The sequence below is a fragment of the Pseudomonas sp. 1176_21 genome (assembly GCF_052850635.1).
Genome location: NZ_VXCV01000007.1, coordinates 167226 through 282568, shown reverse-complemented (window position 1 = coordinate 282568; position 115343 = coordinate 167226). Strand labels below are relative to the sequence as shown.

General features: G+C 60.4%; 92 protein-coding genes, 2 tRNA genes and 1 other RNA gene (2 of these 95 cut by a window edge). 44 read left to right on the top strand and 51 right to left on the bottom strand.

Going from position 1 to position 115343, the window contains the following annotated elements; all coding sequences use genetic code 11:
- On the top strand, positions 1-1553 hold the 3' portion of the coding sequence (locus FW760_RS18345) for a DUF748 domain-containing protein (RefSeq protein WP_446443921.1). 1429 nt of this gene lie to the left of the window's left edge; 1553 of the gene's 2982 nt are visible here — the last part of the coding sequence; its start codon lies beyond the left edge, outside the window; its stop codon occupies positions 1551-1553.
- A 136-nt stretch (positions 1554-1689) separates the two neighbouring features.
- Here the strand turns inward: FW760_RS18345 and FW760_RS18340 are convergent, their stop codons facing one another.
- Positions 1690-2043 carry a BON domain-containing protein gene (locus FW760_RS18340; RefSeq protein ID WP_043863815.1) on the bottom strand — a complete coding sequence of 118 codons (354 nt, stop codon included), beginning with the start codon at positions 2041-2043 and terminating at the stop codon, positions 1690-1692.
- A 326-nt stretch (positions 2044-2369) separates the two neighbouring features.
- On the opposite strand from FW760_RS18340, the gene FW760_RS18335 reads away from it, so the two are divergent.
- On the top strand, positions 2370-7436 hold the full coding sequence (locus FW760_RS18335) for a hypothetical protein (RefSeq protein WP_446443920.1): 5067 nt from the start codon (positions 2370-2372) through the stop codon (positions 7434-7436).
- A 75-nt stretch (positions 7437-7511) separates the two neighbouring features.
- Here FW760_RS18335 and pnp read toward each other — a convergent pair whose 3' ends face one another.
- The 15 genes from pnp to rlmE form a co-directional block, all read right to left on the bottom strand.
- Positions 7512-9617, bottom strand: coding sequence for a polyribonucleotide nucleotidyltransferase (pnp, locus tag FW760_RS18330; RefSeq protein WP_043863817.1), 2106 nt, complete (start codon positions 9615-9617; stop codon positions 7512-7514).
- Positions 9618-9867: 250 nt separating this feature from the next.
- Complete coding sequence (gene rpsO, locus FW760_RS18325) at positions 9868-10137, bottom strand: 30S ribosomal protein S15 (RefSeq protein ID WP_010222985.1); 270 nt, start codon at positions 10135-10137, stop codon at positions 9868-9870.
- 153 nt (positions 10138-10290) lie between these two features.
- Entirely contained in the window at positions 10291-11208 is a 918-nt protein-coding gene (gene truB / locus FW760_RS18320; RefSeq protein WP_043863818.1) for a tRNA pseudouridine(55) synthase TruB, read from the bottom strand.
- Positions 11209-11211: 3 nt separating this feature from the next.
- The gene (gene rbfA / locus FW760_RS18315) at positions 11212-11613 is read right to left on the bottom strand and encodes a 30S ribosome-binding factor RbfA (protein ID WP_043863819.1); all 402 of its coding nucleotides are present in this window, start codon (positions 11611-11613) and stop codon (positions 11212-11214) included.
- Between the two features lie 122 nt (positions 11614-11735).
- Complete coding sequence (infB, locus tag FW760_RS18310; RefSeq protein ID WP_054916541.1) at positions 11736-14240, bottom strand: translation initiation factor IF-2; 2505 nt, start codon at positions 14238-14240, stop codon at positions 11736-11738.
- A 26-nt stretch (positions 14241-14266) separates the two neighbouring features.
- On the bottom strand, positions 14267-15748 hold the full coding sequence (gene nusA / locus FW760_RS18305; RefSeq protein ID WP_043863821.1) for a transcription termination factor NusA: 1482 nt from the start codon (positions 15746-15748) through the stop codon (positions 14267-14269).
- Positions 15749-15807: 59 nt separating this feature from the next.
- Positions 15808-16266 carry a ribosome maturation factor RimP gene (rimP, locus tag FW760_RS18300; protein ID WP_043863937.1) on the bottom strand — a complete coding sequence of 153 codons (459 nt, stop codon included), beginning with the start codon at positions 16264-16266 and terminating at the stop codon, positions 15808-15810.
- Positions 16267-16396: 130 nt separating this feature from the next.
- Positions 16397-16473: transfer RNA gene (locus FW760_RS18295), tRNA-Met, on the bottom strand.
- 98 nt (positions 16474-16571) lie between these two features.
- Positions 16572-16657 (bottom strand) — tRNA-Leu (locus FW760_RS18290).
- A gap of 19 nt (positions 16658-16676) precedes the next feature.
- On the bottom strand, positions 16677-17063 hold the full coding sequence (gene secG / locus FW760_RS18285) for a preprotein translocase subunit SecG (protein ID WP_078481335.1): 387 nt from the start codon (positions 17061-17063) through the stop codon (positions 16677-16679).
- Between the two features lie 3 nt (positions 17064-17066).
- The gene (tpiA, locus tag FW760_RS18280; protein ID WP_116052276.1) at positions 17067-17822 is read right to left on the bottom strand and encodes a triose-phosphate isomerase; all 756 of its coding nucleotides are present in this window, start codon (positions 17820-17822) and stop codon (positions 17067-17069) included.
- Positions 17823-17888: 66 nt separating this feature from the next.
- Positions 17889-19229, bottom strand: coding sequence for a phosphoglucosamine mutase (glmM, locus tag FW760_RS18275; RefSeq protein WP_054916542.1), 1341 nt, complete (start codon positions 19227-19229; stop codon positions 17889-17891).
- Between the two features lie 20 nt (positions 19230-19249).
- The gene (gene folP, locus FW760_RS18270; RefSeq protein ID WP_043863824.1) at positions 19250-20101 is read right to left on the bottom strand and encodes a dihydropteroate synthase; all 852 of its coding nucleotides are present in this window, start codon (positions 20099-20101) and stop codon (positions 19250-19252) included.
- Between the two features lie 8 nt (positions 20102-20109).
- On the bottom strand, positions 20110-22017 hold the full coding sequence (gene ftsH / locus FW760_RS18265; protein ID WP_043863825.1) for an ATP-dependent zinc metalloprotease FtsH: 1908 nt from the start codon (positions 22015-22017) through the stop codon (positions 20110-20112).
- A gap of 212 nt (positions 22018-22229) precedes the next feature.
- Positions 22230-22853, bottom strand: coding sequence for a 23S rRNA (uridine(2552)-2'-O)-methyltransferase RlmE (gene rlmE / locus FW760_RS18260; protein ID WP_116052277.1), 624 nt, complete (start codon positions 22851-22853; stop codon positions 22230-22232).
- 101 nt (positions 22854-22954) lie between these two features.
- Here rlmE and yhbY point away from each other — a divergent pair, with 101 nt between their 5' ends.
- Positions 22955-23263 carry a ribosome assembly RNA-binding protein YhbY gene (gene yhbY, locus FW760_RS18255; protein WP_038606752.1) on the top strand — a complete coding sequence of 103 codons (309 nt, stop codon included), beginning with the start codon at positions 22955-22957 and terminating at the stop codon, positions 23261-23263.
- Positions 23264-23275: 12 nt separating this feature from the next.
- Here the strand turns inward: yhbY and FW760_RS18250 are convergent, their stop codons facing one another.
- The 8 genes from FW760_RS18250 to grpE form a co-directional block, all read right to left on the bottom strand.
- Positions 23276-23671, bottom strand: coding sequence for a hypothetical protein (locus FW760_RS18250; RefSeq protein ID WP_043863827.1), 396 nt, complete (start codon positions 23669-23671; stop codon positions 23276-23278).
- Positions 23672-23699: 28 nt separating this feature from the next.
- A complete protein-coding gene (gene greA / locus FW760_RS18245) occupies positions 23700-24182 on the bottom strand; it encodes a transcription elongation factor GreA (RefSeq protein ID WP_185061966.1) in 483 nt (160 codons plus the stop codon).
- Positions 24179-27400 (bottom strand): carbamoyl-phosphate synthase large subunit, encoded by a 3222-nt coding sequence (gene carB, locus FW760_RS18240; RefSeq protein ID WP_446443919.1) that lies wholly within the window; start codon positions 27398-27400, stop codon positions 24179-24181. Before carB ends, greA begins: the two co-directional genes overlap by 4 nt.
- 106 nt (positions 27401-27506) lie before the next feature.
- Positions 27507-28643, bottom strand: coding sequence for a glutamine-hydrolyzing carbamoyl-phosphate synthase small subunit (carA, locus tag FW760_RS18235; RefSeq protein WP_043863829.1), 1137 nt, complete (start codon positions 28641-28643; stop codon positions 27507-27509).
- 267 nt (positions 28644-28910) lie between these two features.
- Positions 28911-29714 carry a 4-hydroxy-tetrahydrodipicolinate reductase gene (gene dapB / locus FW760_RS18230; RefSeq protein ID WP_043863830.1) on the bottom strand — a complete coding sequence of 268 codons (804 nt, stop codon included), beginning with the start codon at positions 29712-29714 and terminating at the stop codon, positions 28911-28913.
- A 13-nt stretch (positions 29715-29727) separates the two neighbouring features.
- A complete protein-coding gene (gene dnaJ, locus FW760_RS18225; protein ID WP_043863831.1) occupies positions 29728-30852 on the bottom strand; it encodes a molecular chaperone DnaJ in 1125 nt (374 codons plus the stop codon).
- Positions 30853-31044: 192 nt separating this feature from the next.
- Complete coding sequence (gene dnaK, locus FW760_RS18220) at positions 31045-32961, bottom strand: molecular chaperone DnaK (RefSeq protein ID WP_116052278.1); 1917 nt, start codon at positions 32959-32961, stop codon at positions 31045-31047.
- Positions 32962-33063: 102 nt separating this feature from the next.
- Positions 33064-33618 (bottom strand): nucleotide exchange factor GrpE, encoded by a 555-nt coding sequence (gene grpE, locus FW760_RS18215; protein ID WP_043863833.1) that lies wholly within the window; start codon positions 33616-33618, stop codon positions 33064-33066.
- Between the two features lie 229 nt (positions 33619-33847).
- Between grpE and recN the strand changes: the two genes are divergently transcribed.
- A complete protein-coding gene (gene recN, locus FW760_RS18210; RefSeq protein WP_054916543.1) occupies positions 33848-35521 on the top strand; it encodes a DNA repair protein RecN in 1674 nt (557 codons plus the stop codon).
- Positions 35522-35629: 108 nt separating this feature from the next.
- On the opposite strand, the gene fur is transcribed toward recN, so the two are convergent.
- On the bottom strand, positions 35630-36034 hold the full coding sequence (fur, locus tag FW760_RS18205) for a ferric iron uptake transcriptional regulator (protein WP_043863835.1): 405 nt from the start codon (positions 36032-36034) through the stop codon (positions 35630-35632).
- Between the two features lie 97 nt (positions 36035-36131).
- On the opposite strand from fur, the gene FW760_RS18200 reads away from it, so the two are divergent.
- Positions 36132-36656 (top strand): outer membrane protein assembly factor BamE, encoded by a 525-nt coding sequence (locus tag FW760_RS18200; RefSeq protein ID WP_043863836.1) that lies wholly within the window; start codon positions 36132-36134, stop codon positions 36654-36656.
- 57 nt (positions 36657-36713) lie between these two features.
- Here the strand turns inward: FW760_RS18200 and FW760_RS18195 are convergent, their stop codons facing one another.
- Both FW760_RS18195 and FW760_RS18190 read right to left on the bottom strand, forming a co-directional pair.
- Positions 36714-37025, bottom strand: coding sequence for an RnfH family protein (locus FW760_RS18195; RefSeq protein WP_078481341.1), 312 nt, complete (start codon positions 37023-37025; stop codon positions 36714-36716).
- Positions 37018-37452, bottom strand: a complete 435-nt coding sequence (locus tag FW760_RS18190; RefSeq protein ID WP_043863838.1) for a type II toxin-antitoxin system RatA family toxin — start codon at positions 37450-37452, stop codon at positions 37018-37020. The genes FW760_RS18195 and FW760_RS18190 overlap by 8 nt, the downstream gene beginning before the upstream one ends.
- 170 nt (positions 37453-37622) lie before the next feature.
- Here FW760_RS18190 and smpB point away from each other — a divergent pair, with 170 nt between their 5' ends.
- Positions 37623-38105, top strand: coding sequence for an SsrA-binding protein SmpB (smpB, locus tag FW760_RS18185; protein WP_043863839.1), 483 nt, complete (start codon positions 37623-37625; stop codon positions 38103-38105).
- A 99-nt stretch (positions 38106-38204) separates the two neighbouring features.
- On the opposite strand, the gene FW760_RS18180 is transcribed toward smpB, so the two are convergent.
- Positions 38205-38972, bottom strand: a complete 768-nt coding sequence (locus FW760_RS18180) for a GntR family transcriptional regulator (RefSeq protein ID WP_043863840.1) — start codon at positions 38970-38972, stop codon at positions 38205-38207.
- 253 nt (positions 38973-39225) lie between these two features.
- Here FW760_RS18180 and FW760_RS18175 point away from each other — a divergent pair, with 253 nt between their 5' ends.
- The 9 genes from FW760_RS18175 (at position 39226) to FW760_RS18135 (ending at position 54078) form a co-directional block, all read left to right on the top strand.
- The gene (locus FW760_RS18175; RefSeq protein ID WP_043863841.1) at positions 39226-40893 is read left to right on the top strand and encodes a lactate permease LctP family transporter; all 1668 of its coding nucleotides are present in this window, start codon (positions 39226-39228) and stop codon (positions 40891-40893) included.
- Positions 40894-40961: 68 nt separating this feature from the next.
- Positions 40962-42107, top strand: a complete 1146-nt coding sequence (gene lldD, locus FW760_RS18170) for an FMN-dependent L-lactate dehydrogenase LldD (protein ID WP_043863842.1) — start codon at positions 40962-40964, stop codon at positions 42105-42107.
- 74 nt (positions 42108-42181) lie between these two features.
- On the top strand, positions 42182-44992 hold the full coding sequence (locus FW760_RS18165) for an FAD-binding and (Fe-S)-binding domain-containing protein (protein ID WP_116052279.1): 2811 nt from the start codon (positions 42182-42184) through the stop codon (positions 44990-44992).
- A 147-nt stretch (positions 44993-45139) separates the two neighbouring features.
- Positions 45140-45421, top strand: coding sequence for a hypothetical protein (locus FW760_RS18160; RefSeq protein WP_043863844.1), 282 nt, complete (start codon positions 45140-45142; stop codon positions 45419-45421).
- A 101-nt stretch (positions 45422-45522) separates the two neighbouring features.
- Positions 45523-45914, top strand: a transfer-messenger RNA (tmRNA) gene (gene ssrA, locus FW760_RS18155).
- 173 nt (positions 45915-46087) lie between these two features.
- Positions 46088-47293 carry a tyrosine-type recombinase/integrase gene (locus tag FW760_RS18150; RefSeq protein WP_446443918.1) on the top strand — a complete coding sequence of 402 codons (1206 nt, stop codon included), beginning with the start codon at positions 46088-46090 and terminating at the stop codon, positions 47291-47293.
- A 140-nt stretch (positions 47294-47433) separates the two neighbouring features.
- Positions 47434-52326 (top strand): DEAD/DEAH box helicase, encoded by a 4893-nt coding sequence (locus FW760_RS18145; RefSeq protein WP_446443917.1) that lies wholly within the window; start codon positions 47434-47436, stop codon positions 52324-52326.
- Positions 52327-52807: 481 nt separating this feature from the next.
- Positions 52808-53023, top strand: a complete 216-nt coding sequence (locus FW760_RS18140; RefSeq protein WP_060765736.1) for a helix-turn-helix transcriptional regulator — start codon at positions 52808-52810, stop codon at positions 53021-53023.
- Positions 53023-54078, top strand: coding sequence for an AAA family ATPase (locus FW760_RS18135; protein ID WP_446443916.1), 1056 nt, complete (start codon positions 53023-53025; stop codon positions 54076-54078). The genes FW760_RS18140 and FW760_RS18135 overlap by 1 nt, the downstream gene beginning before the upstream one ends.
- Positions 54079-54240: 162 nt before the next feature.
- On the opposite strand, the gene FW760_RS18130 is transcribed toward FW760_RS18135, so the two are convergent.
- Together FW760_RS18130 and FW760_RS18125 are read right to left on the bottom strand one after the other, a co-directional pair.
- On the bottom strand, positions 54241-58599 hold the full coding sequence (locus tag FW760_RS18130) for an NACHT domain-containing protein (protein ID WP_446443915.1): 4359 nt from the start codon (positions 58597-58599) through the stop codon (positions 54241-54243).
- 256 nt (positions 58600-58855) lie between these two features.
- The gene (locus FW760_RS18125) at positions 58856-59425 is read right to left on the bottom strand and encodes a recombinase family protein (protein WP_446443914.1); all 570 of its coding nucleotides are present in this window, start codon (positions 59423-59425) and stop codon (positions 58856-58858) included.
- A gap of 226 nt (positions 59426-59651) precedes the next feature.
- Between FW760_RS18125 and FW760_RS18120 the strand changes: the two genes are divergently transcribed.
- The gene (locus FW760_RS18120; protein WP_446443913.1) at positions 59652-60611 is read left to right on the top strand and encodes an integrase; all 960 of its coding nucleotides are present in this window, start codon (positions 59652-59654) and stop codon (positions 60609-60611) included.
- Between the two features lie 541 nt (positions 60612-61152).
- A complete protein-coding gene (locus FW760_RS18115; RefSeq protein ID WP_094993176.1) occupies positions 61153-61518 on the top strand; it encodes a hypothetical protein in 366 nt (121 codons plus the stop codon).
- Between the two features lie 380 nt (positions 61519-61898).
- Here the strand turns inward: FW760_RS18115 and mobI are convergent, their stop codons facing one another.
- Positions 61899-62360 (bottom strand): conjugative transfer protein MobI(A/C), encoded by a 462-nt coding sequence (mobI, locus tag FW760_RS18110; protein WP_094993177.1) that lies wholly within the window; start codon positions 62358-62360, stop codon positions 61899-61901.
- A gap of 357 nt (positions 62361-62717) precedes the next feature.
- Here mobI and FW760_RS18105 point away from each other — a divergent pair, with 357 nt between their 5' ends.
- From FW760_RS18105 to FW760_RS18095, 3 genes are all read left to right on the top strand, one after another.
- Positions 62718-62855: a hypothetical protein gene (locus FW760_RS18105; RefSeq protein WP_198833202.1), complete on the top strand. Its 138-nt coding sequence runs from the start codon at positions 62718-62720 to the stop codon at positions 62853-62855.
- A gap of 272 nt (positions 62856-63127) precedes the next feature.
- Positions 63128-64375: a hypothetical protein gene (locus tag FW760_RS18100; RefSeq protein WP_446443912.1), complete on the top strand. Its 1248-nt coding sequence runs from the start codon at positions 63128-63130 to the stop codon at positions 64373-64375.
- A 475-nt stretch (positions 64376-64850) separates the two neighbouring features.
- On the top strand, positions 64851-65318 hold the full coding sequence (locus FW760_RS18095; protein WP_094993179.1) for a hypothetical protein: 468 nt from the start codon (positions 64851-64853) through the stop codon (positions 65316-65318).
- Positions 65319-65602: 284 nt separating this feature from the next.
- Here FW760_RS18095 and FW760_RS18090 read toward each other — a convergent pair whose 3' ends face one another.
- The 5 genes from FW760_RS18090 to FW760_RS18070 all read right to left on the bottom strand — a co-directional run bounded on the left by FW760_RS18090 (position 65603) and on the right by FW760_RS18070 (position 72695).
- Positions 65603-66646, bottom strand: a complete 1044-nt coding sequence (locus FW760_RS18090) for a toll/interleukin-1 receptor domain-containing protein (RefSeq protein ID WP_094993180.1) — start codon at positions 66644-66646, stop codon at positions 65603-65605.
- A 431-nt stretch (positions 66647-67077) separates the two neighbouring features.
- Positions 67078-67926 (bottom strand): hypothetical protein, encoded by an 849-nt coding sequence (locus FW760_RS18085; protein ID WP_094993181.1) that lies wholly within the window; start codon positions 67924-67926, stop codon positions 67078-67080.
- Positions 67923-69116: an AAA family ATPase gene (locus FW760_RS18080; protein WP_094993182.1), complete on the bottom strand. Its 1194-nt coding sequence runs from the start codon at positions 69114-69116 to the stop codon at positions 67923-67925. The genes FW760_RS18085 and FW760_RS18080 overlap by 4 nt, the downstream gene beginning before the upstream one ends.
- Complete coding sequence (locus tag FW760_RS18075; protein ID WP_446443911.1) at positions 69113-70450, bottom strand: DUF262 domain-containing protein; 1338 nt, start codon at positions 70448-70450, stop codon at positions 69113-69115. Before FW760_RS18075 ends, FW760_RS18080 begins: the two co-directional genes overlap by 4 nt.
- Before the next feature lie 1043 nt (positions 70451-71493).
- Positions 71494-72695 (bottom strand): IS3 family transposase gene (locus FW760_RS18070; protein ID WP_434547958.1). Its coding sequence is split into 2 segments (ribosomal slippage): positions 71494-72440 and positions 72440-72695, totalling 1203 coding nucleotides; the frame shifts between segments, so codons are not numbered across the junction.
- A gap of 758 nt (positions 72696-73453) precedes the next feature.
- Between FW760_RS18070 and FW760_RS18065 the strand changes: the two genes are divergently transcribed.
- The 7 genes from FW760_RS18065 to FW760_RS18035 all read left to right on the top strand — a co-directional run bounded on the left by FW760_RS18065 (position 73454) and on the right by FW760_RS18035 (position 81877).
- Complete coding sequence (locus tag FW760_RS18065; RefSeq protein WP_116052281.1) at positions 73454-74491, top strand: helix-turn-helix transcriptional regulator; 1038 nt, start codon at positions 73454-73456, stop codon at positions 74489-74491.
- Positions 74492-74517: 26 nt separating this feature from the next.
- Positions 74518-75618, top strand: coding sequence for a chemotaxis protein (locus FW760_RS18060; RefSeq protein WP_116052282.1), 1101 nt, complete (start codon positions 74518-74520; stop codon positions 75616-75618).
- A gap of 67 nt (positions 75619-75685) precedes the next feature.
- A complete protein-coding gene (locus FW760_RS18055; protein ID WP_116052283.1) occupies positions 75686-77308 on the top strand; it encodes a hypothetical protein in 1623 nt (540 codons plus the stop codon).
- Positions 77305-77577, top strand: coding sequence for a YkgJ family cysteine cluster protein (locus tag FW760_RS18050; RefSeq protein ID WP_116052284.1), 273 nt, complete (start codon positions 77305-77307; stop codon positions 77575-77577). Before FW760_RS18055 ends, FW760_RS18050 begins: the two co-directional genes overlap by 4 nt.
- 566 nt (positions 77578-78143) lie before the next feature.
- Positions 78144-78527 carry a nucleotide pyrophosphohydrolase gene (locus tag FW760_RS18045; protein ID WP_104571917.1) on the top strand — a complete coding sequence of 128 codons (384 nt, stop codon included), beginning with the start codon at positions 78144-78146 and terminating at the stop codon, positions 78525-78527.
- 24 nt (positions 78528-78551) lie between these two features.
- Entirely contained in the window at positions 78552-80420 is a 1869-nt protein-coding gene (locus FW760_RS18040) for a DNA/RNA helicase domain-containing protein (RefSeq protein WP_116052285.1), read from the top strand.
- A 419-nt stretch (positions 80421-80839) separates the two neighbouring features.
- Entirely contained in the window at positions 80840-81877 is a 1038-nt protein-coding gene (locus FW760_RS18035) for an ABC transporter substrate-binding protein (protein ID WP_043863846.1), read from the top strand.
- Between the two features lie 63 nt (positions 81878-81940).
- Here the strand turns inward: FW760_RS18035 and FW760_RS18030 are convergent, their stop codons facing one another.
- Positions 81941-82555 (bottom strand): helix-turn-helix domain-containing protein, encoded by a 615-nt coding sequence (locus FW760_RS18030; protein WP_054916367.1) that lies wholly within the window; start codon positions 82553-82555, stop codon positions 81941-81943.
- A 181-nt stretch (positions 82556-82736) separates the two neighbouring features.
- Here FW760_RS18030 and FW760_RS18025 point away from each other — a divergent pair, with 181 nt between their 5' ends.
- The 4 genes from FW760_RS18025 (at position 82737) to FW760_RS18010 (ending at position 88188) form a co-directional block, all read left to right on the top strand.
- On the top strand, positions 82737-83873 hold the full coding sequence (locus FW760_RS18025) for an NAD(P)/FAD-dependent oxidoreductase (protein ID WP_116052286.1): 1137 nt from the start codon (positions 82737-82739) through the stop codon (positions 83871-83873).
- Positions 83874-83901: 28 nt separating this feature from the next.
- Entirely contained in the window at positions 83902-84282 is a 381-nt protein-coding gene (locus FW760_RS18020; protein WP_058540570.1) for a RidA family protein, read from the top strand.
- A gap of 96 nt (positions 84283-84378) precedes the next feature.
- Positions 84379-85434: a hypothetical protein gene (locus FW760_RS18015; RefSeq protein WP_116052287.1), complete on the top strand. Its 1056-nt coding sequence runs from the start codon at positions 84379-84381 to the stop codon at positions 85432-85434.
- A 462-nt stretch (positions 85435-85896) separates the two neighbouring features.
- Positions 85897-88188: an autotransporter domain-containing protein gene (locus FW760_RS18010; protein ID WP_446443910.1), complete on the top strand. Its 2292-nt coding sequence runs from the start codon at positions 85897-85899 to the stop codon at positions 88186-88188.
- Between the two features lie 61 nt (positions 88189-88249).
- On the opposite strand, the gene FW760_RS18005 is transcribed toward FW760_RS18010, so the two are convergent.
- The gene (locus FW760_RS18005) at positions 88250-89260 is read right to left on the bottom strand and encodes a zinc-dependent alcohol dehydrogenase family protein (RefSeq protein WP_043863855.1); all 1011 of its coding nucleotides are present in this window, start codon (positions 89258-89260) and stop codon (positions 88250-88252) included.
- A gap of 141 nt (positions 89261-89401) precedes the next feature.
- Between FW760_RS18005 and FW760_RS18000 the strand changes: the two genes are divergently transcribed.
- The 3 genes from FW760_RS18000 (at position 89402) to FW760_RS17990 (ending at position 93428) form a co-directional block, all read left to right on the top strand.
- Positions 89402-89902: a sigma-70 family RNA polymerase sigma factor gene (locus FW760_RS18000; protein WP_043863856.1), complete on the top strand. Its 501-nt coding sequence runs from the start codon at positions 89402-89404 to the stop codon at positions 89900-89902.
- Position 89903: 1 nt separating this feature from the next.
- A complete protein-coding gene (locus FW760_RS17995; protein WP_229590280.1) occupies positions 89904-90851 on the top strand; it encodes a FecR domain-containing protein in 948 nt (315 codons plus the stop codon).
- Between the two features lie 105 nt (positions 90852-90956).
- Entirely contained in the window at positions 90957-93428 is a 2472-nt protein-coding gene (locus FW760_RS17990; RefSeq protein ID WP_415378443.1) for a TonB-dependent siderophore receptor, read from the top strand.
- Between the two features lie 66 nt (positions 93429-93494).
- Here the strand turns inward: FW760_RS17990 and FW760_RS17985 are convergent, their stop codons facing one another.
- From FW760_RS17985 to FW760_RS17970, 4 genes are all read right to left on the bottom strand, one after another.
- On the bottom strand, positions 93495-94085 hold the full coding sequence (locus tag FW760_RS17985) for an HAD family hydrolase (protein ID WP_043863858.1): 591 nt from the start codon (positions 94083-94085) through the stop codon (positions 93495-93497).
- Entirely contained in the window at positions 94082-94951 is an 870-nt protein-coding gene (tesB, locus tag FW760_RS17980) for an acyl-CoA thioesterase II (protein ID WP_043863859.1), read from the bottom strand. Before tesB ends, FW760_RS17985 begins: the two co-directional genes overlap by 4 nt.
- Before the next feature lie 75 nt (positions 94952-95026).
- Entirely contained in the window at positions 95027-95596 is a 570-nt protein-coding gene (locus FW760_RS17975) for a GNAT family N-acetyltransferase (RefSeq protein ID WP_043863860.1), read from the bottom strand.
- Positions 95597-95661: 65 nt separating this feature from the next.
- Positions 95662-97845: a TonB-dependent receptor gene (locus FW760_RS17970; protein WP_446443909.1), complete on the bottom strand. Its 2184-nt coding sequence runs from the start codon at positions 97843-97845 to the stop codon at positions 95662-95664.
- Positions 97846-98091: 246 nt separating this feature from the next.
- Between FW760_RS17970 and pmrG the strand changes: the two genes are divergently transcribed.
- Positions 98092-98784: a lipopolysaccharide core heptose(II)-phosphate phosphatase PmrG gene (gene pmrG, locus FW760_RS17965; protein WP_081315119.1), complete on the top strand. Its 693-nt coding sequence runs from the start codon at positions 98092-98094 to the stop codon at positions 98782-98784.
- A gap of 2 nt (positions 98785-98786) precedes the next feature.
- On the top strand, positions 98787-99632 hold the full coding sequence (locus FW760_RS17960) for a phosphatase PAP2 family protein (protein WP_446443908.1): 846 nt from the start codon (positions 98787-98789) through the stop codon (positions 99630-99632).
- Here FW760_RS17960 and FW760_RS17955 read toward each other — a convergent pair.
- Complete coding sequence (locus tag FW760_RS17955; RefSeq protein WP_043863863.1) at positions 99598-100023, bottom strand: EamA family transporter; 426 nt, start codon at positions 100021-100023, stop codon at positions 99598-99600. The two genes, FW760_RS17960 and FW760_RS17955, sit on opposite strands and share 35 nt — an antisense overlap.
- Positions 100024-100121: 98 nt before the next feature.
- Here FW760_RS17955 and FW760_RS17950 point away from each other — a divergent pair, with 98 nt between their 5' ends.
- Both FW760_RS17950 and FW760_RS17945 read left to right on the top strand, forming a co-directional pair.
- Positions 100122-101036 (top strand): histone deacetylase family protein, encoded by a 915-nt coding sequence (locus tag FW760_RS17950; RefSeq protein WP_043863864.1) that lies wholly within the window; start codon positions 100122-100124, stop codon positions 101034-101036.
- Positions 101037-101187: 151 nt separating this feature from the next.
- The gene (locus FW760_RS17945; protein ID WP_446443907.1) at positions 101188-102423 is read left to right on the top strand and encodes a TIGR03862 family flavoprotein; all 1236 of its coding nucleotides are present in this window, start codon (positions 101188-101190) and stop codon (positions 102421-102423) included.
- Between the two features lie 80 nt (positions 102424-102503).
- Here FW760_RS17945 and FW760_RS17940 read toward each other — a convergent pair whose 3' ends face one another.
- The 3 genes from FW760_RS17940 to yedA form a co-directional block, all read right to left on the bottom strand.
- Positions 102504-103835 (bottom strand): DEAD/DEAH box helicase, encoded by a 1332-nt coding sequence (locus FW760_RS17940; RefSeq protein ID WP_054916356.1) that lies wholly within the window; start codon positions 103833-103835, stop codon positions 102504-102506.
- 66 nt (positions 103836-103901) lie between these two features.
- A complete protein-coding gene (locus FW760_RS17935) occupies positions 103902-104756 on the bottom strand; it encodes a hypothetical protein (protein WP_146094979.1) in 855 nt (284 codons plus the stop codon).
- Positions 104753-105685 (bottom strand): drug/metabolite exporter YedA, encoded by a 933-nt coding sequence (gene yedA, locus FW760_RS17930; RefSeq protein ID WP_058540581.1) that lies wholly within the window; start codon positions 105683-105685, stop codon positions 104753-104755. Before yedA ends, FW760_RS17935 begins: the two co-directional genes overlap by 4 nt.
- Positions 105686-105837: 152 nt before the next feature.
- On the opposite strand from yedA, the gene FW760_RS17925 reads away from it, so the two are divergent.
- Entirely contained in the window at positions 105838-106296 is a 459-nt protein-coding gene (locus tag FW760_RS17925) for an Lrp/AsnC family transcriptional regulator (RefSeq protein WP_043863869.1), read from the top strand.
- Here the strand turns inward: FW760_RS17925 and FW760_RS17920 are convergent.
- The 3 genes from FW760_RS17920 to FW760_RS17910 form a co-directional block, all read right to left on the bottom strand.
- Complete coding sequence (locus FW760_RS17920; RefSeq protein ID WP_043863870.1) at positions 106293-106898, bottom strand: 3'-5' exonuclease; 606 nt, start codon at positions 106896-106898, stop codon at positions 106293-106295. The genes FW760_RS17925 and FW760_RS17920 overlap by 4 nt on opposite strands.
- 18 nt (positions 106899-106916) lie before the next feature.
- Positions 106917-107396: a LabA-like NYN domain-containing protein gene (locus FW760_RS17915; RefSeq protein WP_446443906.1), complete on the bottom strand. Its 480-nt coding sequence runs from the start codon at positions 107394-107396 to the stop codon at positions 106917-106919.
- Between the two features lie 96 nt (positions 107397-107492).
- On the bottom strand, positions 107493-108248 hold the full coding sequence (locus tag FW760_RS17910; protein WP_054916353.1) for a DUF2076 domain-containing protein: 756 nt from the start codon (positions 108246-108248) through the stop codon (positions 107493-107495).
- 152 nt (positions 108249-108400) lie between these two features.
- Between FW760_RS17910 and FW760_RS17905 the strand changes: the two genes are divergently transcribed.
- Both FW760_RS17905 and FW760_RS17900 read left to right on the top strand, forming a co-directional pair.
- Complete coding sequence (locus FW760_RS17905) at positions 108401-109075, top strand: hypothetical protein (RefSeq protein WP_043863873.1); 675 nt, start codon at positions 108401-108403, stop codon at positions 109073-109075.
- Between the two features lie 63 nt (positions 109076-109138).
- On the top strand, positions 109139-110218 hold the full coding sequence (locus tag FW760_RS17900) for an endonuclease/exonuclease/phosphatase family protein (protein WP_426427010.1): 1080 nt from the start codon (positions 109139-109141) through the stop codon (positions 110216-110218).
- A gap of 3 nt (positions 110219-110221) precedes the next feature.
- On the opposite strand, the gene hrpB is transcribed toward FW760_RS17900, so the two are convergent.
- Positions 110222-112747 carry an ATP-dependent helicase HrpB gene (gene hrpB / locus FW760_RS17895; RefSeq protein WP_446443905.1) on the bottom strand — a complete coding sequence of 842 codons (2526 nt, stop codon included), beginning with the start codon at positions 112745-112747 and terminating at the stop codon, positions 110222-110224.
- Positions 112748-112922: 175 nt separating this feature from the next.
- Here hrpB and FW760_RS17890 point away from each other — a divergent pair, with 175 nt between their 5' ends.
- The 3 genes from FW760_RS17890 to FW760_RS17880 all read left to right on the top strand — a co-directional run bounded on the left by FW760_RS17890 (position 112923) and on the right by FW760_RS17880 (position 115217).
- Positions 112923-113735 carry a hypothetical protein gene (locus FW760_RS17890; protein WP_116052297.1) on the top strand — a complete coding sequence of 271 codons (813 nt, stop codon included), beginning with the start codon at positions 112923-112925 and terminating at the stop codon, positions 113733-113735.
- Between the two features lie 168 nt (positions 113736-113903).
- On the top strand, positions 113904-114323 hold the full coding sequence (locus FW760_RS17885; RefSeq protein WP_043863875.1) for a hypothetical protein: 420 nt from the start codon (positions 113904-113906) through the stop codon (positions 114321-114323).
- A gap of 21 nt (positions 114324-114344) precedes the next feature.
- Positions 114345-115217 carry a cation diffusion facilitator family transporter gene (locus FW760_RS17880; protein WP_100634112.1) on the top strand — a complete coding sequence of 291 codons (873 nt, stop codon included), beginning with the start codon at positions 114345-114347 and terminating at the stop codon, positions 115215-115217.
- Between the two features lie 88 nt (positions 115218-115305).
- Here the strand turns inward: FW760_RS17880 and FW760_RS17875 are convergent, their stop codons facing one another.
- Positions 115306-115343: the 3' end of a DUF6515 family protein gene (locus FW760_RS17875; RefSeq protein ID WP_253086437.1), read on the bottom strand. The gene runs 760 nt beyond the window's last position; only the last 38 of its 798 coding nucleotides appear in the window; its start codon lies beyond the right edge, outside the window; its stop codon occupies positions 115306-115308.

Genomic DNA, 115343 nt, shown 5'->3' with positions numbered 1-115343 from the left:
TTCGCCTGGAGCTGCGCAGCGGCATGCTCGGCAGCGACCTGAACGTGGACCTGAAGAACACCGCCCCGCTGGCGTTCAGCGTCACCGGCAAGGCGCAGGTCAATCAGTTGCATACCCTGGACACCATCAAGGGCCGTGACTTCGTCAAATGGCAGCAACTGAACGTGGACGGCCTGGACTATCGCCACGGCGATGCGCTGAGCATTGCCAAGGTGACCCTGCAGCAGCCCTATGCCCGCTTCATGATCAACGAAGACCGCACCACCAGCGTGGATGACCTGCTGATTCCGCAGCCGGCCAACGGCGCCGCCAAGCCCCAGGGCAAGCGCACGGCCAGCAATGAAAAGCCCTTGGGTATCCGTATCGGTGGCATCGACATCAACGATGGCTCGGCCAACTTCGCCGACTTCAGCCTGACGCCCAACTTCGCTACCGCCATCCAGCAGCTGAACGGCCAGATCGGCACCATCGACAACCGCCAGCCACACCCGGCCAAGGTCGATATCAAGGGCAAGGTGGACCGTTATGCGCCCGTCACCATCAAGGGCGCGCTCAACCCGTTCGACCCGATGGCCAGCCTGGACATCGCCACCAGCTTCAAGCGTGTCGAGCTGACGACCCTGACGCCGTATTCGGGCAAGTTCGCCGGCTACCGGATTCGCAAGGGCCGCCTGAACCTGGACCTGCACTACCTGATCACCAAGGGCCAGCTCAAGGCCGAGAACAAGGTGGTGGTCGAGCAGTTGCAACTGGGTGAGAAGGTCGACAGCCCCGACGCCGTCAACCTGCCGATTCGCCTGGCGATCGCGCTGCTCAAGGACACCGAGGGCAAGATCTCCATCGAGCTGCCGGTGTCGGGCGACCTCAACAACCCGCAGTTCAGCGTAATGCCGATCGTGTGGCAGACCCTGCGCAACCTGGTGCTGCGCGCCGCCCAGGCGCCGTTCAAGTTCATCGGCGGGCTGGTCAGTGGTGGCGGGTCCGAAGACCTGGGCACCGTGTCCTTCGCCCCCGGCTCAAGCGAGCTGAGCAGCGATGCCCAGGGCTCGCTGGACAAGCTGGCGGCAGCACTCAAGGAACGCCCTGCCCTGCGCCTGGAAATCGAAGGCACCAGCGCCCAGAGCAGCGACGGGCCACTGATTGCCGCACAGCGTCTGGATCGTGAGTACCAGAGCACCTACTACAAGATCCTTCAGCGTCGCGGCGACAAGGTGCCGGCACAGGCCTCGCAACTGCAGGTGCCCGATGGCGACAAGCCGGCCATGCTCGAGGGCATCTACCGTACCCGCCTCAAGCAGCAGCCACCGGCCGAGTGGGAGCAGCTGGACCGTGCACAGCGTACTGCCAAGCTGCAGGAAGCGGTGATCAAGTCATGGGCCGAGAGCACCGTGCTGCTGCGCCAGCTCGGTCAGGCACGCGCCAGCAGCATCAAGGACTACCTGGTCGACAAGGGTCAGTTGCAAGACGACCGGGTGTACTTCATCGACGCCACGCTGGGCCAGGCCGAAGCGGATGGCCGGGTGATCTCGCCCCTGCACCTGGACGCCGAGTAGGGCTGGCGGGAGCACTGGCGCCAGGCCAGCGTTCCAGCGCACAAAGAAAAGCCCCGGCTGACTGCGCCGGGGCTTTAGGGTTGGCCACCTCCGTGTGGCCTTTCGCATGAACCGTCAGGATCAGCGAGCGAAACGCTTACTCAGCTTTCAGGCCATCAGCCGAAACGGCTTTCACGCCCTTGATTTTCTTGGCGATGTTCACCGCAGTGGTTTTCTGCGCTTCGGTGATCGCGGTGGTCGAGGACAGGGAAACCACACCTTTGTTGGTTTCGACCTTGATGTCGGTACCCGGGATGCCTTTCTCGGTGACCAGGTCGGCTTTGACCTTGGTGGTGATCCAGGTATCGGAAGTTTCTTCTTTGGCCTTGGTCATTTCACCAGCAGCCAGCATCATCGGTGCTTGCGATGCAGGTTGGGCTGCAAAGGCGGCGTTAGCCATGGTCAGGGTCAGCGCGGTGGCAGTAGCAGCAGCAATAGCGAACTTCTTCATACGAGACACTCCTGTTTTTCGAAAGGTCTGCGCCGTCATTCCTGGCAGCAGGTAACAGGGATATTGCAGAAGCTGTGCCAACCCGAATAAAAAATAAAACCTTTAAAAATCAATAGCTTAAAAATAACCAAAAAATAGCTCATCGTGCACATTGCATGCTTTGCAATGGATGCGCGTGCAAGTTGCATGTTCACAAAATACCGCCGCACCCATGCCCGGGAATCCAACGGGCGTTGCAATATGTACCACTGCCTGCAACAGGGCACCCTCTAACGTGGCAGGCGTCGTGAGCCGGATGAACCGGGTCCCCCGCTGCAGGAAACGCCATGATCGTGATGCCCTACTTTGAGCCCGGCACCTTGCGCGCAGGCTTCATCACCGCGCTGGAGACCGCACAGCGCGACCTGAGCCTGAGCATCATCGAAGCGCGGTGGCTGCGTCGCCTGGCCGATCAAACGACCCTGCCGGCGAGCATGCGGGTGGAGGTGACAGGCAACCTGCAACCACTGTCTGCCAATTGCCTGGTCATTCATCAGCGCGACCCGCTGCTTGAGGCGACCTACCTGTACAGCCCATTGCATGGCGTACAGGGCTTCAACACGCTGCAACAAATTGAAAGTGCCCTGCAGGCCCAGCTGACTCACCTGGGCGTGCCGAGCGAACCGCTGCAGTTCGTGAACCTGAGCGATGCCGTGTTCACCCGGTGGTCACACCACCTGATGCAACAGCAAATCGATCTGCTGCGGGGGCAATCCAGCGGGCTGGCCAAACTGCCCACCCTGACCGGTGCTCTCGACAGTTGCTTGAGCACAGCCTTCTCGACGCTGCTGGAGGGCGTCGACGACATCGCGCAACAACGGGTCCAGGTCATTGCCAGTAACGCCAGCGTGGTGCGCACGCAGGCCCTGGCCGATGTTGCACTGGACGCGTTCAGCGGCCAGCCGCTGGGCATCGACCTGAAGCGCCGTTTCGTACGCGATGGCACCGCAACGCACGACACGCCCGACCCGCTCGCCTGCGAGCAGGCCCTTGCCAGCACTGCCAAGGCCGTTCCGGGGGCCTTTGCACAGGCCTTGCGAAGCTATTGGAGCAGTGTCGACAACGACGTGGGCAGCGATAACCGCGAAGCCCTGGCACTTGGCCTTGCCGACAACTACTGTCGTACGCTGTTGCGAGCGGCCAATGAACAACGCATCGACATCCCTCAGCTGCAATGGCTGCGTGAAGCGCTGATCCCCGACCTGGGCGCCTTGCGGGTGTGTAGCCTGGCGTTGGTGCCAGCAGCTCAGGACATGGGTAGGACGGTGCTGCTGGCCGACAGCCTGGCCCTGCAACAACCGACCGATACCAGCAAGGGGGTGTTCCTGTTCAGCACACGAATCGGGTTCCAACACTTCGCCGATCAGGCCGCCCTTGAACGGCATTGCCAGGCCCTGCTCACACAACCTGCTTGCCCCGCCTCGATCAGCCGCGATGACTGGGAGCAGTTGCAAACCAGCGCGACGCCTGTGGTCAGGCTGGTCGAGGTCGGCCAACCGATGTTCCTCGCACTTGCTGATGCGCTGATCGCACTGGTCAACCGGCGTCTTGCCCACGCACTACGCTTCCCCGGTGCCCAGAGCAGCACGGCCATGGCCGGGGTCGAAGATGCACTGGACATGCGCGCGCTGGTGGACAGGCGCCTGACCCACCTGGGGGTCAACGGTCGATGGCTGCCCGATGCACAGCCAGCAGTCGCCATGAGGCTGCCCGTGCCACCCAGCCAGAGCGTTACGCTGGTAGAGCGCCTCACCCGTGCCAGGGCACTGCATCAGCTGTTTCAATCCCTGGCCACCGCCCAGCCGAAGGTGCAGTCCTGTGTTCTGGACATGCTTGCCCCCAGCCTCGACGCCATCAGCGACGGCCAGTTGCACCCCTTGGACATCCAGCTCAAATGGGCAGAAAAGACTGGCACGGTGGTCGACAGGTTTCTCGAACAGCTGGGCGAAACAGGCAACCAGCACGCGCCGCAGGATCAGGTGCAGGTGCAGGACCGGCAAGGCTTGCCACTGTCGTGGCCGTCGGCACCCGTGATCCGGCAACAGATCGACACCCTTAAAGCGGGCTTTGCCTCGACCTACCTTGAACAACTCGAGGCGTTCGACACGGGTCGGTTGCGCCTGAAGGACAGTGTGGTGTCCCCGCTCACGAGCATGCGCAGCTTGTACGAAGCGCTGCTGCGCATCGAACTGGAGCAAGCCCGCGAGAACGGCGTGATCGATGACGCGCTGCTCGACCTGCTGCAGCAAGCATTGGACCGGCCGGGGCACAGTGCCATTCGCCTGCACAGCCTGAGCTTGTCGGTACCCGGCAAGGCCGGGCTGCTGCCACTGGCCGATGCATTCGTGCTGCAGCGGGCAACGGCCGACAATGACAGCCTGTTGCTCTGGTCACCGCTGGAGCCACTGAGTCAATTCAGCAGCGAAGCAGCCTTGCGCTCGGAAATGACCGGCGCATTCGACGATCCGGAGAAGCTTCATCAGTGGCTGAGCCTGGTGAACGCCGAAGACCTGCGCAACTGGCACACCCTGGCGCAGCTTCCAGGTGCCAGTCAACCCAGCGTTCGCCTCATCGAACAAAGCGAGCTGTTCGCGTTTGTTGAACACAGTGCGGCACGCTTTCGTGCTGCAACCCGGCGTTACTACCTGGGCTATGCCCTGCGCAGCAGGCTCGGCACCTCATTGCTGCAACGCTTCATCGATAACCAGGCCGCCAGGCACCCGTTCGAAGGGGCCTTGCAGCGGGTACGCGACAGCCTCGAGATTCAGTATTTGCGCACCCTTCTACCGGCATGGCTATGCAACGCGACACCGCAGCAAATGAAAAACTACGCGCAACTGGTGCAGGCCTGCGCACGTGTCAGCAACCCCAAGTTCAACTACCTGTTCTCGATCCCAACGCTCAACGACTTCGCCAACCAGCAGCTCAAGGCAGGGCTCGCCCAGGATTACCCGAGCGCACCGGACGATCCCGACCTGATTACCGTCACCTTCACGCACTTCACCCCCAACCCGGTAATGCCCGGCCAGACGCCCTCGCCGATTTCCTCGGACCTGGCCACCACCACCAAGACACTGAGCGAGTACGCCCTGACCCACAGCCGGTTGACCGGCACAGCGACAAGCATGAAGGTCAGCGTCACGCGACCAGGCATGGCACCTGAAGCGCTGGAAGCAGCCACCATCCGCAACATGATCGACCGCCTCGACGTGGCCAGTGCATACCGTGCCCTGCTCGAGAAGAAGTTAACCCCGCAAGATCCCGACTACCTCGAACGCCGTCATCGCTACACGCTGGTATCCACCGCCTACCTGATGGAAGAGGGGTATCAGCATTTTCTGGACAACAAACTATCGGCCAAGGCGCTTTACTACTTTTCCCATGTGCTGGCCAAGCCGGATGCCCTCGCCCGCGACCTGGTCGAGGGCAGGAAGATCACCCTGTGCCAATTGCAGCTACGGGCCGAGCAAGGGTTCGCCCCCGATACCGTGAGGGGCATGTATGTGATCGGCCCGCAGGGCGAACAGGACGGGCCCCTGGTGTTGTACTGCGCCTACCGGCCACACAAGATGTTGCTCGAGTTCAAGGACCAGGGCGCACTGCGCAGTGCCATCCTCTCGGACCCAGAGCTGCAACGAGATATTCTGAACCGGCTTCCCGACACGGTGCAGTCGCGATACGACCACAACGGTTTTCTTCACCCCCATTTGTTCTGGTCCTCATCGGACCTGTTCGATTTCTCGCCCACCCCTGGTGCGGTTCAACTGGTGCGCAGCGAGATCGAAGGCAATGCCCTTGACTACCTGTTCACCGAGAACGTGGCATTCCTGCGGGCACTGACCAAGGCACGCACGGTAACTACCGCCGAGGAATACTGGAATGTGCTGCGCTATGTAATGGGCCTTGCCATCGAGCAGAGTTCGTTTTTCCTGCCTGGAAAGCTGGCAGCCATGCTCAGCTCGCTACAGAGTGTCCAGTGGTTGCAGGCATCCGGTAACGCCGCTTTGCAGCACAACTGGGGCGAATCGCTTGCGGAGTTCGTCACCGCCCTGAGTGGCCTGGTCATGATGCGCCCAGGTGGCTCGAGCGTGAGCAGGAAGACACCTGACGAGCCTTCACCCGTCACGCCTGCACTGGAACTGGACCCTGCCTGGAACGAGGTACTGCTCAACCCCCTGGTACCCAACCGGCTGAGTGACCTGCAGGCGCAGAACGTGCAACTCAAGGACATGGTCCGCAACACCACCCTGGGGCTTTATTTCGCCCCGGGTACCGAGCGTTTCTATTGCGTGATCGCGGGCCACGTCTATGAAGTGGCCAAGCCAGCACAGCAGTGGCAGATCATCAAGCAGGGCCGACTCGGGCCCACGCTGCAAAGAACGGGAAATCAGTGGCAGGTTGATCTGCAGGAAGGCTTGCGTGGCGGCGGCGCGGCCTACAGCAGTTTCGAAACGGCCCTGGCCAACGAAGACATATCCCTGCGCTACACCACGCTGGCTTCGGGAATGAAGAACATTGCCGCGCTCCAGCCGACCAAGTACCAGATGCTACTGCGTGCCCATGCCTTGAGCCGCCACTATCTGGACACCTGCCTGAAGAACCTCAACCTGTCTTCGCCCCAGGCGCCCCTGCCGCCCGAGACACTGAGCATCTTGCAAAAAGTGTTCGACCACCCTCCCTCCGACCAGACAGTACGCCTGCTGCGTGACTATACCCAGCGGATACTGGACGAGCTGTTGTCGGCCTCGATGGACACGGTCACCTCCAAACGCCTCGTGGTGGGCATGAACATGCCCGATCAGCGCGATACCTACGGTTTCACCTACCACAACGACCCCGGCAAGCGGATCTTTCTCACCGAGCGCGTGTTCACCCTGCCATGGGACGTTTCGATTTACGCAACGCCACCGGCCATCGAGCTGCTCGCCCACCAGCAAGCAACGACGCTGATACACGAGCTGTCACACCAGGTACTTCGAACCGTGGATATCGCCTACGTGGAAGCCGCGGCCCCCTTCCCGGACCAGATCAGCCAGCACACGCGGGGCGGGCGTATCGCCTATCAGACGATCCTTGGCTACAAACAGAACGGGCTCTCGATCAACACCCCCGCCCAGGCGCTGTTCAGAACCTTCGACACCTCGAGCCAGACCTGGAGAGATATCAGGAAAAAGGATGGACGAGCCCTGCCCGCGATCTTTCGGCTAAGCAAGACAAACACCCTGGCAGCTGCACGCACTGCGTTCTACAGCGATCCGCAGGTACGCACCGACCTGATCCTGGCCAACGCCGACTCGCTGAGCCTGATCATCACCAACCTGGGGCGCAGGCGCTTTGCCGGCGCTGCCGGCTGAAAGCAAAAAAAATGCCCCGTATCCTGCGATACGGGGCATTGGCACTACCGGGCAGTTACCTGCCCTGCTGCATCATCAGACGCCCGACGCCTTGGCGGCGGCAACGTCCTTGATCGACAGCTTGATACGGCCGCGGTTGTCCACGTCCAGTACCAGTACTTCGACTTCCTGGCCTTCTTTCAGTATGTCGGTCACTTTCTCGACGCGAGCATCGCTCAGCATGGAGATGTGAACCAGACCGTCCTTGCCCGGCAGGATGTTGACGAATGCACCGAAGTCGACGATGCGCTCGACCTTGCCGACGTAGATCTTGCCGATCTCGGCTTCGGCAGTGATGCTCAGAACGCGCTGGCGCGCAGCTTCTGCAGCATCCTTGGTTTCGCCGAAGATCTTGATCGAACCGTCGTCTTCGATATCGATCGACGCCTTGGTTTCTTCGCAGATGGCACGGATGGTTGCGCCGCCCTTGCCGATGACGTCGCGAATCTTGTCGGTGTCGATCTTCATCGCGATCATGGTCGGTGCGTTTTCCGACAGCTCGGTACGCGACTGGCCAATGATCTGGTTCATCTGGCCGAGGATGTTCAGGCGCGCTTCCAGGGCCTGGCCCAGGGCGATTTCCATGATCTCTTCGGTGATGCCGTTGATCTTGATGTCCATCTGCAGCGCGGTCACACCCTTGGCGGTACCGGCTACCTTGAAGTCCATGTCGCCCAGGTGGTCTTCATCACCCAGGATGTCGGTCAGGATGGCGAACTTCTCGCCCTCTTTGACCAGACCCATGGCGATACCGGCTACCGGCGCCTTCATCGGTACACCAGCGTCCATCAGGGCCAGGGAAGCGCCACAGACCGAAGCCATCGAGCTCGAACCGTTGGATTCGGTGATCTCCGACACCACGCGGATGGTGTACGGGAACACGTCGGCGGCCGGCAGCATTGCCTGGACCGAACGACGGGCCAGACGGCCGTGACCGATTTCGCGACGACCAGCACCGCCCATGCGGCCACACTCGCCCACCGAGAACGGCGGGAAGTTGTAGTGCAGCATGAAGGGGTCTTTGCGCTCGCCTTCCAGGGTATCCAGCAGCTGTGCGTCACGTGCAGTACCCAGGGTCGCAACGACCAGGGCCTGGGTTTCGCCACGGGTGAACAGGGCCGAACCGTGGGTTTTCGGCAGCACGCCGACTTCGATGTTCAGCGGGCGCACGGTCTTGGTGTCGCGACCATCGATACGTGGCTTGCCGTTGACGATGTTTTCGCGAACGGTGCGGTATTCGATTTCACCGAAGATCTCTTTGACTTCAGCGGCAGTCGGCTGGCCTTCTTCGCCGGAGAACTTGGCGATGACCTGCTCGCGCAGCTCGCCCAGGCGAGCGTAACGGTCGGCCTTGACGGTGATGGTGTAGGCATCGGACACCGCGGCACCGAATTCGCCACGAATGGCGCTCAGCAGCGGGGTGTTCTCGGCCTTGGCAGTCCAGTCCCAGGTAGGCTTGGCGGCTTCGGCAGCCAGCTCCTTGACGGCCTGGATCACGGCCTGGAATTCGTCGTGGGCGAACAGCACGGCGCCCAGCATCTGGTCTTCGGTCAGCTCCTTGGCTTCCGATTCGACCATCAGCACGGCGTCGGAGGTACCGGCAACGACCATGTCCAGGCTCGAGGCAGCCAGTTGCTCGTAGGTCGGGTTCAGCAGGTAGCCGGTGCTTTCGTGGAAAGCGACACGGGCGGCGCCGATAGGGCCTTCGAACGGAATGCCGGAGATGGCCAGCGCAGCCGAGGTACCGATCATGGCAGCGATGTCCGGATCGGTTTTCTTGCTGGTGGAAACGACGGTGCAGACAACCTGCACTTCGTTCATGAAGCCTTCAGGGAACAGCGGACGGATCGGACGGTCGATCAGACGCGAGGTCAGGGTCTCTTTCTCGGAAGGACGACCTTCACGCTTGAAGAAACCACCAGGGATCTTGCCGGCGGCGTAGGTCTTTTCCTGATAGTGAACGGACAGGGGGAAGAAGCCTTTGCCTGGATCGGCCTGTTTGGCACCGACCACGGTCACCAGCACGGTGACATCGTTGTCGACGGTGACCAATACGGCGCCGGACGCTTGACGAGCAATACGGCCCGTCTCGAGGGTAACGGTCGATTGACCGAACTGGAATTTCTTGATTACCGGGTTCACGGTTTCCTACCTTCTTCAGTGGCTCTGGGGGAACTGGTTCTTGCGAATTCTTGGGCAGCACAGGGAATCGGCCCTGTTGGCAGTCCAGATAAAACTAGAGGTTGGGAGCCTGCCCTGCCCTTGCGGTAAACCGCGCGGGCGAGGCAGACAGCCAACCTCATAGATACGCGCGGCGTGCTCACCCGCGCGGGGGCCGAAGCCCTCGGCGGATGACAGCAGCACGCCGTGCACACCACTGACCAGGCCGCTATTAGCGACGCAGGCCCAGACGACCGATCAGGGCGCTGTAACGAGTGGTGTCTTTACCTTTCAGGTAGTCCAGCAGCTTGCGACGCTGGTTTACCATGCGGATCAGACCACGACGGGAGTGGTGGTCTTTACCGTTGGCCTTGAAGTGGCCTTGCAGCTTGTTGATGTTGGCGGTCAGCAGGGCAACCTGCACTTCCGGGCTACCGGTGTCACCGGCTGCTTGCTGGTATTCGCCAACGATCTTTGCTTTTTCTTCAACGCTGAGTGCCATCTGGCTTCTCCAATATCAAGGGAAACCGTACACACGGTTTCCAATAGGCCAGGGACAGATCCCTGTATTTAAAAGTGAGGCGTGACCGTGCCTATTGACAGCCATCCTCTTGCCCGCCAGTGCCGGGCCTGAACCCGACACTGAAGGTTTCGATCATTCCGACCGAATCAGTCGACGTGGCGCAATGCGCCCGTCTTCGCTCACTTCACCGATACCGATGAAACGACCGTTGTGATCCTGCACGCGGACCATGCCGAACTTCGGCGCATCCGGTGCACGTACCGGCTGACCATGCAGCCAGTAGAACGCGCTGTGCTCGGAGAAGTGCAGCAACGGCCAGTCCTGCAACCCGCTGTCCGATGGCATCAGGAAGCGGTCGACCGCTTCGTTGCCACCTTCGGCGTGCACCTGCTCGAGCTCTTCGAGGGTGACGGTCTGGGCCAGTTCGAAGGGGCCTGCATGCGTACGGCGCAGTTCTGCAACATAGGCGCCGCAGCCCAGCTGCTCACCGATGTCCTCTACCAGCGTACGGATGTAGGTGCCCTTGCTGCAGCCTACCGAGAGGCGTACCCGGGTGCCTTCGCACTCGAGCAGCTCCAAGCGGTTAATAGTAACAGAACGCGCTTCACGCTCCACTACTTCGCCTGCACGTGCCAGCTTGTACAGCGGCTGGCCATCGCGCTTGAGCGCCGAGTACATCGGCGGTATCTGGCTGATTGGACCACGAAACTGTGGCAGTACGGCTTCAACGTCGCTGCGACCAACGGTCACTTCGCGGGTTTGCAGAATTTCGCCTTCGGCGTCGCCCGTGTTGGTGGTCTGCCCCAGTTGCATCACCGTCTCGTAGCCCTTGTCGGACTCGAGCAGGTATTGCGAGAACTTGGTCGCCTCGCCGAAGCACAGCGGCAGCACGCCACTGGCCAGCGGGTCGAGGCTGCCGGTATGTCCGGCCTTCTCGGCGTTGAGCAGCCAGCGCACCTTCTGCAGGGCAGCATTGGAGGTGAACCCCAACGGCTTGTCGAGCAGGATGATGCCGCTGACGTTACGACGGATACGCTTGACCTGAGCCACCGCTTACTCCTTGGTGTCCAGGGGGGTATCGTCGGACTTGTGCTGGCTGTCCTCGGCGACCGCGCGCTCGATCAGTGCCGACAGATGGGCACCGCGGGTCACGCTCTCGTCGTAGTGGAAGTGCAGTTGCGGCACGCTGCGCAGCTTCATTTCCTTGCCCAGTTGCATGCGCAGGAAACCGGCGGCGCTGTTGAGCACCTTGAGGCTTTGCTTGATGTCTTCTGCGCTGTCCTCGCCCATCACGGTGATGAACACCTTGGCGTGGCCGACATCGCGGCTGACGTCGACGGCGGTGATGGTCACCAGGCCGACGCGCGGATCTTTGACTTCGCGACGGATCAGTTGCGCCAGTTCGCGCTGCATCTGATCGCCGATACGTTGGGTACGGCTGTATTCTTTTGCCATGTTTTGCTACCTGTAACTAAAGCGGCAAACGCCCGGCCAGGCTTGGGCCTGACCGGGCGTTGCGTTCAGAGCCGCCGACCTGCGCCTTGCGGCGGGCGATCTGCGGCTCCCAAGCTCGCGGCTTAGAGCGTGCGAGCCACTTGGACTTTCTCGAAGACTTCGATCTTGTCGCCGACCTTGACGTCGTTGTAGCTCTTGACGCCAATACCGCACTCCATGCCGGCACGTACTTCGGACGCATCGTCCTTGAAGCGACGCAGCGACTCCAGTTCGCCTTCGAAGATCACCACGTCGTCGCGCAGTACGCGAATCGGACGGTTGCGGTAAACCACACCCTCGGTGACCATGCAGCCGGCGATGGCGCCGAACTTCGGCGAACGGAACACGTCACGCACTTCGGCGATACCCAGGATGTTCTCGCGAACATCGCTGCCGAGCATGCCGGTCAGGGCTTTCTTGACGTCTTCAATGATGTCGTAGATCACGTTGTAGTAACGCATATCCAGACCTTCCTGCTCGACGATCTTGCGCGCGCCGGCATCGGCACGCACGTTGAAGCCGAACAGTACTGCATTGGAAGCCAGGGCCAGGTTGGCGTCGCTCTCGGTGATACCACCGACACCGCCGCCGATCACGCGAACCTGTACTTCGTCGTTGCCAAGACCGCTGAGGGAGCCCTGCAGGGCCTCCAGAGAACCACGCACATCGGACTTGAGTACGATGTTGAGGGTCTTCTTCTCTTCCTGGCCCATGTTCTCGAAGATGTTCTCGAGCTTGCCAGCGTGGGCACGTGCCAGTTTGACTTCGCGGAACTTGCCTTGACGGAACAGAGCCACTTCACGGGCTTTCTTCTCGTCGGCAACCACGCTCAGTTCGTCACCGGCATCCGGGGTGCCATCCAGGCCGAGAATCTCGACCGGGATCGACGGGCCGGCTTCCTTAACAGGCTTGCCGTTCTCGTCGAGCATGGCCCGTACACGGCCGTAGTTCGAACCGCACAGCACCATGTCGCCCTGACGCAGGGTACCGTCCTGAACCAGCACGGTAGCCACCGGGCCACGGCCCTTGTCCAGGCGCGACTCGACCACGACACCACGGCCAGGGGCCGATGGGGTGGCCTTGAGCTCGAGGATCTCGGCTTGCAGCAGAACGGCTTCGAGCAGTTCGTCGACGCCGGTACCCATCTTGGCCGAAACCTTGACGAATGGCGTGTCGCCACCCCAGTCCTCGGAGGTCACGCCTTCGACGGCCAGTTCGTTGCGGATGCGGTCCAGGTCTGCACCTGGCTTGTCGATCTTGTTCACTGCAACGACCAGTGGAACACCTGCCGCCTTGGCGTGCTGTACCGCTTCACGGGTTTGCGGCATCACGCCGTCGTCCGCCGCGACCACCAGGATCACGATGTCGGTCGCCTTGGCACCACGGGCACGCATTGCGGTAAACGCGGCGTGACCCGGGGTGTCGAGGAAGGTGACCATGCCACGGTCGGTTTCCACGTGGTACGCACCGATGTGCTGGGTGATACCACCGGCTTCGCCGGCAGCTACCTTGGCACGACGGATGTAGTCGAGCAGGGAAGTCTTACCGTGGTCAACGTGGCCCATTACGGTCACGACCGGCGCACGGGAGAACGACTCGCCTTCGAACTTCAGGGACTCGGCCAGGGAATCTTCCAGCGCGTTGTCGCTGACCAGCGTGACCTTGTGGCCCAGCTCTTCGGCGATCAGCTGAGCAGTTTCCTGATCGAGCACCTGGTTGATGGTGACCGGAGTACCCATCTTGAACATGAACTTGACGACTTCAGCGGCCTTGACCGACATCTGCTGTGCCAGCTCGGAAACGGTGATGGTCTCGCCAATGGCCACGTCGCGGATAACCGGACCGGTCGGGCTCTGGAAGCCGTGGGCATTGCGCTTCTTCATCTTGCCCTTGCCACGGCCACCACGGCGGAAGCTGTCGCTTTCCTCTTCGGTGGTACGTGGGGCGGCACGTGGAGCTGGCGCCTTTTCCTTTTCCTTGACCTTGACCGATACGCGCGGGGCCTCGTTGCGGCGCTCGCCACCACGGCGGTCGTCGTCACGCGACTTGTCGTTGCGACGGGCGTCTTCGGCTTTCTTGCGCTCGACACCCGGGGCCGGAGCTGCAACCGGCTCGGCAGCTGCAGGCGCAGCTGTCACGGCCGGTGCTGCAGCGGCTGGCGCAGGGGCGCTGGCCGGCTGACGGCTGGCGGATTCTTCGGCACGTTTACGCGCTTCAGCTTCAGACTTTTCGCGTGCTGCGTTTTCAGCGGCACGACGTTCTTCCAGCTCGCGATTCTGCTCAGCCTGGATTTCTTCGGGGCTGCGCTGTACGAAAACTTTCTTCTTGCGTACTTCTACGCTGATGCTCTTGCTACCAGCAACACGCAGGGTGCTGGTGGTCTTGCGCTGCAAGGTAATCTTGCGCGGCTCTTCCACCTTCGCCTTGTGGCTGCTTTTCAAGTGGGTCAGCAGAGCCTGCTTCTCACTGTCGGTCACTACCTGACCGGCGTCGGTGTGCGGCAGACCTGCCTCACGCATCTGCTGCAGCAGGCGCTCTACCGGTGCAGCGACCTCTTGGGCCAATTCTTTCACCGTGACTTGCGTCATGCACTTCTCTCCTCAGGCCAGCCTACTTACTCGAACCAGTGGGCTCGGGCGGCCATGATCAACTTGCCGGCACGTTCTTCGTCGATGCCGTCGATGTCGAGCAGGTCATCAATCGACTGCTCGGCCAGGTCTTCGCGGGTAACCACGCCGCGCACCGCCAGTTCCGCCGCCAGATCCTTGTCCATACCCTCAAGCGAGAGCAGGTCTTCGGCCGGATGGGCGTCTGCCAGTTTTTCCTCAGTAGCGATGGCTTTGGTCAACAGGCGGTCCTTGGCACGCGCGCGGAGTTCGTTGACGATCTCCTCGTCGAAGCCATCGATGTTGAGCATTTCTTCCAGCGGTACGTAGGCAATTTCTTCCAGGCTGGTGAAACCTTCGTCAACGAGAACCTGCGCCAGCTCTTCGTCGACTTCCAGCTCTTCGATGAAGTTACGCAGAATGTCGCCGGTTTCAGCTTGTTGCTTGGCCTGGATGTCCGACTCGGTCATCACGTTCAGGGTCCAGCCGGTCAACTGGCTGGCCAGACGTACGTTCTGACCACCACGGCCAATGGCTTGCGCCAGGTTGTCCGCGGCTACAGCGATGTCCATCGCGTGGGCATCTTCATCAACGATGATCGCCGCGACTTCTGCCGGCGACATGGCGTTGATGACAAACTGGGCCGGGTTGTCGTCCCACAGGACGATATCCACTCGCTCGCCGCCCAACTCGCCAGACACTGCCTGTACGCGCGAACCGCGCATACCGATGCAGGCGCCTTGCGGGTCGATGCGCTTGTCCTTGGAGCGGACAGCGATCTTGGCGCGAGAACCCGGGTCACGGGAAGCCGCCATGACCTCGATAAGGCCCTCGGCGATTTCCGGCACTTCGATGCGGAACAGTTCGATCAGCATCTGGGGCGCGGTACGCGACAGGATCAGCTGCGGGCCGCGGTTTTCGGTGCGGATTTCCTTGAGCAGTGCACGTACACGCACACCGACACGGAAAGTCTCGCGGGAGATGATGTCTTCACGGGCCAGCAGCGCTTCGGCGTTGTTGCCCAGGTCGACGATCACGTTGTCACGGGTAACCTTCTTGACGGTACCCGAAATGATTTCGCCCAGACGCTCGCGATAGGCATCGACCACCTGTGCGCGCTCGGCTTCGCGGACCTTCTGCACGATAACCTGCTTGGCGGTCTGTGCAGCGATGCGGCCGAACTCGATGGACTCGATCTTCTCTTCGATGACATCGCCAACCTTGGCTTCAGGATGGGTTTCCTGAATCTTGCTTGGCCAGGTTTCGATCGCAGGATCGTCAAGATCCTCTTCCTCGACCACCGTCCAGCGACGGAAGGTCTCGTAGTTACCGGTGTGGCGGTTGATCTCCACACGCAGGTCGACTTCATCTTCGAAGCGCTTCTTGGTAGCAGTGGCCAGGGCCACTTCCAATGCTTCGAAAATCACGTCTGCCGGTACACCCTTTTCATTGGATACCGACTCAACAACCAGCAGTACTTCTTTGCTCATCGTACGCCTCGCCTTTCGCAAGCCATTGGGTCCGCACGAACTATCGGACCCGGCATGTCTCAGTCAAAACTGGGAATAATGTTGGCCTTGTCGATCATGTCGATCGGCAGAAGGAATTCGTGGTCATCTACCTGCACCACGACATCCTGCTCTTCCACACCGCGCAGAAGGCCCTGAAAATTACGTCGACCTTCGAAAGGCGAGCGCAGTTTAATCTTCACCTGCTCACCGACATACTTTGCAAACTGTTCAAGTGTGAACAGCGGGCGTTCCATGCCAGGAGAGGAAACTTCAAGGGTGTATTCAACGGAAATGGGATCTTCGACATCCAGAATGCCGCTGATCTGACGGCTGACGATGGCGCAGTCATCCACCAGCACACCGCCTTCTTTGTCGATATAAACGCGCAACATTGAGTGGCGGCCTTGAGCCGAAAACTCGATACCCCAGCATTCATAGCCTAGGGCCACGACCACCGGGGCCAACAAGGCCTGCAACTCTTCTAGCTTGCTCGACACCTGAACCCCCTTGTGCATGCTATGCAAATAAAAAATGGGCGAAGCGCCCATCCCTGATACGCCGGGTGAATACCGGCGCTGAGAACTGATCAGCTAACAAAAAGCCCCTGAAAAGGGGCTCTGCTGAAACTGGTTGCGGGGGCTGGATTTGAACCAACGACCTTCGGGTTATGAGCCCGACGAGCTACCAGACTGCTCCACCCCGCGTCAAAGCTGGGGCGAAAGTATACGACCGAACCCCGCGAGGGGTCAATCTAACCTCCACCTACAAGAAAGCCCGCTGTAGCGGGCTGTCTTGTTTCAATTGGTACCGAGAAGGGGACTCGAACCCCTACACCCTATGGGCACAACCACCTCAAGGTTGCGTGTCTACCAATTCCACCACCTCGGCAATACTACTTTGAAACCCGTTACTTCTGCTCTTGAGCTGGAGGTACATCGCCGGTGTTGCTGGCGGGTGCCTGTTGCTCCTGGAGCACCGGTACATCATCTGTTGCCGGTTTTTGCTGCTTCACTTCAAGTACCGCTGGATCTGGAAGCCCTACCTGAGTCAGCTGATGAGCTTTCTCTTTAGCAAAGTAACCTAACCCTAGGGCGGTTATGAAGAAACTGGCGGCAAGTATAGCAGTAAACTTACTAAGAAAGGTAGCAGAACCTTGGCTTCCGAACACAGTATTTGAAGCCCCTGCGCCGAAAGATGCACCTGCTTCCGCACCTTTACCCTGTTGCAGCAACACCAGCACTACCAAACCCAGTGCGCCCAACAGATGAAAAACTACTACGACTGTTTCCAGCATTTTTCAGTTTCCTGCGGCGCGACAAATTGCACCGAATTCGTCTGCGTTCAGGGAAGCTCCACCAATGAGCCCCCCATCGATATCCGGCATGCCGAACAGCTCAGCCGCATTGGCCGCCTTCACGCTGCCGCCGTATAGAAGCCGCACATTCATCGCGACCTCTGAATTCTTTGCCGCCAGTTGCTCACGAATGGCCTTGTGCACATCCTGAGCCTGTTGCGGGCTGGCCGTGAGGCCGGTGCCGATAGCCCATACAGGCTCATAGGCAATGATTGCACTGGCGAAGACCTCAACACCGAATGCGTCGATGATGCTGCTCAACTGACGCCCTACAACCTCAAGCGTCTTGCCAGCTTCGCGCTCCTCCAGGGTTTCCCCCACACAGAGCACAGGCTTCAACCCGCAAGCCTGAGCCGCAGCGAACTTGCGATTCAGCACTTCGTCGCTTTCGCCCAGTATCTGGCGACGCTCCGAGTGCCCGATCAGCACCAGCTCACATCCCGCATCGACCAGCTGACTCGGAGCAACCTCACCGGTCAGCGCGCCTTGCTGGGGCTCTACCGCAGAATCCTGAGCACCCACGGCTATCGACTTGCCCTGCAACCCTTCAATCGCTTGATTGATGTACAGGCAGGGCGGGAACACCGCGACTTCAACACCGCTCGGCAGGGCTAGATTGCTCAAGCCCTTGATCAGCTCAGCGACGCTGGCGCGGGTACCGTGCATCTTCCAGTTACCAGCTACCATAGGGCGACGCATGCTGTACCTCGTCGGTCAAAGTGGGCGCAGATGTTACCCAACCCGATCACCACTGGCAAGCGCTAATCAGGCGCAAACTTCAGTTACCAGCTTTGCCAGTTCCTCGGCATAGCCGCGCACCTGACTTTCGTCATCACCTTCGACCATCACACGCACCAGTGGCTCTGTGCCGGACTTGCGTAGCAGCACGCGACCACGACCCGCCATGGCCTCGGTGACCCGCTCGCAGGCCTGCTTGACCGCCGGGTGCTCGACAGGGTCTACCTTGCTCTCGCCAAAGCGAACATTGATCAGCACCTGCGGGCATTTGCGCAGCGCCTGACGGGCCTGAGCCAGGGTTTCACCGCGACGCTTGAGCGCCATCAGCACCTGCAGGGCAGCGATGATCGCATCCCCTGTGGTGGTATGACTGAAGCACACCACGTGCCCGGAATTCTCGCCGCCGATGTTCCAGTCGCGCTCCAGCAGTTCGGCCATCACATAGCGGTCACCCACCTTGGCACGCACAAACGGTATCGAGAGCTCCTGCAAGGCCAGTTCGAGGCCCAGGTTGCTCATCAGCGTACCCACAACGCCACCATTGAGCTTGCCACGCTCCTGGAGGTCACGGGCAATGATGAACAGCAATTCGTCACCATCGACGATCGCGCCGGTATGGTCGACCATCAGCACCCGGTCACCGTCACCGTCGAACGCGATCCCCAGGTCGGCATGCCCTACCAGCACCGCCGCCTGAAGCGACTCGATATGGGTCGAACCGCAGTTCTCGTTGATGTTGAGGCCATCCGGCTGCGCGGCCAGCACCGTGACATCGGCGCCGAGCTCGCGAAACACGCTGGGGGCCACCTTGTACGTGGCGCCGTGGGCGCAGTCGACCACCAGCTTGAGGCCGGCGAAATCGGTACTGGTCGGCACGCTGCTCTTGCAGAACTCGATGTAGCGGCCGGCCGCGTCGTTGATGCGCGACACCTTGCCCAGCTTGCTCGACTCGACCACGGTCATGGGCTTGTCGAGCAACTCCTCGATCATCTGCTCCACATCGTCGGGCAGCTTGGTGCCCTGACCGGAGAAGAACTTGATGCCGTTGTCGTCATGCGGATTGTGCGACGCACTGATGACGATCCCGGCTTCGGCATGGAAGGTGCGGGTCAGGTAGGCGATGGCCGGCGTCGGCATCGGGCCGAGCAGCAGCACATCTGCGCCCGCCGCCGACAGACCGGCCTCAAGGGCCGACTCGAACATGTAGCCGGAGATACGCGTGTCCTTGCCTACGAGCACCCGGCAGGCGCCGAGCTTGCGAAAGGCCATGCCTGCGGCCCAACCGAGCTTGAGCATGAAATCCGGCGTGATCGGGTATTCGCCGACACGGCCACGAATGCCGTCGGTACCAAAATATTTTCTGCTCATCGTGAAATGCTCCGTCACTCTTATTCGGCGGCTTCAACCGCTGCAATCATCCGTACCACGTCGACGGTCTCGGCAACATCGTGAACCCGCAGGATGCTCGCACCCCGGGTCATCGCCAGCGCAGCAAGCGCCAGGCTGCCATAAAGCCGCTCACCGACCGGACGCTCCAGCGCCAGGCCGATCATGCTCTTGCGCGAAACGCCCACCAGGAGGGGGCGGCCCAGGCGATAAAGGTCCTGCATATGCTTGAACAGGCTGAGGTTGTGCGCAAGCGTCTTGGCAAAACCAAAGCCCGGATCGAGCACAATCTTTTCGGCGCCGATACCCACCGAAGCACAGGCTGCCATGCGCTGCTCGAGAAACATCGCCACCTCGACGGTCACATCGTCATAGTGCGGGTTGTTCTGCATGTCGCCGGGCTCGCCGCGCATGTGCATAAGGCAGACCGGCAAACCGGTGGCTGCAGCGGCATCCAGGGCGCCATCGCGGGTCAGCGAGCGCACATCGTTGATCAGCCCCGCGCCCAGGCGGGCAGTCTCGCGGATCACCGCCGGCGTCGAGGTATCGACCGAGATGATGACATCCAGCTCGCGACTGATCGCCTCGACAATGGGTGCAACCCGCTCGAGCTCTTCGAGAGCAGTGACCACGCGTGCACCTGGCCGGGTGGACTCCCCACCGACATCGACAAGCGTAGCACCGGCCGCCACCATCGCTTCGGCATGGCGCAAGGCCGCATCACGCTGGGTGAAGCGACCGCCGTCCGAGAAGGAATCAGGAGTTATGTTGAGGATACCCATCACATGGGTACGGGAAAGGTCGAGAACCCGGTTGCCGCAAGGCAACCGGGTTGGGTACTGCTGTGAAGTCATGTCAACCCTTAGAGCTGCGCCGCCGGACCACCGATCGGGGACTCGGGGCGATCACCTTGCGTGGCAGAGGTGCCCGAAGTGCCCGAACCACCTTCCCAGTCACGGGGCTCACGCGGCTCGCGACCGGCCATGATGTCGTCGATCTGGTCGGCATCGATGGTCTCGTACTTCATCAGCGCATCGGCCATGGCATCGAGCTTGTCACGGTTTTCGGTGAGGATCTGCTTGGCAGTGGCATAGCACTGGTCGATGATGCTGCGCACCTCGGAGTCGATCAACTTGGCCGTCTCGCCCGAAACGCTGGCGTGCTGGGAACCGGCACTGCGGCCCAGGAACACTTCGCCTTCTTCTTCGGCGTACATCAGCGGGCCGAGTTTTTCCGACAAGCCCCACTTGGTGACCATGTTGCGAGCGATCTGGCTGGCTCGCATGATGTCGTTGGAGGCACCCGTGGTAACGCCATCGAAGCCAAGGGTCATTTCCTCGGCGATACGACCACCGTACAACGAGCAGATCTGACTGATCAGCGCACGCTTGGACAGGCTGTAGCGGTCCTCTTCCGGCAGGAACATCGTGACGCCCAGGGCGCGACCGCGCGGAATGATCGAGACCTTGTACACCGGGTCGTGCTCGGGCACCACGCGACCGACGATGGCGTGACCCGCCTCGTGGTAAGCGGTGTTCTGCTTCTCTTTCTCGGACATGACCATCGACTTGCGCTCGGCGCCCATCATGATCTTGTCCTTGGCCAGCTCGAACTCCTTCATCTCGACCACACGCTTGCCGCCGCGCGCAGCGAACAGCGACGCCTCGTTGACCAGGTTGGCCAGGTCGGCACCGGAGAAGCCGGGCGTACCACGGGCGATCACGGCAGGGTTCACGTTGTCGCCGATCGGCGTCTTGCGCATGTGCACCTTGAGAATCTGCTCGCGACCACGGATGTCGGGCAGGCCCACGACCACTTGGCGGTCGAAACGGCCTGGACGCAGCAACGCAGGGTCAAGCACGTCCGGACGGTTGGTAGCAGCGATCACGATGATGCCGTCGTTCATTTCGAAGCCGTCCATCTCCACCAGCAACTGGTTGAGGGTCTGCTCGCGCTCGTCATGACCACCGCCCATGCCGGCGCCACGGTGGCGACCGACGGCGTCGATTTCGTCGATGAAGATGATGCACGGCGCGTGCTTCTTGGCCTGCTCGAACATGTCACGTACACGGCTGGCACCGACACCCACGAACATTTCAACGAAGTCGGAACCGGAAATGGTGAAGAACGGCACCTTGGCCTCACCCGCGATGGCCTTGGCCAGCAGGGTCTTACCGGTACCGGGCGGGCCGACCATCAGCACGCCGCGCGGAATACGACCGCCCAGGCGCTGGAACTTGCCTGGATCACGCAGGAACTCGACCAGCTCGCCAACCTCTTCCTTGGCTTCATCGCAACCTGCGACGTCGGCCAGGGTAGTCTTGACCTGGTCTTCGGAGAGCAGGCGCGCCTTGCTCTTGCCGAAACTCATCGGTCCACCCTTGCCACCGGCACCGCCCTGCATCTGGCGCATGAAGAACATGAACACGGCGATGATGACCAGGATCGGGAAGCTGGCGACCAGCAACTGGGTCCAGATGCTTTGTTGTTCAGGCTGCTTGCCTTCGACCACGACGTGGTTGTCGACCAGGTCGCCGATCAGGCCGTTGTCGGCGATCGCGGGACGCACGGTCTTGAAGCTGTCGCCGTCGGTACGCTTACCAATGATGACTGCACCGTCGACCGTCACACGCTCGACCTTGCCATCCTTGACCTGCTGAATGAAGTCGGAATAGTTGAGGGTCTGCGGCTCGTTCGGGCTGGAGAAGTTGTTCATCACGGTCACCAGGACCGCGGCGATGATCAACCACAGGATCAGATTCTTTGCCATGTCGTTCAATTAGCTACCCTCTGAGGCAGGCCTTAGGCGCAGCCGTACCTCGCATGATAATCACCGGCTTAACTTACTACATTACCTACATGTCTGCAGGCGCCGTCTGTAACCCTTTGTGAAACCTAGACTACACGATGTTCATCCAGGTCAGGCAGGACATCCGATTGGAAATAGCTATCGGATACCCTGGAAGCTGCCGGCCTGAAGCCCTACTCGCCCTTGTAGCCACGCCCCAGCATGTACTGCTCGCGGGAGCGATCGCGTGAAGAATCGGGCTTGAGCATCTGCACCTTGTCGAATTTCTTGCGGGCGTCCTTGAGGTAGACGTCAAACCCCTCGCCCTGAAAGATCTTGATCAGAAAATCGCCACCCGGCTTGAGTACCCGGGTCGCCAGATCAAGGGCCAGCTCGCACAGGAACATGGCCTTGGGCATATCCACAGCGGGCGTACCACTCATATTGGGGGCCATATCGGAAATCACAAGGTCTACGTGCGAATTACCGACCGCCTCGAGAATCTGCGCGAGCACTTGATCCTGGGTAAAGTCGCCCTGGATGAAGGTAACGTCGGGAATACTGTCCATTTCGAGGATGTCGGAGGCGATCAGACGCCCTTGACCGCCAATCAGACGACTGGTCACCTGCGACCAGCCACCGGGCGCCGCGCCCAGATCGATCACGCTCATGCCAGGGCGGATCAAACGGTACTTTTCCTGGATTTCGAGCAATTTGTAGCTCGCGCGCGAGCGATATCCGTCCTTTTGCGCCTTTTTGACGTAAGGATCGTTGAAGTGTTCTTTCAGCCAGCCAAGGCTTGTCTTGGAACGCGCCACTGGGCACCTCGATGATAAGGGTCGTGATTAACTGGGCGGATCCACGGGCCCTCGGGTAAAATGGCCGCCATTTTTACAGAATCTAGACAAAGGGTCAGATTATGCCGCTCAATAACGAGCAGAAGAAACAGTACAAATCCATTGGCCACGATCTGAAACCAGTTCTGATTGTGGCAGGCAACGGCCTGACTGAAGGGGTTATCGCCGAACTCGAGCGCGCCCTGGCCGATCACGAACTGATCAAGGTAGAGATCCGCTCGGAAGACCGCGAAGAACGTGCCGCCGCCATTGCCGCACTGTGCAAGGCCGGCCGCGCCGAACTGGTGCAGACCATCGGCAAGAAGGCACTGATCTATCGCCGCAACCCGCAGCCCAACAAGCAACTGTCGAACATCCACCGCTACAAGTGATGTTCGCGCCGTTCAGTGGCGCGCCTTGCGCGCCCTGCCCGGCGGCGGCTGCAGCACCAGCAGCAAACCGCTGAGGCCCAGCACCAGGTAGCAGAACAGCTGCCAACGCAACTGCCCCGCCCCGCCAACCCGCAAGACGAAATACATCACGCACGCCGCCACTGCCATCAGCAGCAGTTGCCCACGCATGTCTCGCCACAGGCTGGCCATCCCTTCGGCCTGAATCAGCACCAGCACCTGCACGCCGCAGCCCACCGCCGCAAAGGCGACCAGCAGCGACGCGGCCAGCACGCCAAAATCTTCGATCAACAGCGGCGCCAGGCCAATCTGGCCCAGCACCGGCAGTACCGCAAAATGCAGCATCCACACGCCGCCGACCCAGAGCACCTGGGCCAGCTGCCAGATCACTGCCGACGCGGCAAAGCCGCGCGGGCGATCAAATGTGACGGACTTCGACAATCTCGTACTCGACTGTGCCGCTCGGCGTCTTGATCACCACAGTGTCACCCTCTTCCTTGCCGATGATGGCGCGGGCGATCGGAGCACCGACCGAGAGCTTGCCGTTCTTGACGTCCGCCTCGTCCTCACCAACGATCTGGTAGGTCACCTGATCGCCGGTTTCGGTGTTTTCAAGGTCCACGGTGGTGCCGAAGATCACCTTGCCCGTGTGGGCAATGGTGGTAACGTCGATCACTACCGCGTTCTGCAGGCGGCCTTCGATATCGCGGATACGCGCCTCGACCATGCCCTGTTCTTCACGGGCAGCGTGGTACTCGGCGTTTTCCTTGAGATCGCCCAGCTCACGGGCTTCGCCAATCGCCTGGCTCAGGCGCGGGCGCTCGGTCTTGCTCAGGAAGAGATGCTCTTCCTCCAGGGCGCGAGCGCCCTGAACGGTCATCGGGTATTTGGTAATACTCATGCTTTGAGTCCTGCATGCAGATCCTGCAAGCGACGTACGGTTTTTTCCGGACCGAACTTCAGCGCTTCGCAGATGGCTTCACCGGCCGCAATGGTCGTGGTGCAGTAGATCTTGTGCTGCAACGCATTGCGACGAATCGAGTAGGAGTCGGCAATCGACTGGCGACCTTCGGTGGTGTTGATGATCAGCGACACTTCGTCGTTCTTGATCATGTCGACCACGTGCGGACGACCTTCGGTCACCTTGTTCACGCGACGCACTTTCAGGCCTGCCGCCTCGATGATCTTGGCGGTACCGGCCGTGGCAACCACTTCGAAGCCCAGGTTGATCAGGTCGCGGGCAACGCCAGCCACCTGCGGCTTGTCGTCGTCACGCACGCTGATGAACGCGGTGCCGCCGGTCGGCAGCACTTCGCTGGCGCCCATCTGGGCCTTGGCGAAGGCTTCGCCGAAGGTGTCGCCGACACCCATGACTTCACCGGTGGACTTCATTTCAGGGCCGAGGATCGGATCGACGCCCGGGAACTTCGCGAACGGGAACACCGCTTCCTTCACGCTGTAGAAGTTCGGAATGATTTCCTGGGTGAAACCGATCTCTTTCAGGGTCTTGCCGGCCATGACGCGAGCCGCAATCATCGCCAGCGAGGTGCCGATGCACTTGGACACGAACGGTACGGTACGCGAAGCACGCGGGTTGACCTCGATCACGTAGATCTTGTCGCCCTGCAGCGCCAGCTGCACGTTCATCAGGCCGACAACGCCCAGCTCCAGTGCCATCTTCTTGACCTGGTCGCGCACTTCGTCCTGCACGTGGGCAGGCAACGAGTACGGTGGCAGCGAGCATGCCGAGTCACCGGAGTGAACACCGGCCTGCTCGATGTGCTGCATGATCGCGCCGATCACCACGTCGGTGCCGTCGCAGACCGCATCCACGTCCATCTCGATGGCGCAGTTGAGGAAGTGGTCCAGCAGCACAGGGCTGTCGTTGGACACCTGCACCGCTTCACGCAGGTAGCGCTTGAGTTCGTCCAGTTCGTAGACAATCTCCATCGCACGGCCGCCCAGTACGTAGGACGGGCGCACCACCAGCGGGTAACCGATGACGCCGGCAGCACGAATCGCTTCGTCTTCGCTGCGCACGGTGGCGTTTGGCGGCTGCAGCAGGTTCAGGCGCTGAACCATCTGCTGGAAGCGCTCACGGTCTTCGGCGCGGTCGATGGAGTCCGGGCTGGTACCGATGATCGGTACGCCGGCTTCTTCCAGGGCACGGGCCAGTTTCAGCGGAGTCTGGCCGCCGTAGTGCACGATGACGCCCTTCGGCTTCTCGACACGCACCACTTCCAGCACGTCTTCCAGGGTCAGCGGCTCGAAGTACAGGCGGTCGGAGGTATCGTAGTCGGTGGAGACGGTTTCCGGGTTGCAGTTGACCATGATGGTCTCGTAGCCGTCTTCACGCAGGGCCAGTGCCGCATGGACGCAGCAGTAGTCGAACTCGATGCCCTGGCCGATACGGTTGGGGCCGCCACCCAGGATCATGATCTTGTCGCGGGTCGACGGGTTGGCCTCGCACTCTTCCTCGTAGGTGGAGTACAGATAGGCGGTGTCGGTGGCAAACTCGGCAGCGCAGGTATCGACGCGCTTGTAGACCGGGAAGATCTCGAGCTTGTGACGGTGACGACGCAGGTTCTTGTCGGTGATGCCCAGCAGCTTGGCCAGGCGCTGGTCAGAGAAGCCCTTGCGCTTGAGGCGCAGCATCAGTGCCTTGTCGATATCGGCCAGGCCCAGGGTCTTGACCTTCTCTTCTTCCTTGATCAGGTCTTCCATCTGCACCAGGAACCAGCGGTCGATCATGGTCAGGGCGAAGATTTCATCCACGCTCATGCCCGAACGCATGGCGTCGGCCACGTACCAGATACGCTCGGCGCCCGGCACGGTCAGCTCGCGCTTGAGGATGCTGGCAGCTTCCGGGCTGGCCAGGTCCACTTTCGGGTCCAGCCCGCATACACCGACTTCCAGGCCGCGCAGGGCTTTCTGCAGCGACTCCTGGAAGGTGCGGCCGATAGCCATGACTTCACCCACGGATTTCATCTGGGTGGTCAGGCGGGCATCGGCTTTCGGGAATTTTTCGAAGGCAAAGCGTGGCAGCTTGGTGACGACGTAGTCGATCGACGGCTCGAACGAGGCCGGCGTGCGACCACCGGTGATGTCGTTCTGCAGTTCGTCGAGGGTGTAGCCAACAGCCAGCTTGGCGGCGATCTTGGCGATCGGGAAGCCGGTGGCTTTCGAGGCCAGGGCCGAGGAACGCGAAACCCGCGGGTTCATCTCGATCACGACCATGCGGCCAGTGTTCGGGCAGATACCGAACTGCACGTTGGAGCCGCCGGTTTCGACACCGATTTCACGCAGCACAGCCAGCGAGGCGTTGCGCATGATCTGGTATTCCTTGTCGGTCAGGGTCTGTGCCGGTGCGACGGTGATCGAGTCACCGGTGTGCACGCCCATCGGGTCGAAGTTCTCGATGGAGCAGACAATGATGCAGTTGTCCTTTTTGTCGCGGACCACTTCCATCTCGTACTCTTTCCAGCCGATCAGCGATTCGTCGATCAGCAGTTCCTTGGTTGGCGACAGGTCCAGACCACGGGCGCAGATTTCTTCGAATTCTTCACGGTTGTAGGCGATGCCGCCACCAGTGCCGCCCATGGTGAAGGACGGGCGGATAATGCACGGGAAGCCCAGCTTCTCGAGCACCGCATTGGCCTCTTCCATGCTGTGGGCGATACCCGAGCGCGGGCATTCCAGGCCGATGGCCTTCATGGCCTTGTCGAAACGCGAGCGGTCTTCGGCCTTGTCGATGGTGTCGGCGTTGGCACCGATCATTTCCACGCCGAATTTTTCCAGGACGCCTTCGCGCTCCAGGTCCAGTGCGCAGTTCAGCGCGGTCTGGCCGCCCATGGTCGGCAGCAGCGCGTCAGGGCGCTCCTTCTCGATGATCTTGGCCACCGACTGCCACTTGATCGGCTCGATGTAGGTGGCGTCGGCCATGGCCGGGTCGGTCATGATAGTGGCCGGGTTGGAGTTCACCAGGATGACGCGAAAACCCTCCTCGCGCAGGGCCTTGCAGGCCTGGGCGCCGGAGTAGTCGAATTCGCAGGCCTGGCCGATCACGATCGGGCCGGCGCCGAGAATCAGGATGCTTTTGATGTCTGTACGTTTTGGCATGGGTTGTCACTCAAATCCGCGGGTCAGTGGGCAAGCTGTGTCGAACAATCCACTCGAGGAGCCTGAACGCGGCCTGTGCCGGTTCAGGGCTGCCTCCGGGGGGTGCTCAGCGGCGCTTGGCCATGGCATCGATGAAACGATCAAACAGTGGCGCGACGTCGGTCGGGCCCGGGCTCGCCTCAGGGTGACCCTGGAAGCTGAAGGCGCTCTTGTCGGTGCGCTCGATGCCCTGCAGGGTACCGTCGAACAGCGACTTGTGGATGGCGCGCACGTTGCCTGGCAGGGTCGCTTCATCTACCGCGAAACCGTGGTTCTGGCTGGTGATCATCACCACGCCGGTGTCCAGGTCCTGGACCGGGTGGTTGGCACCGTGGTGACCATGACCCATCTTGACGGTCTTGGCACCGGAGGCCAGGGCCAGCAGCTGGTGGCCCAGGCAGATACCGAACACCGGCACTTCGGTTTCGAGGATTTCGCGGATCGCCTGGATCGCGTAGTCGCAAGGCTCGGGGTCGCCCGGGCCGTTGGACAGGAACACGCCATCGGGGTTGAGCGCGAGCACTTCGCTGGCCGGGGTTTGCGCCGGCACCACGGTGACGCGGCAGCCGCGCTCTACCAGCATGCGCAGGATGTTCAGCTTGACGCCATAGTCGTAGGCCACGACGTGGTACGGCAGCTCGGCGGCGTCGATGGTCGGGTGGCTGTCGGTCTTCAGGTTCCACACGCTGGAGCGCCACTCGTAGCGGCTCTTGGTGCTGACGACCTTGGCCAGGTCCATGCCCTTCAGGCCCGGGAAGCCGCGCGCGGCTGCGATGGCCGCCTCTTCAGAAATGTTGTCGCCAGCCAGGATGCAGCCGTTCTGCGCGCCCTTCTCACGCAGGATGCGGGTCAGGCGACGGGTGTCGATACCGGCAATGGCCACCACATTGTTGGCCTTGAGGTAATCGGACAGCGACATCGTGTTGCGCCAGTTGCTGGCGATCAGCGGCAGGTCACGGATGACCAGGCCGGCCGACCAGACCCGATCGGACTCGGCGTCTTCCGGCGTGGTGCCGGTGTTGCCGATGTGCGGGTAGGTCAGGGTAACGATCTGCTGCGAGTAAGAAGGGTCAGTCAGGATTTCCTGATAGCCGGTCATTGCGGTGTTGAACACCACCTCACCAACGGTCTGACCGTCGGCTCCAATGGCCTCACCGCGAAAAATGCTGCCATCGGCAAGGGCGAGTATGGCTGGCTTAGTCAAGAAGACCTCCCAAAAATAAAGCCTGAAGGGGCGATCGCAGGTTGCAAAAAAGCGGAATGACGTATAGACACGTCACCCCGCTTTCTTCGTCGAATTATCTGCGCGCTTTTAGTGGACACACTAAAGCTGTAGCTTACAGAAAAAGGCTTTTTCGGTCTACCACTGATGTGCCTGAAAGGCATGGGAATGCGACAGAAAGTCGCTTGTTCCAAACGCTCGGCCAGGGAGGCCGGCGAAGGGGCCGCATGGCAGCCCCTGGTGCAGCGATCAACGCAGGTCGAGCACGTCCTGCATGTCGTACAGGCCCGGCGCACGCCCATCCAGCCACAGCGCGGCACGTACCGCACCCTTGGCGAAGGTCATGCGGCTGGAGGCCTTGTGGGTGATCTCCAGGCGCTCGCCGTCAGCGGCGAACAGCACGGTATGGTCACCTACCACGTCACCGGCACGCACGGTGGCAAAGCCGATGGTCTTGCGGTCCCGCGCACCGGTCTGGCCTTCCCGGCCATACACGGCCACTTCCTGCAGGTCACGGCCAAGTGCATTGGCCACCACCTCGCCCATGCGCAGCGCGGTACCCGACGGCGCATCCACCTTGTGACGGTGATGGGCCTCGATGATCTCGATGTCCACATCGTCGCCCAGCACACGCGCCGCCATGTCCAGCAGCTTCAGGCTGAGGTTGACGCCAACGCTGAAGTTGGCGGCAAACACGATAGGGATGTCCTTGCCCGCCTCGGCCAGCAGTTGCTTCTCTTCAACACTGAAACCGGTGGTGCCGATGACCATCGCCTTGCCCGCCTTGCGGCAGAACGCCAGGTTCTTCAAGGTCACCGAAGGATGGGTGAAGTCGATCAGCACATCGAACTCGTCGACCACCCGATCCAGATCACCCGACAGCGGCACACCAATACGCCCCAGCGCCGCCAGCTCGCCGGCGTCGGCCCCGACCAGCGTGCTGTCCGGACGATCCACGGCGGCGGTCAGGCCCGCCCCCGGCGTCTGCTGCACTGCCTCGATCAGGGTCTTGCCCATCCGCCCTGCCGCGCCCATTACCGCTATACGTCGCATGCCCTGTTCCTTCTTACAGATCGCCGAAGAAGCGCTTCACGCCTTCGAACCAGCCATTGGCCTTGGGAGAATGGCAGCTGTCGCCATCCAGCGAAACACGCAACTCTTCGAGCAACTCACGCTGACGACGACTCAGGTTGACCGGCGTTTCTACCGCCACCCGGCACATCAGGTCGCCCGCGCCACCGCCACGCACCGGCGCAACGCCCTTGCCACGCAGACGGAACTGCTTGCCGGTCTGGGTCCCCTCGGGGATCTTCAGCTTGACCCGGCCATCGAGGGTCGGCACTTCCAGCTCGCCACCCAGCGCCGCATCGGTGTAGCTGATCGGCACTTCACAGTACAGGTGCTTGCCGTCGCGCTGGAAGATCGGGTGCTCGCGCACATTGATCACCACGTACAGGTCGCCGGTCGGGCCACCCTGGGAACCTGCCTCGCCTTCGCCCGACAGGCGAATGCGGTCACCGGTATCGACGCCGGCCGGCACCTTGACCGAGAGGGTCTTGTACTCTTCGACACGGCCTTCGCCATGGCACGAATCGCACGGATCGGTGATGATCTTGCCCTGGCCGTGACAGCGCGGGCAGGTCTGCTGCACCGAGAAGAAGCCCTGCTGCATGCGCACCTGGCCAATACCGCCGCAGGTCGGGCAGGTCGAAGGCGACGAGCCCTTCTTGGCACCCGAGCCATCGCACGGTGCGCAGTTGACCAGCGTCGGCACACGGATGTTGACCGTGGTGCCGCGCACGGCCTCCTCCAGGTTCAGCTCGAGGGTGTAGCGCAGGTCGCTGCCACGCTGAGCGCCACCGCGGCCACCGCCCCGGCCACCGCCGAAGAAGTCGCTGAACACATCACCAAAGATGTCGGAGAAGTTGGCGCCACCGAAACCGGCACCGCCACCACCCATGCTCGGATCGACACCGGCATGGCCATACTGATCATACGCAGCACGCTTGCTGGCATCGGAGAGCACTTCGTAAGCCTCGTTGGCTTCCTTGAACAGCTCTTCCGAGGCCTTGTCATCAGGATTACGGTCCGGGTGGTGCTTCATCGCCAGGCGACGATAGGCCTTCTTCAGGTCGGCCTCGCTCGAGCCGCGCTCGACTCCCAGAACCTCGTAATAGTCACGCTTTGCCATAATTCTTTGCACTCTTGAGGACGTTCGGCATACCTCGGCGCATACCGCGCTGTGCCGCCAGCATTCAAGCGCGCTCGAATGCTGTAAAAATTCGGGTATTCCAGACACGCCAACGCGGGAGCAAGCCCCCGCGCGGCGACATCCTACCAGTCACTGCCGAACAGCAGTCAACCGGGCGACAACCTGTAGCTATTACTTGTTGTCTTTTACTTCTTCAAACTCAGCGTCGACCACGTCGTCGTGCTTGGGCTCTTCAGCTTCTGGCTGAGCACCGCCCTGAGGCTGTTCGGCCTGCTCGGCGTACATCTTCTGAGCCACTGGCCCGGAGACCTTCGACAGCTCTTCGACCTTGGCTTCGATGGCAGCCTTGTCGTCGCCTTTGACAGCGGCTTCCAGGGCGACAACGGCAGCTTCGATAGCAGCCTTCTCGTCCGCGGTTACCTTGTCACCGGCGTCGGCGACCATCTTGCGGGTCGAGTGAACCAGCGCGTCACCCTGGTTGCGGGCAGCGGCCAGCTCTTCGAACTTGCGGTCTTCCTCGGCGTTGACTTCAGCGTCACGCACCATCTGCTGAATTTCTTCCTCGGACAGACCCGAGTTGGCCTTGATCACGATCGACTGCTGCTTGCCGGTCGCCTTGTCCTTGGCACCTACGTGCAGGATGCCGTTGGCGTCGATATCGAAGGTCACTTCGATTTGCGGTACGCCACGTGGCGCTGGCGGAATCTCGGCCAGGTCGAATTTACCCAGCGACTTGTTCTGCGCTGCTTGCTTGCGCTCGCCCTGCAGCACGTGAATGGTCACGGCGCCCTGGTTGTCGTCGGCCGTCGAGAACACCTGCGACTTCTTGGTCGGGATGGTGGTGTTCTTCTCGATCAGCGCAGTCATCACGCCACCCATGGTTTCGATACCCAGGGTCAGCGGGCTGACGTCCAGCAGCAGCACGTCTTTCACGTCACCAGCCAGTACGGCGCCCTGAATGGCAGCACCCATTGCGACAGCTTCGTCAGGGTTCACGTCCTTACGTGCTTCCTTGCCGAAGAAGTCGGTCACCAGCTTCTGCACCAGTGGCATGCGGGTCTGACCGCCGACCAGGATCACGTCGTTGATCTTGCTCACGTCGATACCGGCGTCTTTCAGCGCGATGCGGCATGGCTCGATGGTGCGCTGAACCAGGTCTTCAACCAGCGATTCCAGCTTGGCGCGGGAAATCTTCACGTTCAGGTGCTTAGGACCGGTGGCGTCTGCAGTGATGTACGGCAGGTTCACGTCGGTCTGCTGGCTCGAGGACAGCTCGATCTTGGCTTTTTCGGCAGCTTCTTTCAGGCGCTGCATGGCCAGCGGGTCACCCTTGAGGTTCATGCCGCTTTCTTTCTTGAATTCGTCGACGAGGTAGTCGATCAGACGAATGTCGAAGTCTTCACCACCCAGGAAGGTGTCGCCGTTGGTAGCCAGTACTTCGAACTGGTGCTCGCCGTCGACTTCAGCGATCTCGATCACCGACACGTCGAAGGTACCGCCACCCAGGTCGTAGACGATCACGGTGTGATCACCCTTGGCCTTGTCCATACCGTAGGCCAGTGCGGCTGCGGTCGGTTCGTTGATGATGCGCTTGACGTCCAGACCGGCAATGCGACCGGCGTCCTTGGTAGCCTGACGCTGGCTGTCGTTGAAGTAGGCAGGTACGGTGATGACCGCTTCGGTCACTGCCTCGCCGAGATAGTCTTCGGCGGTTTTCTTCATCTTTTTCAGAATTTCAGCCGAGATCTGAGGCGGAGCCATCTTCTGGCCGTTCACTTCCACCCAGGCGTCGTTGTTGTCAGCCTTGACGATCTTGTAAGGGACCATCTGGATGTCTTTCTGAACGACTTCTTCGTCAAAACGACGGCCGATCAGACGCTTTACCGCGTACAGGGTGTTGTGCGGGTTGGTCACCGCCTGACGCTTGGCCGACTGGCCGACCAGGATCTCGCCGTCATTGGCGTAGGCAATGATCGAAGGGGTGGTACGAGCGCCTTCGGCGTTCTCGATGACCTTGACGTTGCCGTTTTCCAGAATGGAGACACAGGAGTTGGTGGTCCCCAGGTCGATACCGATAATTTTGCCCATGTTAACTCTCCCGAAACTTTGGATTTGGTTGCCGCAGCGGTGGTTGCCAACTGCGGTAGCACTTAAACGCTTGACACTTAAATGGGGGCCGCCAGGCTAATTTCAAGCCTTCTCGTCAATCGAGGGCGAAACCGGAGCCGGAGCCTTGCTGACCACGACCATGGCCGGGCGCAGCAGACGCCCATTGAGCTGGTAGCCCTTCTGGAACACCTTGAGCACGCTGTTGGGCTCGACGTCTGCACTCTCCTGCATGGCCATGGCCTGGTGCAGTTCGGCGTTGAACGGTTCGCCGTGCGGGTCGATCGCCTCGAGGTTGTAGCGCTTGAGGGTGTCGTGGAACATCTTCAGGGTCAGCTCGATGCCTTCACGCATCGGGCGGATGCTCTCGTCTTCGGCGCTGGACAGCTCCAGGCCGCGCTCAAGGCTGTCGATCACCGGCAACAGGTCACCAGCGAATTTCTCAAGGGCGAACTTGTGCGCCTTCTCGACATCCTGCTCGGCGCGACGGCGCACGTTCTGAAGGTCTGCGGCGGTGCGCAGGGATTGATCCTGGGCCGCCGCCAGTTGCTCTTCGAGCACCTGCACGCGCGTGCTCAGCTCATCGCCGGCCGCCTCGGCGTTCAGATTCTGTTCATCCAGCGTCTGTTCGTCAGCCATAAAATCTCTCCTTTGCAATTTCGTCAGCGAACTTACTCGCACGTCTGCCGGCTATATGGGGTCTGAAAATGCAGCTTCAAGGGCTGATGAACAGTCCGCAGCATTACCCTCATAACCCCTTGCGATCAAAACCCTCACCGAGCAACCGAATCAAACTAAGCACAAGCATTGTCAGGGGTTTTAAAAACACTGTATAAATAACCAGACTTTACGCCTGGGAGCCGCCCCAATGCTGGTGCATCTTTCCGTACACAACTACGCCATCGTCGAACACCTGGACCTCGAACTCGCCCGCGGGATGAGCGTCATCACCGGTGAAACCGGGGCCGGCAAATCGATCATGCTCGATGCCCTCGGCCTCACCCTGGGTGATCGCGCCGACAGCGGCGTGGTGCGCCCCGGGGCAGACAAGGCCGACATCCTGGCCACCTTCGACCTGGGCGACATTCCCGAGGCCCGTACCTGGCTGGCCGAGCGCGACCTGGACACCGACGGCCCGTGCATACTGCGTCGGGTGATCACCGCCGAAGGCCGCAGCCGCGGCTATATAAACGGCACGCCTTGCCCGCTGGGCGACCTCAAGGCCCTGGGCGAGCTGCTGATCGACATCCACAGCCAGCACGAACACCAGTCGCTGCTGAAGACCGACACCCATCGCCGCCTGCTCGACGAATACGCCGGCGCCACCGACCTTGCACGCCAGGTGCAGCTGGCGGCGCAGCGCTGGCGGCAGACCCGCCAGGAGCTCGAGCGGCTGAGCAATTCCGGGGACGAACAGCGCGCGCAGCACCAGTTGCTCAGCTATCAGCTCGAAGAGCTGGAAAACCTCAACCTGGGCGAAAACGAACTTGAGCTGCTGGAACAGGAACACAAGAACCTGACCAATGCAGAGGCCCTGTTCGGTATCTGCCGCCAGGTCATCGACCATTGCAGCGAGAGCGACTCGGGCAATGTGCTCAGTGCGCTGACCGTCAGCCTCAATCGCCTGACCGCCGTACAGAATGCCCCCAAGGCGCTGGCCGAGGCGGCCAACATGATCGCCAGTGCGCAGATTCAGGTAGAAGAAGCAGTGGGCGAGCTCAACCGCTTTCTCGACCATTTCGACGCCGACCCCGCGCGGCTGCAGCAGCTGGAAGAACGTCTCGACGCCCTGTACACCCTGGCGCGCAAACACCGCGTGCACCCCAGCGAGCTGGCCGACCTGCAGCAACGCCTGATGGAGGAGCTCGAAGGCCTCAACGCCAACGACGAGTCCATTGCCCGACTGGGTGACGAACTTGCCGCCTTTGCCCGTCATTACCAGGAAAAGGCCTCGGAGCTGAGCCGCCTGCGCCAGCAGGCCGCGACCCAGCTGGCTGGCGCGGTGGAGCTTGAGATTCAGCGCCTGGGCATGCCTGGCGGACGCTTCAGCATCGAACTTCGCCCCAACAGTGGCGAAGACTTGTTGCCCCAGGGCCTGGAGCAGGTCGAACTGCTGGTCAGCGCCAACCCCGGCCAGCCGCTCAAGGCACTGGCCAAGGTGGCTTCCGGGGGTGAATTGTCACGGATCAGCCTGGCGATCCAGGTCATTACCGCTCAGACCTCGCGCATTCCGACCCTGGTGTTCGACGAAGTCGACGTGGGTATCGGCGGCCCGACTGCTGAAATCGTGGGGCAGCTGTTGCGTCGCCTGGGCGAGCGTGGGCAGGTATTGACGGTCACCCACCTGCCGCAGGTTGCCGCGCAGGGCCACCATCACCTGTTCGTGCACAAGGTGCGCAACAGCGATGCGACCCATACGGCGGTGGCGAGCCTGGGCAAACGCGAGCGGGTCGAAGAGGTGGCGCGCATGCTGGGCGGCATCGACCTGACCAAGGAATCGCTGGCGCATGCCAGAAAGATGGTCGTCACCAGCAAAGCCTGAGTGCCCCCGCAGGAGCCGGCCTTGCCGGCGTAAAACATTACAGCCCCCACAAAGCACGAAGGCGACCCCAGGGTCGCCTTCAATGCCGTGCAATTCAAAGCAAAGTGCTTACTTTTTCTTGCGCACGTACAGCACGAGATTGTGATCTACCAACTCGTAGCCGTGCTCCAGCACGATTTCCTTCTGACGCTTTTCAATTTCAGCATCGAAGAACTCGATGACTTCGCCAGACTCCACGTTGACCATATGGTCGTGGTGGCCGCCGTCGGCCAGTTCAAACACTGCATGACCGCCGTCGAAGTTGTGACGAACGACAAGACCTGCCGCCTCGAACTGGGTCAGAACACGGTAAACCGTGGCCAGACCGACGTCCTCGCCTGCCTCCATCAACGCCTTGTAGACGTCTTCAGCACTCATGTGGCGCTGCTCGGTGGAGTCGAGCATCTGTAGAATCTTGACTCGAGGCAGGGTCACCTTGAGACCGGCTTTGCGTAATTCGCTATTTTCAACCATGGTCAGCTTTCTCGCCGATGCTGCTTCGCAGCTTCTCTGAATACGGGTATGATCGGGGTTTACGTTGTCCAGCCAAGATAGTGGAAGTCGCCCACCGATGCAAAACACCAAGCTCTTGCTAACCAGCCTCACCTTTGTGGGACTGCTCGCACTCGCCGGTTGCTCGTTCCCCGGGGTTTACAAAATCGACATCCAGCAGGGCAATGTCGTCACGCAGGACATGATAGACCAATTGCGGCCGGGAATGACCCGCCGGCAAGTACGGTTTATCATGGGCAACCCTCTGATCCAGGACACCTTCCACACCAACCGTTGGGACTACCTGTACAGTCTGCAACCAGGTGGGGGCGAGCGCCAGCAGGAACGGATGAGCGTGTTCTTCAACGAGAACGACCAGCTCGCCAGCCTGTCGGGTGACTTCATGCCGGGCGTGAGCCGCGATCAGGAAATCCTTGGCGGTGCAGCGGGCACCACTGTCAGCCCTGCCGAAGGCGAGACACCTGCCAAGCAGGAAGCCCCCGCCAAGCCTGGCTCGCTGGAAGACACGATCCAGCGCGACGTCGATACCATCGAAGTCATCCCGGTTCCAGTGCCGGAACCGCTGGACACCTCGCCGCAGTAAGCAAGGCGCAGGCAATAAAAAGCCCGGATCATTCCGGGCTTTTTATTGCGCGGCGTTTCACCGCTTGGCCTTCTTGAACACCCTGGCTACCTTGGCCGCGCGCTGTTTGCGCACCTCCTTGGGGTCGATCAGCAGCGGCCGATACAGCTCGATCCGATCACCAGCCTCGACCGGATGCTGCGACGCAACCACCTTGCCAAAGATACCCATCGGGCAATCCCCGATCGACACGCCCGGCAACTGCCCGGCGATGCCCGACAAGCGAACCGCCTCGCTCACCGACGTACCCGCTGGCACCTCCAGCGCCAGCAACAGCTGCTGCTCGGCGGTGGCGTAGACCACTTCGATGGGCAGCATCGGCTCAGCCATTGAGTTGCTTGGCCCGCTGGCAGAACGCATCCACCAGGGTGTTGGCCGCCTGGTTGAAGATCGGCCCCAGGGTGGCGCGCACCAGCGGCCCGGCGTAATCGAACGACAGGTCCAGGCTGATCTTGCAGGCCTTGTCACCGAGTGCCTTGAACGTCCACAGCCCGTGCAGCTGATTGAACGGCCCCTCCTCAAGGTTCATCTCGATGGACTGCCCTGGCACCAACTCATTTCGCGTTACAAAACTCTGGCTCATGCCGCCCTTGGCCGCCTCGACTCGCGCACGCATCAGGGTCTCGCTCTGCTCCAGCACCGTGCTGGAGGAGCACCACGGCAGAAATTCCGAATAGCGGGCGACGTCATTCACCAGGTCATACAGCGCCTGAGCGGGGTACGGCAACAGTGCCGAACGTTGAATATGGGTAGTCATCCAGGCGTCACTTCCAAAGCTGAGCGGTAAACACGATGCGAATGCCGAGGGGCGCCACATAGCGCATCAAGAGGAAAAACAGCGCGTATTGTCCGGGATTCACTCCAACGGCTCAAGCGTACCGCTACCCCGTAGCCGACAGCGCGACGACTGCCTATAATGCCGCCCCTATGGCTAAACAAAAGAAGCATCCGACAGGGACCATCGCGCAGAATAAAAAGGCGCGTCACGATTACTTCATCGAGCACAAGTTCGAGGCCGGATTGGTCCTGTCCGGTTGGGAAGTAAAAAGTCTGCGTGCCGGCAAGGCGCATCTTGTGGACAGCTACGTGCTGCTCAAGGACGGTGAAGCATGGCTGATGGGTTGCCATATCACCCCCCTGACCGCGGCCAGCACCCACGTGATCGCCGACCCGACCCGTACCCGTAAACTGCTGCTCAATCGCCGCGAGCTGGAGCGCCTGTTCGTGGGCGTACAGCAGAAGGGCTATACCTGCGTGGCCTTGTCGATGTACTGGAGCAAGCACTTGATCAAGTGCGAGATTGCCCTGGGCAAGGGCAAGAAGGAATACGACAAGCGCGATACCCAGCGCGAGCGTGATTCCGATCGCGAGTTGCAGCGCGCCGTGCGCAGCAAGGGCCGCGACGAGTAGGCACGCCTGCTCTAGCCACTTTGCCAGCAAGGCCGGCTCCTACAGGCCAAGCGAAACCCTGTAGGAGCCGGCCTTGCCGGCGAAAGCCGCAACGCTTGTCTAGCGCCCGTTGCGCCGCTCTGCCCGCGCGACCCGCTGCACTTCCTGACGCACCTCTTCGAGCACCTCCTGCACATACAGAATGTGCTGGCTCGACACCTCCCGTGCATCCTGCGCACGCCCTTCGACAATCGCCAGGTACAGGTCCCGGTGCTGCGCAATCAGCATGTCGCGGGTCTCGCTGCGCTGCTTGTACATACCGCCGATGTTGGTCACCACGTTGCGCTTGAGCAGGTCGAACAACCCGCGAATGGTATGCAGCAGCACCGCGTTATGGCTGGCCTCGGCAATCGCCAGGTGGAACGACGCATCCGCCGCCCCTTCCTCGGCGCGGCTCACCTCATCGGCACGCGCATAACAGTCCTGCAGCGCATCGAACGCCACCTTCAACCGCTCGCGATCCACCGCGGTGGCACGCAATGCGGCGTAATAGGCACACGACGCCTCCAGCGTATGACGAAACTCCAGCAGGTCGCGTTCGACCTCCGGATTGTTCTCCAGCAATTGCAACAAGGGGTCGCTGAACGTCGAACCCATCGACTGGGCAACATAATTGCCGCCGCCCTGTCGGCTCACCAGCATGCCCTTGGCTACCAGCTTCTGGATCGCCTCGCGCAACGACGGGCGTGACACCCCGAACTGCTCGGCCAGTTGCCGCTCGGCCGGCAACCGCTCACCGGCGGTCAAGGTGCCTTCAAGAATCATCCCCTCAAGCCGCTCGACGATATCGTCGGACAAACGGCGTTGGCGGACCTGGTTGAAAACCATCACATGCTCTCCACAATCCCGAGTTCGTTCGGGGCCGCCTATTTTGGCCTATCGGTGCCCACGCCACACCCACCAGTTGGCGAATTTCGAAGCCGCTCAGCCGACCTTTTTTCAACCGTCCGACGAAAGTTTTAGCGGGGCAAATTGACACACCCACCACAGGGCTCTTAACCTAGCGGCTCGACATTGTAAATTGGTATGACCAATTAGCCAATGCCACTGCATGACCAACAACAATTAGGGGCCACCCCATATGCAAACCTGGCAACAACTCTATAGCCCGCTTGGTAGTCTCGGCCTGTCCGCCCTGGCGGCAGTCATCCCTATCGTGTTCTTCTTCCTGGCGCTGGCCGTGTTCCGCCTCAAGGGTCATGTGGCAGGCAGCATCACGCTAGCGCTGTCGATCCTGGTCGCCATCTTCGCCTTCCAGATGCCCGCCGACATGGCCCTGGCTGCTGCCGGGTACGGTTTTGCCTATGGCCTGTGGCCCATCGCCTGGATCATCGTCGCGGCGGTGTTCCTGTACAAACTGACGGTCAAGAGTGGCCAGTTCGAAGTGATCCGCAGCTCGGTGCTGTCGATCACCGACGACCAGCGTCTGCAGGTTCTGCTGATCGGCTTCTGCTTCGGCGCCTTCCTGGAAGGCGCGGCAGGCTTCGGCGCACCCGTGGCCATTACCGCTGCACTGCTGGTGGGCCTGGGTTTCAACCCGCTGTACGCCGCCGGCCTGTGCCTGATCGCCAACACTGCCCCGGTGGCCTTCGGCGCCCTGGGTATCCCGATCATCGTGGCCGGCCAGGTCACCGGTATCGACGCCTTCAAGATCGGCGCCATGACCGGTCGTCAATTGCCGTTGCTGTCGCTGTTCGTGCCGTTCTGGCTGGTGTTCATGATGGACGGCCTGCGCGGCGTCAAGGAGACCTGGCCTGCAGCCCTGGTGGCCGGCCTGAGCTTCGCCGTCACCCAGTACTTCACCTCCAACTTCATCGGCCCGGAACTGCCGGACATCACCTCGGCACTGGCCAGCCTGATCTCCCTGACCCTGTTCCTCAAGGTCTGGCAGCCCAAGCGCTCGATGACCACCGCCACCGGCAGCGTTGGTGCAGCCGTGGTCAACGGTGGCGGCAGCCAGCCTTCGCCATACAGCTTTGGCGAGATCTTCAAGGCCTGGTCGCCGTTCCTGATCCTCACCGTGCTGGTCACCATCTGGACCCTCAAGCCATTCAAGGCAGCCTTTGCCGCCGGTGGTTCGATGTACAGCTGGGTGTTCAACTTCGCCATCCCGCACCTTGACCAGCTGGTGATCAAGACCGCGCCGATCGTCGCCGCCCCGACCGCCATGCCGGCGGTGTTCAAGCTCGACCCGATCTCGGCCACCGGTACCGCGATCTTCTTCTCCGCGCTGCTGTCGATGCTGGTGCTGAAGATCAACTTCAAGACCGGCCTGACCACGCTGAAGGAAACCTTCTTCGAACTGCGCTGGCCGATCCTGTCGATCGGCATGGTGCTGGCCTTTGCCTTCGTCACCAACTACTCGGGCATGTCGTCGACCATGGCCCTGGTACTGGCCGGCACCGGCGCAGCGTTCCCGTTCTTCTCGCCGTTCCTTGGCTGGCTGGGCGTGTTCCTGACCGGTTCGGACACTTCGTCCAACGCGCTGTTCAGTTCGCTGCAGGCCACCACCGCGCACCAGATCGGGGTCAACGACACCCTGCTGGTGGCCGCCAACACCAGCGGCGGCGTTACCGGCAAGATGATCTCGCCACAGTCCATCGCCGTGGCATGCGCGGCCACCGGGCTGGTTGGCAAAGAGTCGGACCTGTTCCGCTTCACCCTCAAGCACAGCTTGTTCTTCGCCACCATCGTCGGCCTGATCACCTTGATCCAGGCGTACTGGCTGACCGGCATGCTGGTTCACTAAAGTGAAAGAGGCCGGGCGCCCCAAGGGCGCCCGGCAGCTGCCCCTTTCAACCGACGCTGCGAGACACCATGATCATTTCAGCCTCTACCGACTACCGCGCCGCAGCCCAACGCAAGCTGCCGCCCTTCCTGTTCCACTACGCCGACGGCGGCGCCTACGCCGAGTACACCCTGCGCCACAACGTCGAAGACCTGGCCAGCATCGCCCTGCGCCAGCGCGTTCTGAAGAACATGTCCGAGCTCAGCCTCGAGACCCGCCTGTTCGATGAAACCCTAAGCATGCCCGTGGCCCTGGCACCGGTCGGCCTGACCGGCATGTACGCCCGGCGCGGCGAGGTGCAGGCGGCACGTGCCGCGGCGGCCAAGGGCATCCCCTTCACCCTGTCGACCGTGTCCGTGTGCCCGATCGAGGAAGTGGCCCCGGCCATCGACCGGCCCATGTGGTTCCAGCTCTATGTGCTCAAGGACCGCGGCTTCATGCGCAATGCCCTGGAGCGTGCCAAGGCCGCCGGCGTGACTACCCTGGTGTTCACCGTGGACATGCCCGTACCCGGCGCACGCTACCGTGACGCCCACTCCGGCATGAGCGGCCCTAACGCACCGCTGCGGCGCATGTGGCAGGCCATGACCCACCCCCAGTGGGCGCTGGATGTAGGCCTGCTGGGCAAGCCCCACGACCTTGGCAACATCTCCAAATACCGCGGCAGCCCCACCGGCCTGGCCGACTACATCGGCTGGCTGGGCGCCAACTTCGACCCGTCGATTTCCTGGAAAGACCTGGAATGGATCCGCGAGTTCTGGGATGGCCCGATGGTGATCAAGGGTATTCTCGACCCGGACGACGCGCGCGACGCCGTGAAGTTCGGTGCCGACGGCATCGTGGTGTCCAACCACGGCGGTCGCCAGCTCGACGGCGTGCTGTCCAGCGCCCGTGCCCTGCCGGCCATCGCCGATGCGGTCAAGGGCGACCTGAAGATCCTTGCCGATTCCGGTATCCGCAGCGGCCTGGACGTGGTGCGCATGATCGCTCTGGGCGCAGACACCGTACTGATCGGCCGTGCCTTCCTCTATGCCCTCGCCACCGCAGGCGAAGCCGGCGTGAAGAACCTGCTCGACCTGTTCGAAAAGGAAATGCGCGTGGCCATGGTGCTGACCGGCGCCAAGTCCATCAGCGAGATCACTCGCGATTCGCTGGTACGCGAATTCGGCGCCTGACCGCCTGCCCCATCACCGCCTGATTGTCCGGGGCACGCGGCGCGATAGACGCCGTGGCCCCGCGAGGAGTTTGCATGAGCCTGCCCACCGCGTTTCTCGACTCGGTTGAACGCCTGATCCCCCGTGAGCGCCGCTTCGACGACCCCACGTCTACCCTGGCCTTCGGTACCGACGCCAGCTTCTACCGGCTGATCCCCAAGCTGGTGGTGCGCGTGGAAAGCGAAGACGAAGTGGTGGGCCTGCTCCAGCTGGCCCAGCGCGACCGCGTGCCGGTGACCTTCCGCGCCGCCGGCACCAGCCTGTCGGGCCAGGCCATCAGCGACTCGGTGCTGATCGTGCTGGGCGACAACTGGAACGGTCGCGAGATTCGCGAGCAAGGCCGGCAGATCCGCCTGCAACCTGGCGTGATCGGCGCCCAGGCCAACGCCTGGCTGGCGCCGTTCGGACGCAAGATCGGCCCCGACCCGGCGTCCATCAACGCCTGCAAGATCGGCGGCATCGTTGCCAACAACGCCAGTGGCATGTGCTGCGGCACCGCCCAGAACACCTACCACACCCTGGCCGGCCTGCGCCTGGTGCTGGCCGACGGTACCCGCCTGGACAGTGAAGACCCGGCCAGCGTCGCGGCCTTCCAGAGCAGCCATGCCGACCTGCTCGAATCGCTCGCGCGCCTGGGCCGCGAGACCCGCGCCAACACCGAACTGGCCGCGAAAATCCGCCACAAGTACCGGCTCAAGAACACCACCGGCCTGTCGCTCAACGCCCTGGTCGACTACGACCAGCCACTGGACATCCTCAACCACCTGCTGGTGGGCTCCGAGGGCACACTGGGCTTCATCAGCGCGGTTACCTACGACACCGTGATCGATCACCCGCACAAGGCGTCGGCGCTGATCGTGTTCCCGGACGTGGAAACCTGTTGCACCGCCGTCACCGTGCTGAAAAGCCAGCCGGTATCGGCCGTGGAACTGCTCGACCGGCGCAGCCTGCGCTCGGTGCAGGACAAGCCCGGCATGCCGGCCTTCGTGCAGCAGCTGTCCGAGGGTGCCTGCGCCCTGCTGATCGAGTCCCGCGCTGCCACCCAGACACTGCTGCACGAGCAGCTGGGCCTGATCATGGCCTCGCTGGCGCAATTTCCGGTCGAGAAACAGGTCGACTTCACCGAAGACGCCAAGGAAAACGCCAAGCTCTGGGCCATCCGCAAGGACACCTTCCCGGCCGTCGGCGCCGTGCGCAAGACCGGCACCACGGTCATCATCGAAGACGTGACCTTCCCGGTCGAGCAACTGGCCATCGGCGTCAACCGCCTGATCGAGCTGTTCGAGCGGCACCACTATGACGAAGCCATCCTGTTCGGCCATGCGCTGGAGGGCAACCTGCACTTCGTGTTCACCCAGGGTTTCAACAGTACCGAAGAGGTCGCCCGCTACCAGGCGTTCATGGACGACGTGGCGCACCTGGTGGCCGTCGAATTCGGCGGTTCGCTCAAGGCCGAACATGGCACCGGGCGCAACATGGCGCCGTTCGTCGAACTGGAATGGGGCCACGATGCCTACCAGCTGATGTGGACGCTCAAGCGCCTGCTCGACCCCAACGGTATCCTCAACCCGGATGTGGTACTCAGCAACGACCCGCAGATCCACCTTAAGAACCTCAAGCCGTTGCCGGCCGCCGACGAGATCGTCGACAAGTGCATCGAGTGCGGCTTCTGCGAACCGGTATGCCCGTCCAAGGGGCTGACCCTGAGCCCGCGCCAGCGCATCGTGATGTGGCGCGACATCCAGGCCAAGAAGCGGGCCGGGGTCGATACCACCGCGCTTGAACGCGACTACCAGTACCAGGGCATCGACACCTGCGCCGCCACCGGCTTGTGCGCCCAGCGCTGCCCGGTAGGCATCAACACCGGCGAACTGGTGAAGAAACTGCGCGCCCAGGCTGCCAGCCACGTGAAGACAGCCGACTGGCTGGCGGAGCATTTCCACACCGCGCTAAGCGGCGCCCGCCTCACCCTGCGCGCAGCCAACGGTGCCCGCCGCCTGTTGGGCGCGCCACGGCTGGCCCGCATCAGCCAGTCGTTGAGCAAAGCCAGCAACGGCCGCCTGCCGCTCTGGACGCCGGCCATGCCGCAGCCCCTGCAGCCCATCCAGTTCAGCCCGGCGAGCAACGATGCGCGGCCCCGCGTGGTGTACCTGGCAGCCTGCGTATCGCGCGTCATGGGCCCGGCCGCTGGCGATCGCGAACAGACCTCGCTGCTGGACAAGACCCGCGGCCTGCTGGAAAAGGCCGGCTACCAGGTGGTGTTCCCCGAGAACCAGGACAGCCTGTGCTGCGGCCAGCCGTTCGCCTCCAAGGGCTATGCCGAACAGGCCGAGCACAAGCGCCAGGAACTGATTGGCGCGCTGCTGCATGCCAGCCGCGGCGGGCTCGACCCGATCTACTGCGACACCAGCCCGTGCACCTTGCGCCTGGTGCAAGACCTCAAGGACTCGCGCCTGGACCTGTATGACCCGGTGCGCTTCATCCGCACCCACCTGGTGGACAAGCTGGAGTTCACCCCGCAGGACGCACCCATTGCCGTGCACGTGACCTGCAGCACCCAGCACCTGGGCGAGAGCCAGGCGCTGATCGACCTGGCACGGCGTTGCAGCAAAGAGGTGGTGATACCCGAGGGCATCCACTGCTGCGGGTTCGCCGGCGACAAGGGCTTCACCACCCCCGAACTGAACGCACATTCACTGCGCAGCCTAAAGGACGCCGTGCAGTACTGCAGCGAAGGCATCTCCACCAGCCGCACCTGTGAAATCGGCCTGAGCGAGCATGGCGGCATCGACTATCACGGCCTGGTGTACCTGGTGGACCGGGTGACCAGAGCCAGGGCGCTGTGAGCCAAGGCGGCTCCTGCGAACCTGCAGGAGCTGGCCTTGCCGGCGAACAGGCCATCTGCCACAACATCCGTCTGAACCCCTGGCATCGGCCGCAGTCCATGCAAATAGGCCCCTTATCCTGAGGCCTTCCCAGCCAAGGAGATTCACATGAAGCGTACTGCGATTACCGGACTGTTCCTCAGCGCCGCACTGCTAGCCTCGCCTGTGTTCGCGGCGGATAAAGACCTGTGTACCAGCAACCTGCAGAAGATCGACGACCAGATGGCAACCATGGGCGCGACCTCCGAAGGGCTGGACGATGCGCTGAAGCAGCACGTGGCTGACGCCAAGGCCGCGCAGGCGGCGGGCAACGACAAGGATTGCATCACCATCAGCGCCAAGGTGCTGTCGCGCCTCGAGAAGACCGACAAGGGCGGCAACGGTCAGTAACCTCGGTGGGCGACCGGACCGGTAGTCGACGTCGCCCGACCGATGGCGTATACTCCGTCACATGCACCCGAAACGGTGCTAGCGCTAGAGCAGTAAAAAATGGGGCCGATTAGGATTCGACGCCGGTGATGAAACTCTAGGTGCATGCCGAGTTGGTAACAGAACTCGTAAATCCACTGTTGCAACTTTCTATAGTTGCCAATGACGAAAACTACGAGGGTTACGCTCTCGCTGCGTAAGCAGCCGAGCCCGCTCTCCTGGTAGCTTCGGCTCCAGCAATCACTAGGGGATGCCTGTAAACCCGAAGTGATTGTCATACAGAACAGGATCGTCGTGTAGCACGTTGGGGGCAAAGCGACTAAAACTTACCCAACTCGTCCAAAGCACCCTGCCCGTCGGGCGGCTGCGGATTAACTCAATAGACACGGCTAAGCATGTAGTACCGACAGCGGAGTACTGGCGGACGGGGGTTCAAATCCCCCCGGCTCCACCATTTAGTCTTCCCAGGAAGACCCAAAAAAGCCGTAAAGCCTAGAGAAATCAAAGCTTTACGGCTTTTTTCTTGCCCGCGTTTTCCCACCTGATCCCAGGGCATCCCACGGTTGACGGGGGCATATATGGGGGCATAAAACGCTCATCAGCTCGCTCGGAGAGGATGTGCCCCCAATGCCCCTGAAAGATACCAACTGCCGCAACGCCAAGCCCCAGGACAAGCCTTATCGGCTATACGACGAACAGGGTCTGTACCTTGAAGTGCAGCCCAACGGAGGTCGCTACTGGCGCTTGAAATACCGTTTTCTGGGAAAGGAAAAACGCCTGGCTCTTGGCGTTTACCCAGAGGTCGGCCTGCAGGAGGCCCGTCGCAAACGTGATGACGCTCGTGTTCAGCTTGCCGGCGGACAAGACCCTTCGCTGCAAAGACGCATGGCCAAGGTGGTCAGCCAGCTCGATCACCAACACACCTTTGAATCGGTCGCTAAGCAATGGCTCACCATTCGCGAATCATCCTGGGATCCGGAGTACACCCGCACGGTGCGACAGCGCCTTGAGCTCAATGCCTACCCCTGGTTGGGAAAACTCCCAATCAGCAGCCTCAGTACACCCATGCTGGTCGAAAACCTGCAACGCATCATCAAGCGCGGGGCTCGCGAGACTGCGCGTCGTGTTGCCCAGATCTACAAACAAATTTTCGAGTTCGCCGAAGCTGCCGGTATCACCCCACCCAGCCAGATTGGGAATCTCTCTCGTACGCTCCCAGCCAAGCGAGTGAAACACTTTGCTGCCGTGACCGATCCTGAAAAACTCGGGGCACTGCTCAAAGCACTGGATAGCTATAGCGGAACGATGCCTGTTTGTTGTGCGTTGAAGTTGGCCCCACTGCTGTTCTGCCGGCCTGGAGACCTGCGGCACATGGAGTGGTCCGAGGTCAATCTGGATGCTGGCGAGTGGTTGATTCCCGGCCACAAGATGAAAGGACTCACTGCCACCAAACAGGATCGCCCGGATCATTTGGTTCCCCTGAGCCAGCAAGCAATCGCTGTTCTACGCGAGCTGAAACCACTCACCGGCAGACATCGGTACGCCTTCCCCTCAGCAAGAGGAGGCGACCGGCCGATGTCCAACAATGCAGTACTCAGTGCGTTACGCCGCATGGACATCAGCGGCGACGAAATGACAGGGCACGGCTTTCGTGCGACAGCGAGAACCATAGGCGCTGAGGTGCTGGGGTTTCGCCCCGATCTTCTGGAGCATCAGCTCGCTCACACGGTAAAAAATCCGCTGGGACGTGCGTACGATCGAACCAGCTTCTTGCCAGAGCGGCGTGAAATGATGCAGATCTGGGCCGACTTTTTGGACTCGATAAAACGCTGAATGCAAGCACCCCCATCAGCCAGCGAGCCTTCAAGCTAATACGAGCACTATCTTATCGCTCCAGTACCGGCTGAATTGCTAAACTGCGCCGATTTGGCGCCTGTAATGCGCCGGACGCAGTCCAAAAGGAATTTCTACCGATGTCAGCCTTATCAGCTTTGCTGAATACCTACCGCAGCGCTTCTGTCACCGAACGCGAAAAAGGTACTTACTTCGAAGAGCTGATTTGCACTTACCTCCGCAACGAAGCCACCTACCGCGACCTTTACGACAAAGTATGGACGTATGCGGAGTGGGCGAAGGAACAAAGCCTCAGTGGCAAGGATGCGGGCATTGATTTAGTGGCTCGCACCCAGGGCACCGGCGAGTACCACGCCATCCAGTGCAAGCTGTACGCCGAGGACTACAAAGTCCAGAAGAAGGACATAGACAGTTTCTTCACCGCCTCGGGCAAAGCGCCGTTCTCGCACCGCGTCATCGTCGCCACCACCAACAACTGGAGCGAGCACGCTGAGGACGCGTTGCAGGGCCAGCAGCCTCCGGTCAGTAAAATCGACCTGCAAGCCCTGGAAGACAGCCAGATAGACTGGGCCAAGTACCAGCCCAATCAGGCAGTCGCTCTCAAGGCCAAGAAGCAGCTGCGCGAGCACCAGCAAACCGCGTTGAATGCCGTGGCCGCTGGCCTCAAGGACGCCGAACGCGGCAAGCTGATCATGGCCTGCGGCACCGGCAAGACCTTCACCAGCCTGAAGATTGCCGAGCAGCAGGCCGGCAAGGGCAAGCGTGTACTGTTCCTGGTGCCCAGCCTGTCACTGCTATCGCAAACCCTTACCGAATGGACGCAGGAAAGCGCCACCCCGCTCCACAGCTTTGCCGTCTGCTCCGACAGTGACGTAGGCAAGAAGCGAAAAGCAGAGGATGACGCGGTTCAGGTGTTCACCCATGAACTGCGATACCCGGCCACTACCAAGGCAGATCGCCTCGCGGCAGAAATGCTCAAGCGCCACGATGCTGAGCACATGAGCGTTGTGTTCTCCACCTATCACTCCATCGACGTGATCAGCCGTGCCCAGGCTGATCATGGCCTGGCCGCTTTCGATCTGGTGATCTGCGACGAAGCGCACCGCACCACGGGTGCCACCTTTGGCGACGATGACGAAAGCAACTTTGTGCGCGTTCATGATGCCGACTACATCCGCGCCACCAAACGTCTGTACATGACCGCCACGCCGCGCATCTACGGTGACAACGCCAAGCTCAAGGCCGAGTCCGGCGAAGTCACCCTGTGCTCGATGGATGACGAAGCGCTCTACGGCAAAGAGCTGTTCGTCATCAACTTCTCCGAGGCCGTTCAGCGCGGCCTGCTCACCGATTACAAGGTGCTGGTACTCACTGTCGAGGAGAGCACCATCAGCCGCCGCCTTCAGGAGATGCTGAAGGACGAGAACAACCAACTCAAGGTAGACGACGCCGCCAAGATAGTCGGTTGCTGGAAGGCGCTGGCCAAGCAGGGACTGGCCGAAAACCTGGTGGGTGATGATCAGCCCATGAAGCGCGCTGTAGCTTTCTGCCAGGTCATCTCGCCCAATTACAAGGGCACCAAGCACAAGGTCAGCTCTGTCAACATCGCCAGCATGTTCCAATCGGTGGTGGAGGCTTATCAGGAGTCAGAAAACATCGATGAAGCCTCACGCATCATATGCGAAGCCGCACACGTCGATGGCGGCATGAATGCCAGCGCCAAGGAAGCCAAGCTCAACTGGCTCAAGGAAGAGCCGCCAGCGAATACCTGCCGCATCCTCAGCAATGTGCGCTGCCTGTCCGAGGGTGTGGACGTGCCCGCGCTGGACGCCGTGCTCTTCCTCACCCCGCGTAATTCCCAAGTCGACGTGGTGCAATCCGTTGGCAGGGTAATGCGCAACGCACCGGGCAAGAAGCGTGGCTATGTGGTGCTGCCGGTGGTCATTCCTGCCGGTATGGAGCCCCACGAAGCGCTCAACGACAACCAGACCTATAAGGTGGTCTGGCAGGTGCTTCAGGCACTGCGTTCGCACGACGACAGCTTCGACGCCATGGTCAACAAGCTCGACCTGATCGGCTCTGACCCGCGCAAGATGGAAGTCATCGCTATCACCGACAAGGCCGATAAAAAGGTCAGGAAAACTAGCGGCACCAGCAACGGCCAGGCAGGCAAAGGCCAGTACGGCATTGGTGAGAAACGCGCTAAGTACGATGTCGAAGGCCAGATGACCCAGCAGGCCGAGCTGGCCTATGAGGTGGGGGAAATCGAGAAGGCCATCTACGCCAAGATAGTCGACAAGTGCGGCAACCGCCACCACTGGGAAGACTGGGCCAACGACATATCCAAGATCGCCCGTACCCACATCGACCGTATCCAGGGCATTTTAGAAAACCCTGAATACACCCAGGAGAGAGCGACTTTCGAGGCCTTCGCCGCTGAGCTACGCGATGATCTCAACGACAGCATCAGCGATGGCGAGATCGTCGAAATGCTTGCCCAGCATCTGGTAACCAAGCCAGTGTTCGATGCACTGTTCGATGAATACAGCTTCGCCAGCCACAACCCCATGTCCAAAGCTATGCAAAGCGTGCTGGACGCGCTTCATGAACACCACCTGGCCAAGGAAGCCGACACACTGGAGAAGTTCTACGCCAGCGTGCGTCAACGTGCTGCCGGCATCGATAACGCCCAGGGCAAGCAGAAGATCATCGTCGAGCTGTACGACAAATTCTTCCGCAACGCCTTCCCCAAGATGACCGAGCGCTTGGGTATCGTTTACACCCCGGTCGAAGTGGTGGACTTCATACTCCACAGCGTCAACCACCTACTGCAACAGGAGTTCGGCCAAACCCTGGGCAGTAAGGGCGTTCACATCATCGATCCGTTCACCGGCACCGGTACCTTTATCACACGCCTAATCCAGTCGGGCCTGATCAAGCAGGAAGAGCTAGCGCACAAGTACAGGCACGAGATCCATGCCAACGAACTGGTGCTACTGGCTTATTACATCGCCGCCATCAATATCGAAGCGGCTTACCATGGCGAAGTGATCGATGAGTACGCCCCGTTTGAAGGCATCTGTCTAACCGATACCTTCCAAATGTATGAGAAGGACGACCTCGTAGACGCACTGCTGGAGGACAACAGCGCCCGGCGCAAGCGGCAGAAAGATTTGGATATACGGGTGATTGTGGGCAATCCGCCATATTCAGTCGGACAGAAAAGCGAGAACGACAATAACGATAACGTCGAGTACCCCACGCTCGACGCGCGCATCCGCGCCACCTATGCAGAACGCTCTGACGCCACTCTTGCCAAAGGGCTGTATGACAGCTATATACGCGCCATTCGCTGGGCCAGTGACCGTATTGGTGATGCCGGCATCATCGGATTTGTCACCAATGCAGGATTTCTAGAAGCCAACACCGCAGATGGTCTGCGCAAGTGCCTAGCCGACGAGTTCTCCAGCCTCTATGTGTTCCATTTGCGCGGCAACCAGCGCACCAGTGGCGAAACCTCACGCAAAGAAGGAGGCAAGATCTTTGGCAGCGGCAGCCGCGCGCCTATTGCCATCTCCCTGTTGGTTAAGAACCCTGACGCACAAGCCCATGGCCAGATCTATTTCCATGATATTGGTAACTATCTCAGCCGTGAGGAAAAGCTGGAGAAAATCGCAGGCTTTAGAAGTGTCGCAGGTATCGAGCAGTGGCAGCAGATTACCCCGGATGAGCATGGCGACTGGCTCAAACAACGCGACGACAGCTTCAACCAATTCATCGTATTGGGTGACAAGAAGGGCGATGCGCCCAAGTTGTTTGATAACTTCTCGCTGGGAGTCGTGACCAACCGCGATGCATGGGCCTACAACGCCAGCCAGACCAAGCTGGCAACCAACATGACCAGCATGATCGGTTTCTACAACGCCGAGGTAGAGCGCTTCAACGCGGCGCATCCGGGGCTGGATACCAAGGCACGGCAGGCGAAAGTTGATGGCTTTATTGATACAGATCCGACCCGTATCAGTTGGACTCGCGCACTGAAGCAGGATCTTGGTAAAGATCGCAGCTATTCCTTCGACGCCGACTGCTTGGTGCCCGGCCTATATCGCCCCTTCACCAAGCAATGGCTGTACTTCAATCGTCGTTTCAACGAGATGGTTTACCAGATGCCGCGCATCTTCCCGAACGCGGCGGCGACAAATATCGCCATAATGGTTAAGCAGCGCCCAACTGAGAACAGCCAGTTGGCGTTGATGGTGAATGCTCCACCTGAGCTGCAAACAGATGGGGGAGCGCAGAGCTTCCCCCTCTACCTCTATGACGAGGCCGCCCAAGCATCAAGCGACGACCTTTTTGCCCTGCCGCCTGAAGGTGGTTTGCGCCGACGCGACGCCATCACAGACGCTGGACTGGCACACTTCCAGTTGGCTTACCCCGGCGAGCAGATCAGCAAGGAAGACCTGTTCTACTACGTCTACGGCATCCTGCATTCCCCGGACTACCGCGAACGCTTTGCCGATAACTTGAGCAAGGAACTGCCGCGCATCCCGGCTGTGAAGAAGGCCGCCGATTTCTGGACGTTTAGCAAAGCAGGCCGCTCCCTGGCTGATCTCCACCTGAACTACGAAACCGTCGAGCCCTCCCCCCTGACCATCGAGGCCAAGGGCATGCTTACCGATGCTGATTACCGCGTGGAGAAGATGAAGCTCGCCAAGAAGGGCGACAAGACCACCGTCATCTACAACACCCGCATCACCCTCAAGGGCATCCCAGAGGCAGCTTGGGACTACGTGGTCAACGGCAAGGCCGCACTCGACTGGGTAATGGAGCGCCAAGCCGTGCGCACCGATAAAGCCAGCGGCATCGTCAACGACGCCAACGACTGGGCCAACGAAACCATGGGCAACCCCAAGTATCCATTGGAGCTCTTCCAGCGCGTGGTCACCGTGAGTCTGGAAACCCAGAAAATCGTCAAAGCGCTGCCCAAACTCGATATCGGCACAGATGACTAGTTGAGTCCGATAGAACGCTGAGCATTCAGTCAACTACTGCCTTGGTTGGGCCACCCTTTCCCGACCAAGGCAGAGCACCTGCTGATTGCCAGCCCGGAACTCTCATGTTAAAAAGTGTCCGTCCCAAGCGGTCCCTATCGATCCGCAACGGTCCGCCACGTCGCCCTGGTAACGACGTTAAAAACTTTCGCCTCGTTCGCATCCGCTGAGCGGGCCGCGTCAACTGCCATTGGTTGATTTGCGTATCTGGTCAGAACACTCTCAGTCCGTTCTGCCCCTAGAAGCCTTACGGCCCTAGAACTTCTGTAGCCCACAACGACCTCCTACGCTACCGAACATTAATCTCGGAAACGCGCATATGCCTATGCGTGCGGCAAATGCCCGTGCTCGCTATATAGCCAGCCGATATCCGTCTTTTACCTTTTTAGCAGTAGTGCCGGAGGACGCTGCCCCACGCTTCAGAACTTAGGACTCAAAACCTATGGCAATGCACGTTAGCAATTTTGACGACGTCGGCGACGATGACAAGATTCTTCGTTTGCGCGATGTCGAGTCAATCGTCGGCCTAAAACGCTCAACGATCTATCGCAAAATATCGGAGGGCCTTTTCCCGCGCCAACGCCTGTTGTGCGGCTCCAGCGTCGGCTGGCGTAACAGTGAAATCCAGGCTTGGATTCGACAAAGGGAGGCGCTGTAATGCAGCGCCGAACACCTCAACAACCGGGCTGGATGATAGAGCTCACAGCAGCGGTCGATATTCCAGTGGAAAAAATCCAGTGGATTTGGCCAGGCTGGCTGCCAAAGGCAAAGTTATCCATTCTTGCCGGCGCAGGTGGATGCGGCAAAACCACCTTGTCGATCTCGCTGGCCGCCACGCTCAGTAGAGGTGGTGACTGGCCAGACGGCAGCAAAAGTGAGACCGCTGGCAACGTCGTAATCTGGAGCGGCGAGGATGGTATAGCTGACACCATCATTCCTCGCCTTACGGCTGCAGATGCAGACCTAACCCGCGTGCACATCATCGAAGGGCTCAGGGATCAGAGTGGGAACAGGCGACAATTTGATCCTGCAGCCAACTTTGCCCTTTTGAACGAGGCAGCCACACGGATTGACGGCGTTTCATTGCTGATTTTCGACCCACTGATAAATCTCATACGGGGGGACATGCACCGAGCCAACGAAGTTCGGCAGGGACTACAGATGGTGGTGGATTTTGCCGAACAGCATTGCTGCTCTGTGCTCGGTATATCTCACCTCAGCAAAAGCGCCTCTCAGTCCTCTGTAGCTGATCGAGTCATCGGCAGCCAGGCATTCTCAGCACTTGCTCGCACGGTACTGGTGGCCGGGAAAGCTAATAATTCTGAAGCTCGGGTGCTTGTCCGGGCCAAGTCGAACGTTTCGATCGATATAGGAGGGATAGAGTATTTCGTTGAGCCCATCATGATAGACGAGCAGCTGGAAACAACCTGCATCCGGTGGGGAGAGGCCGTCGAAGGAAGTGCTGAAACTATTTTGGCGGATATCGAGCGAACGGGTGGAGCGAGACCAGCATCAGCGACTCAGGAAGCTTGCAGCTTTCTTGAAGCCACGCTGCAAGCAGGCCCTGTATCGATCACTGCGCTGCAGTCTTTAGCTGAGGAGTCATGCATCTCTTGGGCATCAATTCGTAGAGCGCAGAAACAGCTAGGTATACGTTCACACAAAACAGGTATGCAGGGCGGATGGGCATGGGAGCTGCCCGCCTCTACCTGAAGATGCTCACTTCACTCGAAGGTGCTCAAAGAATATTGAGCACCTTCGTATTTTTGAACGCCTTCGCTTTCCGATACCTCACAGATCATCCGAGGACGGTTCATGGCCGTATGAACCGCACGTCTGCCTAGCAGATGCGTCTGACTTTAATACTGCGATGGCCTAGCCTATATCAGTCCCTTTTCCTCGCTTCCTAGCGACCTTTTTTGATGCTGCTTTCGTATCCACGCCGCGCTTGGTCAGATCGACCCCAATCACCTTGATTTCTTCGACACCCGGGAACTGTGGCGCGAGGATAGTCCAATGGTTTTGAAGCGCTTCTATCAGGGCACCGAAACTCTCAGCACGTTTACCATTCGGCAGATCCCAACTGGCCTTGACTCCATGAAAAACGAGCGCAAATATCCCGCGGCTAGATCGCCGATCTCGAAGGTAGTCGCCACAAAGTTGTACCTCAAGACGCTCAAAGAGATGAGGCCCGGTCCATTTGTCGCCGAGCTTGAGTTCTACCGGCACCGGCCCATCGAAACCAACGCCATGAAAGCGCAGGTCAGGCCTTTTGGCGTCGGCGAGTTCCTCCTCTTGTGGAATCACATATCGGCCACCTGAGCGCTCTCGGCACCAGTTTCCGATATATTTTCGGATCTCCGTTTCCCGATCTACCGGCTGCAGGATTGATGCGATGCTCGCATCGCCTTCCTCAAGATCATGCTTGAGATCAAGCATACGATCGACGGCAAGACTCCAGAGATCACGATGATTGGTCGGTGTACGTTCCAGCCGATCGTGGAAGTCGCGTACTTGCAGTGGCGACCAGGCATGAGCATCTGCATCAAGAGTCGCTTTGGCCTTGGCATAAAACGCCATCCAGGGACGCGATTTTTCGGCGGGATGCGCGCGTGAAATATCCATCAATGCAAGAAAAGCCTCTTTGCCTGGAGTCTCCCTAATAAACGAAAACAGCGCATCGCGAGCATCCTGAGCATCATCGCGCAGGCCCGGTGAGTACACACCATTTCCGGCGCGCGCGATGTCATCCTCCTGACGCACATAGTTGTGCGTCAGGAGGTAAAGCGCTTTCATGTGCTCGACCGTGCGGAAGGCTTGGCGAGTACTACTGTTTTGACGGCGATCACCAATTAGCGCCGTGATAAAACACATCGCAAAAAGTGTTTGGTTATCGGTACCCTTAATCTCGGCAAGCCGCGCAGCGAGCGCCGGAATAGCAACCCCTGGATCAACTCCCACCCACATCGCAAACCAAAGCGGCGCGGCTCTAAGGTTTTTGGTTGTTTTAGCCTTTTGTGCTGCGAGTTTCGCGATAGCCACATCGTCGACCGATGAACCTTGCACGACGCTGAGCATATAGCGCAGGTTGCCGATATTCTTCGGCTGCTTGCGTAACCGAGCGATTATTAGTGGTGCGAGCCGATCCCACATCCAACTGCCGCTCCAGCTAGCGTCATAGAGCACATAGTGGCTTGAGCTATCAGAACTCTCTGTTGTGAGCTCATAGTCAATCTCGGTGATCACAACATCGATGACTGCTTCGGGATAGGCCACATAGAGACCCGGCAACCAGCTAGGAAAACCGTTGAGCTCGTGGAGCGCGAAGCGGGTTGCGATATTTGCCTCCGCGATAGAGATGTCCTTGAGCCAGCCAGGGTGCTCTCGTGTCTCGATCGACAAACCTGTAAGCCCAAAGATGACGCTGAAGGGGGTGACATTAGGCTTAGCCCCCTCGGAAAGTAATGTCGGACGATGGCAGCGCCAAAAGTTAACCGCACCGTCGCGGAACGCTCGCGCAATCGACTGACCGAACTCTGGGATGAGCGAGCACCAGTCTCCCTCACTCCATTGGTTGGAACTATCGGTGTTCTCGCGCATTCGCTGGTGCAGATAATATTGGGCGTTAGTGATAACCCCCTGAGCGCCTGGATCGCGCAGCGCCTCGATATTAGCGTCGAGATGCTCCTTCCATTTGCGCTTATTCGTTTCTCGGTTCGCTACGTCCTTTGCCGCCTGCTTCTTCCAGCGCGCCTCGCGCTGCTTCCAGATTTGCCGGCCTTGGGCCGGTGGACGTAGTAACGCGTCCAGTGTTGACCTCAGCTCGTCCTCGCACTTGGCAAGGTCTTTCAAGCGAGCTTGCCACGCAGCGGTACGACCACTCTCTCGGTAGATAGAAAAGGCTAAAGTGAGTGCTACAAGTTTGTCGTCTAACAGTGTCCGGATAGCGATGTCATCACACACGGTATCGAAGCTGTCGGCACCTACCATCCAGAGATGACCAAATATGCCGACCTGCCAATAATCGATGAGACGTTCGTCTTTCTTAACCTCAAGGGCAGCGCGTGTTTCGGCAACATCGCGCCAGAACAGCGCATGATTGAGTTCGGGCCATTCGACGACACGTTTCGAAAGATCGCCACTTAAGTCGCGAAACTCGTATTCGCCATATCCCTGGGCAATAGGTAGCGTGCGCAGGATCGACAACGCAGCGGGCTCGAGTGCACTCAGATCACGAGCGTCTATAAGGCGGCGAACAGTCTGAGCTGCGGCTTGCGCCAGCCAGCTGTATCGCGTCGATATCTCACAAAAGCGCTGCTCGATGACCGGCGGCATTTTCAGGAGGGCATGGAAGCCGGCAAGCAGTCTGGGGAGAAGCAGCAACGGCCACTCAGTGACCAGTTGCGACAAAGAGCGCATCAGACTGTCAACTGCGAACTGTTCCTTGGCTGGCGTGCGCTCCAGCGCCGCGAGCAGCCATTCGACGGCTTTGTCGCTCTCCGGAAGCCCGGGAATCAGCTCGACGAGCCAATCGCGTCTAATCTCTTCGCTCTCGTGAAGTAAGGCGCACCGTACCTCATCATGATCAGCGGCTGATCCGACTGCCGCCAGCGCGCGAAAAGCCGCGATTCGCGTGTATTTGTTACGCGAAACCAGCGCGAAACTCTTGGCTTCGGAGGCGGCCCCCCTGATCTCCCCTTGCCAGACCATACGGAGCAAGAACGAGGAGATATCATCGTCCTCAGCATATTGGACGAGCAGCGCCTTGATATCGTCAGTGAGATCGATATTCGCAAAGCGCTGAACTGCTGAGTAATCAGTAAGTGACCGGCCATGCGCAGGCTGTGCCAGTTGCTCGCAGGCTTGACACAGGATATCGCTCCGCGTTTCGCGCGGCAGTTGGCTCGGATCACCACCCTCAAAGAGAATTTCAGGTGCGAGACGACGGACTCGGGCGAGGATACGTCCGTCTAGGATGGCGAGCCAGGGCAGTACCGGCCGCATCGTAGGGACGATCACCTCGATGCCATACTGCGAGCGGAAGAACAAACTCTCAATCCGCTCACGCGAGCCTTCGTCGACGATAAGCGTATGTAGCCACTCGGCAGTGAGATATTCGCGCACCGATCGGTGATGAAAACGAACCGTACCGTAGATGCCCTCGTCAAATATTGGCCGGCTGAGTAAAGTCGCGCAATCAGTGTCGTTCCAATCGGTAAGAACCTCCCGGATAGCGATACCCTTCGCGTTGTTGACCCCATCAGGGACTCGAATCGCCGACTCCTGGGTTAGCGTAGTCGCCGCTGCCACCAAGCGCGCTCCGAGACGCAACCTATCGCTCGAGATCGGACGCGCCTCAGAACGATCTTGGTCACGCTCCGCTAAGCGGCGAGCAATACTGCTCTGCATAAGCTCAAAACGTGAACCGATCCGCTGATGGTCATTCCAAAACTCAACGAGTTCGGCCAGATCCTGCGGGCGGGTGGTCAGCGACCAAGCATCCTTTCGATCCACAGCATCGCGGAAAGCCTTGACGTTCTCCACATTTTTGCCATGCAAAAAAGTGTCGATCTGTGCACCGTGAAGATCATCGAGCGCGACGATTTTAAATGGGGCAGTAAGGTTTGTATCGACCGCCACAGTGTGGGTGGCGATATCCCGCCCCTCCTCCGCTGACGCGTTTTCATCAGCAGCATTCTCGCCTGAGCGATAGGGAAGCGAGGTACTGCACAGCAGCAAATCGGTCTTCGCTCGCCATGCTGTCGTTCGTCCCGTGATGACGATATGTGCCTGCTGTGATACTGGTGCGAGCAACCGGCCGAGCTTCCTGATTGCACGTTCAAAGTCTTTGGGATCGCGCAACCTGGCTTCGTCCACCGAGTCGAGAAGCAACCACCCTTCTTCTCCTGACGCCGCCCAAGCACTGAACTCTTCGAAACTGCCTTCTTCGAAGGCATCCTCGAAATCCTGACTAACGTGCTCAATCCGAACAAAGAAAGCAGGCTTTCCTTCTTGTCGAAGCTTGCGGGCGGTATTGCGGATTTCCTCCGTTTTACCCGAGCCAGCCTCCGACAGCAGGATTACGCGATACTCGCTTAAAAGATTGGGCCAACGAAGGCTTTCGCGCTGCCCCAGACGGCGAGTCAGATCGACATCGTCGTTCGCGCCCGACTCGAGTGCTAGCTCATGGAAAGTCCGATCGAGCGGGATGTATTCGTCTAGAGGGGCAGTCATGGAAGTCCTTTTAAAACTGTTTCCCGAGATTGAGCAGCAAGGCTATTCAAAGCTGTAGGCCGTTAAGATGCCTTCGCCTGCCGCTGGACCTGAGTCGACTACCGAAGCTAACAAACGGCCACTTCTGCGTCCATCGAACATTTTTTGCTGAAGTCGCCTCTGCATCTCAGCCTACAGTGGCCTGACCGCTTGGGGCTATGGTCAGTGTACGTTCTAAGAAATGACCGGGCGTATCCGAAAAATCAATCACGGGAAACTATCGTTCGTGGATGCCTTTACGCAAGTAACGATACAACGTTGTCCTCGAAACCCCGTACCGTGTTGCCACATTAGCAACTTGAATTTCTGGATCCTTTAGCAAGGCTTTAATTTCACGGATCTGCAACTCAGCCAGAGCCGGCTTGCGCCCACCTTTCCTTCCACGGGCACGGGCTGCAGCCAGTCCTGCGCGGGTCCGCTCGCGAATGAGGTTGCGCTCGAACTCTGCCAGCGCAGCGAATACAAGAAAAATCAGCTTGCCGGCAGCGCTGCTAGTTTCGATTCGTTCGTTGATGGACTCGAAGGCCGCGCCCTCCTGCTCCAAGCGACTGACGATCCCAACCAGGTCAGGCAGAGAGCGGCCGAGACGATCCATTCGCCACACAACCAAAGTATCCCCGCTGCGCAAGGCCTTGAGACAATGCCCCAGCTCCGGCCTATCCGCTGACTTGCCGCTCATGGTCTCTTCGTAAACCACGGAGCACCCAGCCAGGGCAAGTGCATCTCGCTGCAGGTCGAGATTCTGATCATCAGTCGAAACTCGGGCGTACCCAATCCGCTTTCCCATACGTTTTTCTCACACTGATTTCGGTACGAGAAAAGTGACAGGAAAGCGGTAAATCCCAAGTCCAAAAGATCATCTGGAATAGGTGTGCCATAAACGACCGTTTACGGGACGGGTGGGCTCGTCAATTTCAGACGCTGAAAGCGACCGAAATCGAACCCCAGGATATTTTTCCTCGCTCAACATTTCCTTTAGCAGCTCAGCACCTGAGCTGAATGGAGGAATGACCATGAAGCAGAGTTTCCACTCACATTTGGATCGAGACTTGACCAGGGCCGGTTCGGCGATCCTCAAGGAGGCAGTCCGACGCGGGCTCCTCAGTCAACACGAGGCAATGATCCACGACCATCAATGGGCACAGTTTAGTATTTACGCCAAAGAGTCTCATGGGATGGATATCCTGGAGTTCGTCAATAAAAAACTGGTCCAGCAATATGGCGAAGAACTCTGTACGCAGGTGTACCACGGGAATCTTTCGGTGCAGACCGCGGAGGGTCTTCTTGAGACCGTGAGTTCAGTTATGGCCCTCGCGACCAGTGGTGACTGGAAAGTCGTGATGCCTGATATTGGCTTTCCTGGTCATGCACGGATTACGGCCCCACACAGCCTTGAACATGCAAAGTTCAAAGCCGCAGTGGAAGATGTTCAGACCCGCCTATCAGAGCATCTGGCGGTGGTGTTGATGTTAGTGCGGTATCTCGGCATCTCATTACGTGAAGCTGTTTTCTTCGACGCCCGAGCAGCTCTAGAGGCAGCCAAAGGAGATGGATGTATTTCCCTGGAAAGCGGCAAAGAAGGGCCGCATACACATAGGATAATTAACATCTCGATGCCAAAGCAGATCGCCGTTTTGGAGACGGCATCCGCCGTCCAAGATGTTTATCGCTATCCACAATCAAAGCAGACATGGCGGCTCTGGAAGCAGAACAGCTTACCTGCTGCCAAGGAGATTTTACTTTTTCATGGGCTGAGCTTCTGTGATTGCCGAGCAGCGTTTGCATGTGAGCTTTACAAGCAGTGGTCCGGTCATGAAGCCCCGATTCTTGGAGGGCGCGCTCCCAATATCGAGGATCTAGAAGCGCGGGATCACGTCGCCTACGAACTCGGGAATTTGCGTATCTGGGAAACTGATGCGTACGTCGGTGCCCGAGCCAGCCTGCGGAAGGAAGCCGCCGCAATCAGTCGCTAAGCCATCACACTGCAGATTTGGGATTAGATCAGACACCCTTAACCTTGGCAGACCTCGAAACTAAGGAGTCAGGGTATGGATCGTTTTGAATTGCTTGTATATGCCGTGCTTGCCGTCATCAGTGCGCTGACGATCGCAGGTGTAATTGGCTATATGGTCGCAGCGTACCTGGACAAAAAGCACAGCGACGATTGAGCCTTCAGCGGAGCGACCAGATATCTGCAACAAACTGCCCGCTGCCCCTTGGCAGCGGGCGCTTACCCAATCCATCGACAAGGCCCCTACTGCTGCGATAAGCAGTATTTCCTCAAGCCTATGAGGTCATGGGATGACTTCGGAAGGGCTGTTAATCTCCGCACCATAGCGAAAGTGACCGGAGCGCCGAAGCGTATAGATCAGCGACATGCACGCCCGCCATGTGGCGAGCTAGCTTGCCCAGTACGCTAAAACTCGTGCGCCGAATCGCTGGCAACATCTGATCTTGGGTTTTCCTAAAGCTACCGGAGAGTGTCTAGCGACTTCATCTATCCGGAGCACAAGCATGGAATTTCGTCACCTCGGTAACGGTCTGTACTTCCCACCTATTGCGCCCAACGGTCGGGTTTATGCTGTACCTCTTGGGCAGGAAACCCAGGTAGAGATTTTCTGCCTGACACCATTGGGCATCATGGGCGCAGGCATCAAATCGCACTGGTCAGAAATCGTTGGTTTTTACTACGACGACGAATCATGGGAGATCATCCCGCGCAATTACTCGGGACGAGGAATGCGCTTCCGCAGAGGCCTATCCTGCATCATGGTGATAGCTGGCAACGAGGCCCTCACGACCCATATCCAGGGCTACCCCATCCCCATGGGCGTAATGAACCGTATTGAGTTCGAAAAGCAGCGGGGCACTGAGGAGTAGCGCGTCACCGTCGCCACCCGCTACGCGACACGGGTACCAGCTAGGCCGGCACCTACCAATGTTTATTTTATGAAAGTGAAGCCTTTCACTACTAATACAGATCAAAGCTGGCCGGCTGACTTGGTCGTAAGCGTCACTGCTAATAGCAAATACGGCCTCCGCCCCCGCCTGCATGGGCCTGCTGGCTGACAGCGAGTAGATTTAGCGCCCTACACTGCTTATAGCCCGAACCCGTCGCCTTCCCTGATCAAGCGCAGCAGTATGTCTCGCCGGAGTTCACTGCTGATACGAGAAAGCCCCGTCAGACCAAGCTGCACGTGGCTTTCGGGTATTGAAGTCGGTTCAGATCCGTTTTGCACTGCTTATAGTATGCTCAGCCTCTACGCCTCCGAGCAGAGGTCGCCATGATCAAGCGCTTGATATCTAGACAGCTTTTTCTCATAGGCGACCAACGTCCGACGCAGCTGACGATTCTCACTGGCGATGCTGCGAATCTCAGCCAGACGCTCCTCAACCTGTAAAACGAGGACACGGTAAGGGGATTTAACAAACTCAAATGAGGAGGCTGGGTATTTGTGTTTACCGTTGCCTTTGGGAATAGTCAGGGGCGCGAACTTGTTTTTTTGCCCTTGCAGTGGCACCAGTTTGCACCAGTAGATCGAGTACGCATTCGGGCTCGTTTGCTTGATTGAAACGGCAGCCACGACAGATTTAACCCAGGTCTTTTTGTATATCTTCATGGACGCATCTATATAGCTCGCGGCCAGGCATCTCGCGTCCGCAAGCAACTGCTCGTACTGCTGATCCAGAAGGGTGACTATCGTCTGTGCTTCTTTACTCATGGCCAAGGCTCTCTTCGCTGTAAGAGCCAAAATGGTGACCGATCGCTGAGCCCCCGGAATTCGATTTCAGACCATTCTACCGTCGGAAATCTAACGAAGTGGGTGGACTGGCTCACGCTGTCATCCTACCTCGCGTCAGATGATCGACGGATGACGACATGTCAGTCGCAGAAAAACATAACGTGCAAAGGATGCACAATAGATGACGACGGCAGCCTTTACTCTGAGCGGAACAAGATCAACATGTGAAAAGCAGATGATAGCGAGCGGGCGTGTATCCCTGCCTAGCTGCAACTGGCCGACTTCTGCCAGTTACGACAGGCAGAAATCGGCCAGAAGTAGCCAGTCGATGTGTCTATGAAAACTCAGGGCAATTCAGGTCGTTTGGCAGCGGCGGTAGCGGGTGACGATGAGAAAGCTAAAGAAACAGTGATGATTTTTGTAGATCAGGTAGGTTTCGATCCGGTTGACGCAGGCTCGCTTGAGGAGTCCTAGAGGCAACAGCCATCTAAAAGAATATCCCGGAGGTGTTTTCCTCCGGGATTTAGCCTGCGGCTTCTGTCTGTTGTGGAGCTTCCGGGGGCGCGGGGACGCAAGTTGATGGATGCTGCGTCCCGAGAAGCGTATGTGTCGGCGCGGCCTAGACATCGAAATCCCCTCCAGCACCGACCTTGGCGTATCAAGGTTCCCTGAGGTAGAGTGCGATTCGGGATGCGCGACCCTTCAGGCTGCGCCCGGATCCAATGCTGATGTAAGGAAACAACGCCTTGATCACCCTTGCCATATTAGGTTTTCCGGATATCTATAACCGGCTGACTAATCTATATCCAGCCAAACCTTGGCTTAAAGTCGTAGAAAATATTAGTAAACTATCAAAGCAGTTCGCTGGTCGCGGCGGCCAAGAGGAATTAGATAGCTCTATCGCTTTTGGCCTGACGTTCTGGGAGAGGCATAAGTACGCACTAAGTGCAGGTTACGAATGGAACACAATGTATCAGACTATGCTATTCGTTCAGCGGGTAGTAGAACTCTGCGAAGCTGTCGATCGTGGTGAGCCGGGGCCAAAGGAACTGAAAAAACGATTTGAGGGAGCATTCAAGCTCTCTAGCGATATGCGTGCTTTGCAGTATGAACTCTACATGGCATATGTGCTCAAGTCTAGGGGATGCACTATCGATTGGCCAGAAGAAAGCAAGGGTAAGGAGACCTTCGACTTATTGGTCTATCCGCCTGGAGGCCTAGAGCCCTTTGAACTTGAGTGCAAGTCCTTCGCAGGCGATAAAGGATTTGCGGTACGCCTTGCTGACGGGCACCGTTTGATAGGTGCTTTGCTGGAAAAAATTTCGCTGGGAAGGCTTCTCCCAGCCAAGAAAGATTTCGCAAGCATTTTGACCATTACCTTGACTGAATCCGTGCCCACGGACGAAAAGAGCTTTCAGACATTCGTTGTTAATTTAGCCAGCGAGATCGAAGCCAAGGGAAGCAATTTAGAATGCGCCGGATTCTCTGTCTCTGAAGACTTCTGTCCTTTGGTTGGCGACCCTATGGATGAGGACGCGTGTGTTAACGCTGCGCAGTCGCTACCTGGCTCAGTAGCTGCTTTCGTAGCGTGTCATAGCCCAGAAGACAGGTTGAAAGGTATTAGGGTTGTGTACGCTGGAGATGTCCGGATCTGGACGGAAGTTGAGAAATTATCCAAGCGAGCATTAAATAAACAGTTAACAGGTAAGCGTCCTGGCGCACTTGCCCTGCAGTTTATCAACGATACGATCGAACCCATTAATACCGCATTTGAACCCCAAAATAAATATCGTCTTCTTTCAGAAAAACTGCTTACTAAAGATCATGCGCTGATGCTTATAGTTACGAATAGTATCGAACTATCTATTGAAAGTGTATTCATCCCGTACAGAATAGACGCCTCTCAACAAGAATATTGCACGCTTGCAGCATTTTACAGTGATCGGCTCGACTATCCAATAGCGCAGATCAAAACTCTATTTGACCCCCAATGATACTTGGGTCGTGCCCATTGCAGCCCATTGCTAGCAAGTGGGCATATCCACTATGTAAGACGGGAAACTCCGATCAAGTCAGCACTTGTAACCGACCTGTGCTGAAGTGGCCTCCGCTCAGCCGCCTCAGTAAGCTTTGAGGATAAGTAGATGGTCTTCTCCGATATCAAATATGCCGGTAAGGGGAAGTAGAGCAGCCGTGCGTGCTTTCTGACAGCGATGGAGCAAGCCCTGCCGAATGGATGCAGAAAACGCGTTGCCTGCTGAGACTACTTTGCAATCGGAGCTGCCATGGCTCACAACTAGGGATATCCTTTGTTTCTCTGAACATGATTGATAACGGCGTTCACGCAGCATAAATATAGGCTGAACTCGACGACAATGGAACCCATTGAAGTTAAGCTGACTGCAACGCTTTAAGTATCGGCGCTTTAAATGCATGCTCATAAGTGCACTATTATAGTAAGAGGGAAACATGTCAAATGTAACTGATATCGTTAGCGCTGTAGGTAACGCAGTTTCGGCTCTTGCAGCCTGCGTAGCTGCGATCGGCGTATGGTATGCACGACACCAGTTAAAGACGAGTCGTGAGATTGCGCAGTTGCAGTTTGAAGATTCATTGGGAAAGGAATACCGCGAATTAGCCGGAGAGCTGCCGAAGAAGGCTTTAATGGGAGAGATCCTAACTGACTCTGAATATGAAGAAGCCTTCGATGAGCTGTATCGCTATGTCGATTTGACCAATGAACAAACTTCGCTCCGGGCGCATGGGCGAATTACTCCGGATGTATGGAAAAGTTGGTCGGAGGGAATTGAGGCGAACCTAAAACTACCGGCATTCGCGCGGGCGTGGATTGAGATCAAGACTAGATCTTCTGGCTTTGAGGAGCTTCGTCGGCTTGAACTAGAATTATTCCAGAACGACCCCAAGGATTGGCATTGAGCCCTGCTCCCGGTCAATGCTTCGGTCGTTATCGTTAACTATCGAGCGGCAGCTATGGGTCGATTGCTGCCTGTCGTGAGGGGCAGCATGCGGCCAAAAGCAGCCCTTCGATGTGTCTAGACACTTCGGGGCGATTCAGGGTACCTCACGACTATTAGCTGTCGGCGATACAGAACGCATTCGACTGACCTGCGATGCGAATATCCCAGTGGAACAATGCCCCTACCACTTGGAGCTCAAGGTTCTACAAGTGAACTAAGCCCGGCTACCCGCAGCTCTAGGTTCTACTTATAGGCCTGGTGATCTACTGCATCATTCGTGGATTGCCGAGCGATAGTGTTGGAATCAGTAGGATTATCAGAGGTGGCCTCTGCAGCATTGAGTAGCTGCTTCATAACGTCGAGGCCTTCATGGTCACGAATTAGGTGATTCACCAAATCATCCGCATCGAAAGTGAATGGCTCGCGAATATCAACCATCCTAAAGAACCTAGAGGCCAGTAGCGTACCGCCTGTGTTCAGCAGTCCCTGCTCCCTTTTTCCAGTTAGTTGGGGGAAGAATGCCGACACCACAGCGGTACCCAGAGGGCGCATCTCTGTCGAGATTTGTACGTACTCCCAATGCCAGCGTCCCTTGGTAGGGCAGAATGTTGGTTCATCATCTTCAAGCAAGTAATTCCAGCTACTGCTTTCCCACATCCATTGAGGCGGTTTTAGCAGGTAAGGCGCGGCATCATCCGGCTTCACCGTCACCTCATGATTCCGGCCACTTCCCCAGATCGTCATTGGACGTTGCCTCAGATAGCCTAGGGCTCTCTGCCTCAAATGGAAGACTGCTAACCGATCGTTAATGTCGCTTTGCAACTGCGCCTGGCTCAATTCATCAGCCACTCCCAAGATTGTCATCCCGATGTCAAGGTTCAGGCTGTGCAGAGGCTGCAGGTTCAGATAGAGACGACCAATTAGAGGGGCTGGGAGACGTTCTGCACAGCCGGATTCCAGGATCAATGGAACAATCCTGACTCCAGGCTCGTCTGCGATCTTCGCCAACAGGCGTAGCTCTTCGTGCAAGCCAGATCCAATTCTCTGAGCCGCCTCCAAGTAGTCTTGATCGCAGAGGCAGAGGACGAGGAGTGGTCGTTTTGCTAAAGCTTTACCAATGGTGCGTTCGACTAGTTCGCCCAATGCAATGGTGTCACGATCCCAGAAGACGTCGTGCTTCCAATTTAGGCTCGCAACAATGCCTTGCCGAACCCATTCCTTTTTTTTGAATCCTGCGCCCCACGCGTACGAGATGAAGATAGAGCCGCCATTCTCTGCTGTTGTCATATGTCCTATCCTTTGGGCTGTCTGTTCGTGCGGGCAAGTCAACATCCTACTGGACCTAGCCTGACTATCACGACGTAAGAATTAATGAAGCGGACCCTAGGGAATGATAGAGGCAAGCGAGCCACTGATATAGCAGGCTTTTTGAATGCCATGAGCGGCTATCACGAAGCTGAAGCCGTGGGCAACTCAAGCTAAATCGTGCGCACATTTGTGATCCGCCTGGACGACAGCTTTTGGCCGGCTCTCGTCGTTCTGACAGGCGGAAAGCGGCTAATAGTGAGCATCAACCGACTGCCAAACATATCGGCTGATAAGATGTAATCACCAGAGCAAAACGCCGAAAAACGACTTAAGTACATACAATAAAAGACGCCTTTTACAACTAAATCATCTAAATGAGGGCGAACGCTCCAGCACCATTATGGCTCGGTTCAAAGGTGTCTACCTGCGTGACCGACCAGAACTTTGTCAGCAAAACTGTTATGGCCACGCGGGCAAAAGTAAATCCTATGGTAATAATATTCGGTATCACCCGGCGCGTCGGAGCTTTCGAGCTTCATATGAGGCTCGCACAATACAGACTCAAAACGCTCTGAACCCAACGGGAAGGAAAAAGTAAGAATAGCTTTACGGTCGCCATCACCTTCCAAGGTGGTAGGGCATCGACTTTGAGTTGAGAATGTTCTCAGTAATGCAGGCAAATCACCACCTATCGCATCACCCCAGTTATCATTTAAAGAGGCAAGGCAGCGTGTGATAATTCCAGAGTAAGCGCTATGCCCACCGTCAAAAGTATTCATGCATCCAGGAAACTTATTGCTGAATTTTAGCCTTGGAAAAGCTATTGAAAAATCCGCATAAAAATCTTCAACTACTTTTTCGTTTCGTGTCAAATCCAGACGAACAAAATTAACCCAATCCTCTTTTTTTTCTAGTTCACATTCCGCTCGACTGGGAATTAGCCCAATTGTTCCAATTATTGACGCGTCAGCAAGGTTTTGATGATTAAGAATCGGAGATTGGTCAATCATCGATCTGAATGCGAAGAGGCAGTCACGAGAAAGATGGCTTTCAGCGGCACCGTAAATCAAATCACAAAGGGCAACGCCTGGAAATATTTCCACTTCGTAAAGCGACTCTTCCTTTCGTACAACCTCTCCAGACTCCACTATATCTGTGTATAGCTTTATCAGTCGCTCGGAAAGTTCTTCAAATTTTTCTTGTTGGAGTGTTTCCAGTCTGAGATATCTATCTGTTTGGTGGTGTACAAGCCGAGTCATTTATTTGCTTCCATAGACGCTCTTTTAGCTCTCCGTGCAGCCATTAGCGCTGCAAGGTCAGTTCCTTGCTGATCAAAGAAACCGCGGGGCCAAGCGCTTAATTCCGCTAACGCATCCACCAGAATCGACTCAATCTTCGGCTGCGTATCACCATCCAAGGCAGAAAAAAATATCAATCCAACATCATTGGAGTTTACCAAATCGTTTATGGCAGCAAGGCGAACACCATTGATAACATTTTCGGAGTGCGTCTCGATGACAACCTGCACTCCTGTACTTGCCACTACCGCCAAAAACTGGCCTACCGCAGACTGTGCGGCTGGATGCAGGTGCGCCTCCGGGTTTTCTACGATGAGCATTGCGCCTGGTGGACACAACAGACCGCTAACTATTATCGGTAATACATAACTTATCCCAAATCCAGTGCTGGTTGGAGAAAGAGAGTTCACAGGCGTCCCTGTCTTCTCAATGCTCAACCGGACACGATTAATCTCTGGATAGGGGTGAGTGACAAGTTGAATATTTGGAACCAGCAACCTCATCCAACCTTCCAGTTGCACCTTAAATAGATTTGAACCGCTAACAATACACAACTTTTCATCTACTACGTGATTTTGCGCTTCTGCGCGAGCAATAGCATCAGCAGTATGTTCCCCAGTTAGACCGGTAGTAATGTAACTTTCATCCGAAACATCACTTAAATCACGAGGACCGTTGCGCTCCGCAATGAGATAATGAAACTGATCAGAAAAAATAGGCAAAAGCCCCGTCTTGTTGAAAATCTCGGTAGAGCGACCACCTTGGTAATGTGCTTGAATTGTGACCTTTGCGTTAACTATATCCGAGACAAATCTTAGCGCTACTGCTGGTGCCTCATTTACTTCCGGGCTGATCTTAATTTCAAGCTCGGCAGACTCTAATTCGTCGTTAGTAAGTCGTAGGCTATTCCCAAGCGCCAAATGATACGGACCATTTAGTTTTATCGGAAACTCTACGTCTGACTCTTCTGCTAAGACGCCAGCGTCGTCTAGCTTGCGCAGTTGATCGGCGGCTTGCCTCATCAAGAGAAGAGTCTGAATCATGCTGGATTTACCAACGCCATTGCCGCCACAAACTACCGTGATAGGCTTGAAAGGTATTTCGGCAGATTTAAAGCATTTAAAGTTTTTTACTCCCAAGCTACCGATCATATGTGCTCCTTACACATGGTTTCAAAAACGCTGAGCGCGTAAAAAATTCTCCTGCGATCATTCGTACCCGATGTCACAGAATCAAAAAGATCTGAGTCACTTTCAAGCTCCTCGGCAAGATAATACGCAAACATTCCTTCCGGAACATTCAGCACCTCATCCGTACTATAATTTGCAAGAGTTAGTGACCATGTCGTAAACAGAGAGCTATTAATTAACCGCCGCCTGGCATCAGGTTCTAAATGCTCTGGCAGACACTTCCTGAATGCATAACTACCAAACAAATGAGTTGCGTTAATCATTGCGCTTATAAAGCTCTCCCTAAGAGCTTCAAGAGTATCCTCGGAAGCTTCATTCAAGGTGTCAATTGCTTTATCGAGAAATCGGTCCATACTTCCAGAATATTCTTCAAGATAGTTATATTCTGTTAAGCGAAATGCAAGAAAGCGCAGAACCAATTCTTGGTCTTGCATTCTCACGCTTCCTATACTATGGCAAGTCGCCTCTAAAAACTCATCAGAACCACAAAGTTCCTGGATTAAATTTCGCGTTCCAGGAGAAGACATGCAATTTCTGATTTCCTGCGCATTTAAAGGCCTCCCCCCCTGATTGATACGCTTGAATATATCAAATTTAACATCCACAGGTGTCTGCGGATCGATGATATTAACTAAAATCTGAGTCTGCATTACTCGCTTACGATAACGCTGATCAATACACATATTGGGATCTTCGTGCCTAAAATACTTACCCTCTTCGTTTTTTAGATACTCAAGATCTTTAAGTCGCAGCTCATTATTTAAAAACTGCTGAATAACAGTCAATCTTTGCAGCCCATCAACCACCTGCAAAACCCCATTACGATCTTGGGCCATATAAAATACCGGCAACGGAATTCGTAACATTATCGACTCGATCAATCGAGATCGTGCTCCGATATCTGTCCAGACAAACTTCCGTTGAAAGTCTGGCGACAAGTTTATGTCGCCTTCTTCTATCATCTCATGAACCAAACTTATATTGAACGGTTTGGTATCAATACGAATACTTTCGGGGTCATAGGGGTAAACAAATTCATCAGACTGAACGGCTTCATCATTTGTATACTCGATGCCGCCACTCTGTTGAATTTCCTCATCGGCCAGATGTGCCAGAAACTGCTCAACTATTTCTTCAGTTGTGGAGTCGATATCATCAGCGATATTGATATCCACACGCCCATCAGAAAATCGGCAAACACGGATCTTGGGATGAACGGACAACCACTCACGCCGCCCCCGTAGCCTGACTTTGCTCTCTATGAGCTGAACCGAAGTCGGGTCACCATCGGCCATTCGTACGAATATCAACAAAGCCATTTCTCCAAAGCATCATCACACGGGCATTCTAGCTTACTGAGTAACGACACAGCGAGCGCGCTTACCTTCGATCGAATCTCCGGGTAGGTTATCGTATGACGCCTGTTGGCTGTGGACTCAACCTGTCAATGTAAATGCTACCAAGACGCGGGGTGGCTGGTTATAGCCGTCCGCTGCCTACCATGCAAGATAAAATCCTGCTTTCAGCAATCCACGAACCAGTTGTAAAAACGATATCCCCCACCAACCGACACAGCGCAGGTTCCGAGGGTCAATAGAGGCCACCGCCCCTCAACGCCAAGCCACCACTGAACTTTGAACAGTAAAGCGCCCATCAGGATACATGCCAGAACACCCAACGCCAGGCCAGCCAACGCAAATAGACGAGCACCTAACCTTAGGTCTCCGCCATGCCAGTTTTCACTCAGACAAAACGGACAATGATTTGACGAAGGCGAATAGCCCCAGAAACTACGGCTGTATATCGTTCTCGGAACCATCGCTTTGCCACAGTTGTGACAGTTAACCATTGAGTGTCTCACACCGCACCTCAGCTCAGATCGCCCTAAATGAGCCCATGGTGCGTTACCGCTTAAATAACCCAACAGGATCATCTAACAGCTACCTAGCGACCAGATCGCCAGATACCCGATGTCATGCAGCCCACGACTAAGACCATTCCCTCGGTGGTTGACGGGCGCTCGTCTTGCCGAAAACCGATAAATTCAGGACGCCAGTTCAACTCCTTAAATAGCCGCTCATCGGAAATACGTTAGCGGGGGCACTTATGGGGGCACCTTCGCAGACGCCAATTAATAAAGTGAGTTAAAACAGATAGTTATATACGACTATTTAATCCCCCCGGCTCCACCAAATTAGCTATACAAATCAGGCACTTAGCGTTTATCGCAAGTGCCTTTTTTGTGTCCAAATGGGTTGTTTTGGCTCGGTAATGCCAGCTTTATGACAGCCTTCCTAGCCCATTCCACGTCTGCGGCTATGCCCCATCGCATCAACCGTCATTGCGTTTTCCGACGATTTTCGGTTTGAATGGACTGCCCCCGCCCCCATAGACATTTTCCAGCCTCAAAGTGAGGCTCGTTCAAAGGCTCAGGACTGACGCCGCCCAGGTGGCTGTGACGGCGCGTTCGGTTGTAAAACGCTTCAATGTAATCAAATACGTCGGCCCGGGCCATGTCCCGGGTTTTGTAGATCCGCTTACGGATACGCTCTTTTTTCAGGCTGCTGAAAAAAGACTCCGCCACCGCATTGTCACAGCAGTTTCCTCGCCGGCTCATACTCGGCTCGAGGTAGTTGGCCAGACAAAAACGTTTCCAGTCATCGCTGCCATATTGGCTCCCCTGATCCGAATGCACGATGACTCTGGTTTTGGGTTTACGGCGCCATACCGCCATGAGCAACGCATCCAATGCCAGCTCCCTGCCCAGCGTTGGCTTCATTGACCAGCCGACCACCTTGCGAGCATACAGATCCAGTACGACGGCCAGATGTAACCACCCCTGCCACGTTCGGATGTAAGTGATATCGGTCACCCAAGCCTTATTAGGGGCATCGACAGTGAAGGCCCGGTTGAGATGATTTGGGGCAATGATCGATGGTCTGCCTTTGATTGCGCGCGGGGCTTTATAGCCTCTGAGCGCCTTGATTTTATTGGTGCGCATCAATGCCGCGACACGGTGCTTGCCGCAACTTTCTCCAGCCTCGCGCAAGTCAGCAAACACCCTCCGTGCGCCATACACACCTCGACTGGCCGCATAGGAGTCGCGGATCAGCCCTAACAGCCGACCATTCTCTTTTTCGCGATCAGAAACAGACTTGTGTAGCCATTGATAGAACCCGGCACGAGCAACTTTCAACACTCGACACAGCGTAGTGATCGCGTATTGATGTCGGTGCTCGTTCATGAAGCAGTATTTCACTCGGGTTCCCTGGCGAAGTACCGCGCTGCTTTTTTTAATATGTCGCGCTCTTCTTCCAAGCGTCGCATTTGGGCTCGCAGCCGTAAAATCTCACTTTTGGCTTCAAGCAACTCGCTGGCCTGTTTCTCGGTTTTGTCAGGCGTCACGGCTTTGACCCATTTGTAGAGGCTGTGGGTCGACACGCCGAGGCGCTCGGCTGTTTGCGCAACGGAGTATCCGCGCTCAATGACTTGCCTGACGGCCTCAGCCTTGAATTCCGGCGTGAATCGTTGGGTGCTCATAGACTTCCTCCTATGCCCAAAGCATAAGCTGGAGATGTCTACGGTGCCGCAGTCCATATGATGCTTGGAGGTGTCTACGAAACCAGAGGCGATTCAAAAGGCCCTTTTCTCGTGTATAAATTTGAGCAGACCCTCAACAAGACTGCGTGCGTACAGCTGGTGCCCCATTAACTCCTCTTCACCGTCAGCTCCCAGAAACTACGCCTAGGCTAATCATTAGGTGCAGCCATGCCAATCGCTCCCCAGCCCTTTACCCTCGTCTGCCAGTACAGCTCCTGAAGGAATACCTTCCTCCCACACAGTGTCGTGCTGGTGCTGAACCGCGACTGGTTCAGCCACTGCCCCACCTGCAACACTCCTTCGCTTCACCGTCGAATGGCTACCCCCAAGGAAGTGCTCAAAACACGACTGGAACATTTCCTGACGCTCCACGGCTGAATCTTCGCGGCGCGACACAGGTTGTCGCGCCCGCCCGGACAATGACCCACATCTACAAGAGGGCTCAACGATGAAAAACCTGCTCGCCATCATTGGACTCTTCGTGGTGCTGACCAAAGGCTACGCGTTCTACCGCGAATACAGCGAAATGAAGCGCGAACGCAATGCGCAGCGGCCTGCCGCAGACTGAAGCAAAGCGAAATGACAGCTACCATCCCCTGAACAACTGATGGCACAAAGCCATTCGATTGAGTAGGATTCACGCTAACTTGACGCCAGCCTACTGGCGCTCAGTAGAGACATAGAACCAGGTAGTTACCATGTCCCAAGCGAAGGATACGCTGCTCAGGCTGTTTGCATTGCTACGCCTGATCCCCACCGAACCTCAGCGCATTGCAACCCCGACCCTGCTCGAAAAGCTCCGTGATAGAGGCTTCTCGGTCTCTCTGCGCTCGATCCAGCGTGACTTGAGCCGGTTGTCGATCCCATTCTCCCTGCAGTGTGACGACAGCGAAACGCCCTTCCGCTGGAGCTTCACCCGCGAGGCACCACTCCAGCTGGAAGACATGGACGCGCCCACCGCACTGGCGCTGTTCCTCTCGGAAAGCCACCTAGGCCCGATCCTGCCGCAAAGCGTTCTGGACCAGCTGGGCCCACAGTTCCGCCGGGCCCGCAACTTCCTCAATGGCCTGGGTGGCAACGGCCTGGCCGACTGGGCAAAGCGGGTTCGCTCACTGCCCAACGGCAAGACCCTGCTCCCGGCGCAAGTCAGCGCGCACACCTGGGCCCAGGTGTCGGCCGGCCTGCTGGAGCGCAAGCAGCTGGAAGTGGTCTACCACAGCCGCAGCAAGGGTGAGCTCAAGCGTTTTCGCCTGCACCCGGCTGGCCTGGTGTCGCGCCATGCGGTGAGCTACCTGCTGGCCTCTGTGGATGGGTACAGCGACCTGCGCCAATTCGCCCTGCACCGGATGACCGAAGTGAGCGTGCTCGGAGAGGCCGGCCACGAACATGAAAGCTTCGACGTGGATGCCTACATCGCCAGCGGCGCTTTCAGCTATCGAGAGGCCGAGGCCCAAGTCGAGCTGATCGCCGATGTGCGCCCGCAGATCGCTGCCCTGCTCAACGAAACGCCGCTGAGCCAGCAACAGACTTTGAGCAGCGTTTCCGAGCAGGGCTGGCATCGCCTGCACGCCACCGTGCCGCTAGACCGCGAAACGCTGTGGTGGATCTTCGCCCTGAATGAAAACATTCGCCTGCATGCACCCCAGGTGTGGGTAGACGAAGTGCGCGAGCGACTGAATTCGATGCAGGCGCTGTACCAGAACACTCACGCAACCCCGCAACTGCAACCCGCCTGACCTTCAACAATCAAAAGGACATTGCCATGCCACTTCCCCTCATCCTCGGCGCTGCCGCGCTGGTCAGTGCTGCCTACGGTGCCAAGAAAGGCTACGACGGCTACCAGAAGCACTCCGAAGCGGACGATATCGTCAACGCTGCCAAGGCACGTTATGCCAATAAAAAGGACGCGTTCGACGTACAGGAAATCGCCACCAACGCGGCCCTTGAGGCACTGGGTAAGGAAGAGCTGCAAATCGGCAAGCAATTCGACGAGTTCAAGACCCTCGCCGACAAGCTGCTGCTGAAGCTCAACGCTGGCCGCCAGGACAAGCTGAAGATCAACATCCCCAAGCACAAGCTGCAGAGCATCGAGAGCTACAGCTACACCGCCGTTGGCGTACTGGGTGCCACCGCGGGGGCAGGTGCTGCCGGTGCTGCTGCCGGGTTTGCCGTGTATGGCGGTGTCATGGCGCTGGGCGCTGCGTCCACCGGCACGGCGATCTCGTCGCTGGCCGGTGTGGCTGCAACCAACGCAACACTGGCAGCCATCGGCGGAGGTTCGCTCGCCACCGGTGGCCTGGGCATGGCGGGCGGTACTGCAATCCTGGGTGCTGCAGTGGCAGGCCCGGTACTGGCGATCGCCGGCTGGGCTTACGACAGCCATGGCGATGAAGCGCTGAAGAACGCGCACAAGGCCGACCGTGAAGTGGACAGTGCCGTGTCCAAGCTGCAAAAGGCCCAAAAGCAGCTCAGCAAGGCTGAAGATTACGCATTCGATGTCAACGACGTGCTGAAGTCGGTGTACGCGCAATTCGACAAGTACTTCGAACACCTCAAGTTCATGGACAACCGCCTCGAAGACATCCGCTCCCGCAAACTGGATGCGCAGGCAGAGCTGGACAAACTGGGCGGCGCCATTATGCGCTCGGTCGAAAACGGCTTCATGCTGGCGGCCATTCTGGTCGACCTGATCACCACGCCGCTGTTCAAGGTCAAGGAAGTGAACGGCAACGTCGTGAAAGACAAGAACGACGTGCCGGTCATGGCCACCGACTCCGATGGCTCGATGATCCTCAACGACGCCAAGCTGCAGGAACAGATCAGCCTGACCCAGAGCAAGGCGGCAGAAGTAGAGCCTGCCTGATGCCAGCGCGGGGCCGAAAGGCCCCGCCTTCGCTTCGCCCTTCTCTCATTCGTCATGGACGCCCCAAATGCACGCCGCAGCGCAAGACTTCCCCTGGGCCGAAGAGCTCGAAAAAACCGTAATCACCAGCCTCACGACCAGCTTTGGCCTGGACTTTCTGCTGTTCAAGGACAAGCAGGGCGGCGAGGTGGACACCATCCACAACGTGCGCAACGGCGTATGGGCGACCGACGCAGAAAAGCAGCGTTTCGAGCAGCGTGGCGAGTACGATTCCACGCCCTACCACCAACATGCGAATTACATCGCCACTGGCCAGAAAGACAAGGCCAGCCAGGCGGCAGGCACGCTGAAGGACCCCTACCGCAACAAGGTGATGGCTGCCCATGAACAGCGCAACCTGGACCACGTGATCAGCGCCAAGGAAATCCACGATGATGCCGGGCGGGTGCTGGCCGAGCTCAGTGGCGTGGAGCTGGCCAACCAGAGCAGCAACCTGCAGACCACCCACGAGACGCTCAACAAGTCGAAGAAGCAGACGCCGATCAACGAGTACCTGGACAAGCTGCCGGGCCTGATCTCCAACCATGAGAAGTCGCTGGCGGGCGACCGCGCGCGCCTGACGCAAATGCCGCGCGAAACGCCGCAGCAGCAACATGAAGCCCGCGCGCTGGAGGACAAGATCCGCAAGACCGAAAGCAAGATCAACGAGCTTAAGGCCGTGGACCCTGAAGGCATGCGCAAGCGTGATGCCGAGGCCCGCGCGCTGTACGATCAGCAGATCAACGCAACCTACTACACCAGCAGCAAGTTCCTGCACCAGACCGCGCGTGCGACGGGGTCTGCCGCTTTGGCCATGGGTACCCGGCAGATGCTCGGGCTGGTGATGGCGGAGGTGTGGTTTGAACTGCGCGAGCAACTGCCGGCCCTGCTGGACAAGCTCAAGCACACGTTCAGCCTGGAGGCCTTCGTCGACAGCATCAGCAACTCGCTCAAGGGCATCTGGAAGCGGGTACAGGCACGTTTCAATGACTTTCTGTTGGCGTTCAAGGATGGCGTGTTTGCCGGTGTGCTCGGGAGCCTGACCACCACCGTGTTCAACATCTTCGCCACCACTCAGGCGATGGCGATCAAGGTCATCCGCGAGCTGTGGGGCCAGCTGGTCAAGGCCATCAAGCTGATGGTGTTCAACCCTGACCAACTAAGCTTCGTGGAGCAGTGCCAGGCGGTGACGACGTTGCTGTCGGTGGGCGTTGCCACGGTGGTGGGCACCATGGCTTACACCCAGCTGGTGCCGTTCCTCAGCTTCCCGTTCGGCACCGAACTGGCCGCGTTTGCCGGTGCGCTGGTGACAGGCTTGGTGACCCTGGGCCTGAACTACTTCCTGCTGCACAGCGCAATGGCGCGCAAGCTCTGGGCCTTCATCGAATCGCTGACGCCGCACGCCGGCACGGTGCGCGAGTTCCAGGCAATCAACGCGGAGCTGGACCGTTACCTGCTGGAGCTGAGCCGGCTGGAGTTCAACCTGGACGTGGAGGAGTTGCAGGCCTTTACCCAGGAGCTTGAGGCGTGCAATGACGAGATCCAGCGCAGTGCGGTACTGCAGCAGGCTGTGGAGGCCCGTGGGATCGAGTTGCCGTTCGAGGTGGGTAACGCGGCCAGCACGCGCAACTGGCTGGCTTCGCTGGTATGACGCTACCGGCGTTTCCCTGTACGCAGTGCGGGCTGTGTTGCCGCAATGTGCACTTGGCGGAACAGACGCAGTACCTGGATCGGGGGGATGGGGCTTGCCGGCATTACAGTGATGCCGACAAGCACTGCCTGATCTACGAGACCCGGCCGGATATCTGCCGGGTCGACCGGCAGTACCAGATGCACTATGCGCAGCGGTTCAGCTGGGAGGCGTTTGTAGAGGTGAATGTGGAGGTTTGCAAGCTGCTGCAGGGTCAGTCGCAGGAATGAGCTAAGCTGCCTGAGCTGGTCTTCTGCAGTAGTTACAGCGTTATGACAGCCTCGGGCTTAGAGTCCGCGAAATAACGGAATTAGACGGGGGCTCAAATCCCCCCGGCTCCACCAAACGATCAAAAAAGGCGTCCACGGACGTCTTTTTTTGTGCCTGCGATTCAGTAAGTACGCCAGCAATCTTGCAGAGCTCTGAGGTTTTTGAGCTACAGCTACAGGTGTATTCAAGCCCGTCTGGCGGTAATCGTCGAAGTACCGATTCATTGCCTCAGATACATTGGCCGTGACCATGGAGCGCGATGTTTGAAAAAGCACTTTCAGTCTCGCAGCCACGAAGCGAGATATCGCGCCATAGAGTTGTGGGTCGTTACCTGTAGCGCTGATGTGCCGACTGCCGCGAATGTCACGCCTGTTCAATAGCGCCGGGACTGACAAGCAAACAATGCGGCCGGCAAAGAATGTGTGAGAAGAAAAACAAAAAGCTGTGCAAGCGGCGAAAACTCTTACAATCTTCAGCCAGATTTCATACACATTTTTTGCCCTCCCGATACTCAAGAGATAGCCCCGTGCGTGACTCAGACAGCTCATCCGCGCCACTGGTTGACGTAGTGCAGCTTGCCGCATCCCTCCAGCGTTTCGCAGATGATCGCGACTGGCAGCAGTTCCACTCCCCAAAAAATCTCATCTTGGCGCTCACTGGCGAGGTAGGAGAGCTGTGCGAGATTTTCCAATGGATGAGTGATACCGATTCGCTCTCTGTAGCCAAGGACCCCGAAATCGGATCAGCCGTAAAAGACGAATTGGCGGACGTACTGATGTATCTGGTCCGTTTGAGTAGCGTGCTCGGCATCGACCTCAACGAGGCGGTGACAAGGAAACTCGCCTCAAACGGCCAGAAGTATCCCGTGGATAAAGCCAGAAGCAGCAGCAAAAAGTACGACCGACTCTGAACAACTCGAATCTAAGGACACCCCGTGATCGTTTACGCTGCGACCAAACAGCAATTTCTAAAAGACAACGATAACGATGATATCGAGGAGGTGATCCTCAGACACTACAAGGAAGCTACCGGCAAGAACGTTGGCAGTTCGGAAATCAGGTCGTGGCAAGGATCCCTTACGTACATGGCCAAGGTCCTTAGAGATGAAGGCTTGCCTAACGACGCAGGCTTGGCCATCGAATTGCACATTCCGCAGTCGTCGAAACGGATCGATTTTCTACTCACCGGGCGCGACGAAAACCAAGCAAAAAAAGCTGTATTGATCGAGTTGAAGCAATGGAGCAAAGCCAACGCCACGACCAAGGACGCCATCGTCAAAACGGCGCTTGGTGGCGGCCTCGTTGAAACTATTCACCCGTCCTATCAAGTATGGTCATATGCAGCGCTGCTCGAAGGCTTCAACGAGGCTGTGTACGACAAAAGCATCGAGATCCGTCCCTGTGCCTACCTTCATAACTACGTCAGCGACGGCATCATAGACTCAGCGCACTACGAGCCTCATATCAGCAAAGCTCCACTGTTTCTGAAAGGCCCTGAAGAGCTCAGCAAGCTGCGAAGCTTTCTGAAAGCTCACATTGCTCACGGCGACAACAAAGAGGTCCTTTACGAACTGTCCGATGGAAAAATACGCCCGTCAAAAGCGCTAGCCGAAGCCCTGAGCGGACTGATGAAAGGCAATCCTGAGTTCGTATTGATTGATGATCAGAAGGCAGTTTTCGAGTCGGTGCTCGCAGCGGCAAGCGAGGCATCGGGGGAGACGCCAAAGGTGCTGATCATCGAAGGGGGACCCGGCACTGGGAAAACTGTGCTAGCTATCAATCTGCTGGTGAGGCTGACCGGATTGAAGCTGTTGAGCAAATACGTCTCCAAGAATGCTGCCCCCCGCAAGGTCTATGAAAGCAAACTGGTTGGCACCATCAAGCGTAGCCATTTCTCGAATTTCTTTTCAGGCTCTGGGGCATTCATCGACACTGAACCCAACACATTCGATGCGCTTATCGTGGACGAAGCTCACCGGCTGAATGAGAAAAGCGGGCTTTACGGAAACCTTGGGGAGAACCAGATCAAAGAGCTGATTGATTCAGCGAAATGCTCAATTTTCTTCATTGATGAAGACCAGCGTGTAACCTTGAACGATATCGGCAGCAAGCAGGCGATACGCTCCTTTGCAAAAGCCAAGGGCGCTGTGGTCGAAGAACACGTGCTGTCTTCGCAGTTTCGCTGCAGTGGTTCTGACGGTTACCTGGCATGGTTGGATGACACGCTAGGCATTCGCTCGACGGCAAATCCGACGCTTGAGACTCAAGAGTACGAGTTTAAGGTGTTCGACTCACCCCAGGCGATGCATGAAGCAATCAACGAGAAAAATCACGGAAACAAAGCTCGTGTGGTCGCGGGATATTGTTGGCCCTGGCTGAGCAAGAAAGACTTCACCGCTGCCGATATCGTTATTGGTGACTACAAACGCCAATGGAACCTGGACCAGGATGGCAGTCTATGGATCATCGCTGAAAACTCCATCGAACAGGTTGGCTGCATCCATACCTGCCAAGGTTTGGAGGTCGACTACATTGGGGTGATCATCGGGCCAGATCTTGTCGTACGTGACGGTAAGGTAGTGACATCTCCGGATGAGCGCGACAAGCACGATAAATCGATTCGCGGCTGGAAAAAAATGATGAAAGAGCGACCTATCCTAGCGAAAAATGAAACAGACCTGATCATCAAGAATACATACCGAACGTTGATGACCCGCGGGATGAAGGGTTGCTACCTTTACTGCACCGACAAAGAGACTGCGCGGTACTTCGAGAGTCGGCTTAGCCAGCACAGTAATCATTGAAGGTATCGATTGCTAGGAGCCCCTGTACCTGCGAGTCTTTTTTCAAACTTTTGCGGCCCACAAAAGATAGAAAAAAGACGTCTGCAGGCTTTCTTGGATGCCTGAAGTTCAGTAAATACAGAAGCGCCATCGCTGAAAAACCGAAGACAAACTACACCCCCTCCTCCCCCATAGTTTAGTAAACCCCAATCCAAGAATCGAAAAAGTCAGCTTTTACCCTCCTTACCCCCATGAAACCTTAGGGCACCACAAAACCACCTTAGGAGAACACTGCGCTGCGTGGCGAGCCTTGCTGTTGGCTGTGCGGTTTGCCCTGCAGCGCTGGAACGAGAACCGGATGTCTCTCGTCTGGGAGGACCGATTGATCCCGGTGTCTCGAGTGATGTGCAATCACCCTTGAACAGTAGGAGATAACAATAATGATCAAAGCTCTGAAATTCGCAGCACTCGCAACGGGGATAGTCACTGCCAGTCACGGCCTCGCGGCCGACCTCACCATCGTCTCCTTCGGTGGCGCCAACAAGGAGGCCCAGGTAAAGGCCTTCTACAAGCCCTGGCAACAAGCCCGGGGCAGCAAGATCATTTCCGGCGAGTACAACGGCGAAATGGCCAAGGTCAAGGCCATGGTCGATACCCGCAGCGTGTCCTGGGATGCCGTGGAGGTGGAGTCCGCCGAGCTCGCCCGGGGCTGTGAAGAGGGCATGTTCGAGACGCTGGACCCAGCTCAGATCGGCCTCGATACCAAGCATTTCGTTCCCGGCGCCATCCAGCCCTGCGGCATAGGGTTTCTGGTGTACTCGACGGTGCTGGCCTACAACACCAGTAAGCTGAAGCAAGCCCCCACCGGCTGGAAGGATTTCTGGGATGTGGAGAAATTCCCGGGCAAGCGTGGCCTGCGCAAGCTGGCCAAGTCGACTCTGGAATTCGCCCTGATCGCCGACGGGGTAGCGCACGCTGACGTCTACACGTTGCTGGCCACCAAGGCAGGCCAGGACCGCGCCTTCGCCAAGCTGGATGAGATCAAGCCGCATATCCAGTGGTGGGAAGCCGGTGCCCAGCCACCTCAGTATCTCGCCGCTGGGGATGTGGTGATGAGCTCGGTGTACAACGGCCGCCTCTCAGCCAAGCAGAAGAAAAAGTACGACCTGGACATCGTCTGGTCCGGCGGCCTCTACGAGTTCGATTCCTGGGCTATCCCGCGGGGCGCTTCACGCCAGGAGAAAACCCGCGAGTTCATTGCCTTCACGCTCGACCCCGCGCAACAGAAAAGCTTCGCCGAACATATCGACTACGGCGCCGCCAACCTGCAGGCCATGCAACTGCTCGACAAGGACCGCATCGCCGAACTGCCCACCGCGCCAGCGAACCTTTCCCAGCAGGTGCCGGTAGACCCGCTGTTCTGGGCCGACCATGGCGAACAACTGGAGCAACGCTTCAACGCCTGGGCGTCGCGTTAACCCCCTGAACGGCCAGCCATGGGGCACTCCCCCCATGGCTTTCGGAATCTGCCGAGCACAAGGTCAGACCTCCGTCATCACCACCATCACCTCGGCGTCACTCCCCGCCTCGCCCTCAGCCAGGTAGATGTGCCCGATCGCGCTGTTGAAATACACCGTCTCCCGGCAACCAACGCTGACGGATTCACCCGTTTCGAACTGAATGCGCACACGGCCCGAAAGCACCACGGCAAACTCCTGCCCGGGGTGGCGAATGTAGTCTTCGAACTGGCTCATCTCACGCGCGCAGATGCGGGCATACATCGGCGTCATGTTGCGCCCGGGGAAATCCCCCGCCATCGGGTGGTACTCGTAGTTGCCCGTGCTGTAACCCGCCGCCGTATCGATGGCCGTGCTCACCACCGTGGGCTGTACCGCACCCACGCTCACCTTGGCCGGGCTGAACAGCTGGGCGATGTCCACACCCAATGCCCGCGCTGCCGCCGCCAGCTTCTCGTAACTCACCGATACCTGCGCCAGCTCCATCTTCGACAGGGTCGACAAAGCCACGCCTGAACGCTCGGACAATTGCTTGAGCGTGAGCTTCTGGTTCTTGCGTATGACACGAAGACGGGCACCCACCTGGGCGCGATCTATCAAGGGGTGGGCCGGGGAACGCGAGACTGGATCGGAGCTCATGCAAACTTCTCTGCCATACGGAAACGATGCCTTGGGCCAAGCCGGGCAAGGGCCAAAAATAATACCTCAAGGTAATAGGTTGACTGGAAAATTCTCATATCTTACATTTCTCGTATCTGAGAATTACAAGAACAGCGGCGAAGACATTGCTTCTCCCACTCGGAACAGGAGGCACCTCGGTATGCACGACAGCGAATGTTTCGATTTCGCCATCATTGGCGGCGGTATAGCGGGGGCCTCCCTGGCCTATCGCCTGGCTGGGCAAGCCAGGGTCGTGGTGCTCGAGCGCGAGAGCCAGCCGGGCTATCACGCCACCGGCCGTTCCGCAGCCATGTTCATGGAAAGTTACGGCACACCGCAGATCCAGGCCTTGACCCGCGCCAGCCGCACTTTCTATGAGCAACCGCCCGCTGATTTCACCGAGCATGCGCTGCTGGAGCGTCGCGGTTGCCTGTATGTCGCAGGCCAAGGGCAACAGGCTTTGCTGGAACAGACCTTCGCTGCCGGTGCAGCACAGGCTGGCAATGTGTCGTTGATCGGTACCGAGCATGCGCTCGCGTTGGTGCCGTGCCTGAACCCGGAAGCAATGGTTGGCGCGATGCTCGAAACCGACGCCCGCGATCTGGACGTGCATGCGCTGCACCAGGGCTTCTTGCGCGCCGCGCGCCGTGCCGGTGGTGTGCTGCAATGCGATGCGCAACTGAGCGTCGCCACGCGCGAAGGCGGTCACTGGCACCTGACCCTGGCCGACGGTCGCCAGTTGCGCGCGCGCACGCTGGTGAATGCCGCAGGCGCCTGGGCTGATGAGGTTGCGCAGCAGTGCGGCGTGAAGCCCATCGGCTTGCAGCCCTGCCGACGCACAGCCTTTACCTTCGACGGCCCCCAGGGCATGGATTTCTCGCGCTGGCCCACGGTGATCGGCATCGACGAAAGCTTCTACTTCAAGCCCGATGCCGGCCAGTTGCTGGGCTCCCCGGCCAACGCCGACCCCGTGCCGCCTCATGACGTGATGCCTGAAGAGCTGGACATCGCCACCGGCATCTACCACATCGAGGCCGCCACCTCCCTGACCATCCGCCGCCCGCGTCACAGTTGGGCCGGCCTGCGCTCGTTCGTCGCCGATGGCGACCTGGTGGTCGGCTGGGACAATCACCGCGAAGGCTTCTTCTGGCTCGCGGCACAGGGCGGCTATGGCATCCAGTCTGCGGCCGGCGTGTCGCAACTGGCCTGCGCCCAGCTGCTCGATCAGCCGCTGCCCCAAACACTGCTTCACCAAGGTGTCGAGCCACAGCGCCTGGCACCTGCCCGCTTGCGTTAATCATTCATCACCCACGAGGTTCAATGCCATGTCCGAACAACTGCAGCGTTACCCCAGCCATCTGCCCTACCCGTTCTCCAAGGCCATCCGTGTCGGCGATTTCCTGTTTCTCTCGGGGCAGGTACCAATGGACCCACAGGGCAACGTGGTGCTCGGGGATATCCGCGAGCAAACCGAGGCGGTCATGAGCCGTATCGGCGAAACCCTGACCGAGTGCGGTGTGGGGTTCGATCAGGTGGTCAAGGCCACGGTCTGGCTGACCGACATGCAACATTTCGCCGGTTTCAACGAGGTGTACAAGCGCTACTTCGACAATGGTTTTCCGGTGCGCTCCACGGTCGGCGGCAGCCAGCTGGCACTGGGGGTCGACGTAGAGATCGAAGTCCAGGCCTGGGTCGGCGCCCGCTAGCACACCCTTGCCGCCTGCCACTGCGATGCCCCGGCATGGCCACGGAAAGTGGCCCGCCCCATAAGCCCTAACAACAATAATTCGAGGGAAATCGTCATGAAAGAGAGCCTGAAAATAGCCGGCGCGTTCGTCGGTGTGATTGTCGGCGCCGGGTTCGCTTCCGGTCGGGAACTGCTGCTGATGTTCGTCGATTTCGGCGTATGGGGATTGCTCGGGGCAGTGGTCAGCGCCTCACTGTTCATCTTTCTCGGCATGGCATTGGCAGGCATGGGCAGCCGCCTGCGGGCCAGCTCCCATAAAGACGTGGTGAACGCCCTGTGCGGACGCTACCTGGGCGCCTTCGTCGACCTGATGATCACCTTTTTCATGTTTGCGGTGACCGTGGTCATGCTGGCCGGTGGCGGTGCCCTGCTGGAGCAGCAGTTCGGCATCCCGGCCCTGTTCGGCAGCCTGGCGGTAACCGTGATCGTGGTCGCCATCGTGTGCCTGGATGTGCAGAAGGTGATTGGCATGATCGGCGCCGCCACCCCGCTGTTGATTCTCACGGCAGTAGCGGTGGCCCTGTATGGTGTGGCCACCCGAGGCCTGAGTTTCGGCGAGCTCGATCAACTGGCCAGCCATCAGGACGCCGGCGCCAGCCATTGGCTGCTGGGGGCGCTGTTGTACGTGTCCTACAACATCGTGGCCGGGGTGCCCTTTCTGTCGATCATGGGCGGCACCGCAAAGACCGAGAAGCACGCCATCTGGGGTGGCATCTTCGGCGGCGCGTTGCTGGGGGTGCTGATGCTGGTGATGAGCCTGGGGCTGTTGTCGCGCCTGGACAGCGTGGCCGACCTGCCCATGCCCATGCTGTCCATCGCCACCGAGATTTCACCGGTGCTTGGCCTGGTGATGGCCGTGGTCATTTTCCTGATGATCCTCAACACCGCCGTTGGCACCCTGTACTCCTTTTCGGCGCGATTGCTGCCAGCGGGCACCCGCACGTTCCGCATCGGCTCGGCGGCCGCCGGCGCCCTGGCGTTCGTTGGCAGCCTGGTCGGGTTCGTCAGCCTGGTGGGTCAGGTCTACCCGCTGTTCGGCTACCTGGGCTTCCTGCTGATTGGCGCGGTCGTGCTTGGCTGGCTACGCGTCGGCCGCCTGGCCCAGGCTTGAGCAATGCACAGTGACGCGCTGATCGGCGCGTCACAAATTGCATCGAACCTGCCCTCTCGAAATCCAATGCCAGGCCGATATGCTTGGCAACCGAACTAGCAGCCCGCACCAGCTGATCTCTGCCGCCAAAGTCGTTTACGGCCAGCAGCGCATCAACATCAGCTTCGCCTGATTGCGGTTGCAAGACGTCCTGGCTTTCGCCAGGACGACACCGGTCGACCCCACACGACCCATTAAATTCCCGCCAATCTGCCTGTTTTCCCTACAGATGTCGGCTGATTCACATTTTTTTCGTGAAAAGCAGCCTAACCGGCTTTCGCTGCAGAATTGTCCTACAACCATCCTGTACAGTACCCAGCGCTTGATTCAGCACTCACTGACAAGCCGGCAGGGATGGCCGATACAGACGCAGCATGCGCTGGTTGTCCCGCGTCGGTTTCCGACCCTGGAAGGGACACCCTCTTGAATACTGCATCGCTGCGCCGCTCACTGCTGGCGCTTTCCATTGCCGCGGCTACAGCCACGGCCAATGCCTCTCCCGCTATCGACTTGAATCACGACCTCAGCTCCGGTGCCTACAGCAATACCGGCGATACCTTCAGCAGCGCCACCTTCAGCGGCACATCGCAGAACGCCGGCGTCGAGCTGATCGATGTCACTGTGCTGGGCAACCTGACCAACAGCGGCGCGATCAACCTCAGCGCGGCGAGTGCCACCGATATTCCCTCGGCCATTTCCCTCACCCTCGATTCCAGCATCGGCGGCAACCTGGTCAACCAGGGCAGCATCAACGTGACCGGCGAAGGCGCCATGGGCCTGGACCTGTACCTGGCCAAGATTTCCGGTGATGTGATCAACAGCGGCAGCATTGCCGTGACGGGCCAGAACGCCAACGGCATGATGATCACCTCCACCCAGTCGAGCATCATCAACAGCGGCACCATCACCGCGCGTGGCGCCGACTCGGCCGGTATCGAAGTCGAGAATGCCGTCTTCAGCGGGTCCATCACCCCGCCCTACAAAAGCAACATCAACAACAGCGGCACCATTTCGGCAGATGGCATCGGCATCCATCTGGTCAACCTGAGCGGCAGCAACCTGTTTTCGATCACCCAGACCGCCGGCCTGCTCGAAGGCGGCACTGCGGCGATTCTGGCCGAAGACAGCAACGCGCAGTCGTACTTCTACTGGTCCGGCGGCCAGGTAAAAGGCGATCTGCTGGGGCTGAGTGGCGTGCTGGTCAAAGGCGACGTGGCTTTCGGCGGTTCGACCATCCGTGCCGGCTACGTGGACATCGACGGTGGCACCCTGACCCTGCTGGCGCCGCACACCACGCTGGACGGCGATCTCGACCTCGACAGCGACACCGCACGCCTGCGTCTGCTGCTGGACAACACGACCCTGCCCGATTCACCGATTCTCAAGGTGACCGGCAACACCTACTTCTCCGCAGGTAGCCAGATCGAGCTGCAAGCCCGCTCCGACGACTTCCGCACCCCGGCCCAGGGCACCCGCTACACCCTGCTGAACTCCGGCACCTGGGAAGAGGCGCAGAACCTGTCGGTGGTCTCGTCCTCGGCGCTGCTCGAAGTGAAAAACTTCGGCATCGAGGGCCAGGATGTGAAGGCGCTGGTCGCAACCCGCAGCGATGAAGCGATCGAGCAGACCCTGCTCGGCGCCCGTGCTTCGCGCAATGCAGTCAATGCCATACAACCGTTCAAGAACACCGTGATGGGCCAGCTCAGCGAAAGCGATCCGGTATTCCAGGCCTTCGCCAACGCCAGCAGCGATGCGCAACTGGCCAGTCTCGCCGAAACCCTGACCCCGGATGTCAGCCGCGGCGTGATCAATGCCGCCACCAGCAGCCAGACCCTGGTGGGCAACGCCGTCACCCGCCGCTCCAGCAATGCCCGCAACGGCCTGTCGTCCGGTGAAGGCCTGTCGGGCACTGGCGTATGGGTACAGGCACTGTCCAGCGATGCCGATCAGGATCGTCGCCACGGTATCGACGGTTACGATGCCAACACCAACGGCATCGCCGTGGGTGCCGACGGCAAGCTCGACCCCGATACCACCGTGGGCCTGGCGTACAGCTACCTGACCAGCGACGTCAAATCCGACCGGGGCAACAAGACCGATGTCAGCGGCCATGCCCTGACCTTGTACGGCAACTGGACCCTCGACAGCTACTTCGTCGACGCTTCGGTGATGTACGGCTGGAACGACAACGAGTCCAAACGCTACATCGCCGGCAGCCGCGCCAAGGCCGACTACGACAGCGAGATCTTCGGCGTCAACGCGCTGGCCGGCTACACCTTCCAGCTCGACCGCCAGGTAGTGCTCGAGCCGCAGATCGGTGCGCGCTACGCCGATGTCTCGATCGACTCGTACCGTGAAAAAGGCAGCTCGGCGGCGCTCAACGTCGGCAGCCAGCGTTACGAAATCGGCGAGATGGGCCTGGGCGCACGCCTGGCAGCCGCCTTCGACCTGGGCGTGGGTAGCCTGGAGCCGGAAGCCAAGCTGATGGCCTGGCATGACTTCATCGGCGACAAGGCCGGCACCACCTCCACCTTCGTGCTGGGTGGCACGCCATTCACCACCCGCGGCGCCACCCCGGCCCGCGACAGCTACGAGCTGGGCCTGGGCGCAACCTACCGCGTCGGTGCCTGGAGCGTGGGCGGGTCGTACAACTACCTGACCAGCAGCGGCTTCGATGCCGACACCTTCACCGCCAACGTGCGCTACGACTTCTGACCTCAACCGCCCGACACGACAAAGCCCGCCAGAAGCGGGCTTTGTCGTGTCGGGGCGTGCCTCAGATATCCAGCACGATCTTGCCGAAATGCTGGTTGGTTTCCTGATAGCGGAACGCATCGGCGATCTGCTCCAGGCCAAAGTGCTTGTCGATCACCGGGCGAAGGCCGTTGGCGTCGATGGCGCGCACCATGGCCTGCTGCTGGGCACGGCTACCTACCAGTACCCCCTGCAGGCGCAACTGGCGCACCAGCGCCTGCACCAGCGGCAACTGCCCCGCCACGCCGGTGAGGATACCGATCAACGAGATGTGCCCGCCAATGCGCGCGGCAATCATCGATTGCTCCAGCGTGGCCGGGCCGCCCACTTCGATCACATGGTCCACACCACGATTGTGGGTCAGGCTGCGCACCTGCTCGCCCCAGGCCGGGGTGGTGCGGTAGTTGATCAGGTGGTCGGCGCCCAGGGCCTTGAGGCGTTCGAGCTTGGCGTCGCTGGAGGAGGTGGCGATCACCGTGGCGCCCGCCAGCTTGGCGAACTGCAAGGCGAAGATCGATACCCCACCGGTGCCCTGCACCAGCACCGTGTCGCCTGGTTTGAGTGCGTCGTCGGCCATCAGCGCACGCCAGGCGGTCAAGCCCGCAGTGGTCAGCGTGGCCGCTTCGGCATGGCTCCAACCTTTGGGCGCATGGGTAAACGAAGTGGCACGGGCCGTCACCTGCTCGCGGGCATAGCCGTCGATGCCATCGCCCGGCACCGTGGCAAAGCCTTCGATCAGCGGCGCGCCATCCAGCCAGTCGGGGAAGAAGGTGCTGACCACCGCATCACCGACAGCGAACTCGCTCACCCCGGCGCCCACGGCCACCACTTCACCGGCACCATCGGCCATCGGAATGCGCGGCTCGGCAGGCCCCCACATGCCGCTGACCACGGCAAAGTCGTGGTAGTTGAGCGAGTTGGCACGCAGGCGCACGGTGATCTCGCCCGCCTGCGGCGCCGGCGCTTCGCACGTGCCCACCTGCACCTTGTCATATCCGCCGCCGGGTTGAACGTAAATGGCCTTGTGGCTCATGGGAAGCGCCTCGCTCGTGTCTGTAAAGGGTCAACCAGTCTTCGCCCGTGCCTGACGCAGGTCAAGCACCAGCACTTGCACAATCCGCCGGCAAACCACAATAATGCGACTAATTATCAATTACTCAGTATCCTCCGCGCCATGCCCGCACCCGATCACGCTGCCCTGCACGCGCTCTACAGCGAACACAACGGTTGGTTGAAAAGCTGGCTGCGCGCGCGCCTGGGCAACGCCAGCGATGCCGCAGATCTTGCCCAGGACACCTTCATCCGGGTGCTGACTGCACGCAATGCCCAGACCATTCGTGAACCGCGCAGCTACCTGGGTGCCATCGCCCATGCGCTGATGGTCGACAAGTTTCGCCGCAAGGCCCTGGAACAGGCCTACCTCGCCGAGCTGGCCACCCGCCCGGAGCGCGTCGTCGAGTCGCCCGAAACGCGCCTGCTGATTCTCGAAACCCTGGTGGCCGTCGATACCCTGCTCGACGGCATGGGCGAACGCACCCGGCAGATCTTCCTGGCGGTGCAGCTCGAGGGCCTGAGCTACGTGGCCACCGCCGAGCGCATGGGCGTGTCGGTGACCACGGTGAAAAAACACATGATCCGCGCCATGACCCACTGCCTGCTGCTGACGGACGACTGACATGGCCCAGCCCCTGGACTACTCAACCCTGGAGGCGGCGGCCAGCTGGTACGTCAAGCTCAACGCCGCGCCGCCCAGCGAGGCCCAGGTGCAGGCCTGGCGGGACTGGCTGGGCAAGAGCCAGGCCCATGCCCAGGCCTGGGCGCGGGTGGAAAAACTGCAGCGCCAGCTTGGCCGCCTGCCCGCCGACGTGGCCCTGCCGACCCTGGCCGGCGTACGCGCGCGACGCCGCGCCGTGCTCAAGACCCTGGCCCTGCTGATGGGCGTGGGCATCACCGGCTGGGCCGTGCGCGAAAGCGACACGGGCCGCGAGCTGATGGCCGGGCTGCGTACCGGCAAGGGCCAGCGCCGCCACGTGACACTGGCCGATGGCAGTCAACTGGAACTCAACACCGACACCGCGCTGGATATCGAATTCGACGGCCAGCAGCGCCTGCTGCGCCTGTACAGCGGCGAAATCATGGTGCAAACCGCCGCCGACGCCGCAGGCCGGCCCTTCCTGGTGCAAACCCCGGAAGGCCGCATCCGCGCCCTGGGCACCCGATTCAGCGTGCACAGCGAGGGCGGCCTGAGCCGGGTCAGCGTACTGGAGCACGCCGTGGAGGTCCGCCCCGCCGATCAGCCCGGGCAAGTGCTGCGCCTGGACAGCGGGCAAAGCGTGAGCTTCGACGCGCATCAGCTCGGAGCGGTCGGTAGCGCGGCCCCCGGTACCGGTGCCTGGACCGACGGCATGCTGACCGTGATCGAGTGGCGCCTGGCTGACTTCATCAGCGAGCTGCGCCGCTACCGTCCCGGCCTGCTGCGCTGCGATGAGCGTATTGCCGACCTGCGCCTGTCCGGCGCCTTTCGCATTGACGATACCGACACCGTCCTGCAGAACCTGGGCACCTCGCTGCCGGTCAAGGTGCGCTACCTCACCCGGTACTGGGTGAGCGTCGAGCCGGTCTGAAAAAACATCGAAAACCGGGTTGCCGATTTTCATTCTCATTCGGCTACGCAGTTAAAGCGGAAAAAAAAGCCGCGCCCCTGCCCAGCCAATCGAAGGAAAACCTGCATGTCCGCCCCTTGCCCGCGAGCGCCTCGCCCTCTGCTACGCGCCGTCCACCTGGCCCTGTTCAGCCTGCCGCTGGCACCGTTGCCATTGCTGGCGGTGCTGCCGTCAAACGCCCTGGCACAAAGCGCAAGCACCCACTTCCAGATCGCCGCAGGCCCGCTGGGCACCGCGCTGAGCCTGTTCGCCACCCGCGCCAGCATCACCCTGTCGTTCGATGCGCGGCAAACCCAGGGCCTGCAATCGGCGGGCCTGCAGGGCAGCTACAGCATCGATGAAGGCCTGGCGCGACTGCTGGCGGGCAGCGGCCTGCAGGCCCAGCGCCAGTCCAATGGCGGCTACGTGCTGGTGCCAGCCGGCAACGGCGGCGCCGTCGAGCTGGGGGCCACCAGCATCGAAAGCAATACCCTTGGCGAGACCACCGAGAACACCGGCGCCTACACCACCGCCGCCACCCGCACCGCCACCAAGCTGCCGCTGTCGATCCGCGAAACCCCGCAATCGGTCACCGTGGTCACCCGCCAGCAGATGGATGACCAGGGCGCGCAGAGCATCACCGACGTGCTGCGCAACACCCCCGGCGTCTCCGCCCAGGCCTACGACAGCGACCGTACCGAATTCTCCAGCCGTGGCCTGGCCATCACCAACTTCCAGTACGACGGCGTCAACACCATCTACGACGGTGTGTACGATGAAGGCACCGCGCATGTCGACATGGCGATCTACGACCACGTCGAAGTGCTCAAGGGGGCCACCGGCCTGATGACCGGCTCCGGCGACCCTTCGGCCACCGTCAACCTGATCCGCAAGAAACCCACCGCGCAGTTCCAGGCCTCGCTGTCGGGCAGCGCCGGCAGCTGGGACGACTACCGTGGCGAAGGCGATGTTTCCGGCCCGTTGAACGACAGCGGCAGCGTGCGCGGGCGCTTCGTCGGCGCGCAGCAGGACAGGAAGGGCTACCAGGACCACTACCAGCAGAAGAAAGAGGTGTACTACGGCATCCTCGAAGTCGACGTCACCCCCGACACCCTGCTGAGCGTGGGTATCGACCAGCAGACCACCACCCCGCGCGGCACCTCCTGGACCGGCAACCCGGTGTACTTCGCCGATGGCGGACGCACCGACTTTTCGCGCCGGTTCAACCCGGGGGCCGACTGGAGCCGTCGCGACTTCCAGAACCGCACCTACTTCGCCTCGCTGGAGCAGGCGCTGGCCAACGACTGGAGCCTGAAGCTCAGCGTCAACCAGCTGCAGAGCGACCACGACACGCGCCTTGCCTCGGCCAGCGGCGGCAATCCCGACCGTGCCACGGGCGAAGGCATGTTCATGTTCTGGGGCCGCTGGGAAGGTCACCGGGTGCAGAACACCGCCGACATCAACCTGTCCGGCCCCTTCACCCTGCTGGGCCGCCAGCACGACCTGGTGATGGGCTTCAACGCGGCCAACTCGCGCCAGACCGGCGCCACCTGGGACACCAGCCTGGGCGGCACACCGGGCAACATCTACGAATGGAACGGCAAGATCGGCGTGCCGGACTTCCCGAAAAACGGCAAGTACGAGCAGACCAAGCGCCAGAACGGCGCGTACATCGCCACCCGCCTGCGCCCCACCGACGACCTGTCGCTGATCCTCGGCACCCGCGTCAGCACCTTCAAGTACAACGACAACTACGATTACGACGGCCTCAACCCGGTGTACTTCAGCGACAACCAGGCCGGCTACAAGCAGCATGGTGTGGTGACCCCGTATGCCGGCGTGGTGTATGACCTGGACGACACCTACTCGGTGTATGCCAGCTACACCTCGATCTACCAGCCACAGACCTACAAGGACGCAAACCGCACCCCGCTGGATCCGGTGGAGGGCGACAGCTACGAGACAGGGCTGAAGGCGGCCTACTTCGAGGGTCGGCTCAATGCCAGCCTGGCGCTGTTCCGCATCGAGCAGGACAACGTGGCGGTGCAGACCGGCACCACCAACACCAACGAGGGGATCTACAAGGCTACCCGCGGCGCAACCACCGAGGGCGTGGAGCTGGAGATTGCCGGCGAACTGCAGGAGGGCTGGAACCTGTCGGCCGGCTATACCTATGCGCGCTCTCGCGACAAGGACCACCAGCGCATCTTCGGCTCGCCGATGAGCACCACCAAGCCTGAACAACTGCTGCGGCTGTTCACCACCTACCGCCTGCCGGGGGCGCTGGACAAGGTCACGGTGGGTGGCGGGGTGAACTGGCAGAGCGCGTTCTACGGCCAGATCTACAGCCCTACGGTGAAGGATTACACCTTCATCAAGCAGGGTGGCTACACCCTGGTCGACCTGATGGGCCGCTACCAGTACAACGACCACCTGAGCTTCACGCTCAACGCCAACAACGTGTTCGACAAACGCTACCTGGCCGGGCTGGGCAACTTCGACACCACCTACTATGGCGAAGCGCGCAACCTGATGCTGACTACGCGCTGGGCGTTCTGATCGAAGGCCTGGGTCGATGATCCGGGCCACTTCGCCGGCAAGGCCGGCGAAGTGGCCAGCACGGACCTACTCCAGCATCCCGTGCAACACCCCACAATCAGCCGCATGCCAATCCACCAGCTGCGGCCACGGGTTCTGCGGCACATTCACCAGCACCGTGCGCGCACCCGCCGCACGCCCACAGTCCAGATCGAAGCGATAGTCACCGACCATCACCATCTGCGCCGGTGCCACGTCCCACGCCTGGGCCAGTTGCAGCAGCCCGCCCGGGTGCGGCTTGGGCGGGGCCTCGTCGCGGCCGATGATGTCCTGCACCGGGAAGCAGTCGGCCAGGCCGATCGCCTCCAGCGTCACATGCGCCAGCTCGCGCGCATTGCGCGTCAGGATCCCCAGCCGGCAGCCCCGCGCCGCCAGCTCGCGCACCAGCGCCACCGCCCCCGGCGCCGCCTGCGAGGCCACTGCCAGTTCGCGCTCGTGCTCCAGCAGCCAGGCATGCTTGGCAGCCGCCTCTGCCGCAGGCAGGGCCGCCAGATGGGTAAGAATGTCGTCCTGCGCCGGGATGCCCAGCGCCACGCGAATGGCCGCAAAGTCATGCACGGCGACGGTCAGGGTGCCGTCCATGTCGAACACCCAGTGGCGAATCGAGCGCAGGCTCATGCCCAGTCCTTGCGATGGCGAATCAGGCCTTCCTGGCACGACGAGGCCACCAGCTGCCCGGCGCGATTGAAGATGCTGCCACGGGCAAAGCCGCGCGCATTGCCCGCCCACGGGCTGTCCATGGCGTACAGCAGCCAGTCATCGGCGCGCAGGTTGCCGTGAAACCACAGCGCATGGTCGAGGCTGGCCAGCTGCATGTCGCGGTGCCACACCGACTTGCCATGGGGCATCAGCGAAGTGGTCAGCAGGCCGAAGTCCGAGGCGTATGCCAGCATGTACTTGTGCAGCGCCTGGGAGTCGGGCAGGTTGCCGTCGGCACGAAACCACGCGTACTTCACCGGGTCGCCGGGCTTGGGGTTGAAGGGGTCCTTCTCGGTCACCGGGCGCACTTCGATGGGCTTGGCGCACAGCAGCTTGTCGCGAATATGCTCGGGCAACTGATCGGCCATGCGCTCGGCCAGTTCCACTTCCGACGGCAGGTTCTCGGGGCCGACCACCTGGGGCATCTGGCCCTGGTGCTCGAAGCCTTCCTCGTCGTACTGGAACGAGGCGCTGCAGGTGAAGATCGGCTGGCCCTTCTGGATCGCCGTCACCCGGCGGGTGCTGAAGCTGCCGCCGTCACGCACGCGGTCCACCGAATACACCACCGGCATCGACGCATCGCCCGGACGCAGAAAATAGCCGTGCAACGAATGCACGTGGCGCGCCTCTTCGACCGTCTGGCTGGCCGCCGACAGCGACTGGCCCAGTACCTGGCCCCCGTACAGCTGACGAAAGCCCAGGTCCTGGCTGCGTCCGCGGAACAGGTTTTCCTCGATCGCCTCCAGACTCAACAGGTCGACCAGATCGTCCAACACGTGGCTCATTCGAGATTCTCCAAAGCAAGGCCCAGGGCGCAAATAATACAGGGTTTGTCATTGGCGGCCTGTATGTTCTGCGATTCAGCCATGCAAGGTGGCCTGCCACTGGGCGCGGTTGATCCGGTACAGCACGTGGGGGCGCAAGGGGTGGCCGGGCTCGAGGCGCGGGTGCTCGAAGTCGCCCAGCGGATCGGGCTGCATGCCGATGGCCTGCATCACCTTCTGCGACGGCAGATTGCCCTGGGTAGTGAACGACACCACTTCGTCCAGGCCCAGCTGGGCGAACGCACAGCGCAGGCAGGTCCAGGCCGCCTCGCTGGCGAAGCCCTGGCCCCAGTGGCGCCGCGCCAGGCGCCAGCCGATCTCCACCGCCGGGGTGAACGGCGCATCGAAGCTCACATTGAGCAAGCCGGTCATGCCGATGAACGCCCCGCTGTCCTGGCGCTCCAGGGCCCACAGGCCGAACCCGTACTCGGCAAAATGGCCGCGGATGCGGCCAATCAGTGCGGCGCTTTCGACCCGGCTCAGCGGCGCCGGGAAGTACTGCATCACCAGTGGGTCGGCACACAGGGCGGCGAACTCGGCGAGGTCGTCGTCCTGCCACTGGCGCAGCCGCAGCCGCGCGCTCTCCAGTTCAAGTATCGGGGTCATTGCCTGCTCCGTGATCACTGCCTTGCAGTGTACAGCGTAGGCAGGCAATGCCCGAGCGCCCAGCCTCAGAAACGGAAGTTGGCAGTCAACTCGGCTGAACGCCCCGGGGCCACCGTGGCAAACAGGCCCACGTGCGAGGCGTCGTAGATGGTTTCGTCGGTCAGGTTGAGCAGGTTGAGCTGCAGGTCGAGGTTCTTGTTGACCTTGTAGCCGACCATCGCGTCGTAGCGCCAGTAGTCGTCGACGGTGATGGTATTGGCGTCGTTCATGTAGCGCTCGTCCATGTAGTTGGCGCCAGCGCCGACTGTCCAGCGTGCATCGATGTCGTACGAGGTCCACAGGCTGAAGCTGTTGGGCGCGATGAACTTGGACTGGTTGCCGTCGTTGGCGCCGTTGCCACCGGCCTTCACCACTTCGGCATCCAGGTAGGTATAGCCGGCCCACACCGCCCAGGCATCGGTGATGCGTCCGGTGGCGCCCAGCTCCAGGCCGGTGACACGCTGGTCGCCATCCAGTGCCACCAGGCCCGAGACTGGATCGGTCACGCGTGCATTGGTCTTCTCGGTACGGAACACCGCTGCGGTCAGCGACAGCTGCTCGTTGAACACGTCCCACTTGGTGCCCAGCTCCAGGCTGCGCGAGCGTTCGGGGTCGAGGTTGGCCTTGTTGCCGTTGAGGTTGCCGGCACCGGCACCATCGGCACCACCGGACTGGGTGTTTTCGCCCGACGGGTTGGACGAGGTGCCGTAGGACAGGTAGATGCTGCCGTTGGGCAATGGCTTGAAGACGATACCCACCTGGTAGTTCCACAGCTCGCTGGACGACTCGGCGCCACCGGCGACGCGGTTCTTCACGTCGTAGTCGTCGTAGCGCAGGCCCAGGTTCAGGTCCCACTGCTCATGCAGGCCGAGCGTGTCGAACACATACAGCGAGCGGGTGTCGGTCTGGTACTTGCTGGTGACCTGGCCGGTGCCCGGCAGCAGGGTCCAGCCCCCGTCGTGCGGGTTGGGGTCGTAAAGGTCGCCCGGGCGTCCGTTGTTGCCCTGGTACTTGTCCTTGTCGGTGATGGTTTCGCGGCTGACTTCGATACCGGCTGCGTAAGTGTGCTTGATGGTGCCGGTGTCGAAGGTACCGAACAGGTCGGTCTGGTTGACCAGCGACGTGTTGACCACATTGCGCGGGCGAAAGCCCCGGGACACCAGCCCGCTCTCTTCCTGGCCCACATTGGCGAACACCGGACGGCTCATGACATAGTTCTGCATGGTGCGGCCACCGCGCAGGGTATTGCGCAGGCTCAGGTGTTCATTGAAGTCATGTTCAATGCTGAAGGTGGCAAGGTCGGCGGAAGTTTTCCGGAAGTCTCGATCCACCAGCCCGTAGAAGTTGTCGCGGTCGACCTTCACCGGCTTGTTGGTAATCAACGAAACCGGGTGGCCCTGATCGGGAATGTCGTCGGTTTGCAGGTGGTAGTAACTGGCGGTGACCCGGGTCGGGCCCTGCAGGCCCCAGGTGATCGTCGGCGCAATGCCCCAGCGGCTGACCTCGACATGGTCGCGCCCGGGGGTGTCGGCCTCGTGCTTCATCGCGTTGAGACGAAACGCCAGGTCCTGCTCGCCCAGGTACTGGTTGACATCGAGGGTGGTGCGACGCAGCTGGTCGGTACCCAGGGTAAAGCTGCCGCCAATGAAGTCCTCGGCCTTGGCCGCCTTGCTCACCAGGTTGATCGAGCCACCGGTGGAACCCCGGCCGCTGTAGGCCGAGCCCGGCCCCTTGACGATTTCCACGGTCTCGATGTTGAACGCCTCGTGGGAGGCGCGGCCCAGGTCGCGCAGGCCGTCGATCTGGATATCGGTACTGGCTTCGAAGCCGCGAATGAACGGGCGGTCGCCCAGTGGCGTGCCACCCTCGCCCGCGCCCAGGGTGATGCCGGGAGTGGTGCGCAGTACATCGGTCAGGGACGTGGCGCCACGCTCCTTGATCAGCGCTTCATTGATGATGGTCACGGACTTTGGCGTGTCGCGCAGCGGGGCGGTGAACTTGGGCGAGGAGGCGTTATCGACCTTGAACGTTTCATGGTGCACGCCCTTCACATCGGTGGCATCGAGTTCCACCGACGATGCGGTGGACGATGCAGCCGGTGTGGAAGTTTGCGCAATACTGGCTGTCGACCAGGAGGCTACCGCCAACCCCAGTGCAGTACACAGATGACCGGATTCAGAACGACGGCTTTTTATTGAAAGTTGTGCCATTGGTAATGCCCACCATCAGAAAATGATGCGCAATACTATTTACGAGCAATTATCACTCAAAGCCGATTTACATTATTTACGCCGCGTTTCAGTTTATGTCCGAAAGTAACAACTTATTACTTCATGGAATTGAAACTGCAACGTGCTGTTGCCCCTTGCCCCACAAGGCTTTCACATCGCCTTCACCGATTCACCACAGGCCGTTGCTTACCGTGCAGACATTCTCGCGGTAGCCGGAGCGGCCCCATGTTGCACGATGCAGTACTCGACCAGACCTTGATCCCAGCCCGTCCGGGGCGACGACGACGCCTGCCTTCGGCGACGTTCCTGCTGGGCCTGTGCACCTTGCTTGCACTGGCCGTTTCAAGCCTGTGGCTGGTCAGAGGGTTGGCGATCGTGGACCTGGGTAGCGAAAGACAGATGCGCAACAGCGGTGTGTATGCCGACTGGGCCAAAGGTGAAGTCATCGTGCTGGTGCGGCATGCCGAGCGTTGCGACCGCTCGCGCAACCCGTGCCTGGATGATCCGCAAGGTATCACCCAGGCGGGCAGCCAGGCTGCGGCGCAGGTGGGCGAAGGGCTGCAGCGCCTGGGTCTGGAGCATGCCGACATACTGGCCAGCCCCCTGACCCGCACCCAGCAAACCGCGCACTTCATGTTCGGCAAGCTGGCAGCCAGTGAGGACTGGCTGCAGCAATGCAACAAGGGCTTCGCCGACAACGCCCTGGCGCGCAAGGCCGCCGAGCGCAACCTGGTGCTGGTGACCCACAGCGGCTGCATCGACCAGCTCGAACGCCAGTTGAACGTGCCCGGTGGCGAACGCTCCAGCGCCTACGCCGAAGCCGTATTCGTTTCGGTGGGCGCCAGCGGCAAACCGAGAATCCTCGGCCGCATGAACGCCCCCGAATGGCGCAAGCTGCTGGCCAGGGCGGAGCAATGAGCATGTCGCCACGCCAGTCGTTCTACCTCACCCACCTGGGCCTGCCCCTGCTGCTGGCACTGGTCGTGTTCGTGGCCATCGACCTCACCGGCCTCGACCGCTGGTTCAGCCAGTTGTTCATCGACCCGGCCAGCGGCCAGTTCACCCTGCTGCACGACGCCTGGTTCGAGAAAGTGACCCACAAGTGGCCCCGCATCCTGCCCAACTGGACAGGCGAAGCCGCACTGATCGGCGCCCTGCTGTCCTTCGTGTGGCCGCTTTTCGCCCGCCATCCGCAGGCCGCCGCCACCCGGCTGCTGCAACACAGCCGCATTGCCGGCGTGCTGCGTTTCACCACCCGGCACCGGCGCGACCTGCTGTTCGTGGTGGTGGCATTCGCACTGTGCACCGCCATCATTCACTACCTCAAGAGCCACACAGGGGTGTACTGCCCGGTAGAGACCACATTCTACGGCGGTACCCATCCGCGCCTGGAGTGGTACCAACAGTTCGACCTGCTGCACAAGGCCGGTGACGGGCGCTGCTGGCCCGGCGGGCATGCCTCCAGCGGCTTCACCCTGATGGCGCTGTACTTCGTGGCCCGCCGCTGGCGCTGGGCGCACGCACGCAAGCTGCTGGGGTTCATCGTGCTGCTGGGCATGGTGTACGGCACCACCCGCGTGATGCAGGGCTGGCACTACATGTCGCACACCTTCTGGGCGGGGATTTTCGTCTGGCTGACCTGCCTGCCGACCGCGCTGTGCTTCTACGGCCGCACCGCGCTGCAGGCACCGCTGAAGGCACCGCTGGAGTTACCGGCAACACCTCTGCGCGCTAACGCCATGCCAGCATCACTACGCCCAGAGTGATCAGGCTGATGCCGCCCCACTGGCGCAGGTCGAGCCGCTCGCCCAGCAGGGTAACGCCGAGCACCGCCACCAGCACCACGCTGAGTTTGTCCACAGGCGCTACCTGCGAGGCTTGCCCCAGCTGCAGGGCGCGGAAGTAGCAGATCCACGAGGCGCCGGTGGCCAGCCCCGACAGCAGCAGGAACAGGTAGCTGCGCGGCGAGATCGACCCCAGTGACTGGTACTGGCCGGTGGCGAACAGAATCAGCGCCAGGCTCACCAGCACCACCACCGTGCGCAGCAGGGTGGCGAAGTCCGAATTGATGCCGGTCACGCCAACCTTGGCAAATATGGCGGTCAAGGCGGCGAATATCGCCGACAGAATCGCCCAGAACGTCCAGGAAGCCAGCATGGGTGCACCCCTGTCGAGAACCTGCGCGCAGTGTAGATCGCTGGCGCTGGCTGTACAGCAACTGGCAAGATCGAGGCCTGCCCCGGTTAGAAGCTGCCATGCCCCTGCCCCTGATCTACCACGACGACTACAGCCCGGAGTTTCCTGCCGGGCACCGCTTCCCGATGGACAAGTTCCGCCTGTTGCGCGACCACCTGGTCGACAGCGGCCTGACCACCGATGCGGCCTTGCTGCGCCCCGAGCTCTGCCCCAGCGACATCCTCGCCCTGGCCCACGAGCCGGGCTACATCGAGCGCTACATGAACGGCGACCTGAGCCGCGAAGACCAGCGCCGCCTGGGCCTGCCCTGGAGCGAAGCGCTGGCACGGCGCACCGTGCGCGCGGTCGGCGGCTCGCTGCTGGCCGCCGAACAGGCCCTGCAGCATGGCATCGCCTGCCACCTGGCCGGCGGCACGCACCACGCCCACTACGATCACCCGGCCGGCTTCTGCATCTTCAACGACCTGGCGGTGATCAGCCGCTACCTGCTCGAAGCCGGGCGCGTGCACCGGGTGCTGATCTTCGACTGCGACGTGCACCAGGGCGATGGCACCGCGCGCATCCTGCACGACACCCCGGACGCGATCACCGTGTCGCTGCACTGCGAACAGAACTTTCCGGCACGCAAGGCCCAGAGCGACTGGGACATCCCGTTGCCGCGCGGCATGGGCGACGCCGACTACCTGAAGGTGGTGCACGACGCGCTGAACTACCTGTTGCCGCTGTACCAGCCCGACCTGGTGCTGTACGACGCCGGCGTGGACGTGCACAAGGACGATGCGCTGGGCTACCTGCAACTGACCGACGCAGGCGTCGCTGCCCGCGACGAAGCCGTGCTGCGCCACTGCCTGGGGCGCGATATCCCGGTGGTTGGCCTGATCGGCGGCGGCTACAGCAAGGACCGCCACGCCCTGGCCCGACGCCACGGCATACTGCACCACAGCGCCCAACGGGTACTCGATTACCCACAATGACTGTGGAGCTGCCTGTGGATAACCTGAGCGCAAGCCCATCCGGCCCTTGTGGCACGGGGCCTGCACCGTACTGATCGTTTTTTGTACAGTGCCTGGGCGGGGCCGTGTCGGGTAGAATGCCCGCTCTTTTATCCCCAGCCTGCAGCCGCCCATGACCGATACTCCCCCAACCACCGCCCCCCACGTTGCCATTATCGGAGGCGGGCCGGCCGGGCTGATGGCCGCCGAAGTCCTCAGCCAGGCTGGTGTGCGGGTAGACCTTTACGACGCCATGCCCTCGGTGGGGCGCAAGTTCCTGCTGGCGGGCGTGGGCGGCATGAACATCACCCATTCCGAAGCCTACCCCGCGTTCATCTCGCGCTATGCAGAACGCGAACACGACATCGCGCGCCTGCTCGACGGCTTCGATGCCGACGCGCTGCGCGCATGGATCCACGGCCTGGGCATCGACACCTTCGTGGGGACATCCGGCCGGGTGTTTCCGCGCGACATGAAGGCCGCCCCGCTGCTGCGCGCCTGGCTCAAGCGCCTGCGCGATGCCGGGGTAGTTATCCACACCCGGCATCGCTGGCACGGCTGGGAAGCCGACGGCGCCCTGCGGATAACTTGTCCACAGGGCGAGGTGAGTGTGCAGGCCGATGCCGTGGTGCTGGCGCTGGGCGGCGGCAGCTGGGCGCGGCTGGGCTCGGACGCTGCCTGGCTGCCCTGGCTGCAGGCGCGGGGGGTGGATATCTCGCCGTTGCAGGCAGCCAACAGCGGCTTCGAGGTAACGGGTTGGAGCGACGTGCTCAAGGGCAGGTTCGCCGGTGCACCGCTGAAGAACATCGCCCTGAGCCTGGCCGGCCAGGCGCCGCGCCTGGGCGAGTTCGTGCTGACCGAGGGCGGCGTCGAGGGCAGCCTGGTGTATGCCTGGTCGGCGCAGATTCGTGAAGCGATCAACCGCGAAGGTAGCGCGACGGTGCTGCTCGACCTGCTGCCGAACCGGCCTGTGGACAAGATCGAGGCGGCGCTGCGCAAACCCCGTGGTTCGCGCTCGATGGCCAGGCACCTGCACGGTCAGCTGGGCCTGGACGGGGTGAAGGCGGCGCTGCTGCGCGAGCTGACCGGGCCCGAGGTGTTTGCCGACCCGGCGCGCCTGGCGGCAGCGCTCAAGGCGTTGCCGATCACGCTGGTACGACCGCGCCCGCTGGACGAGGCGATCAGCAGCGCCGGCGGCGTGAAGTTCGAGGCGATGGATCGGCACCTGATGCTGACCCGGTTGCCGGGCGTGTTCTGTGCGGGCGAGATGCTCGACTGGGAGGCACCGACCGGCGGCTACCTGCTGACGGCGTGCTTTGCCAGTGGGCGAAGGGCGGGGTTGGGGGTGCTGGAGTGGCTGCGCCGGTGAGGCCGGCGCCTATAAGGTACGCACAGCCCTTGTAGGAGCCGGCCATGCCGGCGAACGGGCTGCGCGCAGCCCGTGCCCAATCAAGGCTTGCGCTTGCGCGGCCCGGTATTGAACGTCGGCACCTTGCGCACCGGCTTGACCTGCGGCGCGGCTGCGGGGGTATCCCCGCTGTCGGTCCAGCGCCCCAGGCTGCCCTTGCCGCTGCCCTGCTTGGGCTTCTTCGGTTTCTTCGGCTTCTTCACCACCTGCCCGCTGGCGTCGGTTTCCGGCACCCGGTGCTCAGGCACGAAATCCGGCTCTTCATGGCGCGGCAAGGTCTTGCGCGTGAGCATCTCGATGGCCGACAGCATGTTCACCTCGTCGGCACACACCAGCGAAATGGCTTCGCCGGTATTGCCCGCACGCCCGGTACGCCCGATACGGTGAATGTAGTCCTCGGCCACGATCGGCAAATCGAAGTTGACCACCAGCGGCAAGTCGTCGATATCCAGCCCGCGCGCCGCCACATCGGTGGCCACCAGGATCTGGATCTCGCGCGCCTTGAAGCTGTCCAGCGCACGCTGGCGCGTGGCCTGCGGGCGATCGCCATGGATGCCGTCGGCGTTCACGCCCTGCGCCTGCAGGCGCTCCACCAGCGCATCCACACCGTTGCGGGTCTTGGCGAACACCAGCACCTGCTTCCAGCGCTGCTTGCGCAGCAGGTGCATGAACAGCTCGGGCTTGCGCTTCTTGTCCACAGGCACGACCCACTGCTTGACGCTGCTGGCCGCCACGTTGCGCGGGCTGACCTCGACGCTGAGCGGGTCGTCGAGCATCTGCCCGGCCATCAGGCGGATCTCGTCGGAGAAGGTTGCGGAAAACAGCAGCGTCTGGCGCTTGACCGGCAACGCCGCGTAGATCGAGCGCAGCTCTTCGGCAAAGCCCAGGTCGAGCATGCGGTCGGCTTCATCGAGCACCAGCGCCTGCAACTGGTTGAACTTGACCGCGTTCTGGCGGAACAGGTCGAGCAGGCGCCCGGGCGTGGCCACCAGCAGGTCGATGCCCTTGCGCAGTTTCATCATCTGCGGGTTGATGCTCACCCCGCCGTACACCGCGTAGGTGCGCAGCGGCAGGTGTTCGGCGTACTCGACGATATTGGCGTGCACCTGTTCGGCCAGCTCGCGGGTCGGCACCAGCACCAGCGCACGTACCGAGTTGCTGGCGACCTTCTCGCCTTCCATCACCAGGCGCTGCAGCAGTGGCAGGGCGAAGCCGGCAGTCTTGCCGGTGCCGGTCTGCGCCGCCGCCATCAGGTCGCGGCCGGCCAGCACGGCCGGGATGGCCGCCGCCTGCACCGGTGTCGGGGTGGTGTACTTGAGGTGCTCGAGCGCGCGCAGCAAGGGTTCAATCAGGCCAAGTTTGGCGAATGTCATGGCAATACCGTCTGGGGAATTCAGCAATGGCGCAAGTTTACCCTGTTCGCGCGGGTTCACCGAGCTTCAATCCACAGGCGGCAGGTACACGTACGTCAGGCGATCCAGGCCATTGCCGACAAACAGCGACAGCGGCCTGCCCAGCTGGCTGGCGCGCGAACGGCACAGGCCGTAGATCTCGTTCAGGCTCGAATCGCGCGCCGACATCGGCGTCCAGCTGTGCATGCCCAGCGACCCCAGTTCGAAGATCATGTGGTCGCGGTCCTTCTCGCGGCTGAAGCTGACGGCTACCTGGCCGCGCGCTACCTGACTACGCAACCCGCCATCAGCGAATTCCAGGCGAACCGGCGTGCGCCTGAGCTTCTGGTCCGGGGTGCGCAGCGTCATCACGCCCTGACTGTAGTCGAGCACCTCGAAGGGCAGGTTGGCCCTGAGCCTCACCGGGACCCGGCAATCGACCTCGCCACGCGCCGTGTTCTCGATCAGCGAGCGCATCGCTTCGCTGAGCGTAGGATGGCTCTTGATCGCGACATCGTTGGGGAAGGCCAACCGCAACGCGATCGGCTGGTCAGGTTGATCCGCGAGGGTCAGGGTGACGTTGCCGGTGACTGCCTGGCGCGCAGCCAGCACGGCGTCGACCGTTGCCTGCAGAGCCTCACGCCGCGCCGGGGTCAATACGTCGCCTGGCATGCGCAGGTTCACCACCCAAGGGGTCTCGTCATCGGCCCACATTTCCACTCGGGCCAGGTCGATCTGCTGTTCGGCCAGCAGGTTACGGACCGCTTCGGCGTAATACCGGTCTGCATGGCCGTGGGCGTAATTGTCGATAACCGATACCTGAAACTCCAGGCCAACTTCCTGTTCATCACAACCGGACAGCATCCCAACCAACAAGCCTGCCATGGCAATACGACGCTTCACTTGGACAACTCACCCCTCAAGGCGTCAGCCGGGGTGGCTACGCTGGCCGGCACCTTGCGCCATTGCGGAACGCCGATCAACACCACCGCGCCGATGATCACCGCCATCGCCACGCACTCCTCCACGCCGATCTGCTCGCCAGCGAACAGGATGCCCAGCAGCACCGCCACCGCCGGGTTGACGTAGGCATAGCTGGTGGCCGCCGCCGGGCGCACATGCTTGAGCAGGTACATGTAGGCACTGAAGGCCAGGATCGAACCGAAGAACACCAGGTAGAGCAACGCCCCCCAGCCGGCAGCGGTCGGCATCTGGGTCATGCGTTCACCGCTGAGCGCGCTGCCCAGCAGCAGCGCCGCGCCGCCCACCAGCATTTCGGCGGCACTGGCCATCGGCCCGGCCGGCAGCGGCAGGCTCTTGCTCCACACCGAACCGAAGGCCCAGGACGCTGCAGCAAACAGGATCAGCGCCGCGCCCAGCGGGCTGGCCTGCAGGTTGGAGCCCAGGTTGAGCAGGCCGATGCCGGCCAGGCCAAGGCCGATACCGGCCCATTCCAGACGCGTGTTGCGGTGCCCGAAAAATCGCCCGAACACCAGGGTGAACAGCGGCACGGTCGCCACCGCCAGGGCTGCGACCCCGGACGCCACGCCCGCATGTTCGGCCAGGGTCACGCCGCCGTTGCCGCAGCTGAGCAGCAATATGCCGATGGCCCCGGCGGCCTTCCATTGCGCCCAGCTGGGCGCCGGCACCCCGCGCCAGCGCAGAAAGCCATACAGCAGGCTGCCGGCAATCAGAAAGCGCACCCCGGCCATCAGCAGCGGTGGCCACGACTCGATACCGATGCGGATCACCAGATAGGTCGACCCCCACACCAGGTACAAGGCCAGGAAGGCACCGATCAGCACCAGCGGAAAGCGACGGGAGGCAGGCATGGGAGGCTCGAAATCAGGGTTTTGGAGCTGTAGTTTAGAAAGCCAAACGGGTAATTTTAAGTTACAAACCCTGTTTATACGGCCACCAGACTTTCGAAAAAACGGATGTTTGCCCGATTCGCCATCGTTTCAACACCTGGTACCCACGCCCCATGGACAAGTACGATCGCATGCTCCTCGCCGCCTTGCTCGACAACGGCCGCGCCTCCTTCGCCGAACTGGCGCGCAAGGTCAACCTGTCGGCCCCGGCGGTGGCCGAGCGGGTGGCCAAGCTCGAGGCCAGTGGGGTCATCACCGGCTACCAGGCCAAGGTCGACATGAGCCGGATCGGCTTGCCGATCCAGTGCGTGATCGAGCTGCGCCTGGCCAGCCACGGCAACCAGCAGACCTATGAGGACCTGGCGCGTATCCCGCAGATCACCGAGTGCCACCGGGTCACCGGCGATCCGTGCGTGATCATGCAGGCGGCGGTCGGCTCGATGCCGGAACTCGAAGAGCTGATCAACCACGTGGCGCAGTTCGGGTTCAGCAAGACCTCGATCATCCTGTCCAGCGCGGTAGAGCGACGGGTGCCGCTCGGCCAGCTCGACAGCAACGGCAAGAAAGCCTAGCGGTAGCGCTTGAGGGTTTCGGCAACCTTGGCTGCCGGAACCTTCTGCAGGCTGCAGAACAGCGGGTGCGACACTTCGCTGATACCGTGGCGCTGGCGCAGTTCGCCGGCCAGGTGCTGGGCCAGGTTGGCGGCCATCTCGGCATCGGCCATGGCCCGGTGAGCGGTGCCGGTGTCGGGCAGCCCGGCCCAGCGCGTCAGGGTGCCGAGCTTGTGGTTCGGCGCAGCCGGCAGCAGGCGCCGCGAGAGCAGCATCGAACAGGCGAACGACTGCACCCGCGAGCGTCCGATCAGGCTCAGTTCGTAGTCCCAGAACTTCTGGTCGAACGAGGCGTTGTGCGCCAGCAAGGGCGTGCTGCCGACGAACTCGGCCACCTCGTTCATCACCTGCGCATTGGCCGGCGCACTGCGCAGCATGGCGGTAGTGATGCCGGTCAGCCCGGCGACAAAGGCCGGTACCGGCACGCCGGCATTCATCAGGCTCTGGTAGCGATCGACGATGCGCCCGCGTTCGAGCATCACCACCGCCACTTCGGTGGCGCGGCAGTAGGCACCCGGCGAGATGCCGGTGGTTTCAAAGTCGATGACCGCAATACGTTCCACAAAAACCTCGGGTAGCTCTCAGTGCTTGAGCAGGAGTGCGCCTTCGATGGGCACATAGCGGGTGGCGGCGCGAATCAGCGAGTTGGCGGTGAGCCCCGGTACGCCATAGGCAACCGCTTCGGCGCCATGACGGTTGATCACCCGTTCCAGCAGCAGGTCGAAATCGCCATCGCCGGAGGCCAGCACCACTTCGTCGACCCGCGAGGCGGCGTCGATCACGTCCAGGGTGATGCCCACGTCCCAGTCGCCCTTGGACGAGCCGTCGCTGCGCTGGATATAGGGTTTGAGTTTGACCGTGAAACCGAGGTTGCGCAGGATCTGCTGAAACTGCTGCTGCTTGCTGTCGCCGCGGTCGATGGCATAGGCCACCGCCTCGACGATCTCGCCGTCCTGGCTGACGTGCGCCCAGAAGGCGGCGTAGTTGAAATGACAACCATAGGCCTGGCGCACGGTGTAGTAGAGGTTCTGGACATCGGCGAACACCGCAATCTTCTTCACCGCACTTCCTCGTCACGCCAGGGGCCGGCCCCGCATACCGGGGCCGTTTCGGCGCCCAGTATGCCAGCCTGACGGCAGTACGGGTATGTGCGCGGCTCAGACGAAGGAATCGTCGTCCGAAAAAAAGCCGCCGCCATCGTCACCGTAGTCGGTGTCCATGAAGCCGCCCTGATCATTGCCGTAGCCACCGTTGTCGGCGGTCAGGCGCTGCTCGTCGTTGCCGCCCCAGCCGCTGTCGCTGGCCGGTGCCGGGGCTTCGTTGATGATCTCGGTGACTTCCTGGGGCTGCGACGAATGATGGCCGAACAGGCTGCTGATGCCCTGCGCCAGCATCACCCCGCCTGCCACGCCGGCGGCGGTCTGCAGTGCACCGCCCAGAAAGCTGCTGGCGCCGCCGCGGGCCGGTGCGGCCTGGGGCGCGGCGTTGAAACCCTGCTGCTGAGGGGCCACGCCGGGCCCGCCAAAGCCGCTGGCCGGTTCACGCCAGCCGCCACCACTGGTGGCAGGTGCCGGGGCCGGCTGGGCCGCGCGCTGCGGCTGCGGCTCGGGTTGCCGTGCCCCCCCGCCGAAGATGCTCGACAGGAAGCCGCCGCTGCTCGGCGCAGTGGCCGCCACCTGTGCGCGGGCCTGGTTCAGATCGGCCTGCAATTGCCTGTTCTGTTCATCGAGGCGCTTGAGCGCGGCCTCCTGCACCAGAATCGCCTGGGCCATGTAGTAAGGGGCCGACGGCTGTTGCTGCAGGTGCTCGGCAATGCGCGCCTGGGCCTGGGCATCACGCGGTGCGCCTTCGCTCTCGGCTTGCTTGAGGCGGCCGAACAGGCCGTCGATCAAGGTTTGTTCTTCGTGGTTCATGGGGCGACCTCACTGGATAGCCGGGGGATTACAGGTGAGCACTAGATGGGGTTCCAGCATGGGCGATTCAATCGGCCCGCGGCATGAAACTTTGTTCAGGTTCGACCGCTGGGCTAAAGTAGCGGCCTGCTCTGTCACTGCGATATCGACTGATGAATCCGCTTAGCGTTCTGCAAGACTCCTTGTATTTCTTCCGCCGCCACCTGCTGAGCATCGCCAAGCTGTGCCTGCCGCTGATCGTCATCGAAACGCTGCTGGCCCAGGCGATCTATGCACAGTTCGGCAGCCAGACCCGTACCCTGGCCTACGGCATGCTGCTGGGCCTGGTGTTCTACCCGCTCTACAGCGGCGCACTGATCCTCTACCTGGACGCCCGCAGCCAGGGTGAAGAGCCGCGCAAGCGCGACCTGCTGGCCATGTCGCTGCGCCTGTGGCCCTCGTTCGCGCTGCTGATGATCGTCTGCCTGCTGCTGATCGTGGCCGGCTGCGCGCTGTTCATCCTTCCGGGCATCTGGGTGATGGTCAACCTGGTGTTCGCCGAGTACCTGCTTGTGCTGCGCGGCCTGCAACCGCTGCCGGCCATGCGTCAGAGCTTCGAGCTGTGCAAGGGCCACTTCTGGCAGATCCTGGTGTGCATGATCGTGGCCATGATCCCGTTGTGGCTGATCGATGCGCTGACCCGCAGCCTGATCGGAGAAGAGCCCGAGCTGTGGCTGGAACTGCTGGTGGGCAGCTTCAACGGCTTCCTCACCCTGTTCAGCACCCTGGTGAGCTTTCGCATGTTCATGCTGGTCACCGAGCCGCCGCTGGCCCGCGACCCGAGCTGAACCAAGCAGGCGACGAACGGCTCGGGTATGCTGCGGGTTCACCTGCGACGCCAAGCCGAGCCGATGATCCGACTACTGCGCAATGCCCTGCTGACCCTGCTGCTGATACTTGCCCTGCTGTGGCTGCTGGCCAGTCACCTGAGCTGGCAACCCGAGCCGCGCGAGGCCCTGCCGGTGGCCTGCCGTGGCACGGCCACGCCGCTGGTGCCGGGCCAGATGCTCAAGGTCATGAGCTGGAACATCCAGTACCTGGCCGGCAAGGGCTACGTGTTCTGGTATGACGAAGGCCGGGGCAGTGACACCCGCCCTACCGAACAGGACCTGGCGTTCAACCTCGACGAGGTGGCGCGGGTGATCCGCGCCGACAACCCCGACATCGTGCTGTTGCAGGAACTGGACACCAACGCCAAGGCCAGCGCCTACCAGGACCAGCTGGCCCTGCTGCGCGAGCGCCTGGCCGACCTCTACCCCTGTGCGGTGCAGGCCTACGACTGGAAGGCGGACTTCGTGCCCGACCGGCATGTGTTCGGCAGCGTCGGCCGCGGCCTGGCGACCCTGAGCCGCTACCCCATCCAGCAGGCCGAACGCCTGGCCCTGCCCTCGGCCCCCGACAACGCCCTGAGCCGCCTGCTGCAGCCGCAACAGGCGGTGCTGGCCAGCTACCTGCCGCTGCGTGATGGCGGCTCGCTGGCGGTGCTCAACACCCACCTGGCGCCCTTCGTTCCCGGCAGCGATATCCAGCGCCAGCAGGTGCGCCAGCTCGGCGCGCTGCTCGACAAGCTGGAAAGCCAGGGCACGCCGTGGCTTATCGGTGGCGACTTCAACCTGCTGCCGCTGGGCCAGTACCGCCGGCTCACCCCCGAGCAGCGCCAGCACTATGGCGCCGACAGCGACCTGCACTTGCTGTGGGAAAAGTATCCGATGATCCCCAGCAACGCCGAAGCCGGTGGCGCCGAGCGCAGCGCCTGGCTGACCCACTACCCCAACGACCCGCGCCTGAACGGCCCGGACCGCACCCTGGACTACCTGTTCCACAGCCCCAAGCTGCAGCGCCTGAGCGCCCGGGTGCTGCAGCAGGACACCCTGCAGATTTCCGATCACCTGCCGCTGAGCGCGCGCCTGCTGTTGCCGACGCCGCCCTAGCGACTACTTGCGCGGTTTGGCCCGCGCGGTGGCTTCGGCCACCAGCGGGTCGTCCGGCCAGTAGTGCTTGGGGTAGCGGCCCTTGAGGTCCTTCTTCACTTCGGCGTAGGTGCTGCGCCAGAAATTGGCCAGGTCCTGGGTCACCTGCACCGGGCGCCGTGCCGGTGACAGCAGGTGCAGCAACACCTGCTGGCGGCCCTGGGCGATGCGCGGGGTTTCGGCCAGGCCGAACAGTTCCTGCAAGCGCACCGCCAGAATCGGCGGCGTCTCGCTGTAGTCCAGGCGGATGTTGGAACCCGAGGGCACGCCGATGTGCACCGGAGCCCATTCGTCCAGGCGCTGCGGCAGCGGCCAGGGCAGCAGGTTGCGCAGGATGGACGACAGGTCGAGCTGGGCAAAATGACTGAGCCGGGTGACCTTGCCCAGGTAGGGTTGCAGCCAGTGCTCAAGGCTGGCCATCAAGGCCGCGTCGCTCAGGTCAGGCCATTCGCTCTGGCCTGCCGCCGCAACATCCAGCCCGCGCAACAGTGCCACCCGCGCCTGCCACTGGCGCAGTTCCGGGGTCCAGGGCAGCAGCTCCAGGCCCTTGCGCCGCACCAGGTCAAGCAGCGCCCGCGCACGCGCATCCTCGCCCAGCCCGGTCAGCGGCTCGCGGCTGAGCACCAGTTCGCCGACCTTGCGCTGGCGCTCGGCACGCAGCACGTTCTCACGCTCGTCCCAGTCCAGTTGATCCACGTGGCGCACCTGCTCGGCGAGCACGTCGTCGAACAGCGCCGGGTCGAATTCGGCCGCCAGGTAGATGCGCTCTTCGCGCTGCCCCTGGCGGCTGCCGAGGTCGGCGATCACCAGCCAGGGTTGCTTCATCAGCGCGTCGGCCTCACCGAACAGCGCCGCACGCCCGTTGGCCAACCGGTACTCGGCGCCGCCGGCACGGCGCTGCAGGGCGACCCGATCGGGGTAGGCCAGCGCCAGCAGGGCACCGAGCCAGCGGGAATGTTCGGGGTCGGCCACGGCCGCGCCGGCCTTGCCGCGCAGGTAGCTGCGGTACTGGCGGGACAGTTGTCGCGCCCGCTGCACCCCGCCTTGCCCACCTCGGGCTGCACGGGTTTCGCCACTGAGCAGGGCCAGCCGGCTGTGCAGGTCGGCGCCCGCCCCGCGCAGAATGTCGCGCTCGCCCAGCAGTGCCGCCACATCGCAGGCCATCTGTGCCAGGCCAAGGTCCTGGCCGCGCAAAAGCAGGTGTGCGATGCGCGGGTGTGCCGGCAACTCGGCCATGGCCTGACCATGCTCGGTCAGCGCCAGCAACTGCCCCGGCCTGAGCGCCCCCAGGCGCACCAGCAGGTCCTGGGCCTGGGCATAGGCCGCCGCCGGTGGCAGGTCGAGCCAGCACAGCTGCGCCGGGGCCACGCCCCAGCGGGTCAATTGCAGGGCCAGCCCGGCAAGGTCGGCCTGCAGGATCTCGGCGCTGCCGTAGGCAGCCAGTTGGTCATGCTGGGCCTCGGACCACAGCCGATAGCACACGCCCGGCTCCAGGCGTCCTGCGCGCCCGGCCCGCTGGGTGGCGCTGGCGCGCGAGATGCGCTGGGTATCGAGGCGGGTCATGCCGCTGCCGGGGTCAAAACGCGGCACCCGCGCCAGCCCGGCGTCGATCACCACCCGCACGCCGTCGATGGTCAGGCTGGTTTCGGCGATGTTGGTCGCCAGCACCACCTTGCGCAGGCCCGCGGCCGGCGCCTCGATGGCGGCGCGCTGGGCCGCGAGATCGAGTTCACCGTGCAGCGGGCACAGCAGGATCTCGCGCCGCTCACCCAGGGCCTCCTGCAAGGCCTGGTGCACACGGCGGATCTCGGCCTGGCCAGGCAGGAACACCAGCAGGCTGCCCGGCTCGTCGGCCAGCGCCTGCAACACCGTGTCGACCACCCGCGGCTCGACGAACTCGCCGGGCTGGAACGGCCGCCCCCAGCGCATCTGCACCGGGTACATGCGCCCTTCGCTGCTGATTACCGGGGCGTCGTCGAGCAACGCAGACAGGCGCTGCCCTTCCAGCGTGGCGGACATCAGCAGGATCTTCAGCGGCGGCTCGTCACGCAGCAGCTCGCGGCCGTTGAGGCTCAGGGCCAGGGCCAGGTCGGCATCCAGGCTGCGCTCGTGAAATTCGTCGAAGATCAACAGGCCCACCCCGTCCAGCGCCGGGTCGTCCTGCAGGCGCCGGGTGAGGATGCCTTCGGTGACCACTTCGATGCGGGTGCGCGGGCCGACCTTGCTGTCCAGGCGAATGCGGTAACCGACGGTTTCGCCCACCGCCTCGCCCAGTTCGCTGGCCAGCCGCTCGGCTGCCGCGCGGGCAGCCAGCCGGCGCGGTTCGAGCAGCAGGATGCGCTGGCCGGCCAGCCACGGCTCATCGAGCAGGGCCAGTGGCACGCGGGTGGTCTTGCCGGCGCCCGGCGGTGCCTCGAGCACGGCTTCGTGGCGCTGCTGCAAGGCGGTGCGCAAGGCCGGCAGCACGGCATCGATTGGCAATGAACTCATGAATTCCCCCGAACAAGCCCGGCAGTATAAAGGAATGCAGGGCATGCCCTCACCAACGCGCCGGTTACCAACGACGCCTGCTGGCCTAGCCATCGCATAACCGGCAAAATCGTCCCGTTAAAGCGAGGCGGAACGGCACGATGCCCCTGCCCGGAGACATTTTGAGACTGCGCCCATGCTCGACAAAGAAGCGCTTGACCACCTGACCACTCTGCTCAATCGACAAGGCAGCGGCCTGTACGATGCCTCCGACAAACTGCTGGGGATCATGGGTGGCGAGTTATCCCACGAAAAAAAGCAACAGGCTTCCAAAGTGCATGAGGCTGCCACTAGCTTGCGCGCGCTGATCCCCCCTGGGCGAACCCCAGCCTGGCTTGACGAACTGATCAAGTGCATCACCGGCTACGCCCAGAGCAAGCGGCCCACCCCGGACTTCATGCGCGATCTGGTGACGCTGTTGCCACAGATCAAATGCCATCAGTGGATGCTGGATCAGACACGCCCTGAAGGTATCGATTTCGAAGCGATTTTCGAACACTACAAGGCCAGCAACCGGCTGCCCGAGCTGTTTGACCGCATTATCGAACTGTTGAACAGCATCAGCGCCAGCGACGCTATCGACAGCAAAGCCATGAGCGACGCGCTGTCGAACATCATCGCCACGCTGCAGCGGAGCAAAATGGGGACTTACTTCTGCCTCAACAGCGCATGGGAGTTTCTCTGCGCCTTCCTTCAGAACTACGCATGGATCGAAGTCTCCAAGCTTCCCGTAGTGGGCCCACTTTTCCAGGCCTTGGAAAAAACCATCAAGGAAACCGCCACGGCGATGACCACCCTGCATGCGGATGTGCATGGCGAAATGACCCGCCGAGCGGAGCAGGACGTGAAGTTCGTGAAAGACACCAAGCGGCTGTTCAGCACCTACGGCGACAAAGCCAACCTGCTGATCAGCAGCGAAGGGGGAAATGGGCTGATTGCACAGGCCTGACATGAATACGTCGGTTCTCGCCGATCCGTATTGATCAGTAAAGAACTGCCCATAGCCCTCGAACAATCGGCCGAGTATAACGGCGAACCGAGCCTGCCTTATCATGGTCTTAGCTGCACCCTCCGGCATTTCGCCGGTAGCGGTGCGGCCTACTTTGCGGAGATTCACATGCGTATTCCTTCACGCCTTATCGGCGGTGCCGTGGTTGCTGCCCTGCTGACCCAGCTGACGGCTTGCGGCACCCTGTTCTTTCCCGACCGTCGCGGCCAGATCGAAGGCAAGGTCGATCCGGTGATCGTGGCACTGGATGCCATCGGTATCCTGTTCTACGTGATCCCCGGGCTGATCGCCTTCGGCGTCGACTTTGCCACCGGCGCCATCTACCTGCCCGGCGGCAAGACCGCCCAGGTCGACCCGCACACGCTGAACAAGGCCATCGCTGCCGATGGCAAGGTCGACAAGGTGCGCCTGCAGGCCATCCTGGAGAGCGAGCTGGGCCAGCGCCTGCCGCTGAACGACCCGCGCCTGATCCAGCACAAGGGCAGCGTTGAACAACTGGCGATGTACGGCCTCAAGCCCGCCGCCTGACCGCCCGCACAAGGACGACCGATGAACACCAGCGCCGAACACGCCCGCCTGCTGCGCCTGGCGACCAATGCCTCCCTCGGGGTCGCCAGCATCCTGATCGTGAGCAAGGCGGTGGCCTGGTGGCTCAGCGGCTCGGTCAGCCTGCTGGCCGGCCTGACCGACTCGATGCTCGACGGCGTGGCCTCGTTCCTCAACCTGCTCGCGGTGCGCTATGCCCTGCGCCCGGCCGATGACGATCATCGCTACGGGCACGGCAAGGCCGAGGCACTGGCCGGCATGGCCCAGGCGCTGTTCATCGGGGTGAGTGCGGTACTGATCGGCGTACAGGCGGTCGAACGCCTGAAAAATCCCACGCCGCTGGGTGATGCCACGGTGGGCATTGTCGTGATGCTGCTGTCGCTGGGGCTGACCGTCGCCTTGCTGATGGTGCAGGCCAGGGTGGTGCGCCTCACCGGCTCGACCGCCGTGCGCGCCGACTCGCTGCACTACCGCTCCGACCTGCTGCTCAATGCCAGCATCCTGGTCGCGCTGGTGCTGGCGCGGTTCGGCTGGCCACAGGTGGATGCGTACTTTGGGCTGGGCATCGCGCTGTACATTCTATGGAGTGCCTTGCAGATCGCCCGTGAAAGCTCGGCCATCCTGATGGACAAGGAGCTGCCCGGCGAGGTGAGCGAGCAGATGATGACACTGGTGTGCGCGGTGCCTGGCGTGCAGGGCGCGCATGACCTGCGCACCCGGGTGTCGGGCAACCACTGGTTCGTTCAGGTGGACCTGGAGCTGCCGGGCACCTTGACGCTGACCGAGGCCCACGTGCTGTGCGATGCGGCAGCGGCGGCGATCCGCCGGGAGTACCCCAAGGCCGAAGTGCTGGTGCATGCCGACCCGGTGGAGTGACAAGCAGCCCCTTCGCCGGCAAGGCCGGCGCCTACGGGATTCACGCTGTGCGTGTAGGAGCCGGCCTTGCCGGCGAAGCTGTTGCGCTTCAGTTGACGCTGTAACCGCGCCCGCTCAAACACGCCC

Excerpts from the sequence above, each read along its gene's own strand:
- tpiA (WP_116052276.1), bottom strand. The coding sequence starts at position 17,822 with ATGCGTCGCCCTATGGTAGCTGGTAACTGGAAGATGCACGGTACCCGC.
- FW760_RS18050 (WP_116052284.1), top strand. The coding sequence starts at position 77,305 with ATGACGCTACCGGCGTTTCCCTGTACGCAGTGCGGGCTGTGTTGCCGC.
- FW760_RS17885 (WP_043863875.1), top strand. The coding sequence starts at position 113,904 with ATGCGTATTCCTTCACGCCTTATCGGCGGTGCCGTGGTTGCTGCCCTG.
- FW760_RS18130 (WP_446443915.1), bottom strand. The coding sequence starts at position 58,599 with ATGACTGCCCCTCTAGACGAATACATCCCGCTCGATCGGACTTTCCAT.
- nusA (WP_043863821.1), bottom strand. The coding sequence starts at position 15,748 with ATGAGCAAAGAAGTACTGCTGGTTGTTGAGTCGGTATCCAATGAAAAG.
- FW760_RS18335 (WP_446443920.1), top strand. The coding sequence starts at position 2,370 with ATGATCGTGATGCCCTACTTTGAGCCCGGCACCTTGCGCGCAGGCTTC.
- FW760_RS18075 (WP_446443911.1), bottom strand. The coding sequence starts at position 70,450 with ATGGCCGATGGTGACCCGACTTCGGTTCAGCTCATAGAGAGCAAAGTC.
- FW760_RS18190 (WP_043863838.1), bottom strand. The coding sequence starts at position 37,452 with ATGACTACCCATATTCAACGTTCGGCACTGTTGCCGTACCCCGCTCAG.
- FW760_RS18115 (WP_094993176.1), top strand. The coding sequence starts at position 61,153 with ATGGAATTTCGTCACCTCGGTAACGGTCTGTACTTCCCACCTATTGCG.
- FW760_RS17960 (WP_446443908.1), top strand. The coding sequence starts at position 98,787 with ATGTCGCCACGCCAGTCGTTCTACCTCACCCACCTGGGCCTGCCCCTG.
- FW760_RS18005 (WP_043863855.1), bottom strand. The coding sequence starts at position 89,260 with ATGAGCCACAAGGCCATTTACGTTCAACCCGGCGGCGGATATGACAAG.
- FW760_RS17940 (WP_054916356.1), bottom strand. The coding sequence starts at position 103,835 with ATGACATTCGCCAAACTTGGCCTGATTGAACCCTTGCTGCGCGCGCTC.
- infB (WP_054916541.1), bottom strand. The coding sequence starts at position 14,240 with ATGACGCAAGTCACGGTGAAAGAATTGGCCCAAGAGGTCGCTGCACCG.
- greA (WP_185061966.1), bottom strand. The coding sequence starts at position 24,182 with ATGAGTATTACCAAATACCCGATGACCGTTCAGGGCGCTCGCGCCCTG.
- FW760_RS17990 (WP_415378443.1), top strand. The coding sequence starts at position 90,957 with ATGTCCGCCCCTTGCCCGCGAGCGCCTCGCCCTCTGCTACGCGCCGTC.
- FW760_RS18030 (WP_054916367.1), bottom strand. The coding sequence starts at position 82,555 with ATGAGCTCCGATCCAGTCTCGCGTTCCCCGGCCCACCCCTTGATAGAT.
- FW760_RS17955 (WP_043863863.1), bottom strand. The coding sequence starts at position 100,023 with ATGCTGGCTTCCTGGACGTTCTGGGCGATTCTGTCGGCGATATTCGCC.
- FW760_RS17925 (WP_043863869.1), top strand. The coding sequence starts at position 105,838 with ATGGACAAGTACGATCGCATGCTCCTCGCCGCCTTGCTCGACAACGGC.
- FW760_RS18200 (WP_043863836.1), top strand. The coding sequence starts at position 36,132 with ATGCAAAACACCAAGCTCTTGCTAACCAGCCTCACCTTTGTGGGACTG.
- tesB (WP_043863859.1), bottom strand. The coding sequence starts at position 94,951 with ATGAGCCACGTGTTGGACGATCTGGTCGACCTGTTGAGTCTGGAGGCG.
- folP (WP_043863824.1), bottom strand. The coding sequence starts at position 20,101 with ATGACTTCACAGCAGTACCCAACCCGGTTGCCTTGCGGCAACCGGGTT.
- yhbY (WP_038606752.1), top strand. The coding sequence starts at position 22,955 with ATGCCGCTCAATAACGAGCAGAAGAAACAGTACAAATCCATTGGCCAC.
- FW760_RS18105 (WP_198833202.1), top strand. The coding sequence starts at position 62,718 with ATGAAAACTCAGGGCAATTCAGGTCGTTTGGCAGCGGCGGTAGCGGGT.
- rbfA (WP_043863819.1), bottom strand. The coding sequence starts at position 11,613 with ATGGCAAAAGAATACAGCCGTACCCAACGTATCGGCGATCAGATGCAG.
- FW760_RS17880 (WP_100634112.1), top strand. The coding sequence starts at position 114,345 with ATGAACACCAGCGCCGAACACGCCCGCCTGCTGCGCCTGGCGACCAAT.
- FW760_RS18080 (WP_094993182.1), bottom strand. The coding sequence starts at position 69,116 with ATGATCGGTAGCTTGGGAGTAAAAAACTTTAAATGCTTTAAATCTGCC.
- FW760_RS17900 (WP_426427010.1), top strand. The coding sequence starts at position 109,139 with ATGATCCGACTACTGCGCAATGCCCTGCTGACCCTGCTGCTGATACTT.
- FW760_RS18180 (WP_043863840.1), bottom strand. The coding sequence starts at position 38,972 with ATGGTTTTCAACCAGGTCCGCCAACGCCGTTTGTCCGACGATATCGTC.
- FW760_RS17890 (WP_116052297.1), top strand. The coding sequence starts at position 112,923 with ATGCTCGACAAAGAAGCGCTTGACCACCTGACCACTCTGCTCAATCGA.
- dapB (WP_043863830.1), bottom strand. The coding sequence starts at position 29,714 with ATGCGACGTATAGCGGTAATGGGCGCGGCAGGGCGGATGGGCAAGACC.
- mobI (WP_094993177.1), bottom strand. The coding sequence starts at position 62,360 with ATGAGTAAAGAAGCACAGACGATAGTCACCCTTCTGGATCAGCAGTAC.
- FW760_RS18160 (WP_043863844.1), top strand. The coding sequence starts at position 45,140 with ATGAAGCGTACTGCGATTACCGGACTGTTCCTCAGCGCCGCACTGCTA.
- FW760_RS18195 (WP_078481341.1), bottom strand. The coding sequence starts at position 37,025 with ATGGCTGAGCCGATGCTGCCCATCGAAGTGGTCTACGCCACCGCCGAG.
- FW760_RS18135 (WP_446443916.1), top strand. The coding sequence starts at position 53,023 with ATGCAGCGCCGAACACCTCAACAACCGGGCTGGATGATAGAGCTCACA.
- FW760_RS18000 (WP_043863856.1), top strand. The coding sequence starts at position 89,402 with ATGCCCGCACCCGATCACGCTGCCCTGCACGCGCTCTACAGCGAACAC.
- FW760_RS18035 (WP_043863846.1), top strand. The coding sequence starts at position 80,840 with ATGATCAAAGCTCTGAAATTCGCAGCACTCGCAACGGGGATAGTCACT.
- FW760_RS18065 (WP_116052281.1), top strand. The coding sequence starts at position 73,454 with ATGTCCCAAGCGAAGGATACGCTGCTCAGGCTGTTTGCATTGCTACGC.
- dnaJ (WP_043863831.1), bottom strand. The coding sequence starts at position 30,852 with ATGGCAAAGCGTGACTATTACGAGGTTCTGGGAGTCGAGCGCGGCTCG.
- FW760_RS18120 (WP_446443913.1), top strand. The coding sequence starts at position 59,652 with ATGAAGCAGAGTTTCCACTCACATTTGGATCGAGACTTGACCAGGGCC.
- FW760_RS18165 (WP_116052279.1), top strand. The coding sequence starts at position 42,182 with ATGAGCCTGCCCACCGCGTTTCTCGACTCGGTTGAACGCCTGATCCCC.
- FW760_RS18150 (WP_446443918.1), top strand. The coding sequence starts at position 46,088 with ATGCCCCTGAAAGATACCAACTGCCGCAACGCCAAGCCCCAGGACAAG.
- lldD (WP_043863842.1), top strand. The coding sequence starts at position 40,962 with ATGATCATTTCAGCCTCTACCGACTACCGCGCCGCAGCCCAACGCAAG.
- FW760_RS18015 (WP_116052287.1), top strand. The coding sequence starts at position 84,379 with ATGAAAGAGAGCCTGAAAATAGCCGGCGCGTTCGTCGGTGTGATTGTC.
- rpsO (WP_010222985.1), bottom strand. The coding sequence starts at position 10,137 with ATGGCACTCAGCGTTGAAGAAAAAGCAAAGATCGTTGGCGAATACCAG.
- FW760_RS17950 (WP_043863864.1), top strand. The coding sequence starts at position 100,122 with ATGCCCCTGCCCCTGATCTACCACGACGACTACAGCCCGGAGTTTCCT.
- smpB (WP_043863839.1), top strand. The coding sequence starts at position 37,623 with ATGGCTAAACAAAAGAAGCATCCGACAGGGACCATCGCGCAGAATAAA.
- FW760_RS17970 (WP_446443909.1), bottom strand. The coding sequence starts at position 97,845 with ATGGCACAACTTTCAATAAAAAGCCGTCGTTCTGAATCCGGTCATCTG.
- grpE (WP_043863833.1), bottom strand. The coding sequence starts at position 33,618 with ATGGCTGACGAACAGACGCTGGATGAACAGAATCTGAACGCCGAGGCG.
- fur (WP_043863835.1), bottom strand. The coding sequence starts at position 36,034 with ATGGTTGAAAATAGCGAATTACGCAAAGCCGGTCTCAAGGTGACCCTG.
- FW760_RS17995 (WP_229590280.1), top strand. The coding sequence starts at position 89,904 with ATGGCCCAGCCCCTGGACTACTCAACCCTGGAGGCGGCGGCCAGCTGG.
- carB (WP_446443919.1), bottom strand. The coding sequence starts at position 27,400 with ATGCCAAAACGTACAGACATCAAAAGCATCCTGATTCTCGGCGCCGGC.
- FW760_RS17945 (WP_446443907.1), top strand. The coding sequence starts at position 101,188 with ATGACCGATACTCCCCCAACCACCGCCCCCCACGTTGCCATTATCGGA.
- FW760_RS18140 (WP_060765736.1), top strand. The coding sequence starts at position 52,808 with ATGGCAATGCACGTTAGCAATTTTGACGACGTCGGCGACGATGACAAG.
- hrpB (WP_446443905.1), bottom strand. The coding sequence starts at position 112,747 with ATGAGTTCATTGCCAATCGATGCCGTGCTGCCGGCCTTGCGCACCGCC.
- FW760_RS18060 (WP_116052282.1), top strand. The coding sequence starts at position 74,518 with ATGCCACTTCCCCTCATCCTCGGCGCTGCCGCGCTGGTCAGTGCTGCC.
- FW760_RS18090 (WP_094993180.1), bottom strand. The coding sequence starts at position 66,646 with ATGACAACAGCAGAGAATGGCGGCTCTATCTTCATCTCGTACGCGTGG.
- dnaK (WP_116052278.1), bottom strand. The coding sequence starts at position 32,961 with ATGGGCAAAATTATCGGTATCGACCTGGGGACCACCAACTCCTGTGTC.
- FW760_RS18085 (WP_094993181.1), bottom strand. The coding sequence starts at position 67,926 with ATGACTCGGCTTGTACACCACCAAACAGATAGATATCTCAGACTGGAA.
- FW760_RS18055 (WP_116052283.1), top strand. The coding sequence starts at position 75,686 with ATGCACGCCGCAGCGCAAGACTTCCCCTGGGCCGAAGAGCTCGAAAAA.
- secG (WP_078481335.1), bottom strand. The coding sequence starts at position 17,063 with ATGCTGGAAACAGTCGTAGTAGTTTTTCATCTGTTGGGCGCACTGGGT.
- recN (WP_054916543.1), top strand. The coding sequence starts at position 33,848 with ATGCTGGTGCATCTTTCCGTACACAACTACGCCATCGTCGAACACCTG.
- yedA (WP_058540581.1), bottom strand. The coding sequence starts at position 105,685 with ATGCCTGCCTCCCGTCGCTTTCCGCTGGTGCTGATCGGTGCCTTCCTG.
- FW760_RS18125 (WP_446443914.1), bottom strand. The coding sequence starts at position 59,425 with ATGGGAAAGCGGATTGGGTACGCCCGAGTTTCGACTGATGATCAGAAT.
- ftsH (WP_043863825.1), bottom strand. The coding sequence starts at position 22,017 with ATGGCAAAGAATCTGATCCTGTGGTTGATCATCGCCGCGGTCCTGGTG.
- FW760_RS18175 (WP_043863841.1), top strand. The coding sequence starts at position 39,226 with ATGCAAACCTGGCAACAACTCTATAGCCCGCTTGGTAGTCTCGGCCTG.
- FW760_RS17975 (WP_043863860.1), bottom strand. The coding sequence starts at position 95,596 with ATGACCCCGATACTTGAACTGGAGAGCGCGCGGCTGCGGCTGCGCCAG.
- FW760_RS17905 (WP_043863873.1), top strand. The coding sequence starts at position 108,401 with ATGAATCCGCTTAGCGTTCTGCAAGACTCCTTGTATTTCTTCCGCCGC.
- FW760_RS17985 (WP_043863858.1), bottom strand. The coding sequence starts at position 94,085 with ATGAGCCTGCGCTCGATTCGCCACTGGGTGTTCGACATGGACGGCACC.
- FW760_RS18025 (WP_116052286.1), top strand. The coding sequence starts at position 82,737 with ATGCACGACAGCGAATGTTTCGATTTCGCCATCATTGGCGGCGGTATA.
- glmM (WP_054916542.1), bottom strand. The coding sequence starts at position 19,229 with ATGAGCAGAAAATATTTTGGTACCGACGGCATTCGTGGCCGTGTCGGC.
- FW760_RS18095 (WP_094993179.1), top strand. The coding sequence starts at position 64,851 with ATGTCAAATGTAACTGATATCGTTAGCGCTGTAGGTAACGCAGTTTCG.
- pmrG (WP_081315119.1), top strand. The coding sequence starts at position 98,092 with ATGTTGCACGATGCAGTACTCGACCAGACCTTGATCCCAGCCCGTCCG.
- FW760_RS18145 (WP_446443917.1), top strand. The coding sequence starts at position 47,434 with ATGTCAGCCTTATCAGCTTTGCTGAATACCTACCGCAGCGCTTCTGTC.
- FW760_RS17910 (WP_054916353.1), bottom strand. The coding sequence starts at position 108,248 with ATGAACCACGAAGAACAAACCTTGATCGACGGCCTGTTCGGCCGCCTC.
- FW760_RS18340 (WP_043863815.1), bottom strand. The coding sequence starts at position 2,043 with ATGAAGAAGTTCGCTATTGCTGCTGCTACTGCCACCGCGCTGACCCTG.
- FW760_RS18020 (WP_058540570.1), top strand. The coding sequence starts at position 83,902 with ATGTCCGAACAACTGCAGCGTTACCCCAGCCATCTGCCCTACCCGTTC.